Origin of the sequence: Schleiferilactobacillus perolens DSM 12744, from assembly GCF_001435585.1 — a bacterium.
GTDB lineage: Bacteria > Bacillota > Bacilli > Lactobacillales > Lactobacillaceae > Schleiferilactobacillus > Schleiferilactobacillus perolens.
Genome location: NZ_AZEC01000004.1, coordinates 55935 through 171277, shown reverse-complemented (window position 1 = coordinate 171277; position 115343 = coordinate 55935). Strand labels below are relative to the sequence as shown.

The window sequence follows — 115343 nt, the reverse complement described above, 5'->3', positions numbered from 1 at the left end:
GCCGCTGCACACGTTTGTACCCGCCACCATGCAAGACTTCATTGAGCGCTCTACGCACAGCCTAAGCGGCTTCTACGCCCATATTTACGTGGATAACGCAGGAATCAACGGGGCGTCACGGAACGACGCACCATCTGCGCCGACAAAATGAAGAAAACCCATGATACCAATGCAATCCCGCCCAGCACCAAGAGAAAGAGTGCCAAGGAGTTCTGGTAATCAATCACCTGCCATAGAATCTGCAGGGCAAAGAGTGCATTGACTGTGGCCAGCAGGACTGGTAACGAGTAACGCCAAGCCAGCTCGGAGTATTCCATTCGCCGAATCTCATCGGCAGTCATGCCCAGGGTAAAGAATAGATCCACCCCGGACGTCCGCTCTGCCCAGGCGCGCAATGTCAGCATGCTATTGACAGCAAACAAAATGACCACGCTCAACACCAAGCCGACAAAGATGTTGACGCCAATTTCACGCCGCATCTGAGCCTGGACTACCGGTGCAGATATGACGAACTGATCGCGGGCAGTCTTGCTGCTGGTGACTTTTAGCTTCATTTGTTGCGGCTGCTGCGCATTGCCTTCAACACTGAAATATTGCTGCATGCGGGTCTTCGGTAGCACCGCCAAGGCCTTATTGATTTGGGTCGTGGACGGATCGGTGGCGGTATTCAAACCATATAGTGTGATCGTTTGGGCCGGGTTGATTTGCCGCCACATCTTATCCGTCACCACCATCGTCGTGGTCGGCAGCAGATCCATGGAGTACGGCGTATCCAATTTAGCCACTGCGCGCCAAGGCACTAATTTTGCCTGGCGCGTTTTAACGCGGGGCGGCAGATAGGAAAACATTGCTAGGTTGGCGCTGTAAAGATCGCTTAACGCCGCCTCGTTGCCACGCAAAGTTTGTAACGGATCAAGATCTTGCAAGGGTTGCAATTTGCGGTAATCCGATTGGCGCATGATGGCGGCTGGGGCCATCGTCATCTGGCGTTGCCCGGTTTGCTGGTTTTTGATCCCATAGGCCACGGGCTGGATCTTGAATGGGGTAGATGCCACTTGATTCACGTTCACCCCCATACCCGTCAGCTGTTTTTGCAATTTCAGCCAGCTGTCTCGATCAGTGGTCACGAAAGTCATCCGGGCTTCCTTAATTGATTGGCGATTGGCCACGGATAAGGTCGTCGTCAACATGCCGCCCACGCTCACCACGATGGACAGTAAAATTGCCCCGCCCCACAATACTAAGGCCTGACTACGAAATTGATTTTGCAGCCGGCTCAAGCGTAATAACCGATTCTTTCGGAGCGGCCACTGCGGCAGCCGGCGCAACCCATTGAACAATAATGGCAGTCCTGAGCGCACGAGTAGAAACTCACCGACCACGACCAACAACAGGATACTATTCATTAGGCCTAACAACACCCAGGGACTCATAGTTTTACCGCGGAGTAAAATTGGCCAAAAATTCACTGCCAAACCGAATCCCGTCGCCGTGGCTAATATGCCCAAAATTGTGCCCAAAAAAGGCGGCCCCCAGCGCCAAGAATCTGGCATGCCAGTTTTCATATGCAGCAGTCGCAACGGTTTGATTCGGGCCACCTGCCGCATGACGTCCAGTTGCAAGAAAACGGCAATGACGCCAAACCAAAAGATCGTTTGACCAATTGCCACATTATTCCACGGCCCCACAAAATGAGTCGGTAAACCCATAAATCGTTGCAACAGCAAGACCGCCAAAGGAGCAAAAAGCAAGCCAAAGCCCACGCCCGTGATGACAACCAGGACGAGCATCAGCAAACCGATTTGGGCGATGGTCCGATACAGCAACCGATTGCTGATGCCCCACAGTTTGTATAACGCAATTTCTTGACTGCTTTGGCGCAAAATATATCGTTGACCATAGTAAAGCACGGCCGCAAAGAAAATCACGATGACGACAGCGGCCACGAGAAAAAGACTACGGTCCGCCGATTGTATCCACTGCTGCGCAATGGTGCGGGTCCGCATGAGAATATAGAAAAAAGCCACAAGGAAAATCGCCGACAACCAGAACAGGAAATTATGGTGCAGGATCCGTCTGGCCACTTTAATCTGGGTGTGAGAATTCGTGCCAATGACCCCCTCCCCCAATAGTGGCCTGCATGTCGATAATGGCGTCGAAAAAGGCCTGACGTTCACCGGAGCGGCGAATCTCGGCAAAGAGACTGCCATCTTTGATAAAAATAACCCGGGAACAATAACTGGCCGTGAAGGCATCGTGGGTCGCCATCATGATTGTGGTATGCCACGCACGATTAATATCAGTTAAATACCGCAATAATTCCGTGGCTGCCTTCGAATCCAGCGATCCCGTCGGCTCATCAGCACAGACCAGCGCTGGTTTCGTAATCAAGGCCCGGGCCACGGCTACCCGCTGCTGCTGACCCACTGAAAGCTCCCGGGGATATCGGTCTTTCAGGGACGCTAAGCCAGTCACGGTCAACACTTCCGTTAATCGCTCCTGAGCGTCTGACACTCGCCGGGCATTGATCGTCAGTGGCATTAAAATATTTTCGCGCACAGTTAATCCCGGCAGTAAATTGAAGTCTTGAAACACGAAGCCCAGTTGTTCCCGGCGGAATTGTGCCAGTCGTCCGCCGCGTAAGCGAGTCACATCGGTATCGGCTACCCGAACTGTGCCGTTGGTCGGTGTGTCAATTGTTGAAATGATGCTTAGCAATGTCGTTTTCCCGGCCCCGGAAGGACCCATGATGCCGACAAATTCGCCTTTTTCTACCATGAATGTGAGGCCGTTCAACGCCCGCACAGGATGCAGGCGGTGGCCAAACACTTTTGTTAATCCTTGTACAACGACTAATGCCATATCGTCATCCTTCCTTGCTACGATCATCCCGCCGTGCCAAAGCTGCGCAATCTCCGGGAAAATGGAGCTGGAACGCTGTGACGGCGCTTTGATCCCGCTGAGGAGCGCGGTCTCAAAGTCGCCTAACCGCATACAAACTTGGCAAAACCGGCCAAGTTTATTGCGGTTCCCACAGCTGAGCTCCATTTTCCCTTCGATTGCTCCGCATTGGCACTCACCATGTCGAGACACTTAACCTTATGCGTTAGTAAAGCTGCGTGCCTTGTCAATTGCAATGAGAATCAGTACCATAATATCAGAAAGAGAATGGAGGTTTCGCCCGTGTTCAAGATTATGATCGTTGAAGACGACCCCACCGTCAGTCGGCATATTGCCCAAGCCATTACTGACGCCGGCTGGCAGCCAATTCCCATCACTGATTTTACCGATGTATTCGGTCAATTTGTCAGTGCCCAACCGGATCTAGTCTTAATGGATATCAATTTACCCGGGGGCCACGATGGCTTCTATTGGAATAAGCAGATTCGGGCCAACTCACAAGTACCGGTAATTTTCATTTCATCCCGCAACAGCAATATGGATATGGTCACGGCGATGAACGGTGGTGCTGATGATTACGTGGAGAAGCCTTTTGCTGCTTCTGTCCTGTTAGCCAAAATCAATGCCCTGTTACGCCGTACTTATCATTATAGTACCCAAAGCAGCAAGATTTTGCAGTATGGCGGGGTCACCTTAGACTTGGAAAGTTCCACCGTCCAAGTGAATGATGCCGCCGTGGATCTGACCAAGAACGAGTACAAGCTGCTGCAGTATCTACTCCGGCGCCACGGCCAGTTGATCTCCCGGGCCAGTTTGCTGCGCGCGTTGTGGGAAGACGAGCGGTTTGTGGATGACAACACCCTGACCGTCAATATTAACCGATTACGCAAAAAGTTAGCTGACGCCGGTTTGGCGGATCTGATTCAGACTAAAGTGGGGAAAGGCTACCTGATTCCATGAATGTCGGTAAGTATCTCCAGGACCACATTGCCCACATGCTCTTTTGGCTCGTGGGTCTGCTCATTGCCGATTTGGTCCTCTGGTTAGCCCCTGGTCAACGACTGATCTCTTGGCCGACTTTGATTTATCTCGATATTTTACTCACGGTATTCTTCCTGATCTTTATCGTGGGGGTTTATTACTATCGGGCCAAATGGTACCGCGGCATTCAGCAACGCCGGCAAGCCGGTGCTGACGCCCTCAATTGGCCTTTGACCGGTGCCCAAAACGAGTCCCAGCAATATATGCAGGATTACGTCAACGACATCCTCACCCTCCATCGGCAAAGCACCGATCAGCTGCTGCAGGAACAGGAAGATCAGCAAGCCTTCATCACCCGCTGGGTCCACGATATCAAGGTTCCCTTGGCGGCGCTGCAGCTCACCAGCGATCAAATTGCCGATCAAGTGGATGACCAGACTTACACCGACATTACCACCCAACTCGAACGGGTTAACCACTATGTCGAAGAAGTTCTCTATTATTCTCGTCTGAGCAGTTTTGCCAATGATTATTTACTGCGCAACCACAGTCTGCGGGAAATCGTCAGCAGCGCCCTGCGCAGTCAGATGAACAGTTTTTTAGGTAAAAATTTACAATTATCGATGTTCGACAATGACTTCCAGGTTCTCACCGACGACAAGTGGCTGCTCTTCATCGTCAATCAAATTCTGGCCAACAGTGTCCAATACACCCCGCAAGGCGGCAGAATCACGATTACGGCGAGCCAAGACAAACAGGCCACGCAATTAACGATCCAAGATACCGGTGTCGGCATTGACCCCGGTGACTTGCCCCGAATTTTTCAAAAAGGCTTCACCGGTAAAAACGGTCGCGAACACAACGCCCAGTCCACCGGTCTAGGCCTTTACCTGGCCCACACCATGGCCCAGCGTCTCGGACATACCTTGACGGTCCATTCTAAACCCGGCCAAGGCACAGCTGTGACAATCACGATGCCGTTTCTCAGTTATTACAGCGACGACCACGCGACAGTGACGACGCCTCGGTTGACGGGTTTGAACGAGTCCAATCAGGATGATCAAGAGAATACGCCACAATAATTTGATCGGAAGCATGCCGTTGCATTCATAAAAAAAGTCTCAATTCCCTGTATTCAAGGGTGATTGAGACTTTTCTTGTTTTTGGAGTTAAAATACCTTAATTTGCGTCAGCGGCCAATACCGCAGCTTCACCACGCCCACAATCTTGCTGGCCTTCACATAGCCGAATATTCGACTATCCTTGGACACATTCCGGTGATCCCCCATCACAAAGTATTCGCCTTTGGGGACCTTATTACCAAAGCCCTTGGAAGCTAAAGAAAAGTCGTCAGTATATTGCACGCCAGTCGGCAGTTCAGATTCATAAGCTTTCAAGTACGGTTGCGCCAGTTTCTTGCCATTGATGTACATGGCATCGTTCTTTGATTCCACCGTATCCCCGGGCATGCCGATCACCCGCTTAATATACAATGTGCCGGGGGCGTCTGGCGCATCAAGAACGACCACATCGCCGCGGTCGATTTTGTCGTGGCGCAGGGCAATGACCCGATCGCCGGACTCGAAGGTGGGCTGCATGGAGGGACCGGATACTTGATCGTTCGAAAGAACAAACGAGAACAGTAAGGCCACGATCCCCACAAATACCGCGGTTAAGCCTAGTGTTTGTAAGAACCATTTGCCGAAGCTCTCGTCTTCTTCACCGTTTTGTTTCTTTTTATTATCCTGTTTTTCCATGTTGTCCCTCTGCTTTCTCGATTATCTCAACATAAGTATATCCTACCGAGAAAGCCGTGCGTGTGCAATAACGGAGAAGATTATCTCTTTTTTTCAGAAAAATCGGTTGCCGGACAAATTTCCGACAACCGATTTTTGCTCAATTCAATTATGCGGCAATCTTAGATGCTTTCAGCCCCATGGCATTCACGGCCACAATGACAGTGGATAAGGACATCAGGATCGCCCCCACGGCTGGATCCAGGATGATGCCCGCAAATGCGAGAATCCCCGCGGCTAGAGGAATGGCGAGAATGTTGTAGCCAGCCCCCCACCACAAGTTCTGGGTCATTTTACGGTTGGTGATTTTGGCTAAATCCAAGAAGTGAAGAATATCGTGGGGATCAGACTTCACGAGTACCACATCGGCAGAATCAATCGCCACATCGGTACCGGCACCAATGGCCACCCCGATATCGGCTTGGGCCAAGCTCGGTGCATCGTTGACCCCATCGCCCACCATGATGACGTGATGACCTTCTTTTTGATACTGCGCGACCATCTTTTGCTTGTCATCCGGCAAAAGGCTCGCATGGAATTGGGTTAACCCCAACAAATCGGCCACATGCTTCGCTGCTTGCGGATTATCACCCGTCAACATGACTGGGGTGATCCCCCGCTGCTGCAACCCGCTAATCAATTCCTTCGCACCGGGCTTGATCGTATCACCTTCTGCCACCATGCCTTGGACGGTATTGTCTTGGAGCAGGAAGCTGACGGAATTGCCCTTGCTGGCCCATTCATTGGCTGATTTTTCATCAAAAGCAATTTGATGAGCGGTTAAGTATTTGGCATTCACGATGGTGTATTGGGTGCCATCAATGTTGCCCTTGATGCCGACCCCCGGCAGGTTTTGGGTATCTGTCGCTGGTTGATACGCCACATTTTGCCGCTTAGCCGTACCCACAATAGCTTGGGCCAACGGGTGGGTCGAACTGCTCTCTAGTGCAGCCAAACGCGCCAATAGCGTTTTTTCATCCGTGGCATTTGTCGGCACTAATGCATTGACCGTAAACTTACCCGCAGTCAAAGTCCCTGTTTTATCCAATAAGACATGACTGATCTGGGTGCTGGCTTCAATGGCTTGGCGATTACGGATCAGCAATCCGTTTTGCGCACCGATCGCTGTGGAACGCGCCACAACCAACGGAATAGCTAGCCCCAATGCGTGGGGGCAGGCAATGATAAAGACGGTGACCATCCGCGCGAAGGCGACGTCCAGCCCCTGTGGCAGCCAAGCGAAGAAGGCAATCAAGCCAATCACTAGAGCGGCGTAGAACAGATATTTGGCCACAGTATCGGCTCTGCTTTCTGCGTTCGACTTGGATTGCTGCGCACTTTGGACTAACTGCATCACTTGCGAAAGGTAACCAGATTTCCCGGTCCCGGTGATGGCCACAGTAAGTGTGCCATCATTATTCGTGGCCCCGCCAATCACTTTGTCGCCAGTCTTTTTAGCCACTGCCGCAGATTCACCAGTGACCAGGGATTCGTTCACGGTGGAGGTGCCGTCAGTGACTTGCCCGTCGGCCGGAATACTCTCCCCGGCCCGCACTTGGAACGATTCACCGACTTGCAATTGACTGACTGGCACATCTTCGGTCCGGCCATCCGCCGTTAAGCGGTGGGCGGTCTTAGGCAGCAGCGCCGCCATCTTCTGCAACGCGTCGCCGGCCCCCATCACGGCGTTCATTTCGATCCAGTGGCCCAGCAACATGATCAAAATCAATGTGGCGAGTTCAAAGGAGAAGTCCATGACCATGGTAGCCGGATGCAAGAAATTATTTGCAACAAAGGCATATAGACTATACACATATGATACGGTGATACCCATGGCAATCAGGGTCATCATCGCGGGTTCTTTGCTCTGCAATTCTGCCTTGGCGCCCTTTAGGAAAACAGCCCCGCCGTAAAAGAACAGGATGGTGTCGAACAGCACAACGATCCACGCTTGGATGCTGTTGCCAAATTCAAATGCAGGCCGGTTCAAGCCCATGATCGGCGCCAGCAGCAAAACTGGGAGCGAAAGGATCAACGACACCCAAAACTTCTGCTTCAGGTTGCCCATGTGCATCATTTGACCACCATGCATCATCATGTCGCTGCCGCCCATGTCGTCCATATCCATGTGGCTGTGGTCGTCCATATTTGCCATATCATGATGGTCCATCCCCGCCATATCGTCGTGGTTCATTTTTCCGTGATCCATGCCTGCCATATCGTCATGATTCATACCCGGCATATCATCATGCTTCATGGGCATGGTGTTCTTCCCGTGCATCTTCATTTCGTTATTGGCCAATATGCTCGTCTCCTTCGTTCATATTCATGCAGTTGCCATCGGGCAAGCAGTTGCACGCCACTGTCTTTGGCGCTGTTTTCATTTTCTCTGCTAAAATTTGTTGTAAGTTAGCGATGTCGTCTTGGGATAATTCACGGCTTTGGATCACCGCCGCCACGGCACTGCCCGTCCGCATGGCACACATCGAGTCGAATAACCGAACAGCGGCGGCGTCCATGGATTGTTGCTCCCGAACGGCTGGGACATAGTCGAAAGGCCGGGTGTCACCGACTTGGCTAATGGCGTTCTTCTTGATCAAGCGGCGCAGCATTGTCTTTGTCGTCGAGGGTGCCCATTGGCGCTCGGTTTCCATAATCTCAATGAGTTGGCGGCTGGTCACCCGCTTCAAGGTCCAGACGGCCCGCATTAAGTCCCACTCTGAATCTGTGATGGCGACCTGTTGTTCGTCGATCATGTGCTCATTCCTCTCTTGTTTACGTCTGTAAACTCTCTACGGTTATTAGTCTACAACTGTAAACTTAAAAATGCAAGTGGTCCGGGCAAAAATTTGTGTCGTAAGCCGTGACAATGCTGCGCAATCTCCGGTGGCAAGGGGCTGGAACGCTGTGACGGCGCTTGAAGCCCGCAAAGTGCGCGGTCTTCAAGACGCCTAACCACATCCGCGGCAAAGTGCGCCGCGGTGTGGTTTCCACAGCTGAGCCCCCTGCCACCTCCGATTGCTCCGCATTGGCACTATATCCTGATTAATACTTGTTTGTCGCTAATCCATTCTAAAAAAGGATTTAAGCCCAACCAAGCAAACGGACCACAGCCATGGAAATTACGCCGACAATTACAATTAGTAGCAAGTTCTTGGAAATAATTGCAGCCACAAATGTCGGCACGGAGGCCAATAAATTACCGATGTTAATACCCGGCCATTGTCCGGGGCGATAAATCAGTAAGCTTTCGACAAAGATTGCTGTGAGGATCGCCACGGGGACAAAGCTTAGAAAATCAATCAGCCATGCGGGTAATTTAAAGCGTTTCACTAAAACAAACGGCACGACACGAATCAGCCACGTGACCAAGCCGGCTAGTAAAATTGTGATAAAGACTTTAGTGGTCAAATCGGCGCACCCCCATTCCAAATAAGCACCCCAGCACGGTGGCCGCTAGAATTGCCAGATTGCCGGGCATGAATCGCATCATCAGGACCATGCAAATTGCCACAAAGACGGCAATACCCACTTGGCGCCGACGGGGATCGCTTTTATCCGTAATGATTTGCAGGTATAGCAAACCAATAAACATGGCCACGACGGCGAAGTCTAGGCCCAATACGTCTGGATCAGGAATCATCTGGCCGACCATGGCGCCCAGCACGGTGGCGGCCGCCCAGACGGAATAAGCACCGATATTGGCGGCATGCAACCAGCTGGAATGCAGCTGGTGACCGGTGTGGTTCAATTTATTCATGGTGAGCGCAAAGGTTTCATCCGTTAGCAATGTCCCTGCCAACACGTTTTGCACCATGTTCTCCCCTTGTAATAATGGGGCCACGGTCATACTCATGAGTCCCATGCGGGCATTGATCAGCGCAGTGGACACCACAATTGCGCCAATCGGTGAATGTGCGGCCAGCATAGACACGATCACGAATTGGGCCGACCCTGCATACACAATCAGCGACATCAATAATGCCGCCAACACCGTGAAATGGCTCGTATTGGCAATGATGCCAAAAGCCATGCCGATGCCAATATACCCGAATACCGTGGGCAGCACATCGCGGAAGCCGCTGCGCCACGTTAATTGCTCGTCCAAAAAACCACCTCGCTGACTGAATTATTTTCAGTCTAGCAAAGGTGGCTTTTTTTGCAATGTGGGCGGAGCTAATCCACTGCATTTTTTTCAGTATAAGCCTGACTCAGCAGCTCATGCAGTTGTTGCGTGTCATCGGAACACGACGCCAAACCAAAGTGATACACCGGGCGATGCCAGTTCTTGGGTACATACCGCGGGGCAGATACAATCAGCAGATCCGGCGGGGCACTGGGCGAATATGGCACCATATCCACGAACGGAATATGGGCAAGCAATGAGCGCACTGGCTGTTGCAAGTGATAGCTCAAGCCCATCCGCAAACTCACGCGCAAATGGTGCTGGGTGAACTGTTCCCGATACGCCCGCCAAAACAGATACGTCAGCAAATTGGTGATCTGGTCAAGGACCCGGTGCAGCCAGTAACAGTCTTTCCGACGCGCGACTTTTTCCCAAAAGACCCGCATGCAGCGGCGCAAATCCTGGTAATGACGATTATTCGGGACCAGTTGGGTGCGAATTAATGGGAACAACACCGGCAGAGATTGTTGAAAGTAGAAGATTGGCATCAAGATCAAGTAGGTGTTCACTAACAAGACAGACCACTGCTCATCACATGGCTCACTGCCCATCTCAGCCACCAGTGCCGCCGCCAGCTCATCCGTTAAACCGGCCAGACGATCACTTTCTTTGGTGAGCCGGTCGGCAACAAAATGATACAGTTTATCCTTGACGGACAATACCACTGGTCCAGAAAATACCGCAAAAGCAGCAAAAGCCAATTCGGCATCGGCGTGGAGCAGCTGTTTCTGAGCCAATATGTCGGCCAAAATATCCTTTTCTGGTAAATCAAACCATAAATCCGGAATCGTCGTGTCCGTCACAGCAAAACCCTGCTCCGCCCGTTCCCAGCCCACGCCCAACACCGTCAACAGGCGTTCCCGAATCACAATTGGACCGGCGTAAGGATTGAGGTAACCAGCTAGTTGATCTACCAACGGTACTAGCTCCGGATACCGATCACTGTATTCGTCTGCTGTACACAAGCCAATATCCACCAATAAATTATAAATCATGTATCGAATCAACGGTTCCGAGCCCACGAAATCCAATTGGCGCATATTGATCCGAATGCCATATTGGGCGGCCAGATAATCGGCCAGGGGTTTCAACCGCCGAATCACGGTCATGGGGGATAAGAACACAGTTTTACCAAAGGTTTGAATGGTGCCCTCGGGATGGTGCAGCATATAGCCCATTGCCTGCATGGCCAGACTAGTGGTGACTAAATACTGAAAGTAAACTTCCGGGCGGGCAAGCGATCATCGATTTGGACATCGCCTTGGTCATCCATAAAGCGCGGCATCTCTGGCATGATCTCAGCGAGATCCAGATCAATCTGGCCCAACAGTGACCGGGCCCGGGTTAATCCATATTCGGTAAAGGTGGCGTCCACTGTGCGGTACGAATACGTCCCGGGGGTACCGTTGTGCAGCGCCGTGTAGAGATGCAGCTTGTCATTTGCAGTTTTGTCTAAAAATAAATCAGCAACGGAGGGCATCTTGTCAACCTCTTTTCTGTATATCCTTATCGTTTTCATAAGCTAACCATAGCGTATCAAAACCAACGCGAAAAAGCGACGTTTTTTGATAAAAAAATTCCGCCACTCAATATATACGCATTGAGCGGCGGAATTTTGTGGGAAAAATAACGTATCTGGTTAAATTGCTAGTCGATAATCAAAAGATCTAGTCGGGAGATAAACAGATGGTCGGTTAACTCGATCCATTGGTAACCCTTATCGTCGGCCAAGACGCCCTTAGTCTGCACAACTGTCCCGGATGTGAGAGTCCGTACCGGCTGGGCAAATTGTGGAAAACGATACAGGGGCACAGCACTGCTGCGGTGACTGACCACTTCGGCGCGATGCACAAAAGATGTCGTACGCGGTCCAGCGACTGCCCGGGGCCGTTGCAACAATTGCAGTTGAGCGGTCCGTTTTAACCACACCCCGCCGCCGATATCAAACCATTGTTCGCGGTTGAAACGATCCATCACTGCCCGATAAATGGGCCATGTTGACGCGGCCGGTAGTGCCTTCGCCAATGGCTGATTGGCCACCGGTGCCCGGTACGGATGAACAGGCGTCAGCACCTTACAAAACAGTTCCTGATTCACCGGTAAGGCCAAGACCTGGAGCGTGTCGTATATATATTGGGCGACTTTGCCCTTCGTCGTGAACACGCCGGCACTTTCGGTGGGGGCGCGCAAAATAGGGAACGGATTATTGGGCAAAGGTCGTAAGTGATAGGCATCGTTCAGCTCACCAGACACATATTGCGGCGGCACCAATAAATTGCCCTCCGCATTGCGGTGATAAACCACGACTGGCGCGGCCTTCTGGGCACTATAAATCATCTGGATGCCATCTGGTACGGGGCGGAAGGTTTCCGTATAATTTTCCACCCGAATCAAGCGATAACCGCGAATAACCCGCCAAGGCAGCGCAATTTTTCGGTGCAAAATACCACTCACCTGGGTATCCGCCAACAGAGCATGGCCTAGCACGTCTAAATAGCGCACGCGAATGCGTACCGGCGCCGCACTTAATTGGGAAGCGGCGGACCCCGTCGATAATGATGACGATTGCTTGGGCTGCTCCATGGTTTCTCCCTTCGACTAAAGCGGCGCTGCCTCTTTCAGGCCGCGCCGCTTCGGTAAAACTGATTTGGCTAAAGACTACAGAATCTGCGTACGACGCATGTCCATGGGGACGGAAATTTCTGCTAAATGATGACCGCGGACCAGGTCAACTTCACCTTGCTTGGCCTTGCATAACTTATCTAGCACGTAATCAATTTCCGCATCCAAGATGTTCCGACGCTCATTCGTCAATAGAATTTCCTGGTGTGATGGTGCTTGGGTGTACACCACCGTTGTCGGTCCCAACGAGTACACCTTGACGAACTGCGCATCGGTGGCCGACAGTTGCTGCGCGACCAAATGGGAATAGCTATTGGTAATATCTATGAGACGCATGTTTTTCCACCCCTATCAAGAACTCCATTCACAAATCCATTATAGAGGAAAAACGCGTCAGTTGGAACCAGAAAGCAGATATTAAGTCTGGGTTCCAAAAGATAACCAGGGTACTCTGCTTGATACCCAAAAAAGCACTGCCCAGATATTATCCAGACAGTGCTTTTTCACAATCTCTTAATTACTTCTTAGTCGTCTTATTTGCAGCATCTGATTTGGCACTGACGGCAGCTTCTGCCGCTTCGCCAATGACAATCTCGCCATCGCTCATTCGGGCTTCTAAGTTCTTCGCCTGGGGATGAGCCAGGTAGTAGTCAGCGACCTTGTCCTCAATCTGCTCTTGAATGACCCGGCGTAACGGCCGCGCCCCCATGCTCGGATCGTAGCCCAAGTCCACCAACTTCTCCTTCACTGGTTCGGTCACATGAATGTGCAATCCCTGATCCGCAATCATACTGTTCGTATCGCCAATCATCAGAGAAACAATCTTCATCAGGTTTTCCTTGGTCAATGAGTTGAACTCAATGATCCCGTCAAACCGATTCAAGAATTCTGGTTGGAAGTAATCCTTCAATGAACCCAATACAGAATGGGTCTTGCCGGCTGCCTCGGCACCAAAACCAACGTTTGCTTCCTGATTAGCCTGACCGGCATTGGACGTCATGATAATGATCGTGTCCTTGAAGCTGACTGTCCGGCCTTGACTATCCGTCAATCGGCCATCGTCCAGAATCTGCAAGAACATGTGCATCACATCAGGATGGGCTTTTTCGATTTCATCCAATAGAATCAAGCTATATGGATGACGCCGAACTTGCTCCGTCAATTGACCAGCCTCTTCATAACCGACGTAACCCGGAGGTGAACCGATCAATTTAGAGACACTGAATTTTTCCATGTACTCACTCATGTCAAAGCGAATCATCGAATCTTCAGAACCAAACAGCTGCTTGGCTAATTGCTTAGCCAATTCCGTCTTGCCGACCCCGGTGAGACCAACAAAGAGGAAGGAACCAATTGGCCGGCCAGACTTGTTGAAGCCGACTCGGTTACGACGAATGGCCCGCGCCACATCTTCGACCGCATGATTTTGACCAATGATGTGTTTCTCCAAAGCTGGCGCCAAATTAACCAATTGATGCTGTTCTTGATCTTTGATTTGGCCCACTGGGATACCGGTCTTCTCTTCGACAATCTGTTCCATGTCCTTCTCGGTCACTGTCGGTTCATTCTTCGGATCCACAGTGTCCTTCTTCTTCATGTCGTTCAGTTTGTCGATTTGATCCCGGTAATACGCAGCCTTCTCGTAGTCTTCCTGCTTGAGGGCCGCCTGTTTCTGCTTCTCCGCAGCGTCGATCTTCTCTTGAATCGTCTCAGGATCCACGATGGTCAAGGTCAGATTCTTCCGCGAACCGGATTCATCCAACAGATCAATGGCCTTATCCGGCAAGAAACGATCTTGGATGTAGCGATTAGACAGTTCCGCCGCAGCCTTGATGGCCTCATCCGTATAGTGGACATGGTGGTAATCTTCATACCGCTTCTGAATACCCTGGAGAATCTTGATGGTTTCATCCACACTGGGTTCATCCACTTGCACCGGTTGTAGCCGGCGGGCCAGTGCAGAGTCCTTCTCGATCGTCCGGTATTCATCGGTCGTCGTTGCGCCGACCAATTGTAATTCACCTCGGGCAAGGGCAGGCTTCAATACGTTGCCCGCATCCATGCCGCCTTCAGCATTCCCGGCACCAACGATCTCGTGAATCTCGTCGATGAACAGGATGATGTCTTTATTTTTCTTTAATTCTTCCATTAATTGCGTCATCCGTTGCTCGAATTGACCCCGAATGCCGGTACCCTGAACCAGGGACACGACATCCAAGCGAATGACCCGTTTACCTTGCAGTTTCGCAGGCACATCGCCATCCACAATCTTTTGGGCTAATCCTTCCACAACGGCGGTCTTACCGACCCCAGCTTCACCAATCAGAACAGGATTGTTCTTCGTCCGACGGTTCAGGATTTCGATCACCCGGGAGATTTCTCTATCCCGACCGATAACCGGGTCGATCTTGCCGTCCCGAGCTTCAGCGGTCAAATCTTCACCGAACTGGCCGAGCAAGCCGCCTCCATTACGACGTCCGCCTCCGCCACCGGCTTGAGTTTGAGGACGTTGTTGCTGGAAGTTCTCGTTCGCTTGGTTTTGGGCGCCAGGATTCATGGCTGAGAAAATATCGTTTAAGCTGCTAAACCCAAATGGATCATTCGGGCTGGCGTCACGATTACCCGCCTGTGCGTTCTTCAGCAATTGGTAGCAGTCTTGGCAAAGATTAATCTCTTTACGTTGACCGTTCACGCTGGCATACAGGTGAATCGTGGCTTCGTTTTTATGACAGTTGTCACACAGCATACGCTTGCCACCTTTCTTCTTGCGTTGCCCATAGGTTCTTACACCTACGACCATTATGATACAACTAGCACTCTCACTATGCAAGTGCTAAGTCTTGACGAAAAGTGCTGATTTTTCCTAAGTTTCTTGGGCAAATTGACCAACATACTGAACCGGATATATGATGGATATGGTTAATGAATGGAAAGGAGTGTGCACCGCATGCCCGACTTTCAACACGAACTGGAACAGCTAGTAGCGGGTCAAATTAGCGAGTTGACGATCAAACCCGAAAACTTTTTTGCCTTCCGCTCAGTCTGGACAAATTTCCCCCAACGAAATGAAGTCGTGGGGACCGCCCAGCGCGGCGGGACAATTGTTTACCATTTTTCTGAAAGCGGTAAACACTAACGCAACCCTACCTTTTTACACCGCTTTTTGGTTGTCACCAGACGCAAAAAATGGTACCCTGAAAGGTGAAATGTAGGGCTTTCGCCCGGGCCATTTCTCGACCACGGAGCAAGTGGTTAATTTTTTGATAACAAAGGAGAATATGAATTATGGAAAAACGCGATTTTCACATTACTGCTGATACAGGTATCCACGCTCGTCCTGCTACCCTTTTGGTACAGGCTGCAAGCAAATTTGATTCTGACATTAACTTGGAATACAAGGGCAAGTCTGTAAACTTGAAGTCCATCATGGGCGTGATGTCCTTAGGTGTTGGCCAAGGCGCTGATGTGACTATTTCTGCTGAAGGCGCGGACGAAAAAGATGCCATCGCAGCAATCGAAGACACCATTAAGAAGGAAGGATTGGCTGAATAATGAGTAAGCACCTCAAAGGGATTGCCGCCAGTGATGGGATCGCCGTTGCACCAGCATATTTGCTGGTTGAGCCTGACCTGTCATTCGACAAGAAAAAGATTAGCGATCCCGACGCAGAGGTGAGCCGCTTACAAGATGCACTTGACAAGTCAACTGCAGAATTAAAGATCATTCGAGACAAGGCCAAGGAAACATTGGGTGCAGATGAAGCACAAGTCTTCGAAGCACACATGATGATCTTGGCCGATCCTGATTTTATCGGGACGATCAAATCCAAGATCAAGGATGACCAAGTCAATGCAGAAGCGGCATTGTCTGCTGTATCGGATCAATTCATCAAGACTTTTGAAGCCATGACCGACAACAAATATATGCAAGAACGGGCAGCTGATGTCCGCGACGTGACCAAGCGGGTTCTTTCCCACTTGCTGAACGTCACCTTGCCGAATCCAGCTTTGATCGATCATGAAGTTGTCGTTGTGGCCCATGACTTAGCGCCCAGTGACACTGCCCAGTTGAACAAGAAGTATGTCAAAGCCTTCGTCACTGATATCGGCGGTCGGACTGCACACTCTGCAATCATGGCCCGGTCATTGGAAATCCCCGCCATTGTCGGTGCGGAATCCGTGACCACGGATATCAAGGATGGTCAAACAGTCATTGCGGATGGTTTGACCGGTGACATCGTCATTGACCCTTCTGACGACGAAGTCGCCAAGTACCATGAAGCTGCGGACAAGTTTGCTGCCCAAAAGGTTGAATGGGAAAAGCTGAAGAGCCAACCTTCTGTCACTTCTGATGGCCACCACTACACCGTGGGTGCCAACATTGGTACGCCGAAGGATATGGCTGCCGTCAACGCGAACGGTGCCGAAGCAGTTGGTTTGTATCGGACTGAGTTCTTATATATGGACTCTGATGAGATGCCGACTGAAGACGCTCAATTTGAAGCTTACAAGACTGTCTTACAGGATATGCCGAATAAGCCAGTCGTTGTCCGCACCATGGACATCGGCGGTGACAAGCACCTGCCTTACATGCCTTTACCGCAAGAAATGAACCCGTTCTTAGGTTACCGGGCAATCCGGATTTCCTTGGATCGGCAAGATATCTTCCGGACGCAATTACGGGCATTGCTGCGGGCATCTGCTTACGGCAAGTTGCGGATTATGTTCCCGATGGTAGCCACATTGGACGAATTCCGCAAAGCCAAGAAGATCTTCCTGGAAGAAAAGAAGAAGCTTGAAGACGCTGGCACCAAGGTTTCTGAAGATATCCAAACGGGTATCATGATTGAAATCCCCGCTGCCGCTGTCTTAGCTGATCAATTCGCCAAGGAAGTTGACTTCTTCTCCATCGGTACCAACGACCTGATTCAATACTCCATGGCCGCTGACCGGGGCAACGAGCATGTTTCCTACCTGTATCAACCATACAACCCTTCCATTCTGCGCTTAGTCAAGCACACGATTGAATCTGCGCACAAAGAAGGCAAGTGGGCTGGTATGTGTGGTGAAGCCGCTGGCGATCCGATCATGGTGCCGTTGCTTCTGGGCATGGGCTTGGATGAATATTCCATGTCCGCAACCAGTATCTTGAAGGTTCGCAGCTTAATGAAACGGCTGAGCACTGAAGATATGAAGAAGCTGGCTGACAAGGCCGTCAACGAAATGACTTCGAACGAAGAAGTTGCTGAGATGGTTAAGAAAGCCACTGGCCAAGAATAAGTATTATCCATAGTATGACGAAAGCACCAAGCCTCGGCTGAGACTTGGTGCTTTTTTGTACCCTGATTGGCAACCGTCTTCTCGTTTGCACTATAATTCAGGTGATAGAAGAAAGGAATCCTTTTTATGGCTAAAAAATATTACGAGACCCAGACACTGGGTAATGGTGTCGCTTTGACGATTGCAAATAAGCACCCATTTGGCAAACCAGTCCCCATTTATGCCGAAGTTGATGATCAAACTGGTGAAGTCAAACTGTTTATCCGGCATACAGATCTTCCTAAGCTGGCAAAGATTACGCCATTAGATGATTTCGATATCAGTTAAAACCCTTGATTTGTCGTTTTAACATTATCTGATCGCCTAGCGTTGAAAAGCACCAAGCCTCACTTGAGACTCGGTGCTTTTCAACGCTAGAATTTGACTGTGTCATTTTCTCTTGTTCCGCTTGTTTTTCTCTTCAGTCAATTTCCTGTTGTACTCCCGGTTTTTGCCGGTAACGGTCCGATAAAGGACGTAACCGTTGAACAGAACTAAAAAGCCACCACCAATGATTATTTCCGTCCATATGAAGTCGTCCCACGAACTCGCCTTAGATCTGCCCATCAACAGCATAGGCCCGAAACTATAATACGCAGCCCAGATGGTAATCAGAATCAGCACAACCAGATTGATGAGGATTAAACCACCAATGTTAGAAAAAAATCGTTTGAACATCCGTATCAGTCCTATTCATTTTTTCTTGTTCCGCTGATTCTTCTTTTCTGCCAATCTCTTGTTGTACTCCCGATTCTTACCGGTAACTGTCCGATAAAGCACATATCCGTTGAACAAAACAACAAAGCCGCCACCAATAATTAGTTCTGTTCGAACAAACTGATCCATCGCATGCTTTGTGGAACCTCCGAATATTGCAGGCCCAAAAGTGTAAGATGCTGCCCACCCGGTGATTAGAAAGAGTACTACTAGATTAATTAGTACTAACACACCAATACTGGACAAAAGCTTCTTAAGCCACGTCATCACCTTCATTGTTGAAACAAACCTCCTAATCGACTTCGTGTAAGGGCTTTTTCCAAGTGGTAGACTCATCTTATCAAAACGATAAATGGAATATCAATGAATTAATTGCTTCATTCCCCTAACAAAAACGTAAGGTGGTACCGTTTTCACCTTTTCCAGAATATAATCGGGTGAAAATGGAAGGAAGTGATCTGAGTGGCTAAACACGTATATAACACCGCTACTTTTGGGTCCGGTATGGCGTTGACGATCCAAAATAATAAACACGTTTTCTTAGGCAAAAGTGTGCCAGTTTTCGCAGAAGTGGACGATGAATCAGGTGCCGTCCAGTTATTCGTCCGGCAAGAAGATTTGCCTCGGTTGAAACAAATTGAACCGCTTGATGCTAAAAAAATCGAATAAGCTACTGCTTTTTGGTGATTAATACAGGTAAAAATCTCGGCCGCCAGCGGATGGTCATCGGCAATGCTGGTCCCTTATCGCCATCCAGCCGCAAGCGGATAGTTCTCTTCGGGTTTACTGGGGCCAGCGCCAACTTTTCCGTGGTGAAGTATGTAACACCCTTCATTTCGTCGAAATGCCCACTCAAAAAGTAGCGGATATACGTCAGTACCTGATTCCAACGGAAATGGTGGAGCAAGGAAACATGCAACAGGTCTGAATCATCATCCGCAATGTAGTGTACGCGCCCCACCCCATTGGTCGTGGTGACTAAACCAGTCCATACCCGTGAAGTCTCCTCTTGACCATCGTGGCGCATACTAATCCGGTAGGAGCGATTGGTGACCAACAGCTTTAAACCCTTAGCCACATACACAATTGGGCCAAATTTGCGCTTTTCTTGCTGCCGCACTTGGTTGGAAATATCTGCTAAGGCCCCAAAAACCAACGAACTCACGAAAGCGTGATCACCGCACTGGCCGATTCCAATTGATTCGGTCTGCTCTCGTTGCATGGCGTCCAGAATTACTTGGATCGCCGCAGGTACATCAGGGGGCATGCCCAACTGATGGGCTAAATTATTGACCGTTCCGCCGGGGATGATTCCCAGCGGCACGGTTTTTTTCGCACGGAGAAAAGCAGTGGCGACAAGATTCAATGTGCCATCTCCGCCGATCGCAACCAAAGCATCGTCACGATGTGTGGCCTTAGCCACCGCCGTAATTGCCTCTTCAACGCTGGGGGCTGTGATGAAGGTACATTGAATACCCTGTTTCGATGCTGCTGCCGCAAATTGACCAGCAATATCGCCTGCCTTGCTGTGGCCGGCTTTGTCGTTGTAAAAGATTCCGCACAACTTAATCATCGGGGCTGCCTCTTTCTAAAAAATGCTCTGCCCGCAGGCAAAGCGCTTTTACCTCTATAAACATCATAATCTGTTTCAAACTTGACCGTCAACTCGCTGCAAAAAACTTGTACAGATAGATGCTCGTTAATCGAGATCGTGTCCGGGCACGTCTGGCCAATCCTCACTCATTTTAATACTGCCGGAAACAGCATGATTGAATCTGTCCTGTAGCTTGGGTACTAAAGTGAACGTCTCACCATCATCACTGGGGATCAGTAACCACTTCGATCCCTTTTGAAAATTTGAATTTTTAGGTAACAACAAAGCTAAGGAATCACCAAATTGCACAGTTTTTAAAATCAGCATTACAATTCACCCCTCTCAACGTTGTCGTCACGGCTAACATATTTGATACATAGTATACTGAATATTTGAAAGATAGTCGCGTGTAAACCATCTTGTGAGGATAAAGAAAAACCCACCAAGCATCAAACTCAGTGGGTTCAAAGTATTCGCATTAATCAAAGAATTAATCTGTTTCAAACTTCCCCGTCAACTGGACATCCGGGTACTTATCATGGAACCAGTTCTCGGCGAACCGATTCTCAAACAGGAATAACGGTTGGCCAGTAATATCCTTGACCAACAAGTTCCGGGAAGAAGCCATGCTCGGATCCAATTGTTCCGGATCGACCCAGCGCGCGGTCCGCGCACCAATCGGGGTCATTTCGACTTCCGAATGGTATTCATGCAGCATCCGGAACTGGAAGACTTCGAACTGCAATTGACCCACGGCGCCGAGAATATATTCATCGGTGTTGTAAGTCTTATAAAGTTGGATGGCGCCTTCCTGCACCAATTGCTGCATCCCTTTGTGGAACGACTTTTGCTTCATCACGTTCTTCGGCGTAACGCGCACGAACAGTTCAGGCGTGAACTGGGGCAGTTTCGGAAATTGAACTTTTTGCTTGCCCGTATAAATACTGTCCCCGATCGTGAAGTTACCGGTATCGTACAGGCCGACGATGTCCCCGGCCACTGCTTGTTTAACCTGTTCCCGTTCATCGGACATGAATTCTGTGGCGTTGTTCAACCGAATCGTTTTACCGGTCCGGGCAAGCGTCACGTCCATGCCTTTCTCGAAGGCCCCGGAAGTCACCCGGACAAACGCGATGCGGTCCCGGTGATTGGGATTCATATTGGCTTGGATTTTGAAGACAAAGCCAGAAAATTCATCGGCAGTGGGTTGCACGGTAGCGCCGTCCACGGTTTCATGGGCACTGGGCGCCGGCGCCATGCTGAGGAAACTGTCCAGGAAAGTCTTGACGCCAAAGTTAGTCAAAGCCGAACCAAAGAATACCGGTGTTTGATCACCTCGGGCGACTTTGGCCATGTCAAACTTGTTGCCGGCTTCATTCAACAGGTCGATATCGCTGAGTGCATCCTGGTACACACTATCCTCAGTTAGCGGATTGCTGGCATCAATGGTGCCTTCATCATTCAGCGGAATAAATTGCTCGCCCTTGGCTTCCGAGCGATACAGTTCGATCCGTTTGTTTTGCCGATCATATAAGCCTTGCAGTCCGCGGCCCATACCGATGGGCCAATCCATTGCATACCCTTCGATGTGCAGCAGATCTTCCAGTTCGGCAATTAAGTCCAACGGTTCACGACCATCGCGATCCAGTTTGTTCATGAAGGTAAAAATGGGAATGCCCCGCTTCTTTACAACCTGGAACAGCTTCTTGGTCTGGGCTTCAATCCCCTTGGCCGTATCGATAACCATGACGGCCGCATCGACAGCCATCAGGGTCCGGTATGTGTCTTCAGAGAAATCCTCGTGCCCTGGGGTATCCAAAATATTCACCCGCTTGCCTGCATAATCAAACTGCATGACAGAACTGGTGACCGAGATGCCCCGCTTCTTTTCAATTTCCATCCAGTCACTGGTGGCGAACTGGCCGCTCTTTTTACCCTTGACTGTCCCCGCCGAGCGAATCACGCCCCCAAAGAGCAGCATTTGCTCTGTGATGGTAGTTTTCCCGGCATCTGGGTGAGAAATAATGGCGAACGTCCGGCGGCGCTGGATGGCTTTGTTTAATTCTTGTTTTGAAATTGTATCGATCATTGTAAACTCCTTTGTTCTATTGGTATGTGACGATCAACAGAACAGAGGCGTTACCACACGGCTGCCCGCATTATTTGGGTCCTCCTTGAAAATTGAAACTGACAAGACAATGGGACTGGTCCAAAAGTCGTCGCTGATTGCCGTGCCAAAGCTGCGCAATCTCCGGTGACAGGGGGCTGCGACGCGCAGCTAGTGCGTAGCTGCAGGCGTAGCAAGTGGTGACGGCGGTTTGAGCCCGCAAAGTACGCGGTCTCAAACACGCCTACCCACATCAGCGCAAAAAGCGCGCTGTGTGGTTTCCACCACTGAGCCCCCTGTCACCTCCGATTGCTCCGCATTGGCACTAACTACATCAGGATTCAGACATTTGTTCCAATCCCTTTATTTTACATTATTTTGCGCTATCCCGCATTCACCGTAGGATGGCTGTTATTCGTATTCGATTCTTTATCCGCCGGTTCAGCTGCATTGACCGGCAAATGAGCGGCTGGTTTGGGTAGTTGCGGCAATTTGAGGTAGAGATCCTCCAACCGCGAACCGTCCATATGACCGGTTACCAGTTCTAGGCCGCATTCCAGCAGCAGGTGCTTGGGATGGCCGTTTTCGGGAATCATCCCCAGTTTAGAAATGACATAACCGGCAATCGTATCCACATCGTCAGCGGCTAAATCCGTCCCGAACTCATCATTAAAGTCGGAAATCGGCATTTTACCCGACACGGCAAATTCGTAATCATTCAGTTTGTGGTACAGCGTCGTTACATGGTCGGATTCATCGTCAATATCGCCGACGATTTCTTCCAATAGGTCCTCAATCGTAGCCAAACCGACTACCCCACCGTATTCATCCAACAGAATCGCCATCTGCTGCTGGGTTTTTTGCATTTCCCGCAACAAATCGTCAATCGTGACGGTTTCAGGGACAAATAGCGGTTGGGACATGACGTCTGTGATCTGCAGGTGATCGAAACCAACCTGGCGGGCCCGTTTCAACAACTGCTTAATGTGAATAACACCGACCACTTCATCCTTGTCGCCACGGTAAACAGGGACCCGCGAATACGGCATGTTTAACACTTCGTCAATGTTTTCCTGATCATTATCCTCAATATCGATCATAAACATATCGGTGCGCGGTACCATGACTTCTCGGGCCATTTTGTCGTTGAACGTAATGATCCCTTCGAGCATCTGGTACTCGTCTGGTCGAATCAAACCGGTTTTGCGTGATTTTTCAATCACCTGGAGCATTTCTTCCCGAGTCATGTTGTCCTCTTCATGGCGCAACTTTTGCCCCGTCAGTTTGGTTAACAGACTCGTTGACGCAGAAAGCAGCCAGACGAACGGCTTGGTGAAGACACTGACCGCCCGCACGATGCCCACTGTTTGCTTCGCAATGCTCTCTGGATTAGCCAGTGCCACTTGCTTGGGGAACAGTTCACCAAATACCAAGGATATGTAAGACAGTGCCAAGGTGATAATCACCGTGGACGCTTCCTCACCCCAGGACACATCACCAAACAACGGCGCCAACCGTGAAGCCATGGACGTCGCCGCGCTGGCGGAAGACAGAAACCCGGCAAAGGTAATGGCCACTTGGATGGTGGCAAGAAACTGGCTGGAATTGTTCATGACTTCCAACAACTTAACGGCCTTCTTATCACCGTTCTTCGCTTCCGCCTCAATCCGCGGCCGATTCACAGAAACGATCGCCATCTCCGCGGCCGCAAAAATCGCGTTCACCGCTGTCAAAATGACGATCAAAATTATCTGACCACCCAGGCTCGTACTTCCAGGGTCACCACTCATTACAAAACCACTCTCGCTTTCACTAATCCATAAAAATGTATGTTATTGAAAAGTATAGCAAGCAGGACGCTTGAATTCAAGAATAGACGTTCACTGCTTGTCCTTAGGGTGCGGCAGATGCCATTGGACCGGGACTTCCTTGAACTCTTCCAGGTCCCCATTTTCCCGCAGCACGCGGATATTACGCCAATATTCAACCACCGTTTTGACCACGGCATACACCGGCACCCCGACGATCATTCCGATGATGCCCCACAGATTACCGACCACCAGCAGCAAAATGATGATCGTCAGCGGATGAATATCCAGGGCCTTGCCCACGACATTGGGGTAAATGAAGTTGCCATCTAATTGCTGCACAATGACGACCACCACAGCGACCAGTGCCATCTGTTCCCAGGAAATGGTGGCCGCAATGATCAGTGCTGGCGCCACGCCAATGTATGGCCCCAAGTACGGAATGATGTTCATGAAACCAGCCACCACGCCCAGTAACAATGCATAGGGCATGCCGATAATCACGTAACCAATCCCGGTGGCTGTCCCGACAAAGAGCAGCTCCACCGCTTCCCCAGCCACATAATGAGAAATGGTTTCGTTCATCTTAGTGAGCACGTCACCGATCTGATCATTAAACCGGTTGGGGAAAAACCGCTGAATATTGGGAATCAGCTTATGCCCGTCTTTCAAAAAGTAATACAACATCACCGGTACCGTAATGGCTGAAATCACCGCGCTCCCCACTGACGACACCACACCGCCAATGTTATCCGATACACCGCCCAGCAAAGACCGCAGAATCGTGGCCGGGTCAATTTTTAACTGCGTCAGGGACTGGGACAGATTATATTTCCGCAGCGACGGTTTATTAAGAAAAGCCGTCGTGGATTTGCGGACTTCAGCGATGAATTCTGGGAAGTTGTTGACGATCTGGGTCACTTGGGAAATTAAATTAGGAATGATGGCAGCCACCAGTAAGGCGACCGCTCCCAACAGGATGAGAAAGATCAGCCACACAGCAATCCGGCGTGGAATATGGATCTTCATCATCAACTTCACCAACGGATTGAGCATATAAAATAGGAAACCCGCCGCGATAATTGGGCCAAAAAGTGTACTAAAGAAGGTGGCAATCGGGGTGAATACCCAGCCAATTTGAGAAAACACCCAAATGAGCAAGGCAATCACCAGGATCTGCACAGACCAATAGAATAACTTCGACTCTCGCATCTGTTTTAACATGCTGCTTTCCCACCTTTACGTCATCCAACTCTATCTTTAGTTTAGCAGACCACCTAGTGAGATAGAAGCCGAAAGCCCCGTCAGGACAAGAAAAAAACGCCTTTCACGCAAGAAAGACGTCCCTTTCTAGATCTATTTCAAGGTCCCGTCATCAGACAATAGATACGTAATATTAGCCGTATACTGACCCGGAGTAATGGCTGGCGATACCCCCGCTGGGACAGCCAGTGTGGTGTTGGGATAATACCGAGATAGCGTGGTTTCCTTGTTGTCCTTATCGCCGTATGTCCGGTCCAGTCGATACAGCTGGGTCTGATAGCCATTGGAAATCAGATCTGCTGGGGAGTGGTTGTAGTAGCGCCACTCCCCATCGGTAAATTTGCTGGTGTCGGTGCCAGTTGGTTTCGTGATGTTAGGTTCGTTACCAAAAGTATTGGTCCCCGTGTTTAATATCTGGGGCTGACCCAAAACGACGGTGAAGTTATCGTAAGCCCGAGATTGGTCGTTATTGGCAAAATTCCCCAGTGTGCCCCATAGCGTCCAAGAACTCGTATTGCCGTTGTTGCTTTGGACAGTGAAAAATGCCGCTGTGTTGACCGATTGATCCACCAACGTATAAGGATTAGCAGCGGTGCCTGCTGCGCTGGGAATATTGTGTGTTCCAAAATCAAGCGATGGCACATGGGTCAAATTGGCACTCTTCAAAAGGTCAAACTGCACACCATTAGAAATTGCCAGTGTCCGACTGTCGCCAATAATCATGTCCTGATATTAGGTAAGCAGCGGGATATTGCTCTGGTTGACGATTTTGTAATCATACTCGTAAGTAAACTTCTGCGGCACCATAGCGAAAGACAACTTCCAAGAGGTGAAGTTGTCCGTCAGCCAGTTGTCGGTCGGTTCACCCGTACTGCCTACTGTCACTGAATTACCCGCATCGTTAGCTGTCGCCGTAAGTTTTGGAATCGTCGCCCCGACGTGGCTCTTATCCTGTTGCACATTGGGAATGCGGATAATCAAGTCTTTCCCGGTAGGCAATTTACTGCCCTCTTTGTGCGTCACGGTGACCTTCACATGAACGAGATCGTCGCCCTTTTGTAAATAATGAATCGTCTTATTGCCCACCGTGAACTCTTTCTGGGCGGTGTACCACTGATCCGTGGGACTGTCCCGATCCAGCAGTAGATAATAGTTATCCGTCGCAGTAGCATCGACCCCACTGGCCAGGGTGTAGCCATTAGCGATCTTCACGTTTTTGTTATCCCTGTTCAGCGTACCGCTACCGTAAAAGAAATTATCGTTTGGATTCCCCGCCACGGGTAACTGGTATTTGGCGGTGACATTTTGACTCGCGTCCACCACCATCTCGGCGCTATTCTCAGCATCATGGTCAAACTTGTTGAGCGTGGACCAATCACCGGTGACAGTATGACTGTCCGTATTTCCACCCAACGTGCTAGCCATCGCCCGCTGCTGACTGCTCAGCCCATCAAAATCCATGACGAGACTGTCACTTTGGGCAATGCCCAGTGGATCACGCCATGTTCCCAACTGTCTAACCCAATGCTTGTCGGTCGCTTCGCTTTCTGCCACCATTAGCAGTTTTTGATTCGACAGGTTCAACGTCGGTTTGAATGTCTGTTGCAAATTCACTGTGGCATCTGCGAGAGGCAGTCCATTACCGCTATCCATGGCGCCGGTGTAGTGCCACTTCTGCCCATCCAGATTACTCGTGATACTAGTACCGGTCAGGTTGGTGCCCGTGCTAGCGGTCACTTGCGGTTTATCAGTCGCATAATCGGCGACATGCACATCTACCGTAGGCGTGCTCTTGGTGTAGTCATAGAGTTGATACACATTGGCGTACCGTTCTGGATTGATCAAGCCGGCAGTTGTCAGTTTGCCGTTGGTGAAAACAGGCTGTGAGGCGGCTGCGGCGGACCGATAATCCGCCTGCTGTTTCAGAATGAACGCATTTCCGGAGTTCGCCAAAATGCCATCGTTAGCAGGATCAGGCGTGGCCGTGCGGTTGTTAATGTCACTACCAATCTTACCGTCAGAATGGAGAGTGTCGGTGTAACTAGCTTGGCCGGTGTCATCACCGTCGTTCCAATGCATCCGATCATAGGGCACGATCGCGCCGGTCCAGGATGTGTAATTGGTGTATACCGGATATCGGAGGCCTTTATTTCTTTGATCTGCTTTAATGATGGCGTAATCCGCCGGTGTCATCCCGGACTGGGTGGTCTTACCTGAACTTTGATCAGAGAATTTGATATTCAGTGCTTTACGCATCGGATCAGTGGGTGCATCCGGAATTCCGTGTAAAATATTTCCTGCTTTCGGATCGGTACGCGAAATCCCTCGCGTGACGCCATATGGATCCACCAATTGGGTGGAATCATACAGTGAGATTTGCACAGCATCCGTCTCGCCCATGCCATTCGCAGATGTATTGAAGTTGCCGTCTGTATTCGGTGCTGCGAAGAACTTCCCCGCTGTTAAACTTTGAGTCTTTTTGGTGGTGTTGACTGAATACTTAGATATATCAAATGAAAAGTTGATATGTGCACTACCTTGGAAGGTGTTTTTACCGAAATAGTTCACCAGACTGGTGATAATACCAGAAAACAAACTATCACCGTTACTCCTTGATTCGATTGCATTGCCCGAGATTGAGTTAATTAAGGAAATCATTTGGCCAGTGAGACCCGCTTCGTAGACTGCACTTTTACCCCTGGTGGGCGGAATCAGATCATAGAGACTCCACAAATTCCCAATGGCACCCGTGACCGTGGATATATCCTGAAAGTTTGGCTGGACATTACCTCCTGTCGTTTTCTTAACGGAAGAGTCGTCATCGTTCAGAGTTGTGACTTTCTTTCCCCCAACCATATTATCAAGCGTTTGTGCACTCCCGGTTCGCCCGCCGCTGATCATGCGGTTGTGCAAGTAGTCAACATAGTCAGCATTACCATCTTGCAACTGTAGCTGGCTGTGATTATTTGCGAATGGATTGAACTGTGACTGTTCTTGATTAAACCAGAATGGGATTGCCTTCACTTTTAGAAAGAAGCTTTGCGAATCTTCTGGATTGAGATACACATGGTGATCGAACTGCGCCGGAAAATTAATATCAACCGATGTCTGACCGATCACATAATCATAAGGTATCGACGTGAAGGATAAGAAAAAATAAGACTTATTCCAGTCAATACTCGCAGCAAATGCCTTTGCATCAATTCCCTCTGCCACCTTCACTTTGACCATCACTGCCCAGTTACCTGCCATGATTGCGTCCACGGTAGTTTGGGAACCATTCGCGACAGCAGCCTGAATAGGCACATTCCCCGTGGCCTGCAAAAATCCGCCATTGAATGACTCTCCAGGTGCTAGTTGCAGTTTGCCGTTGTTGTTTTTCATCTTCGAAGACACATTGCTTGGATTGAAGACATTGTCCTGTTGGGCTGCGGTCATGGTTTGCCCGGCCCAAGCTTTACCAGTCGCAATCGCCGCCACAGTTTCCGCATTGGATGTTTGCTTACCAAAGTCTACCAAGTCGTCATTATCCACATAGTTCAGCGAGAAATATGGCGCACCATGACTGCCGTTCGTATTGTTAAACGAAATTCCTATTGGTGACGCCGTGGTCATATTATTCCAGGCTTTCGAGTTGTTGGATACGGCTTGCTGCGTACCCGCACTTACGTCTGCAGACATCTGCATAGCGTTAGCATCCACCGTCGGCCAGCTATAACCCCATTTCACAAATGACCCTTCACTAGGCGTCCGCTTACGGCCTAATCCCGGCATCTGATACATACTCCATTGCTGATTAGCCACTGCGCCTGGGAAAGATTTGGCAGAGGTGACCACTTTTGGCACACCATTCGTTCCGCCAGATTGATACGTCAGTGTGCTGTTGTCGAGTGTGTCCCCAATCGTATCTGCGGACACTGTCACTGCATTCCCGACAAATACTCCGAAAATTACGAGTGCAACAAAAAGGACGCAAAGCACGCCCTTTGAATTTTTGTATGTATTGACTGTTCGCATGTTAATTCCCCATTCTGCAAGTGTTTATCGTGTTTATCGAAAGTTCCACAACGCTTGTATTGATGTCCGAGGGTGCCAATATGGATAGCCGTTATCGCTGTAAAAAAGATTCTGATGCCTACTCATTCTTCTTAATAGTACCATGCTCGGTGGGAGAAATTGATTCAAAAAATAGAATAAATCCACTCAAAAAACGCCTTTCGGCTGGGAAAGACGTTCTTTCAAAAAACGTTGTCACACTGTGCCGTTATCTGACAACAGATAAGTTATGTTGGCGGTGTACTTACCCGACGTAATCGTCGGTGAGACATTTGCTGGAATACTCAAACTAGCGTTTGGATAATAGCGCGTCAGATTGGTTTCCTTGTTATCTGAATCACCGTTAACTCGATCCAGGTGATACATCTGAGTCGAATGTCCACTTGATATCAGGTCAAATGGATAATGATTGTAGAAACGCCACTTACTCTGATCGCCGTTAAAGGTGCTTGGATCAGCACCCTGAGGATCGGTAATGTATGGTTCATCAACAAACTGATTGGTCGACGAATTCAACATTTGTGGCTGGCCAAGTTTCACAGTGAAGTTATCGTAGACACTGGAGTGATCTTCATTTGTAAAACCGTCCAAAGTATCCCAAATTGTCCACGAACTCGTATTGTTGTCCGTGTTCCGCACTGTGAAATACGCATCTGTTTTAGTTGAGTTGTCCTTCAACGGGTAAGGCGAATTGCCTGTCCCTGAAGCACCGGGAATATTGTGCGTTCCAAAATCAAGAGTCGGCACATGAATCAAGTTGGCGTTCATTAGAGCGTTAAACTCAATACCATTGGACACACCAAGTGCTTGCTGAGCACCACCTGAACTGTCGCTGCTGCTTGTTGCAATGTCTGTCTCAGACTCCCGCAATGGAATCTGTGTCCAGTCGCTTACTTTGTACTTGTAAGTGAACTTAAACTCTTTCGGAGCTTTGGTGAACTTCACCTTCCACGAGTAGTACTTCTTATCAATACTATCGCTACCACTACTAACGAGTTGCGGCGTGCCCGCACTGTTTCCGGCATCACTGGTTGATACTTGCGGTAATCCGTCAGCACTCACACCCGCAATCTTTGGCGCCATCAGGATAATGGTATCTGGATAATTAGCACCAATAATCTCATTGCTGAAGCCTTCGGTGGTCACACTGATATCCGTACCGTTATCTGAACTTTGAACAAAGTGAACCAGTGGATCACCGTTCGTAAATTGCTTCTTCAAAGTGTACCAGTACTTTTCTGGTTCATTGTTGTCAAGAATCAACATGCCATCATCCGATGCGCTACCATCCACTTTATTGCTTAAATTGTAGCCACCACGAACACTCAGATTATTTTTCCGGATAATTTGCGCATAACCGTAATACAAATATGCGTTAGGATAATTCGGATGAGGTATCGCAAACTTAGAAGTTGCTGAGCCATCTGTGGCAAATGTCATGGTCTTATTTCCAGCCAAATTATCCTGTCCGTCAAGAGCTTCATCATTACTACTTGAGAAGTCACCGCTTAACAACCGCGGTGTGCTACTATATGTGACCCCTTCACCCTTTACACTATTGTTCCATGAATCTTGCTGACCATTGTTGCCAGCAGAGAACTGAAGATGTAAATCAGAGGGCGAGCCCTCAATAGCCAATGGGTCTCTGAATGTCGCCGCTGGCTTGACTTCGTGTTTGCCGCCAGTGACGCTCTTACGCTCCAGCATTATTGGATCATAAGCCGATAAATCAATCGTTGGTTTTAGCGACTGCTTCAAACCGATGGACGCATCCGCCAATGGCAATGTATTATTACCGATTTTAAGGGTGCCAGTGTAGTTCCAACGCTTATTATTCAATTCACCGGTGATGTTATTATTCGAATCCACGTTGGTATCTGTCATTGCCTGAACTTCCGCATCGTCGTTGTCATAATCAACTGGTGCAGGTTCGGCTAATGGCGTCGGCTCGCTCTTGGAATAATCGTAGAACTGGTACACATTGGCGTACCGTTGTGGTCGGATCGCGCCAGGTGCTTCAAATTTAGTTTTTGCAGCATCACCAAATTTGGGCAGATAATCACTTATCTCGGTATCCACAAACTTGTTGCGATCTTGTACCCGAAAGGCATTTTTGCCATCATTAACTAAAATACCATCCTGAGCCGGATCTGGCGTGGCTGTTCGATTATTGATATCACTACCAAGTTTGCCCTCTGAATGAAGTGTATCCGTATACGTAGTAGATTGTGGCTGACTAGTATCCGAATCATCTGTCCAATGCATCCGATCATATGGGACAATTGCACCTGTCCAAGACGAAAAGTTTGTATACACTGGATAATCTCGACCATTATTGTATTCCTTGTCATTGACAAGGGCGTAATCAGTCGGCGTCGTTCCTGCCTGCAATTGTTTATAAATCGGTGCACTAGAATCTGATTTGTCTGGATCAGTATTCTTACCCTTAATCACGCTATACGGATCAACCAATTGATTTGAATCATACATCGTTATCCCAATGCTTCGCCGGTTAGGATCGGTTGCACTGTCACTGCCAGATTTACCGGTGGATGAGTCAACACCACCATTCTTATTGAATTCACCATCAGCATAGGGAGAAGGGAAAAGTTTGCTCATCGTCAATGCTTGCTTTTCCTTCCCATCCTGTGTAGCGTACTTTGACATGTCAAATGTAAAGTTGATATGCGCAGTGCCTGGGAATGGGTTGTCAATAAAATATGAAACTAAGCTGGTAATGAATGGTTGTACAAACCAGCTATTTAGAAGCTGAAAGAACCCACCACTCGAAGTCGCCCGATCAGCTGTCTGTAATTCGCTCTTACCATTAAGTAAAGCCATGGTCCGCCCGGTCAACCCAGTTGCATACACTGGACTATGCCCAACATTGAAGGTAGTAAATGCCCCAACAATCCAAGAAACGATTGTGCCACCAATTCCCTGTTGCTTTAAAGGATTAAGTACAAATTCAGTGACCATCGCATACCATGGATCCCAAGGCAGGTTTTGTCCCTGACCAAACGTCTGAAATTCTGGCTGCCCTGTTGAAGTTAGATCGTTATCGCCATCAGCGTCAAGGTTATCCAAAGTCTTCATGGACTGCGTATCCGCATCGTAATACCGATTGTGCAAGTAGTCCAACGCATCAGATCGTGGTTTAGCAAGTTGCATCTGCGCTGTATCGCCGTTCACAGGCGCGTTGTAACCAAACGGCATCCCTTTAACCTTCAAGAAGAAGTCGTTACTATCTGGGTGTGCTTTATCCAAATAAATGTGATGATCAAATTGTAATGGAAATGTCATATTTTTCACCGTAATACTTGGCATCAATAAAGACAGCGGAAGCCCCGGTTTAAAAGTATATGACTTAAGGGTGAGATAGAAGTAGGATTTATCCCAAGCTACTGAGCTTGCCAGAGCCTTAACATCAACTCCCTTAGGAAATGATAAACGAGCCATGACACCCCAATTCCCTGCTTCAATTGAATTAATTGTTGATCTTGAAACAGCGATTCTAGCTCGAATGGGCACATTACCAGCAATTTTTAAATATCCACCGTTGAATGACTGATTTTTGGCAGTATCCAACACATCTTTACCAGTGCTGCTATCTTTCGTCATCTTGCTAACGACATTACTAGGATTCCACAAATCAGAATTATTACGATTCGCATTATCTGTCGGAAAGTTGTTGGCAATTGAGGCACTGCCAAAATTCAGAAAGTCTGGTTTATCAACATAATTGACGCTGTACCATGGTGTGCCAAACTCAGAGTCACCTGCAGTAAATTGAATATTTGCCGGAGACCCGTTCTTTGGATTTGCACCCGTGTAGCCTGTTGGATCTGGAGTGCCATCACTTGTAACAGAAGAAAGCGGCATGCCGCTCGAAGCGGTCCCGTTTGCAACAAATGACCCCTCATTAGTACCATGTTCACGCGATACTCGATAAGTGTTACCACTACTATCTGTCTTAGTGGTATACAATCCTGGAATCTGATACATATTCCACGGCGTATTCAGGTTATTAGCGTTGTCCACCGGCACGGTATTCCCACCATTGTTCAAGATGTCCCCAATGGTATCCGCCGACACCTGTCCAGCACTTCCGGCAAATAAAAATCCACCGACTAATGCAGCGCATAGAACACCGAAGAACAACCTCTTCATATTGCGTCTTTTGCCTGCTTGCATGAAAAATCCCCCAATCTTACGACAACCGCCCACTTCAAAGGCCTCAACTTCTTAATCAAACTTACATTATATGATGTAGCCGAGTGTTTTAGAATCTCTAGATTCAAGATTCTAGTTATGTAGTCAACTTAAGATGGCTGCGTATATTAACCACCCATGATTACTGTAGCACTTCTCCCACCATGATCTGATTCAAAAAACAGAAAAATTGGACTCAAAAAACGCCTTTCGATTGGGAAAGACGTTTTCCAAAATATTCTGTTTACAGCGTCCCATCATCAGACAATAAGTACGTGACATTCGCTGTGTACTTGCTCGCATTGTATTGGTTAGCGGGAACCGTCAAACTTGCATTCGGATAATAACGAGTAAGATTGGTTTCCTTATTGTCCTTATCACCATGTAGTCGATCCAAATTGTAGAGTTGCACTCTTTGTTGATTGGAAATCATAGCAATAGGCGAGTGATTGTAATACCGCCACTGGTTGTCATTCCATTGGAGTGTGGGGGGACCAGAAGTGGGAGTGATTCCGCTTTCTGCAGCCCCTTCGGGGTCCGTAGCCGGTTGTTTTAAATCGACTGTGAAATCTCTATGTGTACTCAATTGATCGGCACTCGTAAACGGCCCCATTGTTCCCCACAGTGTCCATGAGCTCGAGTTGCCATCATTGTTTCGGACTGTGAAGGATGACTTTGAATTAGTTATGTCCAAACCGTATGTGTCTGCCTTGGTTGGAATGTTATGCGTACCAAAGTCGAGTGTCGGCACATTGACTAGATTTGCACTCTTTAATTTGTTGAATTCGACACCATTAGAAACTGCAAGCGTCCGGCTGCTGTTTGCAATCAAATCCTTGTACTGTGTCACCAGGGGAATATAAGCCTGATTGGCAATGGAGTAATCATACTCATAGGTAAAGTTTTCAGGAACAGTGTCAAACTTCAAATTGAATGATGTGAAATTATCTGCTAGCCACCCCTTATCATTTGTAATTTGATTCGATGTCACATTGTTGCCGCTATCGACCGACGTTACCTTAAAGCTGGTCGGATCTGCAGTCGCACCCACATGTTTAGCGTCCTGCTGAACATTGGGGATCCGCACCGTTAAGTTCTTGTCTGTTGGTAATTTATTACCCGTCTTATGTTTCACAGTAACAACGACATGAACCGTTTTGTCGTTGGTTTGTAAGTAGTGAACTGTGTCTGTTTGACCATTACTTTCCTCAAACACCTTGTCTGCCGAGTACCACATATCACTGGGACTGTCGTCATCCAGTAACAAATAATAGTTATCTGTTGCCGTTCCATCGACGCCCTTGGCCAGTGTATAGTTCTGAACCACTGGCACATCCTTGCTTCGCGTCAATGTGCCCACGCCATAGAAGAAATGGCTGGTCGAATCGGCGCTCATCGGTAACTGATAATAAGGTGTTACATTGCCGTTATCGACAACCATTTTGGCATTACTCGCACTACCATCAAGTGTATTTTGATTCCACCAATCACCAGTGACCGTATGTGTACTTGTATCGCCACCGAGCTGATCCGTTGTGGCAGTTTGTTGACTACTCAATGACGAGAAATCAAGTCGCATTGAATCATTGCCATTAATCGCCAATGGATCCCGCCAAGTACCAAGAGGAGATTTGAAGGATGTGTTTCCTGTCACTTGACTCTTCGTAACCACCAATAATTTGTTGAGTGACAAATTCAACGTTGGATTAAGTGATTGTTTCAATTTGATAGTCGCATCAGCCATTGGCAAACCATTTAGAGTACCCGTATAGTGCCATTTCTTACCATCCAGATCACTCGTAATGCTTTTATTTGTCACATTCTGATCACTGTTAGCCTGCACTTGGGGTTTATCAGCAGCATAGTTATCCACATGAACATCGACAGTGGGTTTACTCTGGGTGTAATCATAAAGTTGATAGACATTGGCATATCGTTGCGGTCGAATAATTCCTGCTGCCGTCAATTTACCATTCTTATCAAGAGCAGGTTGATAACCTGTTGTACCTGCTGGTCCCCCTTCCTGTGCCAAGAACTGATTTCGTTCCAGTACCGTGAATGGTTGCCCATCATTTGCTAAAATCCCGTCTTTAGCTGGATCAGGGGTTGCAGTCCGGTTACTAATATCACTACCCAATTTGCCGTCCGAGTGTAAGGTATCCGTAAATGCTGTTTCCTGTGAACCAGTGGAATCGTCTGTCCAATGCATTCGATCATATGGGACAATTGCGCCAGTCCAAGAAGTGAAATTAGTATACGTGGGATAAACAATCCCCGAATCAATCTTGTTGCTATCAATAACCGCGTAGTCAGCGGGTGTTGTGCCGGCCTTCAGATGTTTGCGAAGAGCACTACTGTCATCTAATCCTGAACGTGCGTCACTATTAATAGTGTTATATGGGTCTACCAGCGTCGAAGAGTCAAACATTGTAATCTGAAAAGCATCATTAGAATCCCCAGCATTCTTATTAAAAGTACCATCTGAGTTGGGGGCAGCAAAAAATCGACTCTTTGTCAGAGCTTGTTCGTTTTGATCTGTACCTGCAGCATACTTAGACATATCAAAGGAAAAGTTGATGTGTGCATTCCCGCTGAAACCATTATCCATGAAGTACCCGGCCACACTTGTTAAAACAGGGTTCACAAACGTAGTACGAATCCATTGGCCTATCCCACCGAAAATAGCATTAATGACGTCAATAAGTGGGCCCAGAATTGGAATTTTACTCTTATCGTAATCCACTTTCTTTAACGGACGATCGCTCGGTTGAATGGCTGTGTTAAGTAAGCTAATCATCCGACCGGTATCACCCAAACTGTAAATCGGACTTGTACCAGACATTTGACCAATAAAACGGATAACAGCACCAGCGATGCTGCCAAGAATACCAACACTCGCTTTGTCTGCGAATTCTTCCAACATACCATCCATCGGGTCCCAGACACTGTCGCCTACAACATTACTTGATGAAAAGTTAGGCTGCAGACCATATTGGCTTGTATTTGTAAGTAAATTACTGTTGTTTAAATCTGTGCTTCTTTCGTTCCTAGATCCTAATTCGTCCAACGTTGTGGCTGTACCACCAGAGATTTGCCGATTATTGAGATAGTCAGCATAATCCGCGGCGCCCTTTTGTAAATGCATTTGTGCATGGCGTGAAGCACCGGTCGTCGGATTTTGATCCATGCCAAACGGGATCCCTTTAACTTTTAAATAAAACACTTGAGGATCCTTGTCGAGATAAATATGGTGATCAAACTGCAAAGGAAAGTTAATATTCGTCAATTGAGTTGATGAAAATGGCACTTTTATTGAGTCAACAGTTAGGTAATAATACGATTTATCCCAATCAACACTAGCGGCCAATGCCTTTGCGTCAATACCGTTAGCAACTCGTACTTTGACCATGACACACCAATCACCGGCCATAGTGGCATCAACTGCACTTTCAGATTTTGCCACCTTCGCAAAAATTGGCACATTACCTGTTGCTTGTAAGTAACCATTATCGAAAGATTGGCCCTGTGTCAACTGTGGCTGATTTGTTGTGGTGTTAAACCCCATCTTTGAGGAAACAGCCGAATCACCAGGACTGTTGAAGTTAGGCGCGCCACCCTTCAAGAAATTAGCAGCTTGATTCTCATCTGTGAAATCAATGAGATTGTCTTTGTCAACATAATTCAACGCAAAGAAAGCATCCCCATGATTAGGTATGCTCTTTTTAAACTGAACGAATACAGGTGAGTTGATTTTACCATTATTCCAATCATCTGTATTTCCACTGGCAGTTGAGGAAATTGGTGTGCCTGACGCACCAGCCCAAGTCGTGCCATACCGTACGAATGATCCTTCATTCACACCGTGTTCTCGATTTAACCCCGGAATTGTGTACATATTCCAAGGACTCCCATTCCACGTCACTTGTGATAAGCCGCTGACATTTTGTTTTGTTAATTGATCGTTCGGCAGAGTGTCCCCAACGGTATCGGCTTCTACAAGCACCGTACTACTCGTAACAAGAAACCCACCTAGCAAAATCGCAAGCAGCGAACCAATAAGACCCTTCTGGCGACTGTGTCTATTGATTGCATGCATAAATCAAATCCCCCAATCCAACAATACTAATCATTTCAAAAAACATTAATGCTTTGATTTTCGTCCCAACTTTGCCCCATGCTTCTTGGCACGTTGATAAAGCAATACCCAAGACCCTAACGCGAGGAGTGCCACCATGACCACCAGTATAATGATAATCAGCATGTTGCGCCGCTTTGGTGACATGTAATCCTCCAAGGCCCGAACTTGGCTGCCCTCAATGGTGAAATTACGGACGACGGTTTGGCGCGGCAAATTGTTGGCGGCCACGACCAGGCGCATCTGGTAATCCCCCGCTGGCAGTTTCTTAATCGGCAACTCCCAATTAAACTTGCTGCTGGGCGCAATTTCTTGGCTCTCATTACTGGTTTGGGCCATCTTTTTACCATCGCTGCGCCGGGTGACGGTTAAATCACTGGTCACTGCTTGGGCATACATCGGCGGTTTGTTGGTCGTCGGTAACCGCAGCGCCAACTCCGCCGCCTGCACGATGGGCACCACCTGGCCAAACGTCAGGTGCGGCCGCAGAGTGTCGATCTTTTTACCCCGCAGCACCACACTGCGCTGATACGCGACCCATTGATGAATCGCGGTCTTGGTCGTGGTGACATCGGCCTTGGTGTACAGCCCGCCGAGAATCATCCCGTCAAACGCCTTTGCTGGTGCCTGAATCTTGAAGTCCACTTCTTTGGTCGCTGATGGATCCAGCGTGACCGTTTGTTTCCGCGGACCCTTGATCATTGCCACGAAGCTTTGCGCGTTCTTGGGATAAATCGTCGGTGTCGTATCAGCATAATCAATCACCGCACTATTATTTGTCACGGCGTTGTTGGCATATACGGTGACCGTGATCTTTTCAGAACCCAAATTCACCACTTGCAAGCGCAGCGTTTCCTCTTGCTTGGGGGTGAGGCTTAAATCCCAGTATTTCAGGTTCTGATTGATCTGGTTGTCGGGTAAGACGGTATTGATCGCATACGCCTTTTTCGGTGTTTGCGAAGAGGCAGCAAACGCTGGTGTCGCGACACTGAATAGGAACAAGCCCATTATGCCCGCGACTAGCCACCGGCTAATCATGGCGAACCGTTTTACCATACCCACACCTCCGTTAATTGTCATTCACCCATGTGGGTGTAAAGTTCCCACACGGTGTCCACGTTCCATTCTAGCACTGCCTTGAAAAACACACATTTCAGAAATGACAAAGAATCGGTATGAAAACTGACGTTGACAAGTCTTTTTCGCTCTCTTGTCCCACCTTGCGACATGCTATAATACGAGCAGTGAATTGAATCTTTTACGAAAGAAGTGGCCCATTTGTCAATCGAAATTACCACATCCTTGAATTCGGCAGTTTATGAAGACGCCTTAGCTATCCGGAAAGAAGTGTTCGTGCAGGAACAGCATGTGCCAGCAGATATGGAGGTCGATAGCGACGAGGGTCGGGCCATCTATTTTGTGGCCTACGATACAGATCACCGCGCTGAAGGCACAGTGCGCTTGGTGCCGGATGAAAAAGGTGTCGGCGATGTCCAGCGGATGGCGGTCCGCCAAAACTACCGGCACCACGGCATCGGCCGGGTGCTGCTGGGCGCCGTCGCGGATTACGCTGAAAAGAATGCGTACAGTCAATTGCTGCTCCACGCCCAAGTGCACGCCATCCCGTTCTATGAAAAACTCGGGTACCAGTTGACTGATCGTCCTGAGTTTCTCGATGCCGGCATTCGACATCGGGAAATGATCAAACCATTATCCAACGAGGTGAAATAGGCATGTCCAATAAAAAGATTGCCGCCGTCTATCTCTTTTTGTTCCTGTTACCCTATTTATGCGCCCTGCTGGTCATCGGGACTAGCTACAATGCGCTGGTTCTGCATAGTGCTAGCTTATGGCGGACCATCATTGGGGCGGCAGTGGGTGCCGTTGTCATGAGTGCACTCAAAGTCACCGTGGAACGGCCATTGGCGATCCTCGTCGTCAATGCCACCCGCCCGAGTTTGCGCAGCCTGCTGGATTTCTTCAACGTCGATAGCAATGTCACCAAGCGGATTCTGAACCTCAGCATGGACTTTGTGCTCTGTGGTATCGCCACGTGGGCCGTCCGTAATTTCTTCCCGAAAGAATGGATCATGTGGTCGTTGATTGGCTGGTTAATGCTGATCATGTTTCTATCTGTGCTGATTGGCGGGTATATCGATTATGACCTGCTTAGTGTGGAAAGAACCGGCACTAAAGAGGTCCAGCCCCTCAAAAAGTAAGTAAAAGGTGGTACGAAGCAGAATCAACTGTTTCGTACCACCTTTGTGTTTTATTTTGTTTTTTTCCTTAATTGTTGACCGTGCCGTCGTCCCCGCTGATAAATTAATACCCAACTGACCACCATGAACACCCCGATCAGGACAATAAGCAAAAGGACAACACCAAAATTTCGCCGCCCCGTTGGCCGATAGTCAGAGACTGCCTGCACTTGAACAGGCTCAATGGTGAAGTGCCGAATCACCGTCCGGCGCGCCACGTTGTTTCCCGCAATCACGAGCCGCATTTCATAACTGCCCGCGGCCAGTTTTGGTATCAAAAACTGCCAGTTAAATCGACTATGCGGGGCAATCTTACCGTCTGTTCCACTCGTATGCACCACCCGTTTACCGGTATCCTGCCGGTATATCGTTAATTTGTTGGTCAAGGCATAAGCATACATGGGTGCTGTATTACGCGTTGCCAAATAGAGAACGAAGCGACCGGCCTCGGCGACTGGTTTGGCCGCTCCAAATTGAATTTTGGGCCGTACCTGGTTAATGTCTTTTCCTTGCAAAACAACACTGCGTTGATAGGCCACGATCTGCCGGACCTGGGTAGCGGTGGTCGTGACGTCGGCTGTGGCATATAAGCCCCCCAGAATCATGCCTGAGAAATGATCAGCCGGTGCCCGAATCCTGAAGGTGAGAATCTTCACGGCCCCAGGCGCCAGCGTCACGGCTTGTTCTCGCTCGCCAATCACCATCGAGGCAAAACTGGTGGCCGGCTTCGGATAAATTGTCGACGCACTCTGTGAATAGATGATTTGCGGATTGGCGTCGGTGGTGCCATTGTTCGCCTGAACGCGCACCGTGATCGCCTCTCGGCCAATATTGGCCACTTGCAGCTGCAATGATTGGACCTGCTTGGGCGATAAGTGCAATTGCCAGTAATTGAGTTGTTTATCCACTTGATTGCCCGGCAGTATCGCCGTGACGGAATACGCCTTCTTGGGCACCTTGGTCGCCGCCGCCACCATGTGTGCTGGTGCAAACAATGCCACCAACACACCGATTATGCCTAACCATCTAAGGTATCGCGCCTGATGCATCTTATTCACCTCCTTGCGAATAAAAGAGACTGGGACAAAAATCCGCGTCCTGATGGATGTAGTGCCAATGTGGTTAGGCGTGTTTGAGGCCGCGCACTTTGCGGGCTCAAACCGCCGTCACAGCGTTCCAGCCCATTTCAGCCGGAGATTGCGTAGCTTTGGCACGGCTCATCAGGGAGGCTTTTGTCCCAGTCTTCTTCAAACAGGGTGTCACAAACTGCCATCATCATTCACGGTATACGTGATGGATGACGTGTATGTGCCCTTGGTGATCGTGGGGTTCATATCCGCCGGTGTCAGTAATGTGGCATACGGATAGTAACGAATCAAGTTAGACGCGTCCACCTGTGGTTCGAGCAACCGATTCAATGTATACAGGTTCACATTGGCCGTACTCGTCGGATTGCCCACCATGGTGCCTGGCGTATGATTCAAATAATTCTTCTCTTCATTCGTATAATCAGTGGAGTTCTCATTCGCGCCGGGTTGACTCGTATTGGTTTCCTTCTGTTTGCCCGCGGCATCCAGCATGGGTTGCCCCAAATCAATTTGGAAATCTGTATAGGTCTTATTATCCCCGTTTTGGAATGCCCCTAACCGTCCCGTCAACGACCAGGATGTTTGGGCCGCCAAACTATCGGCATTGTCCTGCACTTGGAAATAGGCATCGGCTGGATCGGTCACTGAATAGGATCCGGCCGCCGCACCAGGGACGTTATGACTGCCAAAATCCATCGACGGGACATGTAGTATGTTGACATTCTTCTGCTTGGCAAATTGAACACCATTCGAAACAGCCAATACCCGGGCAGTTGTCGGATCGTCCCGCATGATCAAATCGGCATAAGGCATGTGCACCGGGATATTATCCTGATTCTTGATTTGATAATTGTACGTGTAGGTAAAGGATGTGGGTGTATCGCTAAACTGGACTTTATAAGACGTAAAGTCTTGGGCCAGCCAGCCCGTGTCACCCGTGGCCGTCACCGTTGCACTTTGACCGTTGCTATCTGTGACCTCTGGTTTGGAGATCGTGGCCCCCACATCACTGGTACTGGTTTGTACATTGGGGATACGAATAATCATACTGCTGTCATCTTCTGAACTCGCATCACTTTTCCGCGTGACGGTCACTTTGACAGGTACGTTCGTGTTCGTATCGCCGTCCTTAAGAATATGCACATCACTATTACCAGAACCACTGGTCACTGGATAGAATTCTTTCTTGGCTTCATAGTATTGCTTGGTGTCGTCACCATTCACTAGGAAAAGATCATAACTGTCGCTGGCGGTGTTATCCACACCAGCCGCCACAGAATAACCATTGACAGCACTAATCGGCCCGTTCCGCGTCAACGTCCCGCTGCCCTGGAAGAAATTGGCGCTGTCCATTGTTTTGAGCGGTAACTGATAGCTGGCGGTTATGCCGTCACTGGTTGGGATCGTGGTTCCTGGCTGAGCAAGCGGATTACTGGCTGACCAATCACCGAGAATCGGTTGACTGGTCGTGCTGGCCGCCAAGTTATTCACATTCGTCGTTTGATCATTCGTCGAACCGATGTTTGGAATGAACTTCAGTTGCATCGTGTCGCCACCGGCCGCGGAGGCCAGCGTATCCCGCCAATAGCCCAACTGCCGCTTGTAGTGATTCGTGCCGCTGACTTGACTGCGATACAGCAGAATCAGCGCCGACGTCTTTAAAAGCATCACCGGGTTAAAGGTTTGACTTAGGTTAATTGACGCATCCGCCAGTGGATAACCATCCAATGTCCCGGTGTAAGCCCACGTCTGACCATTCAAGTTACCGGTTATCTGCTTACCACTTAAATTACTAGCTGACTTGACAGACACTTCAGCATCCTGCTTGTCATACTTAACAGGTTCAACATCCACGGTACGGGTGTTCACGGTATTGCTGCTGTAGTCGTAATACTGGTAAACATTCGCATACCGATCCGGCCAAATTAAACCGGCCTTGTTTAACGTGCTCCCAGTCAATTGAGGCAGGTTCTCATTGCCGCCATACCCATTGGTTTCGGTCAAATATTTTTCTCGTGTCTGTACCTTAAACTTGGTACCTTGACCATCATTCACTAAAATACCGTCGTTCCCGGCATCCGGTGAAGCCGTCCGGTGATCAATATCGTTGCCTAATTTCCCATCGGAGTGCATCGTATCGGTAAACTGGGTTTCTTGATTATCGGAACCGGAATCATCCGTCCAGTGCATTCGATCATACGGCACAATGGCGCCGGTCCAGGAAGTAAAGTTCGTATACACCGGATAGTTAGTCCCCTTGCTGTCCAGATCAGTTTCATTGGCCGCATTAATCACGGCATAATCCGCTGGTGTTTCCCCAGAACTCTTCGATTGACCGTTTTGCCCGGCATCTTTATCCTGTGGCACGACATGCAACGCTTTACGCAGGGCACCATCTTCATCCGTGTTAGAACGGTCTAAGCCCTTCAGTGTGCTGTAGGGATCAACCAGATCAGAGGAATCATACATCTTGATTTGAATCGGATCCGCTGTACTACCATCGTGGATATTAAATGTCCCATCCGCGTTGGGTGCCGCGGGTAATCGGCCCTTGGTGATGGCCTGCTCCTCTTTGCTGGTCCCAGCAGAATATTTAGACATATCAAAAGCAAAGTTGATATGCGCATTGCCGGTAAAAGCCTGCGAGGTAAAGTACGAAACAACTGACTGCAGAATCAATCTGCCTAATCCAAAAAAACCTGATATCAAACTGCGCCAAGCCGGCTGGTTGGTAGTTGCAGCATTCAGCATTGAGATCATTCGGCCAGTGGCGCCTGTATTGTAAACTGGGCTCCTACCGGGCTGAAGCCAATTACCGGTAACGTCGGAATTATTGCCGACGATACCGCCCAGCGGATCCCAAACCGTATTCGTCGTCGAAAGCTTATCGCCATACTGCGGAGAAAATCGCGGTTGCCAGTTAGGATTTGTCTCACTGCCATAATTGTGGGCCCCGTCACCGCCCAACAACATCCCGGCAGTTTCCGAGTGAGAATTGGCATTGTTACCACCAGTGTTTGAGTTATAACCACTCAGGAAATCCAGGTAATATGCTGCTTTTGTCGCGCCGGTTTGCAATGACTTCAAAGAGCGATTATTTAAATAATCCTGGTAATCGGCATTGCCATTTTGCAACTGCAGTTGACGACCATAAGTATTGGCAAAATCAAACCCATCTTTATTGACGACATTGTATGGAATCCCCTTGACCTTCAAGAAAAACTGTTGGGAATTGTTTGGATCTAAATACACATGATGATCGAATTGCAACGGAAAGTTAATATTGACTGAAGCTCCCGTAATACCCAAAAAGGAAACTGAATCAACACTTAAAAAGTAGTACGACCTGGCCCAATCAATACTGGCCGCCAAGGACTTGGCGGCCATCCCTGCAGCGACTCGGACACGCACCATCACTGCCCAGTTACCGGCCATTTGGGCATCCACGGTGGTTGGTGATTGGGCCGCGATGGCCGCTTTGATCGGGACATTACCTGTTGCCTGCACGTACCCGCCAGAGAATGATTGGCCGTTGGCGGTATCCAGCTGCATTGAACTATTCATCTTGGAATTGACACCCATGGGATTGAATACTTCTGCTTTCTGGGTTGGCGTAGTCGACTGAGTCGCCCAAGCTTTAGCCACGTCCGAGGCGTCATCACCATTACCAAAATCAACCAAATAGTCTTTGTCGACATAATTCAGCGCAAAATAAGCCGACCCATGATTGGCAACTTTATTTTGAAATTGAATCGCAATGGGTGACTCGGTTTGGCCTTTGGTCCAAGCGTTATAATTTGCCGTGGCATTAGCCGCATCACTCTTACTGCTGTCCCAAGCATAGGCCAATGGCGTCCCTGTCGAGGCATTGGGCCATCCTTTGTACCCCCATTGCACAAAAGAGCCCTCGCTACTGGTATGATTCCGGTTCAAACCCGGAATTTCATACATGCTCCAGGGGGTGGTACCATCCAGTGAAGCCGAGCCAGTGCCAGTGCCGCCCGTGCCTTTCATATTTTGATTTTGCAGCGGATCTCCCAAAGTAGCCGCCTGGGAATCACTGGTTGTCATACCGAATACACCGATCAGTATGGTTCCCCAAAACAAGGCTGCCCCAAATAATCCTAACAGTCTCTTCCTCATAGAAATCATCTTACTCCTTAATTGATTTGTTCCAATACGACATAAAATCAGTGAGTGACGCAGTAAACCGCGCATGACTCGCACTACCCCCCGGGTGCCTTCGTCAGTCAATCTGTTTGTATGTATGATTTAGACCAATCTGTTGGTCATGATTTCAGGCTAAACCTGAATGAAATACGACAACACTGCATCCGGGACCAGGGCGGCTAAGACGCGATAGGCTTTATAGAACATTCTCGGCGTATACACCATCCATCCCCACTGGGCAAAGGTCAAAGACCGGCGAGTCACTTGCGGTAAATCCAGAAACGGCAACAAGCCCACGATGCTCTTCTTATCATTATCGGAATCTCCCCCGTTGTATAACGCCGTGTGCATGTTGCCTGGTTCTAAGGCCAAGACATGAATGCCGCGATGCCGCAACTCGGCATGTAATCCCTTCGTGTAAAACGAGAGGAACGACTTAGTGGCGCCATAGACCACCATGTTCGGTGATGGCGAGAAACCGCCGACAGAGGAGACGTTAATCATGGTGTCCCCGCGATGCACATACGGAAGCACTGTATTGACTAGTGCCATCGGGGCCACCGCGTTGAGGGCGACCATTTGCCGCTGCTTCTCGATGGGCACTTCAGTTAACGGCCCATTACATAAATAACCGGCATCATTAATCAGTAAGTGAACATGCGGCTTCTCCCGTGCTAACAAGCCGTGTAGTTTGCGAAAGGAGTCCGGATCGGTCAAGTCGTAAGGTAATATGCGAAAACGCCGTCCGGGAATACTTTGCGCCAACTCAATCAACCGCTCTTTACGGCGGGCCACGATCCAAATTTCATCCAGATTGGGTAATTTATCGGCCACTGCCCGCACATATTCACGGCCTAAACCCGAGGATGCGCCAGTCACAATTGCAATTTCCATATCAAAACCTCACTTTCTGATTTGTTTAAATGTCTTTATACCAATGCCCGGGCTGCTTTAAAGCCGGTATGAATCGCATCTTTGATCCGGCCCGCGTGAATGGCATCGCCCACCGGGGTGATGTGCTCACATACGCCAGCCAGCTCTTTCACCAAACCGTTCACCGGCCGAACGCCTAAGGACAGAACGACCTCATCAGCCGTCAAAATTTCTCGGACGTTATCTTTTTGGACCGTTGTCACTGTGTGGTCGGGATTGATGGAAACTAATCGACGCCCAGTCAGATATTGGACATTACCAGCGCGCATCCGCGACTCCACATCCCAAACACTCGGAGCAAAGCCACCTGGGGGAATCTTTTCGGCCATTTCCACAATGGTCACTTGGTTGCCTTGCTCCACTAACATTTCTGAAGTTTCCAAACCAGTCATGCCGGAACCCACCACAACGATTCGTTTGCCCTCATATGTGACTTGCTTCTCAAGAATGGGGGTCGTGGTCGTGACGAAATCTTGGTCTGCACCCGGAATGGGCGGCTTGGAGGCACTGCCGCCAGTCGCCACGAAGACCGCATACGGGTGATAAGATTCAACGATTACCCGGGTGGCCTCGGTACCGTAGTGGAAAGACGCCCCATAATGCTTGGCTTGCGTCTCCAAATCGATATACGACCAGCCAATCATTTCCTTGTGCGGCGGTGCCACGGCTAACCGATTCTGGCCACCGGGCTGATCTTCTTTTTCAAATACATTCACTTTAAAGTTGCGCAACGCCAATTCACGAGCCACTGTTAGGCCAGCAGGGCCGGCCCCGATGACGACGACTTGGCGATTATTACCGTCTTTACCGGCATTTTGGGCATACAGGGTTTCCCGGCCCATGCGGGGATTGACCGCACACATCGTCGGTGTCCGCGTACTTTGTCCGGCTTCATAGCTCTCTTGACACACCAGACAGCCAATACACCGACTGATGAGTTCAGGCGTGCCATACTGGGCTTTTTTCATCCATAAAGGATCTGCCAGTAATGCTCGGGCCAGTCCAATAAAGTCTTGGTTGCCGGATTCGAGAATTTTTTCTGCCTGGTCCGGAGTCCGAATGACCCCCACAGCAATCACTGGAATCGAGACCGCTTCTTTGACGGCCTTGACTAACGGTTGCCGCCAACTGGGCGCGTAAGTCACTGGTTCACTGATCATCACTTGCGTATCCGAGTTACCGATCGTGACATTGAGTGCATCGGCACCATACGACTCGATCAGTTTGGCTAATTTAACCCCTTCATCCAACTTGATGCCCTGGTCAGGGTAACCAATCTTGGAGTAAAATTCATTGACGGTGAGTCTGACTGAAATTGGGAAGTCAGCCCCCAGCCGTTCCCGAATCGCCGCAATGATTTCTTTCACAATGCGGGCACGATTCTCCGTGCTGCCGCCATATTCGTCGGTTCGGATATTCGTGTATGGACTCAAAAATTGCGTCAACAAATAACCATGACCCGCATGGACTTCGACGCCATCCGCGCCGGCTTTACTGGCCCGAACCGCGGCATCCGCGAATTGCTGTTCAATTTTATGTATCTCGTCGACAGTCAGCGGATGAATTTTGAAATGACCAAAAGACGAAAAACCCAACCCGGCCGGAACGTTACTCGGGGCGACGAGTGGTTTAAAATGCCGATTCATAAAGTTGTACATCTTGGGCTCTTCTAGACTGCTCCGGTCATTTTTACCCATGACCTTGTAAAACATCTTCCAATAACCCGGAATCACTTTGGCCAATCGATTACTGGTCGGCCACAGCGCCGGCCATATCGGCACATTTTGCCGGCCCGGATGATTCAGCTGAATAAAGATTCTCGCGCCGGCTGCGTGGACCGCATCGGCGACTTTACGAAACGGCGCGATATCCTTATCACTGGACATCGCCAGTTGTTTAGGGGAGACAATAGCATCCTTTTCATTCACCCGGGTGTACTCGGTAATAATCAGACCGACGCCGCCTTCTGCCCGTTCCCTAAAATATTGGACGTTGCGGTCCGACGCGGTCCCATCTTCGTTTGCCAGCCCGACACCCATCGCGGTCATCACAGCCCGATTCTTGATTGTGAGCTGGTTAATTTTCATTGGTGAAAAAAGTTTTGGATAATTACTCATCGTATCCACCCTTTCGACTGTGCTTGGCATCAACTCATCCTGTGACGGTTTACACTTGCCCGTACACTATAGATGTTAGCCAGATGGCAATTGGTATTGCAAGATACAATATTGAACATTAGATTACTTTTTTTCGTTTTCTATGATATGTCCAATTATGTACGTTCTATTAATACTGTATATTGAATTTACTGGATCAAATCCGTTATGCTGTGATTTGATGTTTGCATGTGTCCAAATGAGGACATATGCAATCAATCCGTGCACAATTGTGTGTGATAGAAAGGATGATCTCTTTTGAAACGAATTGCCGTCATTAGCGGTACTACATCAGGCCTGGGCCGCCAGTATGTCCCCGCATTAATCTCTGAATATCCGGCGATTGATGAAATTTGGATGATTGCTCGCCGAGAAGAACGCCTGCAGGAGATTCAAGCAGACTACCCCGACATGAATTTCAAAATTATTCCGCTGGATTTGACACTGGATGAAAGTTACACCACCCTCGAAATACTTCTGGCTGAAGAAAAGCCCCATATCTATGCCTTAATTAACAATGCGGGGGTCGCCTTCAATGGCGATGTGGCCGATGTGCCTCTGAAATACCTCATCGCCATGTGCAATCTGAATGTCAAGGGCACAACTGCCCTCACCCGCTTGTGTCTGCCTTACATACAAAAGGGCGGATTTATTTTAAACGTCTCGTCTGCTTCTTCTTTTGCACCTAATCCGCACATGGATGTTTACAGTGCCACGAAGGCCTATATCGCCAGCTTCTCTTACGGCCTGCGGGAAGAATTGCGGCCCGCCGGAATCAATGTATGCACAGCCTTGCCTGGCCGGATGAAGACGGAGATGGATCAGAAGTTAAACACGGGCAAACGCGAAGGTGTCTTTAACCTGGTGCCAAGTTTAGACGTTCCCCTCTTTGCCCACCGCACTGTCCGTGCCGCCATGGCCGGCAAAGGATCCTACACGATGAACTGGTTTTATAAAACGTATCGCGTGGTCGCCAAGATACTGCCGACCGAATTGATCGTTCATTTTTCTGCCATCTAAGTACCGCGGACAAAAAAAGACGGTAAGATCCCGAACACTTCAGGGATCATATCGTCTTTACTTTGGGCTAAATTGATTCATCGGGAATTTTGACTATCCCGAGCAATTGAAAAAGGTACTGATGCAATTGTTCTTGGGATACCACATGATTTTTCAAAAACACCCATTCAATCAATAATAAAATCGAATTAGCTACATGTTCCGCCGCGAGTTCCGGAGGCAAGTCCGGTGTTTGCAAAATTTGACAACTGGATACCACGACGCGTAGTTTGCCGCGAAAGAAACTGATGAAACTGTTCACCAGCGTACCATCCACTGGATTAAATTTCATGATCGTCGAAAAAGTCGGTAGCTTCTGTTTTAATGCCGCAAATAGTCGGTCAAAATACATTAGCAGATCCGAGTTCTCTTTCCCATCGGCCGGTGCGGGTAAAAATTGAAATTCTTGACTGATATGCAACCAGCAATAATCCAGTAAATCGTACTTGTCGTCAAAATAATTGTAGAAAGTGGCCCGGGGGTAATCAGCACGCTGACACAGTTCATTCACACTGATCTGATCGAAGCTTTTCTCCGCCGCCAACTGCAACAACGTATCCGTGAAATCACCCAAAGTACGACGGGCTCCACGGGTAAGTGGCTTTGCTAGATCATATTTCACTAAAATCAACCTCCAAGGCGATGAACAATATTCAAATTCAGATGATTATCGTTAAGACAATGCTTGGTCATACATTAGCATGATGACCTGGAATTTTCAACAGCATAATCATGGACACTTGTAAAACACCGCCAAGAAAAAACCGGGTCATTGCAATTTCTGCTTGACCCGGTCTAATGAGTTGAATTTGTTGTGCCACGGATAAGTGCCATCACGCCGTTACGAATAGTGGATAAAAGACAGAAGTGTACAACCTAGTCATCCACTGAGCACCGCAATCCAGATCAGTCGTCGTACTCGTCTGGATGACTATCCTGCTCTTCGCCAATATACATAATCCCAGAATGATCGTGCACTTGGCTCTGATCGTCCAAATCCCAACGTTGCACTAAGTATGGATGGCTGGTCAACGCCAAGTGCTTGGGAATTTCCAGCTCTGCTTCGGTGAACTGCTTCATGAGGCGTTCAATCCCCTGGTTGACCCCGATCTGATAAATCACCGTATCCGCCGGTTCGGTATGCACCGCCGCCTTGCTGTCAGGTAAATCAAAAGTGACAAAATCACCGAACGATTTGGTGCCCACTGGAAAAAGCGAACCGATGTAATACACAAAGGAATAAGGGGAAAACACGATCAATGCCGTGCGGTTCTTTTCTCCGGTTTGGTGGGCATCCAATTGTTTCGGGGCATCACTGTGCATGAATTCCTCCCATGCGGAGTAAAAACTGCCGTTACCATCCATCATGGTGGGTAAATACGGATAACCGATCATCCGCATCGCACCCACGTCTTTAATTTCTGCCATTTTGCATATTTCTCCTTTAATTAAGATAAAAGCCGGAGGCACGCCCCGGCTTGGTTGGTTAAGAGACTATTATCACAATCAGCGGCGATGGGACAATTCCATGTATCGTTGATACCAGATGTCGATATACGCCTGGGAAAATGGTCCTTTGCCCTCGTTGATCCAATCAACTAGGATCTTCACGTTCTCTTTGAGGATATGGTCGATCTCTGGTGAATACGACCAGCGCTTGGCATGGGCTTCATATTCGTCCACGTCCAACAGCCGCTTCTCACCATCTGGAAACACCTTCACATCAAGATCGTAATCAATATACTTCAGTGCTTCGCGGTCGATCACGAATGGGCTGGCCAAGTTACAGTAATACGACACGCCATTCTCGCGGATCATCGCGATGATGTTGAACCAATATTTACGGTGAAAGTAGACAATTGCCGGTTCCCGCGTCAGCCAATGACGGCCATCCGCTTCGGTCACGAGCGTGTGATCATTACAGCCGATCAGCGAATTCTCACTTGTCTTCAACACCATTGTGTCCCGCCAGGTACGATGTAAACTCCCATCATGCTTGTAACTCTGAATCGCAATATAGTCTCCTTCCTTGGGAAGATGCACTGCGAACCCAGCTTTCGTGGAACTGTTAGTCACCTAAAATTATAGCAGAAAGGCAGAGAGGGTGGAAGCCGACCGGTTAGAAGCGGCGTCAGAAGGCAGGCCAGGCAGAAAACCCGTACTTAGGTTTTTTGCCTGGNGGTTAGAAGCGGCGTCAGAAGGCAGGCCAGGCAGAAAACCCGTACTTAGGTTTTTTGCCTGGCCTGCCTTCTGACATAGCTTCTGGTCGGCTGCAACCCGTTTAGATTAGGTGGAAGCCGCTTTATATCCCATCATTCCCCGACGATAACGTATAGGTAATCGTCGCCGCGTACTCCGAATCCGTCTCTGGCGTCGCAAACCCGGCCGCATTCTTCGGTACGATCAACTGGGCATGGGGATAGTGTATCGTCAGATCGAACGGGTCAGCCGGTGTTTCATTCGGATTAAGCGGCTCCACCAGCCTGTCCAGTTTATACAGCCGGATTGGCGTACTATCCGTGCCCATTTCTGCCGCTGGTAAATGATTGTAATACCGCCAGTAGCGCAACGGTGACGGGTTATACGCAGGGAAGTGAGCGGTATCGGTGGGATCATGGTAACTCCCGTCTGGCACGCGTTCCGTGTTAAATCGCTCATCCTTGATTTTTGCCGGTTCCTGCCAATTAATCCTGAAGTCGCGCCGCTCCTTGCCATCATTGGTCGTAAACGGAGACAGTGCCGCGGTGACGTTCCAAGAATTCTGTCCTTGCTGATGGTCCCGCACGGTCAGATAGGCCTCGCGGCGTTGATCATCTTCCGCCGTGCCCACCTTGTCATCGTTTGGATCACTATCTTTGTCCCGCTTGTGGGGCAAGTCGTATGCTGCTCCACTCGGGGATGGCATGAACTGTTTACCAAAGGCCAGTGACGGCACGTGTTCCAAATTGACGTTCATTTGTTCTGCAAAATGGACAGGATTAGAAGTGGCCATGACATGCGTGTCGGTGCGTAAAACATCGCGGTAATTGACGTTTAGTGGGATCTGTGCGTAATCTTTCACCGAATATCGATACGAATACGTGAACTCTTTTGGCCCCACCGTAAAGATAATGCGATAAGTCGAAAATTGATTATTCGTTTGACCAGATACAGGTTCGACTTTTTGCGCACCAGGGACTTGGGGCATCTCTAACATTGTGCCGTCAACTTTAGGCAACATCAAATACATCTGAGTGGGATATTTCCCAGCCGCAATTTCCTTACCCTTAGCGGCCCCATTCACCGTGATTGGTTGGTTATCGGCCGTCACAAAATACGTCTCACTCCCATCCGCAAATTGTTTCGTCAAGGAATACCATTGCTCATCGGGCGTCTCGTGATTGAGGAACACTAAATGCTTAGCAACTGCTTCGTTTTCAGTCTTGAGCGTGTAATCACCGACAGTCTTGACCTCCCCTTGACGATGAAATTTCAGATCACCGTAATACAGACTGTCCTGAGTCGCCCCCTCTGGCGGCAGCTGATACTTGACCGTGGCGTTGCCGGTCTTACCGTCTAAAGTCCATCGGGTCGGATCGTTCTCTTTCGCTAGTTTGTTGCCTTTTTCAGACCAGTTGCTCATGATGCGATGCCGGGTATCGGTGCTTTGAAAAGTATCAGAAAATGCTTTCTGCTCTGAGTGTGCCGAAGTCAGTGTGCCTTGCAGTTGATGACCGCCAGGCGCGAAGTTGCCCAACGGATCACGGAAATAACCCAATGGTTCAGTGATCTGGTTCTTATCCTTCACTTCATCATAATGCACTGCCAAATAATCATTGGTCGATAAATCAATGCTCGGCTGCAATGACTGGTGCAGATGCACTGTCGCATCAGCCAACGGCACGCCATTCATCGTGCCTTCAAAATGCCACTTTTTATCGTTCAACGAAGTGATGATCTTGCTGTCATCTGTATTGACGCCATCAGGATTGTTCACTTTAATGGCCAATGCCGATTTGTCACCATCTGTCACGCGTTGCGGACCCTTCGCATCCGGCCAAGGTTGTGGACTCCCTTCGCCGGCACTTTCATAGTCATAATAGGAATAGACATTGGCATAGCGGCTGGGACTGATAGTGCCGGCCTTTTTATTCTCCGGCTGCGGGCTAAGGTTGATAAATGGGTCTGTGTAGCCAATCGTGCCATCTGAATTGGGATGATTCACGAGAATCCCATCCAGGCCTGGATCGGGTGTCGCTGTGCGTTCCTGATAACCCGCAGAGAGCCGCCCGCCGGAATGCAGCGTATCGTTACCCTTCTTGTTGTCGTAATAGTGCCTGTCGTAAGGTACGATCGCGCCGGTCCAAGAGGAGAGATTTGTGTACACCGGATAACGGACACCCTCGTCCATTTTATCGTCATCAATGACGGCATAGTCCATCGGCGATGTGCCGGCTTTCATTTGCTGACGGAGTGACACGGGGAGGTTTTTGCTCATACTCTTGCGTTCCATATTCCAAGTCACCCGATACGGATCGACCAATTGATTAGAGCCATACATCGTAATCTGGATTGGCGCGCGGCGGGGGTCATTTTCATTCATCCCGCCTAAGCCGTCTTGCAAATTAAACTTGCCGTCGTTATAGGGTGCTGACGGTAACTTACCTTCTGTGAGGGCGGTTTTAAGTTTGTCCGGGCTGCCGCTGTATTGAGATACATTGAAGGAAAAATTGACATGGGCATTGCCGCGAAAGCCTTCTCTCATAAGCGCGGATGTAACTGCTCGCAAAGCTGGGTCCACGAAAACAGTTCGGATAAATGTGCCGATGCCTTTAAAGAACATACCAATGACATTTAGAATTTGGCCAATTATTGGAATATTAATCTTGTCGAAATCAACAGCAGATATTCTACGATCATCAGGTTGTTTATTGGCGTTTACCAAACTGATCATTCGTCCAGTGTCACCCGTGTCATATACTGGACTATGCCCCACGAAATCAGCAATAGCCCGGACGATCCCAGCAGTTATACTGGTTATGAAGTCGTTGGCTCCTTTTGCCAAATTGAGCGGGTCGAGGAATGTTTTTTCTGGAAACGGGCGAACTTTTGCGCCATCCGCAATTTCAGTCAGCATACCTGGTAATGGGTCCCAAATACCGTCATGGCGCGCGTCGCTCCATTGGAAATTTGGCTGAATGTCACCGTTGCGCCCCCGCTTTAACAAGGGATTCTGGCCGGGAATTGAATTGTCATTCAATATATCGCTCTTGATATTCCCCTTGCCATTGTTCTGTATCTTGTCCAATGTTGTCGCCTTGCCAGACATTCCTGGTATAATCTGCCGATTATGCAAATAGTCAAGAAAATCCGCATTTCCATTCTGTAATTCCAACATTGCCTGGTTTTGTTTTCCGCCTGCGTTATTGTTCAACACGTTAAACGGAATCCCCTTTACCTTGAGAAAAAAGGTCTGTGGATCTTTAGGATCTAGATACACATGATGATCAAACTGCAGAGGAAAGTTGATATCCTTAATGGGAATGTTACTGAAAGGAATATTGATGGAATCGACAGACAGAAAATAATAAGACTTCGACCAATCAATTGTTGCCGCCAGTGACTTAGCATCAATTCCTGGCGCCACGGTAACCTTAACCATGACACCCCAATTACCACCCATAATCGCATCGGCCGTAGTTTCTGATTCAGCCACCCGGGCATAAATCGGCACATTCCCCGTCGCCTGAATAAAGCCACCATTATAATTGGCTCCGTCAGCTAACGTAATGCCACCCTTGCCATCGCTCTTAGTTCGCGGTGTGACATTTTGGGTGTTGAAAATTTCATTCCGTTGATTGTAATCCAAGGGTGTCCCACCTTGACCGGATTTGGCAAAAGCCAGTGCCAGGTCTGGTCGGCTGAAATCAATCAGTTCTGGGCTATTCACGTAATTCAACGAGAAAAACGCATCACCATGACCGGTGATGGGATTGCCTGCCGCGTCTTTGTTGAACAATATCGACGCTGGCGAAGCGGTAACACCAGTTTCCCAATCGGTGGTATTCAGTAGTCCACCTTTGTCTTCTCTATTATCCTTCGTAATCGGCATCGGCTGATATAAACGCGTCTTTTGCCATCGATTTAACGGATCATCCACAGCCCAGCCGTCGTATCCCCACTTAACAAACGACCCTTCCTTGGCACTCCGCTCCCGCTCAATCCCCGGTACCCAATAGGTATTCCAAGGGACAGTACCAATCTTTGGGACCTCTCCGTTAATATCCGGGGTATTATCAAACACATCCCCGACAGTGTCCGCCTGCACCGAAACTAAAGACCCCATGAAAAAGCTGCCGACCACCGCCCAGGTCAGCATCATGTAGATTATCCATTTAATTGTGCGTTGACCACCGCCCCGCTTAAACATAAAAATAGCCCCCTGATTTTCGTTGATCGCTGTTGTGCTCACTTCCAGCTTATCGAAAATATAAGGGACACTGCTTTCAAGATTTAAAAGAAAAAGTTGTTAATTGTGATAACGATTACAAGCACGTCACCACTGGCTTTTCCTACTTTTTGTGGGACTTTTTAGCCTCTGTTAATCGTCGTTTTCCATGTCGTTTTCATCCATCCAGGCGTCAATATCCGAGAAACTAAAGCCTTTTTGGTACAACATTTGCTTTGTTTTTTGTTTCTGGTACGCTGAACCTTTACTGCGATATCGCCGCCAGTATTTCTCCGCTTGCTGGGCCAGGGCGGCCGCTTCGTCCGCAGGGTCCGGGGTGAAGTCGGCGTCATCAATCGCGCGGGTCACCAGATCGCCATCGTATCCCTTGGTGTACAAATACTGGCGAATCTTGCGTTGTTGTTCCCGGCTGGAATCCCGCCGGTAATGACTGCGCTGCTTGTCGATCAACCGGGCCAATGTGTCCAACTGTTCCGACTCTGGATACACATCGGTAATGGCGTCTTGATTGGCCAGATCTGGGCTGATGCCCTTCTCCCGGAGTTTGCGTTCGATGACCCGCGGACCATTCGCAGTAGTCAGAATCTGGGTCCGGACGAAGCTGTCTCGGTAAGCTTCATCGTCCAAGTAGCCCTGTTTCGTGAGCTCGGCGGCCACTTGTTTGATATAGGCCGGTGCCACTTCCTTCTCTTCCAGCTTAGCCCAGATTTCGTGCCGAGTCCGCAACTGGTGCGCCAAGTAGTTAATTGCGATATTATAAGCATGGCGGAAGTTATCCTGTTCCTGGATGTGGGTCACCTGCTCAGGGGTCAATTCATCTCCCTTGGCCAGTGCAAATTGAATCAATACGCCCTCATCCACAGCGAAAGCATATTCCCCGTCTAAGAAAATATTGTAGCGGCCCGGTCGTTTCTGGGCCGAAATTTTTGTAATTGTCGCCATCTCTACCTCCTGAAAGGATTAATCATTCATGTCTCGATATTCTCGTACCACCGCCCCCGTTGACGTTTCCGTCGGCGAACGGGTCATTATTACCATCAAGCGCCTCGGCATCAACGGCGAAGGCATCGGTTATTTTCGTCATAAAATCATTTTTATCCCCGGCGTCTTACCTGGAGAAGTAGCCTCAGTCACGGTGACTGAAGTCGCTCCGAAGTTTCTGCGCGGGGTCATGACCCATATTGAAAAGCCCAGTCGCGACCGGGTACAGCCCACCGATCCCAACTATGGCAAGGTCGGCGGAGTGGAATTGAACCACATGGCCTACGCTGCCCAAGTCGCCTTCAAAGACGATGTCCTGCGGCAATCGCTGGAGAAGTTTGCTCCCCGGGATTACAAGGATTATAAAATCAAACCGGGTATCGGCATGACCAATCACACCCACTATCGGCACAAGGCCCAATTCCCGCTGGCTGTTAAGAACGGCCGCATCATTGCCGGCATGTATGCACCGGGAACCCATGACTTGGTTTCCATTACCGATAGTATCACGCAGACCAAGCGGACGATGCAAGCCATCAATCAATTGGTCAAAATTCTCAACGCCATCGACGCGCCCATTTACGACTTCAAACGACACCAGGAAGGCTTGCGTACCCTGGTGGTCCGGGAATCGGCCAGTACCGATGATCTGCAAGTGACCTTGATCAGTAGTCAAGAAAACTTCCATGGCCGGGATTTGCTCCGGGACGCCATTCGCCGCACTATGCCCCAAGTGACCAGTTTGATGGAAAATGTGAACTTCCAGGACACCTCATTATTGTGGGGTCCCAACACGATCCATTTATCCGGCGAAAGTACGATCACTGAGAAACTGCGCGGTAACAAATACGTCTTGTCCCCTGAAGCTTTCTTCCAGCTGAATCCGGTCCAAACCGAGCAGTTGTATAACATTGCGTTACGGGCTTTGGCTCTCAGTAAAGACGATAAGTTGATTGATGCCTATGCGGGTGTCGGTACATTGGGGTTATCCGCTGCGCGGCACGTCGCCGAAGTGCGCGGGATGGAAGTCATCCCCGCCGCCGTCCGCGATGCCCAGCACAACGCTGAGATCAACGGGATCACCAATGCCCATTATACCGTGGGCAAGGCTGAAGCCGTCATTCCCCGCTGGCACAAGGAAGGGTTCATCCCCACCGCTCTGATCGTCGATCCGCCCCGGACTGGTTTGGACATTGCTTTGCGTAAAACCATCATTCAAGAAAAGCCGGCGAAGTTCGTCTACATTTCTTGTAACCCGTCCACCCTCGCCCGGGATCTGGTCACCTTAACCGAGGCCTACGATGTGGATTGGCTGCAATCCATCGACATGTTCCCAGAAACTGCCCGCTGCGAATGCATCGTTAAATTATCTTTGAGAAAGTAGGATACGCCCATGAAAATCTATTTTGCCAATGGTCTTTTCTCCCAAGCTGATGCGGAGTTCAACGCCCGGGTCGTCGCCCAGATTCGCGATCAATATCCGCTGATCGAAGTGTATTTACCCCAGGAAAACGCCAGTATCAACGACAAGAATAATTACGCGAACTCGTTGATGATTGCCAAAGCCGATACGGACGAAGTTTTGGCCAGCGACTTGCTCGTGGCCGTCTTGGATGGTCCGACCATCGATAACGGCGTGGCCAGTGAAATTGGCGTCGCCTACCAAGCCAAAGTCCCAATCCTGGGTCTGTACACAGATACGCGTCGCCTGGGCGCGGACAACCAGCAAAAGCTGGATGCGTTACAGCAAGTAGCCGAGAACCAGTTTCATTATTTAAATCTTTACACGACTGGGCTGATCAAACTGAACGGAAAAATTCTGACCAGCGTGGACGATTTATTGGCCGCTATTGATGAGTATGCGGAAGAAGACTGATTAATGAGTTATGTGGAAGATATTCGACAGTATATCGGTCACCGCCCGCTCATTCTCAATGGCAGCTGCGTGCTGATTTTCGATGATCACCACCGTCTGTTAATGCAGCGCCGCCACGAACCGCAACACCGCTGGGGATTACTGGGCGGCCTCATGGAACTCGGCGAATCCACCGCGGACGTCGTGGTGCGGGAAGTCAAAGAAGAAAGCAGCATCGACTTGCCCAAGGACCAGTTACAATTGCTGGGCATCTATTCCGGCCGAAACCACCGCGCCGAAGCACCCAACGGTGACATCTTCTACTCTGTCATCACGGCCTACGTGATTCACGACGTGGCTGCCACCCCCGTGATCAGCGATGACGAATCAGACAACTTTGCCTGGTTCAACCTCACCGCATTACCCACCCCCATCGTCGGCTCCCACGCCCAAATCATCGCCGACTATCAAGAATCTCACCAGTCTAAATAATCCAAAAAGGCCGCCGGACGATAAATCCAGCGGCCTTTATTGTGTCGTTAACCTAAATCACGAAGAGTGTGCGATACAGTGCCAATGCGGAGCAAGCGGAGGCTGAAATGGGCTCAGCTGTGGAAACCACACCGCGCGCGGTTTTTGCGCGCGGATGTGGTTAGGCGTCTTGAAGACCGCGCACTTTGCGGGCTTCAAGCGCCGTCACAGCGTTCCAGCCCATTTCAGCCGCAGCTTGCGCAGCATTGGCACGGCAATAGAACCTAATTAAGCCTGGGCTAACTTTTGCACATCCACCTCATTCGGCGCATGCCCCGTCTCCACAAACGCCTTCGCATTACCCAGCGACACTTCCACCATGTTCTCCACAGCAGTCTCCGTATGGTACGCAATATGCGGCGTCATGATCACCCGCGGGTCCGCCAGCAGCTGCTCATACAAAGCATTCGTCGGCTCCTCGTTCTTCTCCCATTGCGGGAACACATCCGACTCAAACTCAAACGTGTCGATCCCCGCACCGGCCACTTTATCACTGGCCAAACCAGCCAGCAGTGCCTGGGTGTCAATCAAGTTGCCCCGGGCCGTGTTCACAATATAGACCCCGTCCTTCATCTGGGCAATTTCTGCCGCTCCGATCAGATGGGTGTTTTCTTTCGTCCCGGGGATGTGCAGGTCAATCACATCCACCCGCGGCCACAGATCCGCCAAATCATCCACATATTCCACTTCGTCCTTCAATGCCGGATTCGGATACGGATCATAGGCGATCACTTTACTGCCAAAACCCTTGAACAACTTCACGGCAGACGCGCCGATCCGGCCGGTACCGATTACCCCAATGGTCATGGTACCCAGTTCTTTGCCGGTCCGCTGCATTGCCTCGGTGTACTGATGCGCACTGATGGCCTGAATGACATAACCGAAATTACGCACCAGCTGCAGGGTCAAACTGACCGCAAATTCAGCGATGGACTGCGGGGAGTATGCCGGCACATTGGCCAATTGGATGCCCTTAGCTGCTAATGTGGGAAATGGGACATTATCCATGCCCACGTTACGCAACGCCATATACTTAACCCCGGCCGCCGCCATGGCTTCAATGGCTGCGGGCGGATACGGCACGGTCTGCAACGCCACGATGGCGTCGTCCCCAGCAAAATCTGCAGGGCTTTGGCCATTTAAGCCCGCCGTGTGATAGTTCATCGTGACACCGTTATTTTGGGCCCAGGCATCAAAGAATACTTTTTCTTCCGGTTTCAATCCATAAACACCAAATTGCATTAGGTTTAAGCTCCTTTTTCTTGTTGTTGATCACGGTACCAGCGGGCATGATTGGCGCGTCCACCGACACTAAAGCGGGCGGTACTCTCTTCAACCGGCACTGTCGCATCGGCGTCACCTAAGGGCAGTTGCGCGGTAAAGACCTGCTCATATTCAAGCACGTTCAGTCGCACCCGGGCAGAGAGCATCTGCTGGATACCCGCTTGGTCAATCCGATTGGCAAAATCCGGTTGCAATGTGCCACTAAAGAATTCGCCCACCGCACCGGAACCGTAACTGAACAGGCCGATTCTGTCGCCTGATCGGATAGTTTTATCTTCGCATATTAAACTCACTAAGCTCAAGTACAAAGAACCGGTATAGATGTTGCCAATGCGGCGAGAAAGCTGACTAGCGGCGGCCAATCGTTCCGTCAATCGCTGGTGGTCTGCATCATTCATGGCTGGTGCCAGGGCGGCCAATGCCTTCTTTCCCATTTTGGTAAAAGGCAAATGGAAAAGCAGTGCCGCATAGTCGCCATATTGATCATGATGCTGGGACTGATGGCGGGCAAAGACCTTGCCGACGAAATCCAGATAGGCCGATGTGGAATAATGGCCATCCACCACCGGCACAGTCATGCCAGTGGGTCGGAAAAAGTCCGGGATGTCTTCGGTGTAAGCCAGCGCATCGTCGTGCAGCACCAATAATTTAGGTTGCGCACTCACAACCAGCGCCACGGCCCCAGCGCCCTGGGTGACTTCGCCGCCGCTGGCTAAACCATAGCGGGCGATATCGCTGGCAATCACCAGTGCTGTTTTATCCGGATGGGCAGCGACAAAGTCTCGGGCCGCCAATAAACCGGCGGTACCACCGTAGCAGGCCTCTTTAATATCGAACGCCCGCACCCACGGATTAAGATGCAGCAGCTTGACTACGGAAATGGCCGCGGCTTTACTTTCGTCAACCCCGGATTCGCTACCGACGATCACCATGCCCAGCCGCTCGTCCAGACTGTCTGCTGGCAACTGATTGGCCGCATTGGCTGCCAGCGTCACCACGTCTTGAGTGGCCGGGGTGACAGTCATCTGGTCCTGACCGATCCCAATCGTATATTTCGCCGGTTCATCACCGCGGGCGTGGGCCAAATCCACAAGATCCACATACCAGTGGGGGGTGAAAAGACCGATTGCGTCAATCCCAATATCCATCAATTTTCTCCTTTGTGTCGTAATTGGCTTAACAACTGTTGGGCCAGGGTTTCCGAAGGCTTATCGGCCGCGGCTAAAGCGGCCGCCAACGGGGCGATTTCTGCCGCTGTGGCGCCGACTCGAACAGCCAATGAATCATACTGCAGCCGCATGTGCCCACGTTGAATACCATCGGTCACTAACGCATGCAGTGCCGCCAGATTCGCAGCCAGGCCGACGCTGGCGGCAATGGCCTGTAACTGGACTGCACTCGGCTGGTGCAATAGCGCCAATGCCTGCTGCGCACTCGGCAAGACTTTGGTGGCGCCGCCCACAGTGCCAACTGGCAGCGGCAGCGTCATTTCTCCGTGCAAGCCATCCGTTTCCACGTGCCAGTGACTCAGACCGCAATATTGGCCGGAAACCGCCGCATAGGCATGCGCAGCCGCATTCACCGCGCGGGTATCGTTGCCAGTCGCCAGCACAATAGCTTCGACGCCGTTCATGATTCCTTTATTATGGGTCACTGCCCGCCGCGGATCTGTTTGCGCCCAATCCGCCAAAGCCTGGATCCGCTGAGCAACCTGTTCACCCGACCACGTTTTGGTGGTGAGCTGATCAAAGGCAACTGTCACGGTGAGTTGAGTGAGACTATCCCGGCCGTCATTCGTCAGCACGGCAAAGAGCACTTCTGCGTTGGTGAGTTGAGTGACCGTACGAGCCATGGCTTCTAAAATATCATTCATGATATTAGCCCCCATGGCGTTGCCGGAATCCACCGTGACGATGATGGCTGCATCACTTTGGCCCACCCGTTTAATTTGTATCTGACGAATGGCGCCGCCGTGACTGGTCAAAGTGGGATGGGCAGCCAAGCCAATACGCTGCAAATCGGCCTGATGATCTTGTAGGATCGTTAAATCACTAGCAGATACATGCTGTAAGCCAATTTGACCCGTCACGCCATGAATATTTTTAACCACTTGAATGGTCCGGCCCTGACTCATCATTTTGAAACCATGGCTAATCGCCGCCACGACGGATGGTTCTTCAGTGGCCAAGGGAATCGTCACTGCCTTGCCGGCAATCTGCACATTGGGTACCACGCCCACGGGCAGGCTCATTTGGCCGATATTATTTTCACTCAACCCCAGCAAAACAGTCTCTGGTAAAGTTGTCTGAGTAGACCAAAAATCAGCCTGGGCCTGCGTCAGGATTCCTTGATCAACCAGCAATACCCGTCGCTCAGCGGGACTGAGCTGCCAAAATTTCTTAGTCATCGGGCAGTGTCACACCCATCCCGACTGCCATCCCACCACCAATACACAGTGCGGCCACACCACGATGTAAATGCCGTTCCTGCAAGGCATAGATCAAAGTCGTGAGAATGCGGGCGCCAGACGCCCCCAGCGGATGACCGAGTGCTAAAGCCCCGCCATTCACATTGACCTTGTCAGCGGGTAATTCTAATGCGCGCATGACGGCTAAAGACTGCGCCGCGAATGCCTCGTTAAGTTCATACAAATCGACATCAGCAGGTGTCCAGCCAGCCTTTTTCACCACATGGGGAATCACCCGGGCGGGCGCGAACCCCATGACGGATGGTGCAATCCCCCGTTCGTCAAAGGCAGTCAGCTCAGCCAGCCACGGCAAGCCATGGGCCTCGGCCACATCTTTGGCCATTAAGACCAAGGCTGCTGCGCCATCATTGATGCCAGAGGCGTTCCCCGCCGTCACCGTGCCATCCTCTGTGAAAATCGTCCGCAGCTGCGCCAATTTGTCCATGGACGTGTTCGGACGAATGCCCTCGTCCGTCGTCATTTCACCAATCGGCACAATCTCATCAGTGAAGCGGCCCGCCTTGGTGGCCAGGGCCGCGCGTTGATGGGAGATCAATGTGAATTTGTCCTGGGCTGCTCGGGAAATATGAAAATCGCGGGCGACCCGCTCGGCCGTCATGCCCATGGGTTCATGGTTGATGGCATCTGTGAGTCCGTCCGTACTCAAACTCTCTTCTACCGCCGGAGCAGTGTCATTATCGGTATGACGAATCAGCCCGGGGGCATTGGACATACTCTCGGTGCCGCCCACCAAGACGATGTTGGCTTCGCCCAACTGAATGGCCGCCTGACCCAAATGAACGGCCTTCAACCCGGAACCGCACACCTGGTTAATGGTCATCGCCGTACTGTCATCGCTCATTCCCACCTGTAAAGCAATCTGCCGGGCAACATTTTGGCCGTTACCGGCCGCCAGCACATGCCCAAAAATCGCCTGATCAATGGTATTCGGATCCACGCCGCTCTCACCAATTGCCGCCTTGGCCGCATGGATACCCAAAGACACTGCCGACAAATCCTTTAACGCGCCGCCCCGCTTACCAATAGGGGTCCGTTTAGCGCTTAACACGACTACCTGTCGCAAAATATGGCTCCTCCGTTCGGATGCTTTTCTGAAACTCCATCATACCGGAGGACCGCCTTAAATACTAGCGTTTACCCACTGGCTTAAGTGTTTTTCAATTTTCCCAATTTGTTACAATTAAGGTAGTCAGGAAAGGAGACCGCGATCATTATGCATGTGGGTGAATTGTTATTATTAATGGCCGATATCCGGCCCAATGTGCCCATCTTTTTTGACCAAAAAGGCAAACCCATCCCCGTCACCGAAATCAGCTGGACGAAATCCAACGTGGAAACCCCAGCCGCGCTCTTCCACCTCGACCCCACCGGACACCCCCGCCGCCAATGGGAACTCACCGCCCTCCTAAAAGAAGCTAACCGCCCCACCGACCAAATCAATGTGATCACCAAGGAGGGACCAGTCCTGATCTTTGGTTTTCGCTTAGTCAACAAACATATTTGGCTGGGTTGAACATCTTTTCTAGCGCAAATTCAGTGGTGAGTCGGGGATAGCCAATGCGTAGTAATCGGAGGTGGCAGGGGGCTCAGCTGTGGAAACCACACCGCGCGCGGTTTTTGCGCGCGGATGTGGTTAGGCGTGTTTGAGACCGCGCGCTTTGCGGGCTCAAACCGCCGTCACAGCTAGCTACGCCTGCGGCTACGCACTAGCTGCGCGTCGCAGCCCCCTGCCACCGGAGATTACGAAGCATTGGCGGCCGCCTGGGGGCCAAAAAAAGAGCAGCCATCACGGCTGCCCCTTCAAATTCACAAATATTGGTTATTTCTTCTTTGGCGCCGGTGCATCATCAAACCCCGCCACCAATTTCTTCAAGTACGCATGCAGCTCATCCTTAATCTCCGGATGCTGCAAACCATACTCAATCGTCGTCTGCACATAACCAAACTTATTACCGACATCATACCGCTTACCCGTAAACTCCCGAGCAAACACCCGCTGCGTCTTGTTCAACCGATCAATTGCATCCGTCAGTTGAATCTCACCGCCCCGGCCAGGTTCCTGCGTATCCAGCAAATCAAAGATCTCTGGATTCAGCAGATACCGACCGATAATGGCCAAATCACTGGGCGCTTTATCCACCGGCGGCTTCTCCACGAAATTCTTGACGTTATACAAGCCAGGTTCCATTTCTGAAGTGGGATTGATCACCCCGTACTTAGACACTTCATCATGAGGTACCCGCATGACCGCCAAAGTGGACGCATGGGTCTTCTCATAATCATCCATCAATTGCTTAGTCAGCGGCACATCGCTCATGGCCAAATCATCGCCCAACATGACGACGAATGGTTCATTGGCGACAAAGGACTTCGCTAAACGGACTGCATCCCCCAAACCGCGTTGGTAGGATTGGCGGATGAAGTACAGGTTGACCCCAATGTTCGTGGTCTCCTGTTCAAGTTTCAATAAATGATCCTTGTGTTGCGAACGCAATTGTTCTTCCAGCTCGGGAGCAGAGTCAAAATGATCCTCAATGGGTCGTTTGCCTTTGCCAGTGATGATCAAAATGTCTTCGATCCCCGATTTCTTGGCTTCTTCAACGATAAATTGAATCGTCGGTTTATCAACAATGGGAAACATTTCCTTAGCCATTGCCTTTGTAGCCGGCAACAAACGGGTACCGAACCCGGCGGCCGGAATCACTGCTTTGCGTACCTTCATTGATTAATCAGTCCTCACTTTTTAATGTAACGGTATAAAACCATCATAACGGTAATAGGGGTAAAAAACTACCGCTTTGCCATGTGTCTTTTGTGAATTTTTCGTAAATCCGCAATTCGGCCCGCGCTGACTTCCGATTCACCATGACGGACTTCTTGCGTAATGGCGTTGACCACCGCCCCAAAGACAAAAATGGTGGCCGACCAGTTGATCCACAAGAGCACGATCATGATCGTCCCGATCCGGCCATAGGAGTTCCAACCCGTCCCAAAGTAACGCATGTAAATGGAGAATCCTTGGGATAACAGTAGAATGCCGCCGGTAGACACGATTGTCCCCGGAAAGATCGTCCACCACCAGATTCGGGCGTTAGGCAGTAAAAAGTACAACATCATTGTTAAAACCAAAATGGCGCCCACTGCCACCGGCCAGCGTAAGGTCCGATAAGTCGCTAACCACGCCACAGGGAGCCGCAATATCGGCGTGAGCCATTCTAGAAACTGACCGCCGAAAATAAAGAGCACCATTAACACGCCGAGGGCAAGCACAAACCCCAGCGTAATGACAAAACTGAACAGGCGCCGGCCCAGAAAATTGATCAAGCTTTGTCGAGTACTGGCCGCCGGCGGCAACCCATAGGCATAATTCATCGCGTTGCGCATGGCATTGAACCCCCGACTGGCAGTCCACAGCGTGGTCACAATACCAAAGGACAGCAAGCTGCCGGAACGATCCTGCAACAATGCAATGACGGCCGGTTCAAGCGCATTCAAAATACTGCGCGGAACCACCGGGTTCAAATAACTCAAAGCAAATTCCGGCGTCAATCCAAACATTGGCAGCATGTTCCCGATGACAATGATCAACGGGAAAACGGATAACAATAAATAGTATGTAATCATCGGCGGTGCCGTAATCACCCCCGGCTCCGAAAAGCGCGCAATCACAGCATTCAAAAAGTCGCCCACCAACGCAAACTTAGACCGCGGCCGCGCCGTTGTCACAAACCCCGGCACCACCTGCCGCTTCGCCCCCGTCGCATGCATCAACCGATAATGCGGAAACCCCCGCCTCGCCATCACTGTCACCTTCTCTACTATTGATCTACTCCTCTAATTCTACCAGAGAAAGACGCTCCCCCGCCCCCTGAAGCATAAAAAAACAGGACTCTGACAATAGTCAGAATCCCGCCATATCCAGTGCCAATGCGGAGCAATCGGAGGCTGAAATGGGCTCAGCTGTGGAAACCACACCGCGCGCGGTTTTTGCGCGCGGATGTGGTTAGGCGTCTTGAAAACCGCGCACTTTGCGGGCTTCAAGCGCCGTCACAGCGTTCCAGCCCATTTCAGCCGTAGATTGCGCAGCATTGGCACGGCCTGGACGCACCTAGTTACTTCGCAACCTTCTCCACAAACGGGTTCTCAGTCACACCATTATACAAATACTTCGCATCAAACTCCGGATCTTGACTCGTCAAAATCTTCGGCCCGTCATTCGTAATCACCAAAGTATGCTCATACTGGCAAGACTTCGACTCATCCGCAGACACATAATATTCCCAAGTATCACCGGGCAGCGTCTTCGACTTAATCTTCCAAGTCCCCAAGTTCACCATCGGCTCAATCGTAATTGTCATCCCATTACGCAACCGCAAACCCTGGCCCGGTTCGCCATAATGCGGTACGTTGGGTGCTTCATGCATCGTCGGGCCAATGCCATGACCGATCAGATCACGCACATCGCCCATGCCTTCTTCGCCTTCGACGTAGCTCTGAATCGCATAACCAATATCACCGATCCGGTTACCCACCTGCGCCGCATCAATACCTAAGTACAGTGCGCGATGCGTGACCGCCATCAAGTGTTGATCCTCTAATGAGAGTTTGCCCACCGCATAGGCCCAGCAAGAATCACTCTCATAACCGTCCAAATTCACGGTCATGTCGACTTTCACCACGTCGCCGCTGCGTAAGATTAAATTCTTACGGGGCTCAGCGTGGGCGACTTCGTCGTTGACCGCGACACACGTCGCATATTTATATCCTTCAAAGCCCTTTTCGGAAGGCTTGCCGCCATGACTCGTAATGAAATGGTCAGCAAATTCTTCGATCTCCCATGCGGAGATGCCAGGCTTGATAATGTCCCGTAAACCGATATGGGTCGCCGCCAATAATTGCGCTGACCGCTGCATACCGTCCAATTCGCGAGGTGATTTTAATGTAATCAACCGTCGATTCCTCCTTGTTTGTTTCAATGGCGATTATAGCATAAGAACGGGCAAAACACCTCCGTCTTGAGGTATGCCGACCAATCGTCAGTGACCATTTTCATCAATGTTGCTCCATTAAAACGCATTCGTGCAAAAGTTGCAACGAATCTGCCTGCTTAGAGTTGACCATCGGCAGATTGCTGCGCAGGCGGTGTGTCGGTGCGCACCGTTTGCCGCATCTTGCGACTCTCCGCAGAGATTTGCCGCTCCTTTTTCCGATCAAAGGGATACAGAATAATGGCAATCAGCCCGATCCACATACAGATCAGGGGCAAAATACCGGTGGCAAAGCGTAACCCCCGGATGGCCGCGGCACTTTGCACCGCTTTGGTCCCGTCATAGCCGGTCCGGCTCATGATCGTGGTAAACAAAACCATCTGAATGCTGGCCAACGACGTATTGAAGATGGAAAACAGACCGCTATATAAACCGGTTTTCCGCACGCCGGTGCGCCATTCGTCTTCATCAATGATCAAGGCGTTCATGGGGGCCGCGGCAGTGGCGAAGTAAATCGTACAGAAGACGATCAAACCGTAATAAATGTAAACTTCCCCCACCGTATGGGCAACGGTCAATCCCAAATAACCAATGGTGACCGGAATCATGCCGATATAGATGTTGATCTTCGTTCCCCACTTTTTCACAAAATAGTTCATCAACGGCATCAGCGCCAACGCAATCAGGTGGGTAATAAAGCCCAGCAAGGTCGCGGTGGTGCCCTTCGCGTGAATCACCGCATCCATGTAATACAAGTACGATGTGGAATAATAGCCCAATGCACTCATGGCGATGATGCTGTACGCGATACTCGTGAGGAACGGCCGGGACTTGATGATTTGCCAGGACGCCCTCAAGGTTTCTTTATTGTTCCGTTTGGCCGGTTTCAGCGTGGCATACATTTCCGGAGTATCTTTCAACCCCCGCAGCGCCAGGATGAAGACCACAGTTTGGACGGCCACGACGATGGATAATACCGGGATAAATAATGATTTGTTGCCCCCGCGGAATAGCAATAAAGTGGGAATCATTGCAGCTAAAAAGGACATCGCATAGGTTAAATAGTTGCCAATCGTGCCAATGTCCAACCGCTCTTCCTTGGTTGGTGCGGCGATCTGCACATAGGACCCATACGCCACCCCATAGGCCGTCGCGGCAGTATCGAAGAAGAACAGCTCGGCGGTGAATACGCCAAATTTCGCCCATTGGCTCCAACTGGGCTGGGTGAACGCCATGGCCAAAGTAGTGATCATCATGAATGGTACGGTGACGTGCAACAAATACACATACTTCCCATGTTTGGGATTGTACGGCTGGCGATCGATCAACGCCCCAATCAGCGGATCGTTGACGGCATTCCAAATATTGTAGATTAAGTAAACCAGCCCCACCAAGCCAGCACTAAGACCGATCACATCGGTATAGTACTTGATGTACACCTGATGAATGATTACCTGGCTGACCGACAGAATCGGTGCCGGTAAGGATATCTTGAGCTTTTGAGTAAAAGAAAGTCCAGAACTCTTGAAACTAAAGGAATCAATCAACATCTGCAAAAACCGCGACCGTTGTTTTGTTTTCGCCATGTCCAAGCCCCCATGCCCACGTTATTTAATTACTCTTAGAATAGCACAACAGCCGTTATTATTGAAAGCGATTGAATTGCCGCAGCGTTGTCGATTTTGCGTTTTGAAAACACTTACGCTATGGTAGAAGTAAGAATTGGAGTGGTATGTATGCAAATTGGAATTCCGAAAGAACTCAAGAATAATGAAAATCGAGTCGCGCTGCCCCCTGAGGGCGTCCACGAATTGATTCATGACGGCCACACTGTTTATGTGGAACACGGGGCCGGAATTGGTTCTGGTATCCCCGATGAGGCTTACGCAGAGGTGGGGGCCACCTTAGCCAGCGCTGCTGACGTATGGGCCAGTGACATGGTGATGAAGGTCAAGGAACCGATCGAATCTGAATATCATTTCCTGCGGCCGGGGTTATTGCTTTATACGTACCTGCACTTAGCCGCCAATAAGCCGCTGGCCGAAGCGTTGTTAAAGGCAAAGGTCAACAGTGTGGCTTACGAAAACGTGCAAAAAGATGACGGCTCTTTACCGTTGCTATCCCCCATGAGTGAAATTGCCGGTAGTCTGGCTGCCCAAATCGGTACCCAGTACCTGCAAAAGAATAATGGCGGTAAAGGAATCCTGCTGGCCGGTGTCCCCGGTGTCCGCAAGGGTCGCGTTGTCGTCATCGGCGGCGGGGTCGCTGGGACCAACGCCGCCCGGGTAGCGTTGGGTCTGGGCGCCCGAGTTACCATCTTAGATATCAACGTGGATCGGCTGAAGGAAATTGATGAACAATTTAATGGCCGGGTCCAAACCTTGCTTTCTAACACCAGTAATATTGCCAAATCCTTGCTGACGGCAGATGTTGCCATTGGTGCAGTCTTGCTGCCTGGTCACCGGGCACCAACGTTAGTCAGTCGCCAAATGGTCCACGATATGCCGAATGGTTCTGTGATTGTTGACATTGCCATTGACCAAGGCGGTATTTTTGAAACCGGCAGTAAAGTCACGACCTGGGATGACCCCACTTATGTGAACGAAGGCGTCATTCACTATGCCGTGGCCAACATGCCTGGGGCAGTACCGCAAACGGCTACCTATGCCCTGAGCAACGCCACGATTCACTATGCGCAGTTGCTGGCCGCGAAGCCTTTACCGGCATTGTTGAAAGAAAACAAGGACCTGTACCGCGGCACCATCACTTATGACGGCCACCTCACTTTGGGCCAAGCCGCCGCCGACATCGGTCTTGATTTCACGCCGCTCAATCAATTAATTTGATCAAAATTGCTTTCCTTGCTCTGTTTGCTATAATTTTGGTATCTATTTAAGCTGAAATTCATCAGCAATCGGAGGAATTGGAATGGCAAGTGCCAAAATTGTGTATGCTTCAATGACTGGGAACGACGAAGAAATCGCCGACGTCTTGGAAGAAGCCTTTGAAAACCTGAATGTCGATATCGACGTATCAGAGATCTCCCAAACCGATGCGGCGGAATTTGAAGACTACGACATCTGTATCGTGGTCACCTACACATATGGCGACGGCGAACTGCCCGACGAAGCAGTCGATTTTTTTGAGGACTTACAAGAGGAAGATCTGAGCGGCAAAATCTTTGGTTGTGCCGGCTCTGGCGATACTTTCTATGATGATTTTGCCAAATCTGTGGATGACTTTGCGGAGGCCTTCAAAAAGACCGGCGCCAAGGAAGGGGCACCCGTCGTGAAAGTGGATTTGGCCCCGGAAGAAGACGACATTGAAGCACTGAATGACTTCGCAGACAAATTGGTAGCCGCCTATCACGCCGAGAACTAGGGTGATTAAATGGTCAACTGGCATGCGCTGTATCATCGCTACCGCCACTTTTTACGGTATACGTTTTATGGCTTCATCGCTTCTGCGGTGAATGTCGGGGTCTATTTCCTGTTTACCCATGTATGGCAATGGCCATACATCATTGGCAACAACATTGCCTGGCTGATTGGCAACATCGTGTCGTTCTTGTTGACCAAATCATTGGTTTTCCATAGCCGCTATGATGACTGGCTGGTGGTGACGAGTGAAGCGGTGTCTTTCCTCGGTTTCCGCCTGTTATCGCTGGTGGCCGATAATGTGATCATGTTTGTCGGTATTTCCCTCATTCACATTCCCAGTATGTGGACTAAGATCGGGGATCAAATCCTGGTCGGTCTGTTCAATTACGCCACGTCGCGCTGGACTTTTCTGAAGCAAAATCATTTTGCCGCAGAACGAATCAGGCAACGGCGGGACGCAAAAAAGCGCATCGAGTAATTTCTGCTCGCTGCGCTTTTTTCGTCTCGTTGATTGTTACTTAAATTCAGTCGGTCGTTCTTGCCGATCGCCGTATTGATACAGGATGGCGTCCAGAATCCGCTCGGTGGCGTGGCCGTCACCATATGGGTTCTTGGCTTCCGCCATTTTTTTGTATTCTGTCGGATCATCCAGTAACTGGCGCATGGCGGACTCAACCTCCGCCGTTTGCGTACCCACCAGTTTCAGGGTGCCCGCGGCGACCCCTTCCGGCCGTTCCGTCGTATCCCGCAAAACCAGCACGGGTTTACCCAATGCCGGCGCTTCTTCCTGAACACCGCCGGAATCACTCATGATAAAGTAACTACGCGCAGCCAGGTTGTGGAAATCCACCACGTCCAAAGGATCAATCAAATGAATCCGCGGGTCGTTCCCCAAAATATCGTGGGCGGCCTTTTGCACCACGGGATTCAGATGGACCGGATAAACGATTTCGACATCATCATAACTGTCGATGACTCGGCGCATCACTTTAAAGACCCGCTGCATCGGTTCGCCCTGATTTTCCCGGCGATGCATGGTGACCAAGATCATCCGCTTCTGCGGATCCACCAGATCCAACACGGCGTGGTGATAATCGTCATGAATCGTATACTGCAACGCATCAATGGCGGTATTCCCGGTGATATAAATCTCTTTAGCCGGGTGGTTTTCTTTCAATAAATTATCCCGGCTGGTGGTCGTCGGCGCAAAATACATATCTGCCAGGACATCGGTCAATTGCCGATTCATTTCCTCCGGGAACGGTGAGTATTTATTCCACGTGCGCAGCCCGGCTTCCACATGGCCGATGGCGACTTGTTGGTAAAAGGCAGCGGTGGCAGCCGCAAAAGTCGTGGTGGTATCCCCATGCACCAGCAAAATGTCTGGCTTTTCCTTGATCACGATGGGTCCCAGATTCTCCAAGACACGGGTCGTAATATCCGCCAACGTTTGATTTTGATGCATGATATTCAAATCGTAATCCGGTTTGATTTTAAAAATATCCAGCACCTGCTGCAGCATTTCCCGATGCTGCCCGGTCACGACGGTCACCGGAATGAATTCATCGGTCCGTTTCTTCAGCGCCAGCACCACCGGGGCCATTTTGATAGCCTCCGGCCGGGTGCCAAACACCGTCATCACTTTTACTTTTGCCAAGACGATACCCACTTTCTACTAAACACTCAATTCAAAGTTCATTATACCGGTTGTCTGGAACTGAACCAACCAGGTTACCCGGTCTTTGCGAAAACACAAAAAAACACTGTCGCAGAAATCGCACCTTCCACAACAGTGTCATTGACGTTAACGAATATTCAGCCGGGGATGGACATCCTTCGCACTGGAGGATTGAAAGGCATGCATCGGCGTGCAATCGTTGCTTTGGAACCGGTCCGTGTTAATAAAGTCGTTGATTTGGGCCGTGAGGATCTGAATCATCTGCTCCTGCGTAATATCCAAGTAGCCAGCGGACACTAAGGCAGAAATACCGGTGGAAATGATCCAATTGCCGGTGATGATGTCATTCTTACGGCGTTCGGTGAGGTGGTCGACGTTGGGATAAAGCTGCAGGCGTTCCATGCCTAAATCGTAAGAAAAACGGCGCATGGCATCGTGCCCAAAATGGTCCTCAATATAAATTGCCCGATAAAGTTGTTTATCGTTGCGCGCAAGATCCACATAAGACAGACTAAGATCAATCAGCGGATCATCGGTATAGTGCCGGTTAAAAACATCCTGACGCAGATAATCCTGAATCTTCTTGATTACCGCTTCCTTCAAATCATCCATACAACTGAATTCCAGATACAAGGGTTGGGTTGAACAGCCCATCGATTTTGCAATGTTGCGGGCCGTAAAGCTCTTGAATCCTTCGTTGACGACTAAGTTGTAGGCACTGGTTAAAATCATGTCCTTCGTAATCGTCTTTTTACGAGCCATGGGGGCGCCTCCTCTTTTGCATTCCAACGTTATTTTTCAATATGAAAATCCGTCCACTCAACAAACCCCGAAACTCCTCAGAGCAACGGCAACAGTTATTGCAATTGCTTCCACTGTTATATTATCACATCTTGTAAAGTTAACAACCGTTTTTTAACTATTATTTTGGGGTAATTAACGAACATCTGTACTTTTTTCGCGGCATGTTATACTAAAAGTCACTTGAACACGTTATGAATGGAGGATTTTTATGTCATTTTCCTTGTCAGAACAGCTTTCCCGGTATGCCAACCTCATTGTGACGTTCGGGGTCAATGTGCAACCAAACGATACGGTGGTACTGCAAATTAATACAGACCAAGCCCAGTTGGCCGAACTGATCGTGGCCGCCAGCTATGCCCACGGTGCCGCCGAAGTGCAAGTGGCCTGGCAAAATGATGCCATTGCCCGGCAAAACATGCTGCATCAACCGGAAGAACGTCTGCTGGCGATCCCGGCCTATGAAGGTGAGAAGATCAACTACTGGTTATCCCACCACGCCAAGCGGATCTCTGTGGTGTCCAGTGATCCCAACAACCTGACCGGTATTGATGCCCAGCGGATCGCCAAGTTTCGGCAAGCCCAGGGATCGGTTCTGCGGCCGTTGCGGGACGCCACCCAGAATAATCAGGTAAGCTGGACCGTCGTGGCTGCCGCCAGTCCGGCGTGGGCAAAATTAGTTTTCCCTGAGCTGGACGAACAAGCTGCCACCGCCAAGTTGTGGGCTGCGATCTTCAAAACCGTCCGGCTGGATACCCCGGACTATCAAGCCGCTTGGGATAAACACATTGCTCTGCTGCTAGAGAAAGCGCAGTGGTTAAATGACCAGCAGTTCACTGAATTGCACTACACCTCTCCCCGGACCGATTTGCATATTGGCTTGCCGGCCCACCACGTCTGGGAGGCGGCCTCTTCTCAAAATACCCAGGGTGAACGATTTGTGCCGAATATGCCCACCGAGGAAGTGTTTACGGCACCGGATCGGAACCGCATCAATGGTTACGTCACAGCCACCAAGCCGTTGTCCTATAGCGGCCAAACATTGACCGGAATGCGGTTTGAATTTGCTAACGGCCGCGTCGTGAAGGCACAGGCTGCACAGGGGGAAGACGTTTTACAGCACTTGTTGAATACGGACGCGGGAGCGCGATCATTGGGTGAAGTGGCGTTGGTCCCGGATCCGTCACCGATCTCGCAGTCGGGGATTACGTTCTTTAATACGTTGTTTGATGAAAATGCGTCGAACCATTTGGCGTTGGGGGCGGCGTACCCGTTTTCGTTGGCTGGTGGCACTGAGATGGATGATGAGCAGTTGCTGGCGGCGGGGATTAACCGGAGTTTGATTCATGTGGACTTCATGGTTGGGAGTGCGGATATGGCTATTGATGGGATCAAAGGGGATGGGAGCAGTGTGCCGGTGTTCCGGCATGGAGACTGGGCTTAAGCCTGCCTGCCGTGCCAATGCTGCGCAATCTCCGGCTGAAATGGGGCTGGAACGCTGTGACGGCGCTTTGAGCCCGCTGAGGAACGCGGTCTCAAAGTCGCCTAACCGCATATAAACTTGCCCAGGACCGGGGCAAGTTTATTGCGGTTTCCACAGCTGAGCCCCATTTCAGCCTCCGCTTGCTCCGCATTGGCACTACCTGTATCGTGATTCGTAAATCCATACGGCACTAAAAAACGAGAGCCTTGGCAAAAATTAGCCATAGTTCTCGTTTTAGTATGGTTCAAAGTCTTATTATTCTGCGATGACTTGATGGCGGCCGTTGGCGGTGACTTTGAGGGACCACCAGGCGACGGCGATGTCGACGAGGATGGTGATCACGATGCGCCAGATGCCGAAGCTGGCGGGGACGATTTCTTGGTAGATGCCGTAGCTAAAGATGGCGACACCACCAACTAGCAATAGTGCTGTGGCCAGGTACCAGGTGGGACGGCCGAATGCCAAACCCTTTTGGCGTTGGCGTTTGGCGATCCAGGGCATGAGTACCCCGAGCATGATCATGCCGATCGTCACCACGATGTTCAAAATCAGCGACCAAGTATACAAGTTCGTTCCTGGTTTTGCATCCACCGGCTGGAAGGCCATGATGGCGAAGAACAGTGTGATCGCAAACATCCAAGTGCCGACGGCAAATCCGACTTTGTCATTCTTTAAATAGGTATAACTCGGTGTCGGATACCGATCGGAATGCAGGCGGACCATCATGAACGCCCAGAACAAGAAGCACGTGGAGAACGGCGAGACAATGCCGTTCAGGTTCAATAACCAATTAAAAATATCATTAATTTGGGGCAGGAATCCGGCGACGACCATGATAATGCCGCATAGAATCGTCGTCATCCAGTAGCCGTTGATCGGCAAACCGTCCTCGTTGACCTTCGTCAATTGCGTGGGCATGTATTTCTTGGCCATATCCCCGAGGAACACCCGTGTTGAGGCGTCCAAAATGACCGCCAGTTGGGCCAGCATGTATATACACTGGACACCAGCGAACAGATAAAGCAAAATATTGCCCAAACCAAACTGCCGACCGATCGCCTGAAACGCATAGTACGACCCGTTCATTTTCAAATCATTGGGCAGATGATGGGCATTGAAGTACACCCCCAACGAGAAGGTGCCCAATAGCGTCATGAACATGGTCATGACAGCGATCAGCTTCAATGCTTTGGGGAAATCTCGGCTGGGGTGCTTCATGTCTGCCGTATAAGGCGCCGCTAATTCTGAACCATTCATGGCAAAAATGAACAGTGCGAAGGTGGCCAAGAATTGCAGGTTGAAATGTTTGGGTAAAAACGCCCCAAAGTTGAACGGTTGGGTCTTGATGGGGTTACCCGCACTCAAGCCGGCGATGGTCATGAAGACAAAGAGCACTGTCATGATAAACATCGCCCCACCGCCGATCACCGACATAATTTCCAAAGACTTGTTCTTGAAGCGGCTTTGGAACCAAATGAAGAAGACAAAGACCACGGCGGTCAACAGGCCGAACCAGGCGTTGTTCATATGCGATTGAATGTCCCCGTCCCCATTGGCCATCCAGCCAAAGGAAACAACCACAGAATTGGCCACATCGACCACGTATGGCAACCCGGTGATCCAGTAGAACCAGGCGGCAAAATAACCGATCAAGTCGCCGTTCGTTTCCCGCACCCAACTCGTAATTCCCCCCGCGTCGCGGCTGAAGGTCGACCCGAGATGTGCTACGATCAAGGAGTAAGGAATCACGTACAGGAAGGTCATCAGAACCCAGCTGGTGACAGCCACCAGCCCTTGATTCTGAAAGTTATAAATAATATCGTCGAAACCGATCACGGTCACGAAATCCATCAAGGCCACCACGATCCATGGGATGTAATGGTTCTTGGTGGGTGTATCGTCTTGCATATTGCGTTACCTCCAAAATGGCGTGCTTAGCTGGTGAACGTTCGGTTTTACCAGCCGTCAGAAACGGGCATTATGCAGATGCCGATACTTGACCCGGTGGTTTATTTCGATAATCTATCTTGTGCACGATGGCTGTCCTCCCAATATATAAGTGCGCAATTTCCACTTGATTTTACTGGAAAATCAAGACATTTTCAAAACTTTTTTCAACTTAGAAAGGATGATTCGTAATGGCGTCATTATTCGACTCTGTGAACACGGCCCATGAACCCTTGGCCGCCCGCATGCGCCCCCAGACACTGGCTGATTTCATTGGTCAAGACCAGTTGGTGGGCGAAAACAGTGCGTTGCGGGAAATGATCGCCCATGACGATGTCCCTTCTCTAATTTTCTGGGGCCCGCCTGGCACTGGCAAGACCACATTGGCGGAGATCATCGCCGCCCAAACCAAGGCCCACTTCATCCGATTCTCCGCCGTCACCAGCGGGATTAAAGAAATCCGCGACGTGATGAAGACGGCCGAGGGCAACCGGCAATTTGGCGAGCACACCATCGTCTTTGTGGATGAAATTCACCGGTTTAACAAAGCCCAGCAGGACGCCTTTTTACCCTTCGTCGAAAAAGGCAGTATCACTCTGATCGGGGCAACCACCGAGAATCCATCATTTGAGATCAACTCCGCCCTGCTCTCCCGGTGCAAAGTCTTCGTGCTGCACCCGCTCACCACAGAGAACATCACCGCCATTATTCAACGAGCGATTGCCAGTCCGGCGGGATTGGGGCCGCAAAAAGTGCAGATTGATGACGACGCTTTGCAAATCATGGCCGAATTTGCCAACGGTGATGCCCGAATTGCGCTGAATACTTTGGCCATGGCCGTGCTCAATAGCCCAAAGAATAAACAGGGCGGCATCACTTTAACCAAGCAGGTGTTAGTCCCCTTGTTGGGCAAAAAATCACTGCTGTACGACAAAAAAGGCGAGGAACACTACAACATCATTTCAGCATTACATAAATCCATGCGCAACAGTGACCCCGACGCCGCCGTGTATTGGCTCGCCAGAATGCTGGAGGGCGGCGAAGATCCGTTGTATGTCGCTCGCCGACTGATCCGGTTTGCGAGTGAAGATATTGGGTTGGCCGACTCCCGGGCATTGGAAATTGCCGTGGCGGCATATCAAGCCGCTCATTTCATTGGCATGCCGGAATGTTCTGTGAATTTGACCCAGTGTGTCATTTATCTGAGCTTAGCCCCAAAGTCCAACGCCGCTTACACCGCCTATGATGCCGCCAAGAAAGACGCCCAGGCCACCGTGGCTGAACCAGTGCCGTTGCAATTGCGCAACGCGCCGACTAAGCTCATGGCGGATCTGCACTACGGTGAAAACTATCAGTATGCCCACAGCACCAAGGATAAAATCACCAACATGCAGACCATGCCGGACAACCTGGTTGGCCACCATTATTATCACCCCACCGACCAAGGCTCCGAGGTGAAATTTGCCGCCCGCTTGGCCCAAATCGAAGCTTGGCACGCCAAACATGACACAGACAGCCCGCCCGACGAAAAAAAGTGACCCGGTACCCTTGCATTTTTAGCTGTAAGTTTTATAGTTATAGATGTTGGTTCTTGGAGGTTTAGCTCAGCTGGGAGAGCACTTGCTTCACGTGCAAGGGGTCACAGGTTCGAGCCCTGTAATCTCCATATTTTTTACCAGTGTACAAAAAGGTCAGTCCGCAATTCATTTGCAGGCTGACCTTTTTTGTTACTTCGTCCGGCGCTTGATCGCCCGATTCCGCGACCGGTAATACAGATATACCCATGTCGCCACAAGCAGCACCACGACTAGGATACCGATGACGATCCAAACGAGCTTCATTTGATCCTGATGGGACGTGTTGTAAGCGTTCATCTGGCTGGTTTGGGCGCCAGTGATGCTAAAGTCCTGATTGACGACCTGCCGTTTCAGAATTCGACCAGCTGTCACAAGGCGCAGATGATAATCGCCACCGGGTAGATTTTTAATGGGAAAAGTCCATTGCCACTGGGAATTTGGGGCAAACTTCAAATCTACTCCAGCACTATGAAAAACTTTCTTGCCCGTCGTGCGGTTGGTCACCGTCAGATCCGTGGTCACCCCATCGGCGTACATCGCCTTGTTGTTGGTGGCTGGCAGTGCTAACGCCAGTTTACCCGCTTGGACCACGGGCTGAACTTGACCAAACTTCACAGTGGGCTTCACATTCATGTCTTTGCCCTGAAGCACCACACTCTTCTTGTATGCCACTTCCGTGCGGATTTGCGCATCGGCAGGTGACACAGTGGCCACTGTATAAATACCCCCGAGGATCACACCATCATAATCTTTGGATGGCGTCCTCAGCTTGAAGGTCACAATTTTACTTTGCTTCGGATCTAAAGTCACCGACTGCGTACGCGGGCCTTGGATCAACGAAGCAAAACTCACGGCTGCACGGGGGTAAATATCTTTCTGGGTGGACGAATAGATCACGACAGCATTGGTGCTGGTCGTGGCATTGTTTGCCTGCACCCGGACTGTGATCTTCTCTTTGCCGGTATTGATGACCTGCGTTTGCAAGGTCTGCTCCGTTTTTGGGGGTAATTTTAACTGCCAGTACTGCAACTGAGCGTTCATTTGCGTTGACGGTAGGATGACATTGATCGCATAGGACTTTTGACTACTGGCGCCGTGCACGATCGGCGTGCCCAAACCGAGGAAAGCCACTAAAAGAACCAACCAACCAATCCATCTATTTCGAAATCGTCGCATCGTACTCCCCCGTTCATTTCGACTATTTTAATTGTACCAGGTCGCGATTGTGCCAGACAAAACAATCTCTCGGATCAAACCCGGGAGATTGTTTTTCATTCAGTAGATCAGATGCCGTCTGATCTCGATCCTAACGTGTACCGAATTGTCGCCTTGTACTGGCCGCCGATTGGATTGTCGCTGCCTGCTGGTAAAATTAGTTGTGCACTTGGATAGTACCGTGTTAATCCCTTTCGTGCATCCACATCTTTTTCGTGCAAGCGATTCAAATAATACAGCTGCTTCGAACTCCAATCAGAATTTAGATCCTGTGCCTGGTGGTTGTAATATTGCCACCATTCATCCTTGGGTAACGGTTGCGCAGGTGTTGGTGTGTATTGTGTTGGATCTTGATAATCTGATGGTTGCTGCTCTTTATCGCCTACACTCGTACTCGTGGACGGCTCGCCCCAGTCGATTTGCCAGTCATTATGAGAACTAGCACCATTCACAAACGGACTCATGGCCATCAAGAGTCGCCACGATGATTGACCCGCTATGGTGGTACTATTATCAACCACTGTAAACTGTGCATCCTTCAGTGCGTCTGAATTCTTAGTATTCAACCCATAGGATGTTTGGCCAGTATCTGTTTTAGTCTTGGGAAGACTATGTTCTCCAAAATCTAAAGTCGGTACATGTGTCAACGATGGATTACGATACACATTAAAGTCGATCCCATTGGATTCCCCAAACATGTTGTTGTCGGAGTCCAACAGCAGATCCATGTATTCAGTGAGCAGCGGTACTTTCGCGGAATCTGCGGCACTGGCAATTTGATACTTGTATGTCCAGGTGATTGTCTCCGGTACTGTGGTAAACGTGACTGGGTAACTGACAAAATTGTCCCCCATCCAGCCGCCTGTATCCACTTGATCACCGACAGAAGCACCAGCAGTGGTCACGTTGAAATCACTCACCGTCGTGCCAGGGATCTTGGGAATTCGGACAACGAATGACTTTGTGCCATCCTTCTTTGGATTCTTGGTCGCGGTCGTTGTCACCCCAACAGTTTCCTGTTCACCGGTTAAAATGTGTGTCGTTGGGTTGCCAGTTTCGGAAAATGACTTCTTCAGTAAATACGAATCATTTAAGCCGTTCTGGCTCAGTAATAGAAAGTTGTTGTCTTGAACATAGCTCTCATTGCCCTGATCATATGTTTGTGGCTCAAGCCAATCATCTGTTTGCGCGGATGACGCGACTTTGCTCGGATCGTACTTAGGGACAGTGTATCCAGTCACCGTATGCACATCTGCTAAGCGTGCAAACTTGACAATGTGATCGAAGAAATAGTCAGATGCTGCACCAGTCACGGGTGCTTGATATTTCAAGGAAGCTGTATCGTCCGAAGCTAAATCAAATGTATCGTCTTGGTGGATTTGTGATGGATGCTGTCTGCCCCCAGCTTTACTTTCCAAATCCATATCCAAGCCATGCGTATCTGGGGTTACCTGGAAAGGCTGCTTTGCCGTGGTGGGTAAAATGCCCTGCTGGCTGAGCGTACCGGATAAGTCAGTACGAAAACCATCCTTGGTATATTTTGCCAAAGAATCCCGATAAGTCCCTGTCGGCTTGATTACCTGCGTACCACTTTCCAACGCCTTACGATCTGCAAGCAGCACCTCAGGGGTCAAATCCAAAGTTGGATTCAATGACTGGTCCAATCCCAAACTGGCGTCGGCTAAAGCTAGATTATCTGGCCCCATGGTGCCCGTGTATTTCCACGTTGCATTCTTCAACGATTTATTGACATTAGTACCCGTGATGTTCTCACCATCGGCATTGTTCACACTCACTTTAACCGGATTGTCTGTAGTGTCATAAACTTCTGTGGGTTCAGCTACAGGCGACGGCGTGCTCTTTGAATAGTCATACAGGGAATATACGTTGGCATAACGCATCGGATCAATGGTCCCTGCTTGGGTTGCGGATGGTATGCCCGGATCTGTATATGACTTGACCACAGATTGATTATTAATACCCGCGTTGACCAAAATTCCATCAGACCCTGGATCAGGTGTCGCCGTCCGATAGTTCAGATCATCACCAATTTTACCGTCGGAGTGTAACGTATCTGTCTTGCTCTTATGCGTGCTGTTTTCATCCCAATAATCGCGATCGTACGGCACAATGGCGCCCGTCCATGAAGTGAAATTGGTGTAAGTGGGATATTTCCGCCCATTATTGACTTGATCTTCTTTTATAACGGCATAATCCATTGGTGACGTACCCGCCTGTAGTTGAGTCAACAAGTGCGAATTGGGATAAACGATATTACCGTACTGATCTTTACTGGTCGTGCGGTCCAATGCGGTGCCCTGTTTATCGCCAGTTTGGATTTTGAATTGGCCACGGGAATCATGCCAGGTAGTCCCATATGGATCAACCAATTGAGAGGAATCGTACATCGAAATTTGTATAGGTGAACGATTAGCATTGGTTGAATCTGTTGAAACTTTGCTCCCATCATCGCCCTTGCCATCACCTTTATTAAAACCGCCATCTGCATATGGCGATGCAAATAATTTGCCCTCAGATAACGCAGAAATGAGCGGTTGTTTACTCCCTTGATACTTTGACATATCAAAGGAAAAATTAATATGTGCATTGCCGTAAAACGGTTTTTGCATGTACTCTGAAGTAATAGAGGAAATAAGTGGTTGAATCAGCTGCGATGGGATATTGAGAGCAATCCATAGGGCTTTCAACCATCCGTCTGGCTCAGTTACAGTCGCTCGCGTGGAAGGGTAAATTGGTGAATTCAATAGTGTTACCGTTCTCCCAATATTTCCCAGTGAATAAACCGGACTAGCGACAAAAAGGCCCGTTAATAATTGGAGGAAATAACCACCCGGATCTTTGGGAGCAACTTCATTAACGAGCCCTGCGATTGGATCCCAAACAGAGTTGTTAGATAGCTTCGACGCCGTACTCTCTGGAAAATTAGGAATTCCATCATGGGATAGCTCATCATCATCTAGTGAGGTCTGATCAGCACTACTATTGTAATCAGTTTGGCTTGGATCTGTCGTCAATCTATCCAAAGTAGTCGCGCTTTGTTGCCCATTGTCTGAATCACTCGCTGTCTGTACTATTCGATTATGCAAATAATCAGCATAGTCTGCTGAACTCTTTGGTAAAAGCATTTGTGCACATGAAAGATCTCCAGACTTTGCGGTGTTGAAATTAAAAGGAATACCTTTAACTTTTAAGAAAAACGCCTGAGGATCATGCGGGTCCAAATAAACGTGATGATCAAATTGAAGCGGAAATGTGAGTCCACGAATTGGCTTATTTGTCACGAGTGGGATATTCACCTTTGCCGTATCAATATTTAAATTATAATATGATTTGCTCCAATCAATTGATGCAGCAAATGAGCGGACATCAATCCCCTTTGCAACTTTGGCTCTAACCATGACGCCCCAATTACCAGCCAACATTCCATCCACAGTTGTCTCTGATTGAGCAAGTTGTGCCCTAATTGGGACATTCCCCGTCACCTGTAAGTAACCATTTCTGAACGACTGCCCATCGGCAAGTCGATAATTGGGCCCACTAACTTTTGAATGGACAGTATCTTGCCCATTTTCTTGCTGAATAAACATCTTATCTCGGTTAGTCGTTAAAGCTGTCCCGCCTTGTGCAAAATCCGCTGCTGTTTGATAATCTGAAACATCCATCAAATTGTCTTTGTCAACATAATTAATGGAAAAGAAAGCATCCCCGTGGTCAGCATAGGAGTCCAAAAACTGAATATTAGTCGTTGTCCCAATAGTGCCCTCGCTCCACTCTTTGTCTGTCTGTGTGAAGTCAGATGGCCCGATTGCCATATTTTGAATCACATCGTACGCCGAGCTAGGTGTCGTAACTTTGTCATTGGTATCACCGCCTTCATAACCATCGGCGGAGTCTTTAATCCAGCCATTATACCCCCACTTAACAAACGAGCCTTCAGAAGCAGTCCGCTCCCGTTGCAAACTAGGAATGTAATATGTATTCCATGGCGTGTTAGGCTCAGCGTTACCATTTGAATCCACACTGCCCAACTTGGGCACATAAGACCCACCATTATTCGCACTCACATCCGGTGCATTATCCACGACGTTCCCAATGGTATCTGCCGCCACCATTTCAACTGACCCCGCTAGTACGCCGCCAGTAGCTAACACCGACAATAAAAACACACCCAGATGCAGCCAAGTTTTCCTTCCCTGTTGTTTTCTCATGTTCATAGTCCCCCATATGTATAACAAAATTTCGTTAACCCATGTTCAGCTGGTATATTCCACAAGTCAGCCAAACTATCACATCACTACCGTACTGCTTTTCCCACCACATAATTGTCAACTTTCAGAAATTTCATATACGAAAATTAAATCTGGGGCCTTTCCCCATGCGCACCTTAGTACTTGGGTGGTATCCTAGAGGTGTAAGGGATGCTCAGGGAGTATACGCGAAAGGAATGGTTGTCATGAAAATTGGATTTATTGGTACAGGTAATGTGGGGAAAGCATTAGCGCAATTGTTTACCCACGCTGGCAATGATGTCGTGATGAGTCACCGGCACAGCGTCGATAGTCTGAAGCCGTTGGTCGATAAATTGGGGCCGCGGGCGACTGCGGGGACGATTGAAGAGGCTGCTGAGCAGGATTTAGTCGTGCTCGCCGTGCCTTTCTTCGCGATTCGGGAATTGCCCGTGCCGTTTCCCAACGATCCGATTATTTTGGATGTCACGAATTACTTCCCCAACCGGGATGGCAGTATTATGAATCTGGAAAAGCACGAAGAGGCCACCTCCGAGTTTGTTGCGCGGCAATTGCACAGTGATAAAGTCGTCAAGGCCTTCAACACGATTGCGATGGCGCGGATCACGTCATTACCTAAACCCGCCGGTAATGCCCGCCGGATCGCTGTCCCCATCGCCAGTGATAATGCCGATGCCAAAGCGACTGTCGCCAAATTAATTGATGCCGCTGGTTTTGACACTTACGACTTAGGCAGTTTGAGGGACAGTATCATCGCCCAGTCAGATGGTCCATTGTTTATTTCTGTTGGCACGAAGGCAGACATGACGGCCCGGTTAGCAAATATTAAACACTAAGATGGGGTTTCAAAATCGAGCCGCTCAAGATTGAAAGGATGGATAGAATGGATACATACACACTCGCAGACGGATTACAGCTACCAAAGATTGGCTTCGGCACGTATAAACTTAACGGTGCCAGCGGCGTCAACGCCATGGTGTCCGCTTTGAATGTCGGTTATCGGCTGCTCGACACCGCTTACAATTATGAAAATGAAGGCGCGGTGGGGGCTGCCATTCAACGCAGCGGCATTGCCCGGCAAGACATTTTGGTATCATCAAAACTGCCTGGCCGCTATCAACACCGCCAAGATGCGATTAATACCATTCAAGAGTCACTTTATCGCGCTGGTTTAGACTACTTTGACCTCTATTTAATTCATTGGCCTAATCCAAAACAAGGCCTGTATGTCGAAGCATGGCAAGCACTGATTGACGCTCAACGGTTTGGTTTAGTCCGGAGCATCGGGGTGTCCAATTTCTTACCGGAACACTTGGATAAGTTGCAAAAAGAAACGGGTGTCATGCCCGCCATTAATCAGGTAGAACTGCACCCGTACTTCAATCAGCAGGCACAAATTGATTATGATAACGCCCACCACATTTTGACTGAAGCTTGGAGTCCGCTGGGCCGAGCCAGTGCCAATAATGTCCTAAAGAATCCGGTAATCAACGAATTGGCGGACAAATATCATAAGTCCGCTGGTCAAATCATCCTGCGCTGGCACATTCAACGCGGTGTATTGCCTATTCCGAAGTCAACGCACACCAGTCGTCAAGAAGAAAACAAAGACGTCTTCGACTTCGAAATCAGTGCGGACGATATGGTCAAGATCAATGGTCTCACCCGGCCAGATGGTCGTTACTCCAACCAGGATCCCGCTGTGTACGAAGAATTCTAAAAATTAATCAGGTACGAGAAAAAACCGTCACAATCGTGGCGGTTTTTTGTATGGCCTTTACGCCCAAGGTCCGGCAACGACGACTTTCCCGATCATATGGCCAGATTCCACCAGCGCATGGGCTTGCCGCAGATTGGCGGCATTGAGCGGACTCAATGTTTTTGTGAGTGTATCCTGCAGCGTACCGGCATCCAGTAAACCGGCAATGCGGTTCAAAATGGCCCCTTGCGAAGCCAAGTCATACCCGTACCAGGATTTAGAAAACATCCACTCCCAAGCAAATGTCGCCCGCTTCCTCGTCAGCTTCTGTAGATCAATCCCCCGGCGATTCTCGGTAATGGCGGCCACCCAGCCGTCAGGGCGAATCATCTCCGCGATTTCTGCCCAATGTTCATCCAAGTGGGAGAGATTCAAAATGTAGTCCACGTTTTTGTACCCCGCCGCATGGAGTTGCGCCGGAAGTGGTTGGCGATGATTCAAGACAATCTCTGCGTGATGATTTTTGACCCATTCAATCGACTCTGGTTGAGAAGCCGTCGCGATTACGTGTATACCGGCCCAATCTGCCAGTTGGGTGGCCATGGATCCGACCCCACCGGCGCCATTAATAATTAAGATGGTATGCCGCTGATTGGTTTGCCGGTCATCCAGCGGAATATGCAGTTTCTCAAACAGGGCTTCCCAAGCTGTGAGACTAGTCAGTGGCACGGCCGCCGCCTGGGCATCCGTCAATTTCTGCGGGGCATGACCCACAATGCGTTCGTCGACTAATTGATACTCAGCATCGCTGCCAGAACGTTTGTAACTACCGGCGTAAAAAACGCGGTCTCCAGGCTGGAATAAGGTCACCTGATCTCCTACTGCATCGACAGTCCCGACCGCATCCCAACCGAGTACTTTCGGCTGGGCTAACTGTCGGTGTCCAGCGCCGCGGGTGCCCGTATCCACCGGATTGACCGATACGGCCTGAACGTTGACCAACAAGTCGTGACCAGTCGGTGCAGGCTTAGGTAATTCGATATCTTCCAGACTATGTCCATCTGTAATCGGTAAATGTTGGGTGAAACCAATTGCTTTCATCATTGAAATCTTCCTTTCTCACTTGCACTGATTATGTTAGTCGGCTTACTATAGAAATGTAAGTGAGCAAAATGTAACTCATCGGAAAGCGGGTGATCCAATGCGGGAAGCTTATGATTGTGCAGCAGGTTGTCCTGTGGAAAGTACCATGCAAATCATTGCTGGGAAATGGAAAAGTGTCATTTTGTATCATCTGATTCATCAAGATGCCACACGTTTTAGTACCCTGAATAAGGCAATCCCGTCGGTATCGCCGCGGATGCTGGCGCTGCAGCTGGCACAGTTGGAAGCAGACGACGTGATTACGAAAAGTGCTGCGTCGATTGATGGCCGTGCCACTGAATATGCCCTCACCCCGTTTGGGGCCACTTTAGCACCAGTGATCGACGCCATGGCGGTGTGGGGCACTGCCTATAATGCTCGGCTGCAAAAAACGACTGTTTCGTAAATAGAAAGGGAATCACCTATGCGTATACTTGACCTCATGGGTTTATCGGATGCTGCTGTAGAAGAATTAACCGCCATCGGTACCCAAATTGTGCACCGTTCTGATCTAAAAAACGATAATTTGGCGGGTATCACAGCTATTTTTGGCTGGCAACGGGATCTGGCGCCAGCTTTAGCCACTGCCAACGACCTGCGTTTCATTCAGTCCTATTCTGCTGGCGTTGACTATTTCCCGTTGGATGTACTGCGGGCTAAACATATCATGTTAGCCAACACCAGTGGCATCCATGCGATTCCGATCGCTGAATCTACCGTCGGCTACATCCTGGCTTTTGCCCGGGGTATCTTCGCCAGCAGTAAAAAGACACCAACCAATTTCTGGGATCAGCAAGGTGTCCGCAGCAATATGTTTACATTAACGAATAAAACTGCAGTCATCTTTGGCACCGGCCATATTGGCCAAAAAATTGCTGAAGCTCTTGCCGCATTTGGCGTCACTGTCCTGGGGATTTCCCACCACGGGCGACCCGTGGCCCCCTTTGCAGAAGTGGGTACAGATCAGCAAAGTGCTGAGTTTGCACACCGGGCAGACTTCATCATCAATATTATGCCCCTCACTCCGGCGACAAAGGGCTTCTTTAACCAATCGTTCTTTGCGACCTTGACCCGTCAACCCTTCTTCATCAATGTCGGACGGGGGCCTTCGGTGGTGACTGCGGATTTAGTTGCCGCCTTGAAGAATGGCAAATTACGGGGGGCGGCCTTGGACGTTTACGAGCAGGAACCGCTGCCCGCCAACTCACCATTATGGGACTTACCCAATGTTTTGATGACTCCGCATGTTTCCGGCAACTTTGCGGAAATGAACGATGCCGCATCAGAGATTTTTACAAACAACGTCCAACAGTTTTTGCAGGACGAAACGCTGGCCCAAAATGAAGTCGATCTGAGTCAGGGCTATTAATGACGAATCCGCATCGAACGTGCCAAAGTTAGCCGCTGGTTAACGTTGGTGCGTTTTTTTATATTAGCGAGCGGGATTGTGTTCTTCTGTATCGTGAACCGTTACACTAGAAGTAAATGGAGGGATGCCCTATGGCAAATCGAGCACTTATTGCGTATTTTTCTCTTTCCGGCGCCACTGAAAAAATGGCCGATATTTTACAAAAAGTCACGCACGGCACACTGTATCCAATCCAGGTCGTTGAGCCTTTCCCAGATGATATGTACAAAACGAACGACGTTGCAGAAGCCCAGCGTCAGAGCCACCAATATCCGGACCTGGCGGGTGAATTACCGAGTTTGAAGGATGTGAATATTGTACTGCTGGGCGGCCCTGTGTGGAACGGTCACCCGTCCACGCCATTGTTGCGCTTAGTTGAAGAGATGGATTTTGGTACCGTGCCAATCGCGCCATTTTATTCATACGCCACGGATCCCAGCAATTATGCCAAGGAAATCGATGGTTTGCTGGGCAACCATAGCCTAGCTTCGTTAGGGATGCCGGACAAGGTCGTGGACAAGACGAATAAGGCCACTGCCGAATTACAGAAATGGTGGGATACAGTACGGCAGAAATAATCCGTGTGACCTCCTTACGAGAACAACCAGAATTACTGCCTACAATGATTACCTTTTTCCAGGCCCATTGGGGCACACCGGAAAGCAACCCGGTCTATGCGGACTGTCTCGCTCATAGTGTGCACCCGCATACGGCATTGCCCCAATGGTATCTGGCATTCATACCGGATGCTCAAATCGTCGGCGGGGCCGGTTTGATTCCCAACGATTTTATCAGTCGAATGGATCTGTTTCCTTGGCTCTGTGCGCTTTTTGTCTTGCCCGAATTTCGCCGCCAAGGTGTGGCTCAACAACTGATTCATCGCGCGAGCCAAGATGCCCAGCAAGCAGGTTTTGACCATCTGTATGCCGCGACGGATTTAACTGATTTTTATGAGCGCCAAGAGTTCCATTACATTGGTGATGGCTACCAGCCCTGGGGTGACCAGCTGCGTATTTACGAGCGGCCTTTGACCACTCGGGCCGAATAATCGACCGGTTTATGAGAAAATCGTTTTCCAATTTGCTTTTTCAGACTGTTTGGTCTAGCCCATTTCTCACATCCGCGCCACGAAACGCTCCTTTTCTGCCAGCGAATACTTAAATTTTTCACAAGACAACACACTACTAGTTCCACTATAATAGTGTGTTGTCTTTTTAATTGTGCTCGTTATTCACAAGCAAGAAAGAAGGAAAAATCGTGGCAACAGAGACTTCGCAGAAACAACTCCGCTGGTATAATATCGCGTTGCTGGCGTTCGTAGCCGTTTGGGGCTTAGGGAACGTCGTCAACAATTTCTACAATCAAGGATTGACCGTTGTCGTTTCCTGGATTTTGATTATGATCCTGTACTTCGTGCCCTATACATTGATGGTTGGTCAATTGGGGGCCACCTTCGCCACAGAAGGCGGCGGTGTATCGTCGTGGATTCAAAACCTGTCCGGCAAACGACTGGCATTCTTCGCCGCTTGGACGTATTGGGTGGTGCATGTGCCTTACCTCTCCCAGAAGCCGCAGACGATTCTAATCGCCTTTTCTTGGCTCTTCCAAAGCAACGGCAGTTTCGTTAAGACGGCCAATGCACTGGTCGTTCAACTGCTCTGTTTAGTGTTATTCTTCATCTTCCTCTGGATGTCTTCCCGGGGGATCACCACATTGAACCGGTTGGGCAGTATCGCCGGTTCCGCGATGTTTGTCCTTTCGATCCTGTTCATCATTTTGGGCGTGTCCGCGCCTATGATGACGGGTTCCAGCATCGCCACCGCCCATATGGATCAATTATCCAGTTACATTCCTAAGTTTGATTTGAACTACCTGACAACCATCGCTATGCTGGTCTTCGCCGTGGGCGGAGCGGAAAAGATTTCGCCCTACGTCAACAAGACCCATGATCCCGCTAAGGAATTCCCCAAAGGCATGATTGCCTTAGCAATCATGGTGGCGGTCTCGGCCGTTCTGGGGTCCTTCGCCATGGGTATGATCTTTGACGCCCATCATCTGCCGGCTGATCTGTACGCCAATGGGGCCTATATGGCTTTCCAACGGTTGGGTGCTTTCTATCATGTCGGCAACCTCTTCATGTGGATCTATGCCATCGCCAACGCCATGGCCTCCATGGCGGCGCTGGCCGTGTCCATCGACGCCCCGTTGCGGATGCTGCTGGAAGATGCCGATCCGCACTTTGTTCCCAAAGCGTTGTCTAAGAAAAATAAACGCGGTGTTTACACCAATGGTTATCTGATGACGGCGATTCTGGTAGGCATCATCATTGTTTTACCGGCCTTGGGGATCAAAGGAATGAACGACTTCTACGGTTGGCTGCTCAACTTGAACGCCATCGTCATGCCGATGCGCTATCTGTTCGTCTTCCTGGCTTACATGCTGCTTAGTCGTCAACTCGACAAGTTCCACTCCACGTATATGTTCATGAAACATAAGACCGGCGGTTTCATTGTGGGGCTGTGGTGCTTCCTCTTCACCGCCTTTGCCTGTGTGTTGGGCATGATTCCAAAGGGTGCGTTTGTCCATAGTGTGGCTGGTTGGTGGTTCCAATTCGGGTTGAACATCGTGACCCCGATCGGTTTGCTGGCCTTGGGTCTATTGTTGCCATTGATTGCTCGGCGCCATGAAATTGCTGAAGATATTACCGGAAAATAGTAATTCTGATTGATCTAGAAGCCAATTTGAGCATTTTGATTGGCTTCTTTTTTTGTGCCAACCAATCGTGAAGACACTTTGCGGACCAAATACTTTTCTTAAAACCTTTGTTCTGCTTTAATAACACTAAAGGTGGTGAGCCATATGAGTAAAACAGTATTAACTACGCTTCACTTTAGAGATGAAGAATACAACCAAATCAAGGTGCTTGCCGCACGCCACGGTATTTCCGCATCCGAATATATGCGTCAGGCTGTTCTTGACCGAATTGAGGATGAAGAAGACTACCGCGGTGCTGTCATTAACATCAAAGCCAGCCATGGAGAAACTGTTTCTCGCGAAAGAATCAAAAAGCGGTTGGACATCCGGTAAGCAATAATATACGCCTTGAGAATTCAACAAACTTGTGAGTTTACAAAACGCTATAGAAAAAAACCAGCTCATCCAATGATCTAGATAAACTGGTATCGTTGCGTTTATTCAAATAACTTGACTTGAATCGCCGGACGCAAGCCGACGATTTTTTTAATCGCTTTGCCGCCACTTCTTATCCAATAATAGACGGGCCAAAAACAGTCCCATCGGCAAAAACATAATAATCAAGGCTGCTCGCGTCAACCACATTGCGCCGACACTCAATGAATTGGAACCAATGTTGTACACTGCCCGATAAATATAAAGGCCCGGCACCATGATCACGATTGAAGGCACCGTGAGTGAAATCCGCGGGTAACCTTCATACCGGTTAATCACTGATGCCAGCAAGCCGGCGACCAAAGCCCCGACAAAAGCAGCTGCGGCTGGCGGTACAGCAGTGAGATCAACCAGCTCCAACCGCAGTGTATTCGCCACAGCGCCCACTAGGCCGGCGGTGATTGCCATACGTTGCGGGCTGTTGAACATAATCGAGAAGCCGTAGACACCGCAGAAGCTGGCCGCCACCCGTAACAGACATAAAACGACGGGGCCTAAAGATAAAGGCAAGAAATTCCCCGGTCGCAATTGCACCATTAAGGCAAATAGCCAACCCACCAGGGAAGCCACTGTCGTAATCATGATAGCGAAAGCCAACCGTTCCATCCCAGAGCGCATGTCCAGCTTGGAAATATCCAGCATGCTGGTAATGAACGGGAAGCCCGGAATCACAAACAACATCGCCCCAATATAACCAGCTTCGTGCCCGGCGGCCACATGGAATAAGGCCACGAGTGTTTGAAAGACGATGCCGTATGACAGACACGCCGCTGCGACCCCGACTCCGACGCAGGCTAAGATGGTCATTTGTTTATGGATCATTTCGCCCCGTACCAAGTTACCAATACCGGCGCCGATGAAGGCACAAAACATTTCCACCAAACCGCCGCCCAGCAAGAATACGAAGGCACTGCAGGCCAACGCCGCGGCTAACCCGCCGACGAGGACGGAATAATTGCCCGAATGCGTCTGAATCCGATCCAATTCTTGATGGAGTTCAGCCAAGGTCAGATTAGCGTACTTCTTATCAAAATTGTGGACAAAGCGTTCCATGCGATCCAACTTATCGGTGTTCACGCCACTGCTGGAAAGAGATAACACTTGTGAATAATGATGAGTTGGACTGAAACAGGTGTATTCAATCGAAATCAATCCGATGTCGGCGGAGCAAGTCAGTCCCAACGACCGGGCGACGGTGTTCATGGCTTCCCGCACCCGCCAGGCTCCGGTCCCGCAGGAAAGTAAAATAATGCCGATACGTCCGACAATCGCCGAGCGTTCAGCGATCCCGGCGTCAATGGCTGGCAAATCGGCTTCCCGGACTAATTGGTCCCAGGGAATGGCCATATGGTGTCTTTCTGAAAGTTTCCAGGTGCTCTTCAAACGGTAATGCTTCTTGTCGTCCACGACGAATCCTCTTTCTGTTGATGTCCTGAGTCAATAGAGTTACTGGGATATCGTACCACATTTTTCAGAAAGTTGACGAAGCAACAACATCCGCACGGCGCAACATCGTTATTTCACTCCATTACGTTTATACGCAATCGCTGCGCCTAGCTGCGGTTCCTTTTGCTTGGCGATTTGGAAGTAGACAATACTAGCCACCGCCGTTTGCAGCATAATGTTCTAAGTCGCGGATTGAGAAAAGTTTTCAAAAACAAAAAGCTCTTTAAGCAACTCATTGCCCAATTCCGTCAACACATTGACCTGCTCACCGGACCAAAGTAAGAAACCAATCCCGTATGCGAAAATAATCACCCAGCCCAGTAAATACTGCCAGTTGCGGCGCACCAGCACAATCGGTCGGTGGAATTGATCCTGTTTCTCGCTCAGGTGAAACGACAATCCAGTGGTTTGAAACCAACCGATCAGTGCTCCCACGATTAGGGTGATTAGCAACGGCAATAACGCCGGCGGTCGGTGAATAATGGATAAACCGCCAACAATCAAAGCGTATGCTGGAAGCGTTACAACTTCAAACCGAGAAACTTTTTCATACTGAAAAATATGCCGCGTAAAAAATATCAACGCCACGGCTAACAATACAATTTGTCCCATTTTTCCCCTTCTTTTCTAAAGTGGCCCCACGCCATATCAATTAGCGCATCATACTGCCATCTGGATCAGCCTTCAATAGGTTACAGGACGAAATTTTCGATGAATTCGTATTCAACGGTTTATACTGAAGTCAAAAGAGTTTTTGAAGGGAATGTACCTAGTGAACAAAGCACGTGTGGAAGCTTTTACCGATGCCGTCGTCGCCATCATCATGACCATTATGGTCTTAGAATTCAAAACACCAGAGTCGCCGCAATGGACGGCTATTCTCCATGAGGGTCCCTATCTCTTCGCTTTCGGCGTCAGCTTTTTATTTATCGCCGTGGCTTGGTACAACCACCACTACATGTTTTCTTTGGCGGATCGCATTTCAAAACGCGTCTATTGGCTGAATATTGCATGGTTGTTTGCGATGTCCCTATTGCCCGTGGCAACAGCATGGGCGGGCCGTTATCTGCAAGCCCGCGCACCAGAATATTTCTACTTACTGGTCTTCTTTCTGTGGAGCAAGACTTACCTGTACCTCAGTATGGCCCTGGCCACTGACTTAGACGCCACGAACGGGGAGAAAGCCGCCCGGATTCGGCGGATGCCAATATTTCGTTTTATGCAGAGTTGGCGGCTGTTGACCCAAACTGTTGTGGTGGGCATCTTAATCTATTTTTATCCGCCCAGCTGTTTGCTTGTGACCTCGCTGGAATTGATCTATATGGCCATTCATACCACCCCGGACAGTGACAAAATTGCCGGATAACGGAAACAGACCCCCTGATTTTTCATCAGGAGGTCTATTTTTTATCGATGGGTGCCATGCCGCAAGCGAAAAACAATATTCATCTGCGGTGGATTGGCCCGCCCAGTATGCAGATAATAGGCGGTGCGAGACGCGGATTCTTCATCTCGCACCACGGCTTCAAAATCCATATCGAGGTGCACCGCCGCGTGGCACCACACTGAGATCACGCGCTCCATCGCCGCGTCTGCATCCACAATCAAGATGAGCTTCTTCCGGGGAAAGGAATGGCGCGGTGCCTGAGTCGTCAGCACTTGCGTCACTTGGGTATGACTGGCCAAATCAGGGGATGCACCGACCACCACGACATGGGCGTCGTCGACCAATTCACGAATTTCTGTGCGTTGACCGGCCTGCTTGGACAGCATCGCCGCCCCATCAGTGATTGGTCGAACAGTGGCATATTGGCTGCCCGCCAAAACCCGGTCAGCTAATTGGCGGACATGCGGGCAGCGGGTGGTACTCAGGTCCAGAAATAGTATTTTTTGCACAGGTCATCATTTCGATTTCTGCGTCGTTTGGGCCGGCGAATCATCAAACTCGCCTTCATAGGCTAACTTCTCATTCTCATAGCTCAACATGTGATCTTCAAAGTGATCGATCTTAAAGTTGAGGTAGCGAATCGTTTTGTCAATATTCGCCCGTTGTTCCACGAGGTCATCGCGTTGTTTGATAAACAATGCTTTCCGGGCATCAGCTGTTTGATCACCCTCCCGCAGCAATTTTACAAACTCCGTCAGCGATTCAATGGCCATCCCCGCTTTGCGCAGCACCATGATGTAATACACCCAGTTGACCGCGTGCTGATCATAATCCCGATAACCGCTGTCGTTCCGGGGAATATCCGGTAAAAGACCAATCCGTTCCCAGTAACGCAATGTATCTTTAGTCAAGTTGAACTTTTTACTCACTTCATCAATTGTCATGCCACCACTACTCCTTTATTGTGAACCGACTGCTTATTGACTGACGACCAGCAAGGATTTAATCGCTTGGCGCTGATCCATGGCATCATAGGCATCTTGAATATGGTCTAAATCAAATTTCTTGGTAAAGACTTTGCCTGGGTGAATTGTACCATCTAAGACAGCCTTCAACAGAATCTGCTTATCATACGTCGTCACAGAGGCGATTCCGCCGCGCAAACCGATATTTTTCCAGAACAAGTGATTGGTATTCATTTCCGCCTTCTGCGGTACACCAACCCGACCAACGACTGCCCCTGGACGACCCACTTTGACAGCTGTATCCACGGACTGTTCCGTGCCGACACATTCCAAGACCGCATCAGCGCCTGCGCCAGTCAATGCCATGACCTTCTGCACAGCTTCATCGCCGCGTTCCGGGACAATGTCGGTGGCGCCAAACTCCTTGGCCAATGCTTGCCGATCTGCGTGCCGGCTCATGGCGATAATTCGCTTAGCGCCACGCAGTTTAGCGGCAATGACCCCACATAGACCGACTGCCCCATCACCCATCACGACAACGGTGTCACCGGGCTTCACTTCAGCACTGGCGGCGGCATGATACCCAGTTGCCATGACATCGGCTAAAGTCACCAGAGAGTCCAACATTTCGTCAGAATAATCACTGGGCTGACCGGGGATATTGACCAGCGCCCAATTGGCATTGGTGAACCGTAAGTATTCGCCCTGATAGCCGCCATTGCCACCCGCTTCTTGGTTCAAGCAGTCCCCATCGAATCCCGCCAGACAGGCCGCACAGTGGCCACACCCATGGGTGAATGGCGCAATGACGAAATCACCGGGCTTGACGTTCTTCACATCTGCACCCACTTCTTCCACAATCCCAATTGCCTCATGACCCACAGTGGTATTGGCATCCCGATGAGAAATGCCCCGGAACCACCACAGATCAGAGCCGCACACACTGGCCCGGACAATCTTAATAATAGCATCTGTGGGTTTTTGAATCGTCGGTTTGCTGCGTTCTTCTGCTTTGACTTCGCCTGGTTTAATAAATACTGCCACTTTCATTTCTGTGTCCTCCATATTCTTATACTTGATATCCACTTCACTTTGAATGATAAACCTTGGTCTGCACTCCAACGCAAGCTTTATTCACTACTTTCTTCAAATCATCGGATGACCGATACCATTCATCTCACTACATGGCCGTGTATAATTAGAACAAAAGGGGCTAAAACAATGGGTAAAGAACGATTGGCTGCGTTTGAAGACGCCGTCTTGGCAATCATTATGGCAATCCTGGTATTGGAATTGAAAAAGCCCGACACCATTAACTGGGCCGGGCTTTGGGCGTTGCGGGCAAATTTCTTTGCCTACGCGCTTTCTTTCTTCTGGTTAGGCTTAATGTGGGTGTCACATCACAACAACTGGCTTCTCGTTAAAAAAATCGACATGACTACCACTCTGCTCACACTGGTGTTGCTATTCTTTTCATCACTATTTCCATACACCACCAGCATTGTGTCGGAAAACTTTAATAATACGACTGCGCAGGTCTTTTATGGTGCCATCATAATCTTGATTTCGCTGATTAACGTGGCACTTTCACTCAATTTGCGCAAGCTGAACCCAAGGGCAAATTTTGGTTTGCTGTATACCACGTCTGACCGAACAGTGATCTTAGATCTTGCTACCAAAATGATTGGCCTACTGATTGCGCTAGTGGTTTACCCGCCGGCGATGGTTTTTGCTATTGTCATTGCGAGTTTGTTACTGCTCTTCAACTTTTCCGAGCATCCTATCAGACACGGCCAGCTCTGACTGCTATGTCGGCCATAACTTTTATTGACTTCGCTTAATTCTTTAACAAGCCGGCCTGCTCCAAATATCGGGTAGTCGCCTGATCATCGTTCGCCCGGAATCCTTCTTTCAAAGCGGCCCCGGTACCCTGAGCCATTTTCTCTAAGAACGGTGTACTTTCACTCATCGGACTGCTCGCCGACGTCGTAAATGGAATAATTGTCTTTCCCTTCACGTTGGCTTGTTCAAAGAATGTATTGATAAACATCGGGGGACGATGATACCAAGTTGGAAAACCCAATAGAATTGTCCGATACTTTGTCAGGTCAGGCAGATTCGTGATCTTTGGCCGGGCATTATCATTGATCTGCTTCTTAGCGACTTGGGTCAGCGTACTATAATCACTCGGGTACGCTGGCGTAATTTGCATCTCGACAATGTCCGCTCCAGTCTTCTTTTGAATATTTTCTGCGGCGCCCTGGGTGGTACCAGAGTTGGAATAGTAGACGATCAATGTGGGCTCTGGAGCCTTAGTTTTCGCTGTCTCCTTCTTCTTTGCTACCGAACCGCTTGTTTTAATTGACGACGATGAGGTCGCAGCGTTGTGATTCGTTGTCTGATTTCTGGTATAAATACCAATTGCCGCCAGGACCACGACAATAACCAGAACAACAATTGCGCTAATTCTATTTTTCATTTTTCTCACCTCTGTATGCTTGAATATATAGATCATAAACCTTGGTCTGAACTCCATGGCAAGCATTATTTTGAAAATATTTTTGATGAGTTCCAAAGATTCACGAAATAAAAAAGGACTTTGCCGTATTAGGCAAAACCCTTTTTCTCACAAGCAGAACCAGTGCAGGATTGTCGCGAAAGCTATTTTTTAATACACGGGCCGATCCTGTCCTTGAGTCGCTGGATCAGCGATACCAATACTATCGTTGGCCGCAAATGTGGGATCAGCCACAATTCGCAGCACCACATCGGCGATACTCTGACGAGAACCAGAAACACCGTTGTAAGGTTCGTTGCGGGTGGTGATCGCGTATTTAACCTCGTTACGGTCATTGAGCCAAGGTAAGCGGAGCGTCGTGTATGTGATACCCGATTGGGCTAACAACTTGTCGGCATTAATCGCAGCCGACAAACCACGATCAACCATTTGATGATTCCACCGACCAAACTCACCAGGCACTTCATCATAGATGCCCAGCAAACTCGTCGAGATGATCCGTTTGGTGCCGTTGGCCTTGGCTGCTGCAATCACATTCTTAGTCATCGTGTTTTGCGGATCATGATCCACGACAGCGGTGAACACCATGTCTTGTCCAGCCATTGCCCGATTGACCTCTGCGGCATCGTTCAGGTCTGTTTCCATCAACGTCACGCGCGGATTATCTTGCAAGTTGCTTAACCGTTTGGCTTTACGCAACCCCAGGGTTAATTTAACGTCGGCAAACTGTTTTTCTTTCAAAATACGTGATTCAACGATCCGTGCAATCTGTCCATTTGCTGCTAAAATAAGTAAATTCATTGCTTTCCCTCCATTGTTGTGCTTCAACACACATTGACTTAACATCAAGACTCACTATAAACCTTGGTCTGCACTTCAAGGCAAGACAAATTTCAAAAGAATTCCCATAAGCTGTAATCATCAATCCATATTAATAATCAGTATTAGTAATGTGTCCCTCAAACTTCTAGACTAAGAGTCAGAAACAAGGAGGACGAAAAATTGAATATTTTGATTCTAGGGGCAAACGGACAAATTGCCCGCATAGTCCGCGAAAAACTGCTGAAAGAAACAACCGACCATTTAACGTTATATTTACGCCATCCGAATCGGTTAGGATCAACCGATCCAAATCGAGAGACAGTGATTAATGGCGATGTGAACGACTATCCCCGAGTGTTGGAAGCTATGCGTGACCAAGATTTGGTCTATGCCAACTTGGGTGGGAAATTTGAACCCATGGCGAAAAATATCGTCAAGGCCATGACGGCTACCCATGTCAACCGATTGATTTATGTGACCGGTCTGGGTTTATATCACGAAGTGCCCGGTGAATTCGGTCGCTGGGTAGAAGAATCCATCGGCACGCCAGTCATGGATGATACACGCCGAGCAGCGAAAATTATCGAAGATTCAGCGATTAACGACACGATCATTCGGGCGGCGTACATGACCAATGACGATGAGATCGATTATGAACTCACAGAGAAAGGAACACCTTTCAAAGGTACAACGATTTCTCGAAAAAGTATTGCCGATTTGATCGTCAAAACAATCCAAGACCCTAAGCTGCATCAATACAGCAGTCTCGGTATTGATAAGCCCGGTACGGATGGTGACCGACCATACTGATTGCCAACTTGGCCCCGCTTCAGTGGGGCTTTTTTTGCGTACAAAAAAACTCCCCAGCATTTGCCAGAGAGTTCATTGTCCAATATGTTAACCGAAGATTAACGCTTGGAGAATTGTGAAGCCTTACGAGCCTTCTTCAGACCAGGCTTCTTCCGTTCCTTCATCCGAGGGTCACGGGTCAATAACCCAGCCTTCTTCAAGGGACCACGGAAATCGGGGTCTACTTCAAGCAACGCACGGGCGATGCCGTGACGGATTGCGCCGGCTTGGCCGGAGTAACCGCCGCCGTCAACATTAACGAATGTATCGTAAGTGTCGGCAGTTTCGGTGACGCCAAATGGTTGTTTCAAGTCGAGAATCAAAAGTGCTGATTGAATGTAATCTTCAACCGGTCGGCCATTGACCGTGATCTTGCCGGTACCAGGTACCAAGCGAACACGGGCAACAGAATCTTTTCGCCGGCCAGTGCCGGTGTATGCTGCAGTTTGTGCCACTAGTTATTCCTCCCTTAAATCAACTTATTAATATCGAGCACTTCAGGTTTTTGAGCGGCATGCTTGTGGTCTGCACCAGCATAGACATGCAGCTTCAGGAATTGATTATGACCTAAGGAGTTCTTAGGCAACATTCCCTTGATCGACATTTCGACCAATTCTTCCGGATGCTTGTCCCGGATTTCTCCGGCAGTCCGCGTCCGTAAGCCACCTGGATGGTTGCTGTGATTTTGATAAAGTTTCCGGGAAGCCTTGCGGCCGGTCAACTTGACTTGGGCGGCGTTGATAATAATCACATTATCACCCGTATCCACATTCGGAGTGAATTGTGGTTTATTCTTGCCGCGCAGAATTGTTGCAGCAGCGGTTGATACGCGACCTAATGCAATATCAGCTGCATCAAGCACGTACCATTTACGTTCGATTTCAGTTGGCTTAGCCAGATAAGTTGTACGCAAAATGTGTTCCTCCAATTTTCCAGTGCTGTTTGACACCAATTAAGTTTCCGGGGCTTATAGTGGGGCAAACAATACCGTTACTAATCATACCGGTTGAACCCGTTGAAGTCAACGATAAGTTTCGCCAACGTCTTGACAGATAGATCACTCGCCTAGATCGACGCGCCGCCCCCGCCAGAGGAGCCGCCGCCAGTCGGACTGCCGCCATCACTGCCGCCGCCGGAACCTCCGCCTGAGCCGCCGCCAAAACCACCAAATCCGCCGAAACCGCCTGAGCCGCCAGAACCATTGCCGTCACTGAAAAAGAAGCCGACAAACACCACCAAACAGCCAATTTCCAACCAGCGGTTAGAACGAAAGAAAATGAGGACGATGATGGTCACACCGACGATGAGCCAAGAAATCACATAATGGACTTGATCCGTCATTCGAAAACGGGCCAGGGTCCAACCCACGCGACTGGATTTTGCATTGTGTGAATCATGCTCCGGGTCAAAAATTGCGGCCACTTGTTGTTTCTGGGTGTTCTTAACAAATTTCCGCAGTAATCCAAAAATCGCTGGCACAATACATAATGCCACGAAAAGATAATCCGCATAGCCCCATGAATTCTGGTTGGTTTGCGTGGTGGTCGGTGTTCTTTGAGCAGCCGCATAATTCTTGCTCGTGGCTGTTCGGCTCACGATCGCATTGACGCTGGTGAACACATTGCTTAAACCCTCATCGACTTCCGCAGGCACTTTCGACTTTAACAATGCCCGATTGTCCTCTAAGATATCCCCTGACTGCGCATCCGTGAGTACCGCCTCCAAGCCATACCCGACTTCAATGCGAGTGTTGCGCGTCCCATTGGATAGATTGCTGATGATGAGCACCCCATTATCACTGGTCTTTTGCCCGATCCCCCACTTTTGAAAAAGATCGGAAGCCAGTTGGTTAATATCGGCGCCCTGCTGTTTCATCGTCACCAGGGCAATCACCGGTGCATTCCGAGTTCCGGCATAAATCTGATTAACTTGCCGGACGTGATCAATCGTGGTCGCTGTTAATACCCCTTCACCATCGTAAACATAATCCGCCGGTTTCTCAGGTAACGTTTCAGCCGCCGCGGCTGGTGTCCGCAAAACAAAAAGAGCCGTGACCAGCACCAACATGCTGAGAACGGCCAAGAGTAATGTTCGCTGATGGTCACTGCGTTTTCTTTGACATGGCACGATTATCCCAATCTCCAGTCCCCATTGAAAAAGCGTTTTGTTGCAGAATAGCGCACCATTAAACACCCGTCAAGCAATGTCGATAATCATTACCGTTTTCAATATTTTCGCGACAAGGCCGCTTCCGCTTGTGGCCGGGTGATCTCCCCCGCATTGAATTTCGCCATCACTTGCACATCCCGATCGTTCAATTTATAGAAATGATACGGGATCAGCGCCAATGCTGTGCCAATCACCGGAATCAGCGTGGCGGTGATCCACAGGCCATTGAGGGCCATGGCGGATTGCGCAATGTGCATACTCTGTAATTGGGCAAAGCTGCTGGCATCAATGGTGACCCAGCCAAACAGACTGAGGATAAAAAGTCCCACCGGTTGGGCCAGGGAGGTGAACTTTGCTGCAAAGGACTGGATGGCAAAAGCCACGCCGCGGGCATCCACGCCTGTCTTAAATTGACCATACTCCACGGTATCCGGTGTAAAGGTGAGATTGATCGTGTAAATCAGGCCATACGGGATTGAGCGCAGCACAACCAAACCAATGTATAGGAAGACGTTTTTGTATCCCACCAGATAAACCACGAAGCCCGTGATCACAAAGGCCACATTGGCCCAGTAGAACAGTCGGAACTTATCCACATGCTTCAAAATTCGATTGATCAACGGAGAAATGATAATCATCGGCGCGGACGACAGCACGAGCATCAAGGTACTGAACAATGCGCTGCCAAATAGATAGTAGGAAACAAACAGATCAATGGCAGTCTGGGTCATCAGAATACCGGAAATAATATAACCGGCATAGAAAAGCAGCAGGTATTTGTTACTGCGCAAATAGTGGATCATTTTGCCGAAATTGTACTTCTCCTCGGTGGGTTTGACCTTAATCCGTTCCTTACCCTTAATTGCCACCGGAATCATCGTCAACACCACAATTAACGAAATCAACAGCGCCGTTTGGGCAAAGCTGAACCCCACCTTTTCACTAACCAAAACCGTGGCCGCCATGGAGGTCACAAAGGCCCCACCCAGGGCAAAGACTCGGGCGATGGCCAAAATACTGTTCCGTTCAATCAGATTATTCGTCATCATGGTGACCAGGTTATAAATCGGAATATCACTCAAGGTGTAGGCAGTATCCCACAAAATGTAGCCGACGACGAACCACACAATTTTCGCCGTCTGACTGAGCGTACCCGGAATTTGGTAAATAAAGACGGTCGTCAGCGGAATCAATACCAGCGTCATCCGAATCCAAGGTAAGCTCTTATTGCCGCTCTTGAATTTCACACGGTCAAAAATCACCCCAAAGATCGTGTCATTCACCGCATCCCACATTTTGACAAGCACCATCGCTGTAGCAATTTTCGTCAAATCAATGCCGATCATCATCATATAAGTGGTTAAAAAACCGCCCAGCATGGTGTAGGACATGCTTTGGCCGACGAAATAAGACCAGTAGCTGAGGCGCTCGCCGCCGGTGGTCATATTGGGCGGTGCCGCCTGTGTTTTTTGCTCGTTTTTTTCGGACATCTTGTCTTCATCTCCCCACGCTCACTGCTTTGAATATACCATTAATAGCCACTATTATGCGGAATACGGCTCAGCTTACGGGAATGATTCTAACCTAATTACTATATAAAAATATATTGACGCCCATAGGATAACGATGTTATCCTATGGGCGTCAATTAAAGGAGATGGTTTTTTGGCAGGGAAAACAAACGATACAGAAGCACGTATTATTGCGACTGCTTTGGAAACGATCAAAGCACACGGCAGCGATGCGGTATCGCTGCGTCAACTGGCCCGCCAAGTGGGATTAACTACTGGCGCGTTCTATAAACATTTTGCCAGCAAAGATGCGCTTTTCCGCGCACTCACAGTGACCTTGTCCAACCAATGGGCGGCGCAGATGACCACCCAGCTTGCCGCATATCAAAGTGCCAAAGAAAAGTTGCTGATTCTCGGCGAACAGCTGCTCCAAGCAAGCGCCGCCCAGCCCCATGTAATCGACTTTCTCTTTTTCAATCCCCAGGCCGTGGCACAATATTCAGAAAATGCAGATGCTGCCGATTTTCCACTGCTCACATTAACGAAACACCTCATCACCGCCACCTTGGCCGAAGCCCAAAGTACAATTCCCGCCCAGCAGTTTTTTACCCAGGTTTGGGCATTTATTCTCGGCTATGCGCTTCTGATTAAAAATGGTGCCGCCACATACGACCGCGCGTTATTAACCAAGACACTTGAAGAAATGCTTGCCCATTGAAAGGAAGCTTAAAGTATGACCAAATTTCTTATCGTGTACGACCACCCGTATATTCACAGCTTTAACCATGCCGTTTTGGAAAAAGTAGTCACCAAACTAACCCAACAGGGCGATTCTTATGATGTGATCGATCTTTACCAGGATGGGTTCAACCCGGCCTATGACGCGGAGGAACTACGCCTTTTTCATCGCGGTCAAACTCATGATCCGCTGGTCCGCCAATACTTGACACAGTTGAAGACGGCAGATGCGTTGATTGTAATCACCCCCATTTGGTGGAATGACTTGCCGGGAATGTTGAAGGAGTTCATCGATAAGGTGATGAAAGAAGGGCCAGAACTGACCCATGTGGTCACAAAAACGGGGGTTCAAGGTACACTCACCAATATTCGCAAAGGATACGTGCTCACCACCTCCACTTCACCTACATTCTACTTACGCTGGGCATGCGGCAATGCCATCAAAAAAGTCTTTATCCAGACGACGTTGAAACAGTTAGGGATTCGCCATGTGAAGTGGTCCAACTACGGCGGCATTACCAATTCCACAGCAGAAAAAAGAGAAGGATACCTGGCAAAAGTGAGCCAAATGTCCTTCTAATGATCAATTTGCACGTTGCCATTTTCTTTCAAAAAAAAGGGACACTGACCCCAGATGGCCAATGCCCCGTTTTGTTATTGCCGGTTATTATTGCACTTCTGATTGGTTCTTCGGCCAGCGGGTGTCTGCCTTGCTTGGAAGCAGGAACAAGATCAACAACCAAACGCCACCGATCAGCGGCACCAGGACGATAAAAATCCACCAGTTGCTGCGGTTGGTATCATGTAACCGCCGTGCTCGAATCGTGAAGTTGGCGATCCAAGCAACGATTAGGTAAATGCCAAAAATCATTGATTGTCCAGTCAGAAGAAGGTTGAATTTACCTGTCCGCAAATATTCTGTGCTGCCTGTGGCGTATGCCAACGCCACCGTGATCACAATGACTGCAAAATACGGAATCCAAAACTGCTTCCGAGTCGCACTGGCACTGAAGACGAACATCTTCGTGAAATATTCCTTGATTGACTGCATATATTCCATTCCTTTCAATCCGTTAACGGTATTTCGATTCTCTGCCAACCGTCTTAAATTAATTTTAGCACGGTGATTCTCCATTTGCTGAAATACTGTCTTGTGCCGCCAAAATCACTTTCAAAAGCCGATGCTGCTTATATGTACTCATTCGGCATCCGTTTGGTTCACCGGCCACCGATTAATCATCGGATTGCTGGGCAGCACCGTCAATATAAACAGCCAAATCTGACCAATCACCGGCACCATATCGATGAAGATCCACCAATTACTGCGATTCGTATCATGCAGACGCCGCGCGCGCAATGTGAAGTTAGCGATCCGGACAACGATGTAGTACATCAAAAAGGTTAACGCACGCCCATTATTGCCTAACCGTAATCCTAATTTGAACGCCCCATGGATGCCCGCATTATAGACAAACTCTGAGGCACCAGTCGCCCAGGCGACTAATACGGTTAACGCAATGATGCCAAAATATGGCAGCCAATATTGCTTACGGGTGGCGCTGGCGTTGAAGACAAACATCTTCGTAAAAAACTCCGAAATAGATTGCATAGAACAAAATCCCCCTTAATCGATATTGGCAGTCAGAAAACTACCAAACGGTAAGTTTTCATTTTAGCATTTACATTTCAGAAACGTCTAATTAAATTCTTGTTGACAACATGATTCATTGGTTGCATACTGAATCTGTTTCATATGGAAACTAATTGAAAGAGGCCGTCACCCATGGATCAAAATGAAGTTGAACAAAAGATTGTCAAACCTTTTGAACATATTACCCGGCTGTATAATGCGCTCGACCAAACCTCAGCTAAGTATGGTACTGATGTGGACTTGTACCCACCGGAAATCCGGGCAATCACTGCCATCGGAAATCACCCAGACAGCAGTCTCAAAGAGCTTGCACAATATTTGGATGTGTCCAAAAGCACCGCGACAAAGACCGTGCAGAAATTGGTAAAAAAAGGAATGGCGGCAAAAGCGTTTGCGGCCAACTCAGAAAATCAGTTAGCTGTTCGGCTCACCACCAAGGGCGAAGTGGCTCGGCAACACCATGCGGATTACGATGCTTATTTGGACCAGCAATTAATTGCTATTTTTGCAAAGGTCCCGCCTGAACTCTTGCCCTATCTCGGCACCATTGCCAACGAGACAGAAGCTTACTTTAAAAAAGAATTGGCTGAACGGCAAAAATAATTTTTTGCCAATCGGTTTCTATATGAAACAGTTTTTCATCGAAACAGGAAAGAAGATCTCATCATGACTAATGCTTCAAAAAGAATAGGTGGTCTGATTGCCCTGTGTCTCATGATGTTCATTGTGACTCTAGACTCCACAATCACCAACATTGCTTTACCAACCATCACTAAGGATTTTTCGACCACCTTGGTCACCAGTAACTGGATCAGTACGATTTATGTGCTCGTTATCTCGGTGTTCATGATTCCCGCAGCTAAGGTAGCAGACCAGCTTGGGCGTAAGAAAGTGACACTTTTTGGACTGACTCTGTTCTGTTTAGGTTCCCTGTTTTGCGCAACGGCTGGCTCAATTGCGATATTGATCGCAATGCGGGCGCTCCAAGGACTGAGCGGTGCAATCATTTTGCCTGTGGTTATCCCGTTAGCAGTTGACCGCTTCGGTCGTCGACAGGCCAACCAAGTGGTCGCCATTATTGGCGCTGCTGGGGCAGCTGCGGCGGCGGCTGGTCCGCCTATTGGGGGTCTACTAATTCATTGGTGGTCTTGGCACGCCATTTTTTTCGTCAACATTCCCATCGTACTGCTCGCTTTGTTTCTCACTGCCTTATGCTTTCGCGAGTCCTACGATACCACTATTTCTAAACAGATCGGTTATCTCGGAATTATTCTGCTCACCACGGGGTTATTTCTCACAACCTTCGTGCTCCTCAAAGGGTACGACTACGGCTGGACCTCTGTGCCCATTCTGACTATGATTGCGGCTGCAATCATTGCTTTGGGGGTATTCATCAGTATTGATTTACGAAAACAGGACCCCCTCATGGAATTCCATCTTTTCCGCGACAGCACTTTTCTCTCCTCCACCGTCATGTACTTCACCTGTGGATTTGCTGTTGTGATTTATAGCGTCATTTTCAATTTCTATCTTGAAAACATTCGTGGTTTCACTCCGCTCCATGCAGGATACATCATCATGTTCAGTTCCTTGATGGTGATTATTGCGCTACCCCTGGGGAGTCGACTAGCACATCAACTGAATTATCGCTGGGTAAACATGATTGGTGCGGCTCTGATGGCCGTGGGCGGATTACTCCTCACTCAAATCACATACACAATGACCAATTTTGCAATGGCCTTTGCCATGGCGGTACTCGGTTTCGGTTTCGGACTAACGAATCTGTCCTTGGTTTCTGCCGTACAATATATTCCAGTGGAGAAGGCAGGGATCGCCTCTGGTATGGTCAACGCCGCCCGCCAGTTGGGGACGTGTTTGGGAATTGCATTACTCGTTGGTATTTTGAATAACAACGTTAACTCAGCCACAAAAGTCATTCGGCAAAATGCCTATCAAACTGTTCAGACGAGTCAACTATCTCCTTCAGTCCAAACAGCCATGATTCACCTGATCAACCATAACAGCAAGGCTGCCCACACCGCAGTCCTGGTGGCTGCGCGAGAATCAGTAAATGTACCCTTGCCAGCAAAAGCATCTCACCTACGCGTCTTAGCGAACGCCAGTGACCAACTCACTGCTGGTAACCAAAAACTTCTCCAAGAGACAACCCGCTTGGCAGTCAATGGATCGGTCTCTGACGCTCGTACTCTGCAATCGGATAGTCAGCAATTACTGGCCAAACAGGATGCCCTCGCAAAAAGTATTCGCTTAACTGCACAACAACAAACATTACAAGAGACTCAACTGCACATCACAACTGATGAGCACCAGCGGCTCACATCCGCCTTTGCCAACACGTTTTGGATTGCGTTGCTAGTTCTCGTTCTCATGTGTCCTGTGGCCTTCTGGACCGATCGCCAGCAACATGCATAACTGTTAAATAGCGTGCCGGAACTTGGTCCACCAGCCAGACTTGGCTTTCAGTGGGATAAAACAAGAACCCCTCTTTAGCGGCTTGTTGTGCCGCCACTTGGAATATCACCGGATGTGGATCATGCCGCTGGCCAACGCTGACAGCCATGGGCACAGTGGTCGAAAGATGAACGAAATCCCGGTCCATTTTTCGCAGCCCCTCTGTTTCAATCATCACTGCCGACTGGTGCGACGTACCATGGTACAGGAATACCGGGGGAACAGCCGGGGGTTGTAATAATTTCACCGGCACACTATGCCCATAGCGTGCCCAAATTTTTTTATTTTCAATGGCAAAACGCTGCTTGCCGCTTTGGGCCATGATCGTGCGAATCGTCTTCTCGTCAATTGGTGTTTGATAATGAGCATTGTACTGCGCCAGCAGCGTGGGCAAATTGACTCGGCCATACGCGTCGAGCTGGATGCCGAGTCGATCAGGCTGGTGCCGTAACGCAAGTGAGAGGCGTTTGCTGATTTTGACCAATCTTTTATCCATGCGCATGTTCCTCCTTGTATCCAGTATTCTAGCACCTGCAAAAATGGCGGCACCCACGAGGCGCCGCCATTTTCATCTTAAATTAGTGTAAAGTAGCCAACCGCTTAATCTGTTCCGGATCCCGGTGGTCAAAGAACTGACTCTCGTGGCGATCCAATTGGCTGATCTGGGCCATATCATCATCACTCAGTTGAAAGTCGAAGATATCGATGTTCTCAGCCATCCGTTCGGCATGAACACTCTTGGCTAAGGCCACAATGTGTTGTTGGACCACCCAGCGCAGGATCACTTGACCGACGGACTTGCCATACTTCTTCCCAATTGCTTCGAGAAGCGGATTATGGAAAATATCATGCTTGCCCTCCGCAAATGGTGCCCAGGCTTCTGGCTGGATATTTTCCTTCGCCATGAAAGCCAAGGCTTCCTTCTGCTGCTGCCACGGATTAATTTCAATCTGGTTGACTGTGGGAGTGACACCACTGAAGGCAGACAGATCCATTAAGCGATCGGGTTCGAAGTTCGATACTCCGATGGCCCGAATCTTACCGGCCTGCTCCGCTTCCTGCATGGCGCGCCACGCCCCGTAAACATCATTATAAGGCTGGTGAATTAAGTATAAGTCGAGATAGTCCAGGCCCAGCTTCTGCAAGGATGTGTCAATGGCCTTTTGGGTCTTTTCGTAACCTACATCAGTAATCCAAACCTTCGTGGTGATAAATAATTGGTCCCGGGGGACACCAGACCGCTTGATACCCTTGCCCACAGCTTCTTCATTACCATAAGCCTGAGCGGTATCGATTAAGCGATAGCCGGCATGAATCGCATCCACGACTGCCTGTTCTGCCTGGTCTTGATCTTGAATCTGGAACACGCCGAACCCGGCGATGGGCATCTCTACGCCATTATTCAATTTAACTGTATCCATATGATGCGCACTCCTTTTAAACAATTTGTTTAGTTGGTCGAATTAAAATCTCGTTAATTGATGTATCCTCCGGAGCCGCAATCGCATAAGCCACGGCTTCAGCAATCCGATCGGCAGCGATCGCATCTTCCGCGTAGAACGCGTCCACATTCTTCTTCGTTGCCGGATCAGTGATCGTATTCGGCAATTCAGTCGCCACGGCGCCAGGAGAAATCACTGTCACCCGAATATGGCTGCCCGCTGCGGCCTCTTCTTGGCGCAGCCCATCACTGATGGCCCGGACCGCGAACTTCGTGCCCGCATAGACGCCGCTGCCGGCATGAACAACATGGCCGGCCACAGACGACAAGTTGATAAACTGCCCACTCTGTTGTTTACGCATCACTGGTAACGCAGCGGCAATACCGTAAAGCACGCCCTTAATGTTGACATCCACCATCCGGTCCCATTCGTCGACCTTCAATTGATCAAAGGTGGATTGCGGCATCAAGCCGGCGTTGTTCATCCAAACATCAATTTTGCCGAACTTGCGGATGGTAAAATCCGCCAGTGCCTGCACTTGTTTGCGATCAGTGACATCGGTCGCTTGGTAAGCAGCCTGCCCGCCTGCAGCCTCGATATCCTTCACAATTTCTTGCAGCCGCTGCTCCCGCCGAGCAGCCAGCACCACTGGATTCCCCTGTTTCGCCAATAATTTAGCGGTAGCTTCCCCAATGCCGCTGGAAGCACCCGTGATTACGATCACTTTACCCATATGCAGAACTCCTTTCGCTAACCTGAATACATCGTATACCTTGGAGTGCACTTCAAGGCAAGCGTTAATGTTAAAATGATCGAAAAAGGAGATGCTGCCATCATGAAAGCAATTGTTGTGTCCCATCCCGGCGGTCCTGAAGTATTAGAATACGTCGATGTTCCTACTCCTTCGGTCAAACCTGGTTGGACGCGGGTCAAAGTGCGCGGCTTCGGCATTAACCATTCCGAGATATTCACCCGTGAAGGCGAATCACCCAGCGTGAAGTTTCCCCGAATTCTGGGTATTGAGGCAGTCGGAACGATTGACGAAACTTCCGCCCCAGACAAATTTCGGCGGGGCCAGAAAGTCATTTCCATCATGGGCGAAATGGGTCGGGCCTTCGATGGCGGCTATGCCGAGTATGTACTGCTGCCCAATGATCAGATCTGTCCGGTCACCACCGACCTCTCTTGGGCCGACTTAGCGGCCGTGCCTGAAACTTACTACACTGCGTGGGGGATTGTCCGCAGTTTGCAGGTCAAAGCGCACGACCGCATCTTGATTCGGGCCGCTACCAGCGGCGTCGGTGTTGCCGTATTCAAGCTGATCCAAGCGCTGAACCGGCATACGGACATCGTTGGTACGACCCGATCAGCGAAAAAGAAACCATTGCTGGCCGCAGTCGGCATGGATCAAATCCTCGTCACACCGGATGCACTGAAGCTGCCCGCCGATATCCGGCCTTTCGATAAGATCATTGATCTGATTGGCCCGGCATCAACCCGGGATTCGTTGCAGCACCTGACCGAATTCGGCATCGTCAACGTCACCGGCGAGCTCGGCGGCGTGTGGTACTTGCAAGACTTCGACCCCATCAGTGATATTCCAAATAATCGGTACCTCACCGGCTTCTCTTCAGGTGACCATGTCTCCGCTGCGGGGCTTCAGGAGATCATCACGTTCATTGAGGCGCACAGAATTGATGTCTCCCCCGTTAAAACTTTCCCGCTAGCTGAAACCCGGGAAGCCCATGAATTTTTGGCCAGCAGCCGAGGTTTTGGTAAAGTAGTGGTATTGCCTAACCTTGCACCACATCCTAAGAAGGAGAAGTGATTCAATGTCCAAGCCTTCCATTACTGAGCAAACTCAAACCCTATTTTCAGATATGTACACCATTCTCGGTCCTGAATTTCCAAAAATCCGCGGTTTTCTTCTGCAAGCTTATAAAGACCTAGACAAGAATGCACCACAAGTCATCATTGCCCGATTAACCAATACAATTTATCAAGAAAGTTTAGGAAAACGACCGGCTTATCCCCAACAGTTCGAAGATGATCTCGCTGCTTTGGGTCGGCTGATGACCAGTAATGGTTACGGTTATGTGCTGGGCTATGATTGGCGGAACCGGTATTATTAAGGGCCGGATTTTTACCCAATGCGATCGCTTATAATTGACTTCTTCCACTCATCAATAAAATTAGGCCCAGCAAAACGACATCGTCTTGCTGGGCCCTTGCTATCTTTTCTGATAAGACTTGGTTATTTTTTCTCGCTGCTATAAAAGGAAAGACGCACACCAAATATCAGAACAATCACCCACACCATCAAGTAAGCAACCGCCCGGAGCAACATCTGGGCGTAAAGGTAACTCCCGCTCATGCCATCATCCACCGTGAAAGTGGATGTCCAATACCGAAATCTCACCGCCGCAAAAATACATACACCGATGAGCACCAATCCCACAATATTGATGGTTTTGTCGGAATGCAGGAACTTTTTCACCACATACATGGTTCTCCCCCCTGTCTGTTTCACATTCACTGACTACTCAGTTTTGATCTTGCGTACCTCCCGAGCTGGGGAACCAATGACCACTGTTTCCGCCGGGACGTCTTTGGTCACCAGTGACCCGGCGCCCACGATGGCGTTCTTGCCGATGGTCACTCCGGACAGCACAGTCACATTCGCGCCCAACCAGGCGCCGGCTTCAATGTGCACTGCTTGGCAATGGAGATTACGCCGCGTTGCTGGATTCTCTTCATGGTTGACTGTCAGGATCGTCACCCCGGGACCGAGCAGTACCCGATCGCCGATATAAATCCCACCCAAATCAACGAACATACAATTGCGGTTGATGAAGATGTCTTCGCCGAGGAAAATGTGCCCGCCAAAATCCGTCTGTAACGGCGGCAACAAATTGTTGGTGAGCGACACCCGCGTTTGGAGCATCTTGCTCAATAGCGCAATCACATCATCGTGCTGATGGTAATTCGTGTTGAGTTCAGCCAGAATACGGCTATTGCGGGCAACCAAATCATCTACTGCTTGGAATCCGGGATCGTCGAATTGGATTGGTTCACCTTTCAGTGCTCTTGTGAGTACATCGTCGGCCATCAATACACTCCTTTCGTTCTTTCCATCTCATCCCATTGTATTGGGGTGGCGTATGCATGTCGAATGCCTATATTGGATACTTAGTCATAGCGGGTAAACATAGTGATCGGTATATTACGGTTGCTGCGCAGCCAAGTCCCGTAAAATCTTCTCTTGATAGGGTGGAATACTGCCATCTTTCTCCGGTCCCACATTAAGCAATAACCGCCCCTTTTGTGGCCGGACTTTCGCCACAATCTGGCGCACTTCATCTGCGGTGATGTAATCCTGCGGACGGCTGTATTGATTATAGCCAAAGGACTTGTCCATCCCGCGGGTTGTTTCGAAATAGTCCGTACCGTGCCAGTCGGCCGTGTATTCTAGCGTTCGATAATCATAATACAGCGGCGGTGTGTCCTTACCCTTATTCGAACGGCCAGTCACAATCTTTGCGCCTAAATTGAATAACGGTTTGTTAAAGGAATGCCGCAGCCAATTGGGATAACTCCCCCACCGATCATTCACCATGCCCTCTGGCACAGCCTGGTAGAAGTCCTTGAATAACTGCGGCAGGCGGGGATCAACAGGATAGCCAATATCACTCCACAAAATATCAGGATGATATCGATTGATTAGTTCGTGCCACTGATCCCAAGCATAATCCAAGTAAGTCTGACTCTAATCGTTTCCTAACATCATATCCGCCGCCGTCCGAATGGGCTTCGGTGTGAATGTCCAATCCAGCAGAGAGGAGTAGTAGACGCCAAACCGCAGACCGCGTTTACGCACTGCTTGAGCTAGTTCGCCGACAAAGTCAAAATTGAGATGGTAGTCATCGACCTGCGGGTTGGCCACATCGGTGTCGTACATCACGAACCCATCGTGGTGTTTGGTCACGACCACCACATACTTCGCACCAGCCTTGGCAAACATATCTGCCCACTTCTCGACATCCACATGTTGGGCTGTCTGCTGGAAACTCTTGGCAAAACTGCTGTATGGGGTGTGGTCGCCGTAATGTTCATGGTGGTACTGCCATACCGAACTGCCCGGAATACGCAGACCATTGGCGTACCATTCCGCATAAGGCGTGTGTTTATACATGTACCGAATACTATGGTGTTTCTTAATCGTATCAAAGTCTTCGCTTTCCACTGGCGCATATGCGGGGACACTGTACACCCCCCAGTGAATAAAAATGCCAAAATCAGCCTGCTTAAACCATGCCGGCGGATTCTGGCGGTGAATATTGATCATTGGTTGCTCCTGTTTAGCCATGTTGATTAACCTCCTCCGAATCGGATACTACCTCCTTTGTAACCGGATTCGGTGGGGAAGTCAATCATTTGCGTTGGGCATTTTTCGTCAAAAGCGATTTAAAAATTGTTTGGACATTCTCGGGCTCGGTAACCAGATTGGAATCAGTTGGTTTATTGGGAATTACCAATTTTCTTTTTTTCAATTCTGACAGTGTCGGATAATGTAACACCTCATCGTTTTTCAGCACAATGGCCGTCAGCTCGGTCAATCGACCGTCCTTACTCTTTTCGTAACGAATTTTCTTAACATTGGTGATCGATACAAAATAACGATTAACCTCTGCATCTGACAATCGCATCTGACGGTCATCGTAGATTGATTTCCCACCCAGGACAAACAACACCACCACAATGGCCATGACGAACACCTTCGCGCGCTTGGTCAGCCACATCGCCTTTTCTCTCTTTTTGTTCATCTTTAACACCTTGACGGGGTCTAGATTTAGAGTTTGACGATTGACTAACTTGTCAATGGATACGCCATACAGTTCACTCAGCAAAATTAGATTTTCAAAGTCTGGATAACCACGACCGTTTTCCCATTTGGAAATTGTCTGCCGCGTCAGGTTCAATTGATCTGCCACATACTGTTGGGAGAATCCCTTTTGTAATCGAATCTTTTTCAATGTCGCACCAAATTCAATCATTAACTCTACGCCCCCTCTCAAAATGATGATAACAATGTGCCACCACAATAAGGAGACACGCCCCGTTGCCATGGGGGAAACGAATCGTTGCTCCCTTGATATGATCGCCTTTATCCAGATTATCTCAAAATGTTGATAGCGCTTCAACTATCGCCTCGTCCCACCTAATTTTAAATAGTTGTTGACAACTGTAAACTTCAGAGATATGATAATTTTAGTTAGTTTACAGATGTAAACATAGGAGGCCGTCATGATCAAACTTACTGTATTACTTACTGCTGTAGCACTCATTGGATTCATCGGGTGGTGGTTCTTCGGCCATCATGAGACTGCCGCCGTCGCCGCGAAAATCGAAAAGACGGGGCAAGATGCCCAGGTCTTGGTGAGCGGCGGCTATGCGCCAGAAACGGTGGTTCTCAAACAGGGCTTACCCGCCAAACTCACTTTCCTGCGTAAAGACCCATCCACCTGTCTGGATCACGTGGTGTTCCCGGATATGGGGATCAACGACTTTTTACCCCAGGATCAAGCCCACACGATCGATATCGACACGACTAAACCGGGCGAGTACGAATTTGCCTGCGGAATGAATATGTT

Annotated in this window: 105 protein-coding genes, 1 tRNA gene and 2 pseudogenes (2 of these 108 cut by a window edge); 39 read left to right on the top strand and 69 right to left on the bottom strand. The window is 49.4% G+C overall.

What is annotated here, in order from left to right:
* On the top strand, positions 1-151 hold the end of the coding sequence (locus FD09_RS06040; protein WP_057819378.1) for a hypothetical protein. The gene continues 392 nt to the left of window position 1, outside the view; only the last 151 of its 543 coding nucleotides appear in the window; its start codon lies off the left edge, out of view; it ends in the stop codon at positions 149-151.
* Here the strand turns inward: FD09_RS06040 and FD09_RS06035 are convergent.
* The 3 genes and pseudogenes from FD09_RS06035 to FD09_RS17065 all read right to left on the bottom strand — a co-directional run bounded on the left by FD09_RS06035 (position 105) and on the right by FD09_RS17065 (position 3076).
* Positions 105-2006, bottom strand: a complete 1902-nt coding sequence (locus tag FD09_RS06035; protein ID WP_235812222.1) for an ABC transporter permease family protein — start codon at positions 2004-2006, stop codon at positions 105-107. The genes FD09_RS06040 and FD09_RS06035 overlap by 47 nt on opposite strands.
* A 79-nt stretch (positions 2007-2085) precedes the next feature.
* Positions 2086-2862: an ABC transporter ATP-binding protein gene (locus FD09_RS06030; protein ID WP_057819373.1), complete on the bottom strand. Its 777-nt coding sequence runs from the start codon at positions 2860-2862 to the stop codon at positions 2086-2088.
* A gap of 23 nt (positions 2863-2885) precedes the next feature.
* A pseudogene (locus FD09_RS17065) lies at positions 2886-3076 on the bottom strand (hypothetical protein).
* Positions 3077-3183: 107 nt separating this feature from the next.
* On the opposite strand from FD09_RS17065, the gene FD09_RS06025 reads away from it, so the two are divergent.
* A complete protein-coding gene (locus FD09_RS06025) occupies positions 3184-3861 on the top strand; it encodes a response regulator transcription factor (RefSeq protein WP_057819371.1) in 678 nt (225 codons plus the stop codon).
* Positions 3858-4964, top strand: coding sequence for a sensor histidine kinase (locus FD09_RS06020; protein WP_057819369.1), 1107 nt, complete (start codon positions 3858-3860; stop codon positions 4962-4964). Before FD09_RS06025 ends, FD09_RS06020 begins: the two co-directional genes overlap by 4 nt.
* 87 nt (positions 4965-5051) lie before the next feature.
* Here the strand turns inward: FD09_RS06020 and lepB are convergent, their stop codons facing one another.
* The 10 genes from lepB to FD09_RS05970 all read right to left on the bottom strand — a co-directional run bounded on the left by lepB (position 5052) and on the right by FD09_RS05970 (position 15232).
* Positions 5052-5639, bottom strand: coding sequence for a signal peptidase I (gene lepB, locus FD09_RS06015; protein WP_057819367.1), 588 nt, complete (start codon positions 5637-5639; stop codon positions 5052-5054).
* A 148-nt stretch (positions 5640-5787) separates the two neighbouring features.
* Positions 5788-7959, bottom strand: a complete 2172-nt coding sequence (locus FD09_RS06010; RefSeq protein WP_420806843.1) for a heavy metal translocating P-type ATPase — start codon at positions 7957-7959, stop codon at positions 5788-5790.
* 10 nt (positions 7960-7969) lie between these two features.
* The gene (locus FD09_RS06005) at positions 7970-8434 is read right to left on the bottom strand and encodes a CopY/TcrY family copper transport repressor (RefSeq protein WP_057819363.1); all 465 of its coding nucleotides are present in this window, start codon (positions 8432-8434) and stop codon (positions 7970-7972) included.
* Between the two features lie 328 nt (positions 8435-8762).
* Positions 8763-9089 (bottom strand): AzlD domain-containing protein, encoded by a 327-nt coding sequence (locus tag FD09_RS06000; RefSeq protein WP_057819361.1) that lies wholly within the window; start codon positions 9087-9089, stop codon positions 8763-8765.
* On the bottom strand, positions 9079-9786 hold the full coding sequence (locus tag FD09_RS05995; protein WP_057819359.1) for an AzlC family ABC transporter permease: 708 nt from the start codon (positions 9784-9786) through the stop codon (positions 9079-9081). Before FD09_RS05995 ends, FD09_RS06000 begins: the two co-directional genes overlap by 11 nt.
* A gap of 68 nt (positions 9787-9854) precedes the next feature.
* Positions 9855-11051, bottom strand: a complete 1197-nt coding sequence (locus FD09_RS05990) for a helix-turn-helix domain-containing protein (protein ID WP_083487596.1) — start codon at positions 11049-11051, stop codon at positions 9855-9857.
* Between the two features lie 17 nt (positions 11052-11068).
* A complete protein-coding gene (locus FD09_RS05985) occupies positions 11069-11344 on the bottom strand; it encodes a hypothetical protein (RefSeq protein ID WP_057819355.1) in 276 nt (91 codons plus the stop codon).
* A 167-nt stretch (positions 11345-11511) separates the two neighbouring features.
* Positions 11512-12447: a MucBP domain-containing protein gene (locus FD09_RS05980; RefSeq protein WP_057819353.1), complete on the bottom strand. Its 936-nt coding sequence runs from the start codon at positions 12445-12447 to the stop codon at positions 11512-11514.
* A 75-nt stretch (positions 12448-12522) separates the two neighbouring features.
* Positions 12523-12822: a DUF1827 family protein gene (locus tag FD09_RS05975; RefSeq protein WP_057819351.1), complete on the bottom strand. Its 300-nt coding sequence runs from the start codon at positions 12820-12822 to the stop codon at positions 12523-12525.
* A 181-nt stretch (positions 12823-13003) separates the two neighbouring features.
* Positions 13004-15232 (bottom strand): ATP-dependent Clp protease ATP-binding subunit, encoded by a 2229-nt coding sequence (locus tag FD09_RS05970; RefSeq protein WP_057819349.1) that lies wholly within the window; start codon positions 15230-15232, stop codon positions 13004-13006.
* A 201-nt stretch (positions 15233-15433) separates the two neighbouring features.
* On the opposite strand from FD09_RS05970, the gene FD09_RS05965 reads away from it, so the two are divergent.
* The 4 genes from FD09_RS05965 to FD09_RS05950 all read left to right on the top strand — a co-directional run bounded on the left by FD09_RS05965 (position 15434) and on the right by FD09_RS05950 (position 18092).
* A complete protein-coding gene (locus FD09_RS05965; RefSeq protein ID WP_157053700.1) occupies positions 15434-15622 on the top strand; it encodes a hypothetical protein in 189 nt (62 codons plus the stop codon).
* Between the two features lie 149 nt (positions 15623-15771).
* Positions 15772-16038 (top strand): phosphocarrier protein HPr, encoded by a 267-nt coding sequence (locus FD09_RS05960; RefSeq protein WP_057819345.1) that lies wholly within the window; start codon positions 15772-15774, stop codon positions 16036-16038.
* Complete coding sequence (ptsP, locus tag FD09_RS05955; protein ID WP_057819343.1) at positions 16038-17765, top strand: phosphoenolpyruvate--protein phosphotransferase; 1728 nt, start codon at positions 16038-16040, stop codon at positions 17763-17765. Before FD09_RS05960 ends, ptsP begins: the two co-directional genes overlap by 1 nt.
* Before the next feature lie 126 nt (positions 17766-17891).
* Entirely contained in the window at positions 17892-18092 is a 201-nt protein-coding gene (locus tag FD09_RS05950; protein ID WP_057819341.1) for a hypothetical protein, read from the top strand.
* Between the two features lie 102 nt (positions 18093-18194).
* On the opposite strand, the gene FD09_RS16660 is transcribed toward FD09_RS05950, so the two are convergent.
* Together FD09_RS16660 and FD09_RS05940 are read right to left on the bottom strand one after the other, a co-directional pair.
* Complete coding sequence (locus tag FD09_RS16660; protein ID WP_057819339.1) at positions 18195-18482, bottom strand: hypothetical protein; 288 nt, start codon at positions 18480-18482, stop codon at positions 18195-18197.
* Between the two features lie 15 nt (positions 18483-18497).
* The gene (locus FD09_RS05940) at positions 18498-18797 is read right to left on the bottom strand and encodes a hypothetical protein (RefSeq protein WP_057819337.1); all 300 of its coding nucleotides are present in this window, start codon (positions 18795-18797) and stop codon (positions 18498-18500) included.
* 186 nt (positions 18798-18983) lie between these two features.
* On the opposite strand from FD09_RS05940, the gene FD09_RS05935 reads away from it, so the two are divergent.
* A complete protein-coding gene (locus tag FD09_RS05935) occupies positions 18984-19190 on the top strand; it encodes a hypothetical protein (protein WP_057819335.1) in 207 nt (68 codons plus the stop codon).
* A gap of 1 nt (position 19191) precedes the next feature.
* On the opposite strand, the gene FD09_RS05930 is transcribed toward FD09_RS05935, so the two are convergent.
* The 10 genes from FD09_RS05930 to FD09_RS05885 form a co-directional block, all read right to left on the bottom strand.
* Entirely contained in the window at positions 19192-20094 is a 903-nt protein-coding gene (locus FD09_RS05930) for a diacylglycerol/lipid kinase family protein (RefSeq protein ID WP_057819333.1), read from the bottom strand.
* A 126-nt stretch (positions 20095-20220) separates the two neighbouring features.
* Positions 20221-20442, bottom strand: a complete 222-nt coding sequence (gene mazE / locus FD09_RS05925) for a type II toxin-antitoxin system PemI/MazE family antitoxin (RefSeq protein ID WP_057819331.1) — start codon at positions 20440-20442, stop codon at positions 20221-20223.
* Between the two features lie 163 nt (positions 20443-20605).
* Positions 20606-22192, bottom strand: coding sequence for a peptide chain release factor 3 (locus FD09_RS05920; protein WP_057819604.1), 1587 nt, complete (start codon positions 22190-22192; stop codon positions 20606-20608).
* A 413-nt stretch (positions 22193-22605) separates the two neighbouring features.
* Positions 22606-24012, bottom strand: a complete 1407-nt coding sequence (locus tag FD09_RS05915; protein ID WP_083487595.1) for a hemolysin family protein — start codon at positions 24010-24012, stop codon at positions 22606-22608.
* A 90-nt stretch (positions 24013-24102) separates the two neighbouring features.
* Positions 24103-25254, bottom strand: coding sequence for an AI-2E family transporter (locus tag FD09_RS05910; RefSeq protein WP_057819329.1), 1152 nt, complete (start codon positions 25252-25254; stop codon positions 24103-24105).
* A 132-nt stretch (positions 25255-25386) separates the two neighbouring features.
* On the bottom strand, positions 25387-26016 hold the full coding sequence (locus FD09_RS05905; protein ID WP_057819327.1) for a WxL domain-containing protein: 630 nt from the start codon (positions 26014-26016) through the stop codon (positions 25387-25389).
* Positions 26017-26025: 9 nt separating this feature from the next.
* The gene (locus tag FD09_RS05900; RefSeq protein ID WP_157053699.1) at positions 26026-29217 is read right to left on the bottom strand and encodes a hypothetical protein; all 3192 of its coding nucleotides are present in this window, start codon (positions 29215-29217) and stop codon (positions 26026-26028) included.
* A 327-nt stretch (positions 29218-29544) separates the two neighbouring features.
* Positions 29545-33519 (bottom strand): hypothetical protein, encoded by a 3975-nt coding sequence (locus FD09_RS05895; RefSeq protein WP_157053698.1) that lies wholly within the window; start codon positions 33517-33519, stop codon positions 29545-29547.
* Between the two features lie 286 nt (positions 33520-33805).
* Complete coding sequence (locus FD09_RS05890; RefSeq protein WP_157053697.1) at positions 33806-37564, bottom strand: hypothetical protein; 3759 nt, start codon at positions 37562-37564, stop codon at positions 33806-33808.
* Positions 37565-37702: 138 nt separating this feature from the next.
* Positions 37703-38752: a DUF916 domain-containing protein gene (locus tag FD09_RS05885; protein WP_057819319.1), complete on the bottom strand. Its 1050-nt coding sequence runs from the start codon at positions 38750-38752 to the stop codon at positions 37703-37705.
* A gap of 222 nt (positions 38753-38974) precedes the next feature.
* On the opposite strand from FD09_RS05885, the gene FD09_RS05880 reads away from it, so the two are divergent.
* Positions 38975-39427, top strand: coding sequence for a GNAT family N-acetyltransferase (locus FD09_RS05880; RefSeq protein WP_057819317.1), 453 nt, complete (start codon positions 38975-38977; stop codon positions 39425-39427).
* Positions 39428-39429: 2 nt separating this feature from the next.
* Complete coding sequence (locus tag FD09_RS05875) at positions 39430-39915, top strand: hypothetical protein (RefSeq protein WP_057819314.1); 486 nt, start codon at positions 39430-39432, stop codon at positions 39913-39915.
* Between the two features lie 50 nt (positions 39916-39965).
* Here FD09_RS05875 and FD09_RS05870 read toward each other — a convergent pair whose 3' ends face one another.
* From FD09_RS05870 to FD09_RS05855, 4 genes are all read right to left on the bottom strand, one after another.
* Entirely contained in the window at positions 39966-41003 is a 1038-nt protein-coding gene (locus tag FD09_RS05870) for a DUF916 domain-containing protein (protein WP_057819312.1), read from the bottom strand.
* A gap of 210 nt (positions 41004-41213) precedes the next feature.
* On the bottom strand, positions 41214-45185 hold the full coding sequence (locus tag FD09_RS05865; RefSeq protein WP_157053696.1) for a hypothetical protein: 3972 nt from the start codon (positions 45183-45185) through the stop codon (positions 41214-41216).
* A gap of 159 nt (positions 45186-45344) precedes the next feature.
* Positions 45345-46106: an SDR family NAD(P)-dependent oxidoreductase gene (locus FD09_RS05860; RefSeq protein WP_057819308.1), complete on the bottom strand. Its 762-nt coding sequence runs from the start codon at positions 46104-46106 to the stop codon at positions 45345-45347.
* Positions 46107-46141: 35 nt separating this feature from the next.
* Positions 46142-48292, bottom strand: a complete 2151-nt coding sequence (locus FD09_RS05855) for an NAD(P)/FAD-dependent oxidoreductase (protein WP_235812221.1) — start codon at positions 48290-48292, stop codon at positions 46142-46144.
* A gap of 267 nt (positions 48293-48559) precedes the next feature.
* Here FD09_RS05855 and FD09_RS05850 point away from each other — a divergent pair, with 267 nt between their 5' ends.
* On the top strand, positions 48560-49321 hold the full coding sequence (locus FD09_RS05850; RefSeq protein ID WP_235812220.1) for an SDR family NAD(P)-dependent oxidoreductase: 762 nt from the start codon (positions 48560-48562) through the stop codon (positions 49319-49321).
* 67 nt (positions 49322-49388) lie between these two features.
* On the opposite strand, the gene FD09_RS05845 is transcribed toward FD09_RS05850, so the two are convergent.
* The 6 genes from FD09_RS05845 to recX form a co-directional block, all read right to left on the bottom strand.
* A complete protein-coding gene (locus FD09_RS05845) occupies positions 49389-49982 on the bottom strand; it encodes a TetR/AcrR family transcriptional regulator (RefSeq protein WP_057819304.1) in 594 nt (197 codons plus the stop codon).
* Positions 49983-50049: 67 nt separating this feature from the next.
* Positions 50050-50181, bottom strand: coding sequence for a hypothetical protein (locus tag FD09_RS16900; RefSeq protein ID WP_268873283.1), 132 nt, complete (start codon positions 50179-50181; stop codon positions 50050-50052).
* An 85-nt stretch (positions 50182-50266) separates the two neighbouring features.
* A complete protein-coding gene (locus FD09_RS05840) occupies positions 50267-50788 on the bottom strand; it encodes a hypothetical protein (protein ID WP_057819302.1) in 522 nt (173 codons plus the stop codon).
* Between the two features lie 78 nt (positions 50789-50866).
* Positions 50867-51403: a nucleoside tri-diphosphate phosphatase gene (ntdP, locus tag FD09_RS05835; protein ID WP_057819300.1), complete on the bottom strand. Its 537-nt coding sequence runs from the start codon at positions 51401-51403 to the stop codon at positions 50867-50869.
* Positions 51404-51662: 259 nt separating this feature from the next.
* Positions 51663-55769 carry a hypothetical protein gene (locus tag FD09_RS05830; protein WP_057819298.1) on the bottom strand — a complete coding sequence of 1369 codons (4107 nt, stop codon included), beginning with the start codon at positions 55767-55769 and terminating at the stop codon, positions 51663-51665.
* Between the two features lie 171 nt (positions 55770-55940).
* Positions 55941-56750, bottom strand: coding sequence for a recombination regulator RecX (gene recX, locus FD09_RS05825; RefSeq protein WP_057819296.1), 810 nt, complete (start codon positions 56748-56750; stop codon positions 55941-55943).
* Positions 56751-56778: 28 nt separating this feature from the next.
* On the opposite strand from recX, the gene rlmD reads away from it, so the two are divergent.
* From rlmD to FD09_RS05810, 3 genes are read left to right on the top strand one after another with little or no spacing between them, the layout of a single operon-like run.
* Positions 56779-58173: a 23S rRNA (uracil(1939)-C(5))-methyltransferase RlmD gene (gene rlmD / locus FD09_RS05820; RefSeq protein WP_057819293.1), complete on the top strand. Its 1395-nt coding sequence runs from the start codon at positions 56779-56781 to the stop codon at positions 58171-58173.
* Positions 58174-58182: 9 nt separating this feature from the next.
* Positions 58183-58665 (top strand): nucleoside 2-deoxyribosyltransferase, encoded by a 483-nt coding sequence (locus FD09_RS05815; RefSeq protein ID WP_057819291.1) that lies wholly within the window; start codon positions 58183-58185, stop codon positions 58663-58665.
* Positions 58666-58668: 3 nt separating this feature from the next.
* A complete protein-coding gene (locus tag FD09_RS05810; RefSeq protein WP_057819288.1) occupies positions 58669-59136 on the top strand; it encodes an NUDIX domain-containing protein in 468 nt (155 codons plus the stop codon).
* A 267-nt stretch (positions 59137-59403) separates the two neighbouring features.
* On the opposite strand, the gene FD09_RS05805 is transcribed toward FD09_RS05810, so the two are convergent.
* From FD09_RS05805 to FD09_RS05790, 4 genes are read right to left on the bottom strand one after another with little or no spacing between them, the layout of a single operon-like run.
* Positions 59404-60417 (bottom strand): NAD(P)-dependent oxidoreductase, encoded by a 1014-nt coding sequence (locus tag FD09_RS05805; protein WP_057819286.1) that lies wholly within the window; start codon positions 60415-60417, stop codon positions 59404-59406.
* Positions 60418-60422: 5 nt separating this feature from the next.
* Positions 60423-61607, bottom strand: a complete 1185-nt coding sequence (locus tag FD09_RS05800; RefSeq protein WP_057819285.1) for a hydroxymethylglutaryl-CoA synthase — start codon at positions 61605-61607, stop codon at positions 60423-60425.
* A complete protein-coding gene (locus tag FD09_RS05795) occupies positions 61607-62866 on the bottom strand; it encodes a hydroxymethylglutaryl-CoA reductase, degradative (RefSeq protein WP_057819283.1) in 1260 nt (419 codons plus the stop codon). Before FD09_RS05795 ends, FD09_RS05800 begins: the two co-directional genes overlap by 1 nt.
* Positions 62859-64010, bottom strand: coding sequence for a thiolase family protein (locus FD09_RS05790; RefSeq protein WP_057819282.1), 1152 nt, complete (start codon positions 64008-64010; stop codon positions 62859-62861). Before FD09_RS05790 ends, FD09_RS05795 begins: the two co-directional genes overlap by 8 nt.
* A gap of 150 nt (positions 64011-64160) precedes the next feature.
* Between FD09_RS05790 and FD09_RS05785 the strand changes: the two genes are divergently transcribed.
* Positions 64161-64460: a hypothetical protein gene (locus FD09_RS05785; RefSeq protein ID WP_057819280.1), complete on the top strand. Its 300-nt coding sequence runs from the start codon at positions 64161-64163 to the stop codon at positions 64458-64460.
* Positions 64461-64766: 306 nt separating this feature from the next.
* Here the strand turns inward: FD09_RS05785 and galU are convergent, their stop codons facing one another.
* The 4 genes from galU to FD09_RS05765 all read right to left on the bottom strand — a co-directional run bounded on the left by galU (position 64767) and on the right by FD09_RS05765 (position 69521).
* Complete coding sequence (gene galU, locus FD09_RS05780; protein WP_057819278.1) at positions 64767-65669, bottom strand: UTP--glucose-1-phosphate uridylyltransferase GalU; 903 nt, start codon at positions 65667-65669, stop codon at positions 64767-64769.
* Positions 65670-65737: 68 nt separating this feature from the next.
* Positions 65738-66748, bottom strand: a complete 1011-nt coding sequence (locus FD09_RS05775) for a YihY/virulence factor BrkB family protein (RefSeq protein WP_057819276.1) — start codon at positions 66746-66748, stop codon at positions 65738-65740.
* A gap of 311 nt (positions 66749-67059) precedes the next feature.
* Positions 67060-67896, bottom strand: coding sequence for a type I methionyl aminopeptidase (gene map, locus FD09_RS05770; RefSeq protein WP_057819274.1), 837 nt, complete (start codon positions 67894-67896; stop codon positions 67060-67062).
* 158 nt (positions 67897-68054) lie between these two features.
* Entirely contained in the window at positions 68055-69521 is a 1467-nt protein-coding gene (locus FD09_RS05765) for an MFS transporter (RefSeq protein ID WP_057819272.1), read from the bottom strand.
* Between the two features lie 150 nt (positions 69522-69671).
* On the opposite strand from FD09_RS05765, the gene ald reads away from it, so the two are divergent.
* The 3 genes from ald to FD09_RS05750 all read left to right on the top strand — a co-directional run bounded on the left by ald (position 69672) and on the right by FD09_RS05750 (position 71793).
* Positions 69672-70781, top strand: coding sequence for an alanine dehydrogenase (gene ald, locus FD09_RS05760; RefSeq protein ID WP_057819269.1), 1110 nt, complete (start codon positions 69672-69674; stop codon positions 70779-70781).
* Between the two features lie 82 nt (positions 70782-70863).
* The gene (locus tag FD09_RS05755) at positions 70864-71316 is read left to right on the top strand and encodes a flavodoxin (protein WP_057819267.1); all 453 of its coding nucleotides are present in this window, start codon (positions 70864-70866) and stop codon (positions 71314-71316) included.
* A gap of 9 nt (positions 71317-71325) precedes the next feature.
* A complete protein-coding gene (locus tag FD09_RS05750) occupies positions 71326-71793 on the top strand; it encodes a GtrA family protein (RefSeq protein ID WP_057819265.1) in 468 nt (155 codons plus the stop codon).
* 36 nt (positions 71794-71829) lie between these two features.
* On the opposite strand, the gene wecB is transcribed toward FD09_RS05750, so the two are convergent.
* Entirely contained in the window at positions 71830-72972 is a 1143-nt protein-coding gene (wecB, locus tag FD09_RS05745; RefSeq protein WP_057819262.1) for a non-hydrolyzing UDP-N-acetylglucosamine 2-epimerase, read from the bottom strand.
* Positions 72973-73119: 147 nt separating this feature from the next.
* A complete protein-coding gene (locus tag FD09_RS05740) occupies positions 73120-73755 on the bottom strand; it encodes a TetR/AcrR family transcriptional regulator (RefSeq protein WP_201782859.1) in 636 nt (211 codons plus the stop codon).
* 250 nt (positions 73756-74005) lie between these two features.
* Between FD09_RS05740 and FD09_RS05735 the strand changes: the two genes are divergently transcribed.
* On the top strand, positions 74006-75238 hold the full coding sequence (locus FD09_RS05735) for an aminopeptidase (RefSeq protein ID WP_057819261.1): 1233 nt from the start codon (positions 74006-74008) through the stop codon (positions 75236-75238).
* Between the two features lie 294 nt (positions 75239-75532).
* On the opposite strand, the gene FD09_RS05730 is transcribed toward FD09_RS05735, so the two are convergent.
* Complete coding sequence (locus FD09_RS05730; RefSeq protein WP_057819258.1) at positions 75533-77185, bottom strand: APC family permease; 1653 nt, start codon at positions 77183-77185, stop codon at positions 75533-75535.
* 230 nt (positions 77186-77415) lie between these two features.
* Between FD09_RS05730 and FD09_RS05725 the strand changes: the two genes are divergently transcribed.
* Together FD09_RS05725 and FD09_RS05720 are read left to right on the top strand one after the other, a co-directional pair.
* Positions 77416-78762 (top strand): replication-associated recombination protein A, encoded by a 1347-nt coding sequence (locus FD09_RS05725; protein WP_057819257.1) that lies wholly within the window; start codon positions 77416-77418, stop codon positions 78760-78762.
* 55 nt (positions 78763-78817) lie between these two features.
* Positions 78818-78890: transfer RNA gene (locus FD09_RS05720), tRNA-Val, on the top strand.
* A 61-nt stretch (positions 78891-78951) separates the two neighbouring features.
* On the opposite strand, the gene FD09_RS05715 is transcribed toward FD09_RS05720, so the two are convergent.
* Both FD09_RS05715 and FD09_RS05710 read right to left on the bottom strand, forming a co-directional pair.
* Positions 78952-79977, bottom strand: a complete 1026-nt coding sequence (locus FD09_RS05715) for a DUF916 domain-containing protein (protein ID WP_083487589.1) — start codon at positions 79975-79977, stop codon at positions 78952-78954.
* A 107-nt stretch (positions 79978-80084) separates the two neighbouring features.
* Complete coding sequence (locus FD09_RS05710; protein WP_057819251.1) at positions 80085-84245, bottom strand: hypothetical protein; 4161 nt, start codon at positions 84243-84245, stop codon at positions 80085-80087.
* A gap of 245 nt (positions 84246-84490) precedes the next feature.
* Here FD09_RS05710 and FD09_RS05705 point away from each other — a divergent pair, with 245 nt between their 5' ends.
* The gene (locus FD09_RS05705) at positions 84491-85120 is read left to right on the top strand and encodes an NADPH-dependent F420 reductase (protein ID WP_057819250.1); all 630 of its coding nucleotides are present in this window, start codon (positions 84491-84493) and stop codon (positions 85118-85120) included.
* Between the two features lie 47 nt (positions 85121-85167).
* A complete protein-coding gene (locus FD09_RS05700) occupies positions 85168-86004 on the top strand; it encodes an aldo/keto reductase (RefSeq protein ID WP_083487587.1) in 837 nt (278 codons plus the stop codon).
* 57 nt (positions 86005-86061) lie between these two features.
* Here FD09_RS05700 and FD09_RS05695 read toward each other — a convergent pair whose 3' ends face one another.
* Positions 86062-87084 (bottom strand): zinc-binding alcohol dehydrogenase family protein, encoded by a 1023-nt coding sequence (locus tag FD09_RS05695; RefSeq protein WP_057819246.1) that lies wholly within the window; start codon positions 87082-87084, stop codon positions 86062-86064.
* A 100-nt stretch (positions 87085-87184) separates the two neighbouring features.
* Here FD09_RS05695 and FD09_RS05690 point away from each other — a divergent pair, with 100 nt between their 5' ends.
* The 6 genes from FD09_RS05690 to relB all read left to right on the top strand — a co-directional run bounded on the left by FD09_RS05690 (position 87185) and on the right by relB (position 91621).
* Positions 87185-87532, top strand: a complete 348-nt coding sequence (locus FD09_RS05690) for a winged helix-turn-helix transcriptional regulator (RefSeq protein WP_057819244.1) — start codon at positions 87185-87187, stop codon at positions 87530-87532.
* 18 nt (positions 87533-87550) lie between these two features.
* Positions 87551-88495: an NAD(P)-dependent oxidoreductase gene (locus tag FD09_RS05685; protein ID WP_057819242.1), complete on the top strand. Its 945-nt coding sequence runs from the start codon at positions 87551-87553 to the stop codon at positions 88493-88495.
* A gap of 131 nt (positions 88496-88626) precedes the next feature.
* Complete coding sequence (locus tag FD09_RS05680; protein ID WP_057819240.1) at positions 88627-89112, top strand: flavodoxin; 486 nt, start codon at positions 88627-88629, stop codon at positions 89110-89112.
* 5 nt (positions 89113-89117) lie between these two features.
* Positions 89118-89582: a GNAT family N-acetyltransferase gene (locus FD09_RS05675; protein WP_235812219.1), complete on the top strand. Its 465-nt coding sequence runs from the start codon at positions 89118-89120 to the stop codon at positions 89580-89582.
* A gap of 209 nt (positions 89583-89791) precedes the next feature.
* A complete protein-coding gene (locus tag FD09_RS05670; RefSeq protein WP_057819236.1) occupies positions 89792-91249 on the top strand; it encodes an amino acid permease in 1458 nt (485 codons plus the stop codon).
* Between the two features lie 144 nt (positions 91250-91393).
* Positions 91394-91621, top strand: coding sequence for a type II toxin-antitoxin system RelB family antitoxin (relB, locus tag FD09_RS05665; protein WP_057819234.1), 228 nt, complete (start codon positions 91394-91396; stop codon positions 91619-91621).
* A 153-nt stretch (positions 91622-91774) separates the two neighbouring features.
* On the opposite strand, the gene FD09_RS05660 is transcribed toward relB, so the two are convergent.
* Both FD09_RS05660 and FD09_RS05655 read right to left on the bottom strand, forming a co-directional pair.
* A complete protein-coding gene (locus FD09_RS05660; RefSeq protein ID WP_420806840.1) occupies positions 91775-93130 on the bottom strand; it encodes a threonine/serine exporter family protein in 1356 nt (451 codons plus the stop codon).
* Between the two features lie 219 nt (positions 93131-93349).
* Positions 93350-93781, bottom strand: a complete 432-nt coding sequence (locus tag FD09_RS05655; protein WP_235812218.1) for a hydrophobic protein — start codon at positions 93779-93781, stop codon at positions 93350-93352.
* A gap of 160 nt (positions 93782-93941) precedes the next feature.
* Between FD09_RS05655 and FD09_RS05650 the strand changes: the two genes are divergently transcribed.
* Positions 93942-94535 (top strand): TMEM175 family protein, encoded by a 594-nt coding sequence (locus FD09_RS05650; RefSeq protein ID WP_057819230.1) that lies wholly within the window; start codon positions 93942-93944, stop codon positions 94533-94535.
* A 41-nt stretch (positions 94536-94576) separates the two neighbouring features.
* Here FD09_RS05650 and FD09_RS05645 read toward each other — a convergent pair whose 3' ends face one another.
* Genes FD09_RS05645 through FD09_RS05635 form a run of 3 tightly spaced genes read right to left on the bottom strand, consistent with a single transcriptional unit; the run spans position 94577 to position 96571 of the window.
* Complete coding sequence (locus FD09_RS05645) at positions 94577-95065, bottom strand: hypothetical protein (protein ID WP_057819228.1); 489 nt, start codon at positions 95063-95065, stop codon at positions 94577-94579.
* A 6-nt stretch (positions 95066-95071) separates the two neighbouring features.
* A complete protein-coding gene (locus FD09_RS05640) occupies positions 95072-95500 on the bottom strand; it encodes a MerR family transcriptional regulator (protein ID WP_057819227.1) in 429 nt (142 codons plus the stop codon).
* 33 nt (positions 95501-95533) lie between these two features.
* On the bottom strand, positions 95534-96571 hold the full coding sequence (locus tag FD09_RS05635; RefSeq protein ID WP_057819225.1) for a zinc-dependent alcohol dehydrogenase family protein: 1038 nt from the start codon (positions 96569-96571) through the stop codon (positions 95534-95536).
* Positions 96572-96742: 171 nt separating this feature from the next.
* On the opposite strand from FD09_RS05635, the gene FD09_RS05630 reads away from it, so the two are divergent.
* Positions 96743-97324: a TMEM175 family protein gene (locus FD09_RS05630; protein WP_057819223.1), complete on the top strand. Its 582-nt coding sequence runs from the start codon at positions 96743-96745 to the stop codon at positions 97322-97324.
* Positions 97325-97358: 34 nt separating this feature from the next.
* On the opposite strand, the gene FD09_RS05625 is transcribed toward FD09_RS05630, so the two are convergent.
* Together FD09_RS05625 and FD09_RS05620 are read right to left on the bottom strand one after the other, a co-directional pair.
* On the bottom strand, positions 97359-98000 hold the full coding sequence (locus FD09_RS05625; protein ID WP_057819221.1) for a flavodoxin: 642 nt from the start codon (positions 97998-98000) through the stop codon (positions 97359-97361).
* Between the two features lie 189 nt (positions 98001-98189).
* The gene (locus tag FD09_RS05620) at positions 98190-98840 is read right to left on the bottom strand and encodes an NAD(P)H-binding protein (protein ID WP_057819219.1); all 651 of its coding nucleotides are present in this window, start codon (positions 98838-98840) and stop codon (positions 98190-98192) included.
* 201 nt (positions 98841-99041) lie between these two features.
* Here FD09_RS05620 and FD09_RS05615 point away from each other — a divergent pair, with 201 nt between their 5' ends.
* Positions 99042-99671, top strand: coding sequence for an NAD(P)H-binding protein (locus FD09_RS05615; protein ID WP_057819217.1), 630 nt, complete (start codon positions 99042-99044; stop codon positions 99669-99671).
* Positions 99672-99769: 98 nt separating this feature from the next.
* Here FD09_RS05615 and rpsI read toward each other — a convergent pair whose 3' ends face one another.
* The 4 genes from rpsI to FD09_RS05595 form a co-directional block, all read right to left on the bottom strand.
* On the bottom strand, positions 99770-100165 hold the full coding sequence (gene rpsI, locus FD09_RS05610) for a 30S ribosomal protein S9 (protein ID WP_057819215.1): 396 nt from the start codon (positions 100163-100165) through the stop codon (positions 99770-99772).
* Between the two features lie 14 nt (positions 100166-100179).
* Positions 100180-100623, bottom strand: a complete 444-nt coding sequence (rplM, locus tag FD09_RS05605) for a 50S ribosomal protein L13 (RefSeq protein WP_057819213.1) — start codon at positions 100621-100623, stop codon at positions 100180-100182.
* 152 nt (positions 100624-100775) lie between these two features.
* Entirely contained in the window at positions 100776-101777 is a 1002-nt protein-coding gene (locus FD09_RS05600; RefSeq protein ID WP_157053695.1) for a TPM domain-containing protein, read from the bottom strand.
* A 158-nt stretch (positions 101778-101935) separates the two neighbouring features.
* Positions 101936-103369: an MFS transporter gene (locus FD09_RS05595; protein WP_057819209.1), complete on the bottom strand. Its 1434-nt coding sequence runs from the start codon at positions 103367-103369 to the stop codon at positions 101936-101938.
* Positions 103370-103543: 174 nt separating this feature from the next.
* On the opposite strand from FD09_RS05595, the gene FD09_RS05590 reads away from it, so the two are divergent.
* Both FD09_RS05590 and FD09_RS05585 read left to right on the top strand, forming a co-directional pair.
* A complete protein-coding gene (locus FD09_RS05590) occupies positions 103544-104107 on the top strand; it encodes a TetR/AcrR family transcriptional regulator (protein ID WP_057819207.1) in 564 nt (187 codons plus the stop codon).
* Between the two features lie 15 nt (positions 104108-104122).
* On the top strand, positions 104123-104707 hold the full coding sequence (locus FD09_RS05585; protein ID WP_057819205.1) for an NAD(P)H-dependent oxidoreductase: 585 nt from the start codon (positions 104123-104125) through the stop codon (positions 104705-104707).
* Between the two features lie 87 nt (positions 104708-104794).
* Here the strand turns inward: FD09_RS05585 and FD09_RS05580 are convergent, their stop codons facing one another.
* Positions 104795-105226, bottom strand: coding sequence for a DUF805 domain-containing protein (locus tag FD09_RS05580; protein WP_235812217.1), 432 nt, complete (start codon positions 105224-105226; stop codon positions 104795-104797).
* 99 nt (positions 105227-105325) lie between these two features.
* Positions 105326-105736, bottom strand: a complete 411-nt coding sequence (locus FD09_RS05575; RefSeq protein ID WP_057819201.1) for a DUF805 domain-containing protein — start codon at positions 105734-105736, stop codon at positions 105326-105328.
* A 174-nt stretch (positions 105737-105910) separates the two neighbouring features.
* Between FD09_RS05575 and FD09_RS05570 the strand changes: the two genes are divergently transcribed.
* Together FD09_RS05570 and FD09_RS05565 are read left to right on the top strand one after the other, a co-directional pair.
* A complete protein-coding gene (locus FD09_RS05570; RefSeq protein WP_057819199.1) occupies positions 105911-106381 on the top strand; it encodes a MarR family winged helix-turn-helix transcriptional regulator in 471 nt (156 codons plus the stop codon).
* A 63-nt stretch (positions 106382-106444) separates the two neighbouring features.
* On the top strand, positions 106445-108211 hold the full coding sequence (locus FD09_RS05565) for an MFS transporter (RefSeq protein ID WP_057819197.1): 1767 nt from the start codon (positions 106445-106447) through the stop codon (positions 108209-108211).
* Here the strand turns inward: FD09_RS05565 and FD09_RS05560 are convergent.
* The 3 genes from FD09_RS05560 to FD09_RS05550 all read right to left on the bottom strand — a co-directional run bounded on the left by FD09_RS05560 (position 108165) and on the right by FD09_RS05550 (position 110425).
* Positions 108165-108746: an RNA 2'-phosphotransferase gene (locus FD09_RS05560; protein WP_057819195.1), complete on the bottom strand. Its 582-nt coding sequence runs from the start codon at positions 108744-108746 to the stop codon at positions 108165-108167. The genes FD09_RS05565 and FD09_RS05560 overlap by 47 nt on opposite strands.
* Positions 108747-108828: 82 nt before the next feature.
* Positions 108829-109671: an aldo/keto reductase gene (locus FD09_RS05555; protein WP_057819193.1), complete on the bottom strand. Its 843-nt coding sequence runs from the start codon at positions 109669-109671 to the stop codon at positions 108829-108831.
* Between the two features lie 16 nt (positions 109672-109687).
* Complete coding sequence (locus FD09_RS05550; RefSeq protein ID WP_057819190.1) at positions 109688-110425, bottom strand: SDR family oxidoreductase; 738 nt, start codon at positions 110423-110425, stop codon at positions 109688-109690.
* A gap of 102 nt (positions 110426-110527) precedes the next feature.
* On the opposite strand from FD09_RS05550, the gene FD09_RS05545 reads away from it, so the two are divergent.
* Both FD09_RS05545 and FD09_RS05540 read left to right on the top strand, forming a co-directional pair.
* Positions 110528-111520, top strand: a complete 993-nt coding sequence (locus tag FD09_RS05545; protein ID WP_057819188.1) for a zinc-binding dehydrogenase — start codon at positions 110528-110530, stop codon at positions 111518-111520.
* Between the two features lie 4 nt (positions 111521-111524).
* On the top strand, positions 111525-111824 hold the full coding sequence (locus FD09_RS05540; RefSeq protein WP_057819186.1) for a bacteriocin immunity protein: 300 nt from the start codon (positions 111525-111527) through the stop codon (positions 111822-111824).
* Between the two features lie 122 nt (positions 111825-111946).
* On the opposite strand, the gene FD09_RS05535 is transcribed toward FD09_RS05540, so the two are convergent.
* The 4 genes and pseudogenes from FD09_RS05535 to FD09_RS05520 form a co-directional block, all read right to left on the bottom strand.
* Complete coding sequence (locus FD09_RS05535; RefSeq protein ID WP_057819184.1) at positions 111947-112198, bottom strand: hypothetical protein; 252 nt, start codon at positions 112196-112198, stop codon at positions 111947-111949.
* Between the two features lie 33 nt (positions 112199-112231).
* Positions 112232-112801: a DapH/DapD/GlmU-related protein gene (locus tag FD09_RS05530; protein ID WP_083487577.1), complete on the bottom strand. Its 570-nt coding sequence runs from the start codon at positions 112799-112801 to the stop codon at positions 112232-112234.
* A 114-nt stretch (positions 112802-112915) separates the two neighbouring features.
* A pseudogene (locus tag FD09_RS05525) lies at positions 112916-114058 on the bottom strand (alpha-L-fucosidase).
* A 64-nt stretch (positions 114059-114122) separates the two neighbouring features.
* Positions 114123-114746, bottom strand: a complete 624-nt coding sequence (locus FD09_RS05520) for a helix-turn-helix domain-containing protein (protein ID WP_057819182.1) — start codon at positions 114744-114746, stop codon at positions 114123-114125.
* A 250-nt stretch (positions 114747-114996) separates the two neighbouring features.
* On the opposite strand from FD09_RS05520, the gene FD09_RS05515 reads away from it, so the two are divergent.
* Positions 114997-115343, top strand: the 5' portion of a protein-coding gene (locus FD09_RS05515; protein WP_057819180.1) for a cupredoxin domain-containing protein. Its footprint extends 25 nt past the window's final position; 347 of the gene's 372 nt are visible here — the first part of the coding sequence; the start codon lies at positions 114997-114999; the stop codon falls past the right edge of the window.

Excerpts from the sequence above, each read along its gene's own strand:
- FD09_RS06035 (WP_235812222.1), bottom strand. The coding sequence starts at position 2,006 with ATGCGGACCCGCACCATTGCGCAGCAGTGGATACAATCGGCGGACCGT.
- FD09_RS06030 (WP_057819373.1), bottom strand. The coding sequence starts at position 2,862 with ATGGCATTAGTCGTTGTACAAGGATTAACAAAAGTGTTTGGCCACCGC.
- FD09_RS06020 (WP_057819369.1), top strand. The coding sequence starts at position 3,858 with ATGAATGTCGGTAAGTATCTCCAGGACCACATTGCCCACATGCTCTTT.
- lepB (WP_057819367.1), bottom strand. The coding sequence starts at position 5,639 with ATGGAAAAACAGGATAATAAAAAGAAACAAAACGGTGAAGAAGACGAG.
- FD09_RS06010 (WP_420806843.1), bottom strand. The coding sequence starts at position 7,959 with ATGCACGGGAAGAACACCATGCCCATGAAGCATGATGATATGCCGGGT.
- FD09_RS06005 (WP_057819363.1), bottom strand. The coding sequence starts at position 8,434 with ATGATCGACGAACAACAGGTCGCCATCACAGATTCAGAGTGGGACTTA.
- FD09_RS05990 (WP_083487596.1), bottom strand. The coding sequence starts at position 11,051 with ATGCAGGCAATGGGCTATATGCTGCACCATCCCGAGGGCACCATTCAA.
- FD09_RS05985 (WP_057819355.1), bottom strand. The coding sequence starts at position 11,344 with ATGCCCTCCGTTGCTGATTTATTTTTAGACAAAACTGCAAATGACAAG.
- FD09_RS05980 (WP_057819353.1), bottom strand. The coding sequence starts at position 12,447 with ATGGAGCAGCCCAAGCAATCGTCATCATTATCGACGGGGTCCGCCGCT.
- FD09_RS05975 (WP_057819351.1), bottom strand. The coding sequence starts at position 12,822 with ATGCGTCTCATAGATATTACCAATAGCTATTCCCATTTGGTCGCGCAG.
- FD09_RS05970 (WP_057819349.1), bottom strand. The coding sequence starts at position 15,232 with ATGCTGTGTGACAACTGTCATAAAAACGAAGCCACGATTCACCTGTAT.
- FD09_RS05965 (WP_157053700.1), top strand. The coding sequence starts at position 15,434 with ATGCCCGACTTTCAACACGAACTGGAACAGCTAGTAGCGGGTCAAATT.
- FD09_RS05960 (WP_057819345.1), top strand. The coding sequence starts at position 15,772 with ATGGAAAAACGCGATTTTCACATTACTGCTGATACAGGTATCCACGCT.
- ptsP (WP_057819343.1), top strand. The coding sequence starts at position 16,038 with ATGAGTAAGCACCTCAAAGGGATTGCCGCCAGTGATGGGATCGCCGTT.
- FD09_RS05950 (WP_057819341.1), top strand. The coding sequence starts at position 17,892 with ATGGCTAAAAAATATTACGAGACCCAGACACTGGGTAATGGTGTCGCT.
- FD09_RS16660 (WP_057819339.1), bottom strand. The coding sequence starts at position 18,482 with ATGTTCAAACGATTTTTTTCTAACATTGGTGGTTTAATCCTCATCAAT.
- FD09_RS05940 (WP_057819337.1), bottom strand. The coding sequence starts at position 18,797 with ATGAAGGTGATGACGTGGCTTAAGAAGCTTTTGTCCAGTATTGGTGTG.
- FD09_RS05930 (WP_057819333.1), bottom strand. The coding sequence starts at position 20,094 with ATGATTAAGTTGTGCGGAATCTTTTACAACGACAAAGCCGGCCACAGC.
- mazE (WP_057819331.1), bottom strand. The coding sequence starts at position 20,442 with ATGCTGATTTTAAAAACTGTGCAATTTGGTGATTCCTTAGCTTTGTTG.
- FD09_RS05915 (WP_083487595.1), bottom strand. The coding sequence starts at position 24,012 with ATGAGTGGTGACCCTGGAAGTACGAGCCTGGGTGGTCAGATAATTTTG.
- FD09_RS05910 (WP_057819329.1), bottom strand. The coding sequence starts at position 25,254 with ATGTTAAAACAGATGCGAGAGTCGAAGTTATTCTATTGGTCTGTGCAG.
- FD09_RS05905 (WP_057819327.1), bottom strand. The coding sequence starts at position 26,016 with ATGATTATTGGCGACAGTCGGACACTGGCAATTTCTAATGGTGTGCAG.
- FD09_RS05895 (WP_157053698.1), bottom strand. The coding sequence starts at position 33,519 with ATGAAGAGGTTGTTCTTCGGTGTTCTATGCGCTGCATTAGTCGGTGGA.
- FD09_RS05885 (WP_057819319.1), bottom strand. The coding sequence starts at position 38,752 with ATGGTAAAACGGTTCGCCATGATTAGCCGGTGGCTAGTCGCGGGCATA.
- FD09_RS05875 (WP_057819314.1), top strand. The coding sequence starts at position 39,430 with ATGTCCAATAAAAAGATTGCCGCCGTCTATCTCTTTTTGTTCCTGTTA.
- FD09_RS05870 (WP_057819312.1), bottom strand. The coding sequence starts at position 41,003 with ATGCATCAGGCGCGATACCTTAGATGGTTAGGCATAATCGGTGTGTTG.
- FD09_RS05865 (WP_157053696.1), bottom strand. The coding sequence starts at position 45,185 with ATGAGGAAGAGACTGTTAGGATTATTTGGGGCAGCCTTGTTTTGGGGA.
- FD09_RS05860 (WP_057819308.1), bottom strand. The coding sequence starts at position 46,106 with ATGGAAATTGCAATTGTGACTGGCGCATCCTCGGGTTTAGGCCGTGAA.
- FD09_RS05855 (WP_235812221.1), bottom strand. The coding sequence starts at position 48,292 with ATGCCAAGCACAGTCGAAAGGGTGGATACGATGAGTAATTATCCAAAA.
- FD09_RS05840 (WP_057819302.1), bottom strand. The coding sequence starts at position 50,788 with ATGGCAGAAATTAAAGACGTGGGTGCGATGCGGATGATCGGTTATCCG.
- FD09_RS05830 (WP_057819298.1), bottom strand. The coding sequence starts at position 55,769 with ATGTTTAAGCGGGGCGGTGGTCAACGCACAATTAAATGGATAATCTAC.
- recX (WP_057819296.1), bottom strand. The coding sequence starts at position 56,750 with ATGGCGACAATTACAAAAATTTCGGCCCAGAAACGACCGGGCCGCTAC.
- rlmD (WP_057819293.1), top strand. The coding sequence starts at position 56,779 with ATGTCTCGATATTCTCGTACCACCGCCCCCGTTGACGTTTCCGTCGGC.
- FD09_RS05815 (WP_057819291.1), top strand. The coding sequence starts at position 58,183 with ATGAAAATCTATTTTGCCAATGGTCTTTTCTCCCAAGCTGATGCGGAG.
- FD09_RS05810 (WP_057819288.1), top strand. The coding sequence starts at position 58,669 with ATGAGTTATGTGGAAGATATTCGACAGTATATCGGTCACCGCCCGCTC.
- FD09_RS05805 (WP_057819286.1), bottom strand. The coding sequence starts at position 60,417 with ATGCAATTTGGTGTTTATGGATTGAAACCGGAAGAAAAAGTATTCTTT.
- FD09_RS05800 (WP_057819285.1), bottom strand. The coding sequence starts at position 61,607 with ATGGATATTGGGATTGACGCAATCGGTCTTTTCACCCCCCACTGGTAT.
- FD09_RS05795 (WP_057819283.1), bottom strand. The coding sequence starts at position 62,866 with ATGACTAAGAAATTTTGGCAGCTCAGTCCCGCTGAGCGACGGGTATTG.
- FD09_RS05785 (WP_057819280.1), top strand. The coding sequence starts at position 64,161 with ATGCATGTGGGTGAATTGTTATTATTAATGGCCGATATCCGGCCCAAT.
- galU (WP_057819278.1), bottom strand. The coding sequence starts at position 65,669 with ATGAAGGTACGCAAAGCAGTGATTCCGGCCGCCGGGTTCGGTACCCGT.
- FD09_RS05775 (WP_057819276.1), bottom strand. The coding sequence starts at position 66,748 with ATGGCGAGGCGGGGGTTTCCGCATTATCGGTTGATGCATGCGACGGGG.
- FD09_RS05765 (WP_057819272.1), bottom strand. The coding sequence starts at position 69,521 with ATGGCGAAAACAAAACAACGGTCGCGGTTTTTGCAGATGTTGATTGAT.
- ald (WP_057819269.1), top strand. The coding sequence starts at position 69,672 with ATGCAAATTGGAATTCCGAAAGAACTCAAGAATAATGAAAATCGAGTC.
- FD09_RS05755 (WP_057819267.1), top strand. The coding sequence starts at position 70,864 with ATGGCAAGTGCCAAAATTGTGTATGCTTCAATGACTGGGAACGACGAA.
- FD09_RS05750 (WP_057819265.1), top strand. The coding sequence starts at position 71,326 with ATGGTCAACTGGCATGCGCTGTATCATCGCTACCGCCACTTTTTACGG.
- FD09_RS05740 (WP_201782859.1), bottom strand. The coding sequence starts at position 73,755 with ATGGCTCGTAAAAAGACGATTACGAAGGACATGATTTTAACCAGTGCC.
- FD09_RS05735 (WP_057819261.1), top strand. The coding sequence starts at position 74,006 with ATGTCATTTTCCTTGTCAGAACAGCTTTCCCGGTATGCCAACCTCATT.
- FD09_RS05730 (WP_057819258.1), bottom strand. The coding sequence starts at position 77,185 with ATGCAAGACGATACACCCACCAAGAACCATTACATCCCATGGATCGTG.
- FD09_RS05725 (WP_057819257.1), top strand. The coding sequence starts at position 77,416 with ATGGCGTCATTATTCGACTCTGTGAACACGGCCCATGAACCCTTGGCC.
- FD09_RS05715 (WP_083487589.1), bottom strand. The coding sequence starts at position 79,977 with ATGCGACGATTTCGAAATAGATGGATTGGTTGGTTGGTTCTTTTAGTG.
- FD09_RS05710 (WP_057819251.1), bottom strand. The coding sequence starts at position 84,245 with ATGAGAAAACAACAGGGAAGGAAAACTTGGCTGCATCTGGGTGTGTTT.
- FD09_RS05705 (WP_057819250.1), top strand. The coding sequence starts at position 84,491 with ATGAAAATTGGATTTATTGGTACAGGTAATGTGGGGAAAGCATTAGCG.
- FD09_RS05700 (WP_083487587.1), top strand. The coding sequence starts at position 85,168 with ATGGATACATACACACTCGCAGACGGATTACAGCTACCAAAGATTGGC.
- FD09_RS05695 (WP_057819246.1), bottom strand. The coding sequence starts at position 87,084 with ATGAAAGCAATTGGTTTCACCCAACATTTACCGATTACAGATGGACAT.
- FD09_RS05690 (WP_057819244.1), top strand. The coding sequence starts at position 87,185 with ATGCGGGAAGCTTATGATTGTGCAGCAGGTTGTCCTGTGGAAAGTACC.
- FD09_RS05685 (WP_057819242.1), top strand. The coding sequence starts at position 87,551 with ATGCGTATACTTGACCTCATGGGTTTATCGGATGCTGCTGTAGAAGAA.
- FD09_RS05680 (WP_057819240.1), top strand. The coding sequence starts at position 88,627 with ATGGCAAATCGAGCACTTATTGCGTATTTTTCTCTTTCCGGCGCCACT.
- relB (WP_057819234.1), top strand. The coding sequence starts at position 91,394 with ATGAGTAAAACAGTATTAACTACGCTTCACTTTAGAGATGAAGAATAC.
- FD09_RS05655 (WP_235812218.1), bottom strand. The coding sequence starts at position 93,781 with ATGGGACAAATTGTATTGTTAGCCGTGGCGTTGATATTTTTTACGCGG.
- FD09_RS05640 (WP_057819227.1), bottom strand. The coding sequence starts at position 95,500 with ATGACAATTGATGAAGTGAGTAAAAAGTTCAACTTGACTAAAGATACA.
- FD09_RS05635 (WP_057819225.1), bottom strand. The coding sequence starts at position 96,571 with ATGAAAGTGGCAGTATTTATTAAACCAGGCGAAGTCAAAGCAGAAGAA.
- FD09_RS05630 (WP_057819223.1), top strand. The coding sequence starts at position 96,743 with ATGGGTAAAGAACGATTGGCTGCGTTTGAAGACGCCGTCTTGGCAATC.
- FD09_RS05625 (WP_057819221.1), bottom strand. The coding sequence starts at position 98,000 with ATGAAAAATAGAATTAGCGCAATTGTTGTTCTGGTTATTGTCGTGGTC.
- FD09_RS05620 (WP_057819219.1), bottom strand. The coding sequence starts at position 98,840 with ATGAATTTACTTATTTTAGCAGCAAATGGACAGATTGCACGGATCGTT.
- FD09_RS05600 (WP_157053695.1), bottom strand. The coding sequence starts at position 101,777 with ATGTTGGTGCTGGTCACGGCTCTTTTTGTTTTGCGGACACCAGCCGCG.
- FD09_RS05595 (WP_057819209.1), bottom strand. The coding sequence starts at position 103,369 with ATGTCCGAAAAAAACGAGCAAAAAACACAGGCGGCACCGCCCAATATG.
- FD09_RS05585 (WP_057819205.1), top strand. The coding sequence starts at position 104,123 with ATGACCAAATTTCTTATCGTGTACGACCACCCGTATATTCACAGCTTT.
- FD09_RS05575 (WP_057819201.1), bottom strand. The coding sequence starts at position 105,736 with ATGCAATCTATTTCGGAGTTTTTTACGAAGATGTTTGTCTTCAACGCC.
- FD09_RS05570 (WP_057819199.1), top strand. The coding sequence starts at position 105,911 with ATGGATCAAAATGAAGTTGAACAAAAGATTGTCAAACCTTTTGAACAT.
- FD09_RS05565 (WP_057819197.1), top strand. The coding sequence starts at position 106,445 with ATGACTAATGCTTCAAAAAGAATAGGTGGTCTGATTGCCCTGTGTCTC.
- FD09_RS05560 (WP_057819195.1), bottom strand. The coding sequence starts at position 108,746 with ATGGATAAAAGATTGGTCAAAATCAGCAAACGCCTCTCACTTGCGTTA.
- FD09_RS05555 (WP_057819193.1), bottom strand. The coding sequence starts at position 109,671 with ATGGATACAGTTAAATTGAATAATGGCGTAGAGATGCCCATCGCCGGG.
- FD09_RS05550 (WP_057819190.1), bottom strand. The coding sequence starts at position 110,425 with ATGGGTAAAGTGATCGTAATCACGGGTGCTTCCAGCGGCATTGGGGAA.
- FD09_RS05545 (WP_057819188.1), top strand. The coding sequence starts at position 110,528 with ATGAAAGCAATTGTTGTGTCCCATCCCGGCGGTCCTGAAGTATTAGAA.
- FD09_RS05540 (WP_057819186.1), top strand. The coding sequence starts at position 111,525 with ATGTCCAAGCCTTCCATTACTGAGCAAACTCAAACCCTATTTTCAGAT.
- FD09_RS05535 (WP_057819184.1), bottom strand. The coding sequence starts at position 112,198 with ATGTATGTGGTGAAAAAGTTCCTGCATTCCGACAAAACCATCAATATT.
- FD09_RS05530 (WP_083487577.1), bottom strand. The coding sequence starts at position 112,801 with ATGGCCGACGATGTACTCACAAGAGCACTGAAAGGTGAACCAATCCAA.
- FD09_RS05520 (WP_057819182.1), bottom strand. The coding sequence starts at position 114,746 with ATGATTGAATTTGGTGCGACATTGAAAAAGATTCGATTACAAAAGGGA.